102 protein-coding genes (1 of these 102 running past the window's edge) are annotated in these 91894 nt (G+C 35.5%); 66 read left to right on the top strand and 36 right to left on the bottom strand.

What is annotated here, in order from left to right:
• The 7 genes from M947_RS19595 to M947_RS19565 form a co-directional block, all read right to left on the bottom strand.
• Positions 1-1136: cache domain-containing protein (locus tag M947_RS19595; protein ID WP_021287822.1), on the bottom strand; the 1136-nt coding region annotated here is incomplete at its 3' end.
• 73 nt (positions 1137-1209) lie between these two features.
• On the bottom strand, positions 1210-1452 hold the full coding sequence (locus M947_RS19590) for a hypothetical protein (protein ID WP_021287821.1): 243 nt from the start codon (positions 1450-1452) through the stop codon (positions 1210-1212).
• On the bottom strand, positions 1439-3205 hold the full coding sequence (locus M947_RS19585) for a Na/Pi cotransporter family protein (RefSeq protein WP_031348027.1): 1767 nt from the start codon (positions 3203-3205) through the stop codon (positions 1439-1441). The genes M947_RS19590 and M947_RS19585 overlap by 14 nt, the downstream gene beginning before the upstream one ends.
• A 171-nt stretch (positions 3206-3376) precedes the next feature.
• Positions 3377-3883, bottom strand: coding sequence for a flavodoxin (locus tag M947_RS19580; RefSeq protein ID WP_021287819.1), 507 nt, complete (start codon positions 3881-3883; stop codon positions 3377-3379).
• Positions 3884-4000: 117 nt separating this feature from the next.
• On the bottom strand, positions 4001-4642 hold the full coding sequence (locus M947_RS19575; RefSeq protein ID WP_021287818.1) for a hypothetical protein: 642 nt from the start codon (positions 4640-4642) through the stop codon (positions 4001-4003).
• On the bottom strand, positions 4639-5451 hold the full coding sequence (locus M947_RS19570; protein WP_021287817.1) for a CorA family divalent cation transporter: 813 nt from the start codon (positions 5449-5451) through the stop codon (positions 4639-4641). The genes M947_RS19575 and M947_RS19570 overlap by 4 nt, the downstream gene beginning before the upstream one ends.
• On the bottom strand, positions 5438-6874 hold the full coding sequence (locus M947_RS19565) for a mechanosensitive ion channel family protein (protein ID WP_021287816.1): 1437 nt from the start codon (positions 6872-6874) through the stop codon (positions 5438-5440). The genes M947_RS19570 and M947_RS19565 overlap by 14 nt, the downstream gene beginning before the upstream one ends.
• Before the next feature lie 162 nt (positions 6875-7036).
• Here M947_RS19565 and M947_RS19560 point away from each other — a divergent pair, with 162 nt between their 5' ends.
• From M947_RS19560 to M947_RS19545, 4 genes are all read left to right on the top strand, one after another.
• A complete protein-coding gene (locus M947_RS19560) occupies positions 7037-7465 on the top strand; it encodes an ATP-dependent zinc protease family protein (RefSeq protein ID WP_021287815.1) in 429 nt (142 codons plus the stop codon).
• The gene (gene rimK, locus M947_RS19555; protein ID WP_021287814.1) at positions 7462-8394 is read left to right on the top strand and encodes a 30S ribosomal protein S6--L-glutamate ligase; all 933 of its coding nucleotides are present in this window, start codon (positions 7462-7464) and stop codon (positions 8392-8394) included. The genes M947_RS19560 and rimK overlap by 4 nt, the downstream gene beginning before the upstream one ends.
• A gap of 243 nt (positions 8395-8637) precedes the next feature.
• Positions 8638-9468 carry a universal stress protein gene (locus M947_RS19550; RefSeq protein WP_021287813.1) on the top strand — a complete coding sequence of 277 codons (831 nt, stop codon included), beginning with the start codon at positions 8638-8640 and terminating at the stop codon, positions 9466-9468.
• Positions 9469-9672: 204 nt separating this feature from the next.
• Entirely contained in the window at positions 9673-9909 is a 237-nt protein-coding gene (locus M947_RS19545) for a 2-carboxy-1,4-naphthoquinone phytyltransferase (RefSeq protein ID WP_031348023.1), read from the top strand.
• Between the two features lie 45 nt (positions 9910-9954).
• Here the strand turns inward: M947_RS19545 and leuA are convergent, their stop codons facing one another.
• The 3 genes from leuA to glnA form a co-directional block, all read right to left on the bottom strand.
• Positions 9955-11616 (bottom strand): 2-isopropylmalate synthase, encoded by a 1662-nt coding sequence (gene leuA / locus M947_RS19540; protein ID WP_021287811.1) that lies wholly within the window; start codon positions 11614-11616, stop codon positions 9955-9957.
• Between the two features lie 103 nt (positions 11617-11719).
• Positions 11720-12634, bottom strand: coding sequence for a sensor histidine kinase (locus M947_RS19535; protein WP_021287810.1), 915 nt, complete (start codon positions 12632-12634; stop codon positions 11720-11722).
• A gap of 108 nt (positions 12635-12742) precedes the next feature.
• Positions 12743-14173, bottom strand: coding sequence for a type I glutamate--ammonia ligase (glnA, locus tag M947_RS19530; protein ID WP_021287809.1), 1431 nt, complete (start codon positions 14171-14173; stop codon positions 12743-12745).
• A gap of 297 nt (positions 14174-14470) precedes the next feature.
• On the opposite strand from glnA, the gene ppk2 (M947_RS19525) reads away from it, so the two are divergent.
• On the top strand, positions 14471-15361 hold the full coding sequence (gene ppk2, locus M947_RS19525) for a polyphosphate kinase 2 (RefSeq protein ID WP_021287808.1): 891 nt from the start codon (positions 14471-14473) through the stop codon (positions 15359-15361).
• Positions 15362-15374: 13 nt separating this feature from the next.
• Complete coding sequence (ppk2, locus tag M947_RS19520) at positions 15375-16280, top strand: polyphosphate kinase 2 (RefSeq protein ID WP_021287807.1); 906 nt, start codon at positions 15375-15377, stop codon at positions 16278-16280.
• Here ppk2 (M947_RS19520) and M947_RS19515 read toward each other — a convergent pair.
• Complete coding sequence (locus tag M947_RS19515; protein WP_021287806.1) at positions 16270-16548, bottom strand: DnaJ domain-containing protein; 279 nt, start codon at positions 16546-16548, stop codon at positions 16270-16272. The two genes, ppk2 (M947_RS19520) and M947_RS19515, sit on opposite strands and share 11 nt — an antisense overlap.
• Before the next feature lie 106 nt (positions 16549-16654).
• Between M947_RS19515 and M947_RS19510 the strand changes: the two genes are divergently transcribed.
• The 6 genes from M947_RS19510 (at position 16655) to M947_RS19485 (ending at position 21858) form a co-directional block, all read left to right on the top strand.
• Complete coding sequence (locus M947_RS19510) at positions 16655-17893, top strand: hypothetical protein (protein WP_021287805.1); 1239 nt, start codon at positions 16655-16657, stop codon at positions 17891-17893.
• 143 nt (positions 17894-18036) lie between these two features.
• Complete coding sequence (locus tag M947_RS19505; RefSeq protein ID WP_021287804.1) at positions 18037-18963, top strand: branched-chain amino acid transaminase; 927 nt, start codon at positions 18037-18039, stop codon at positions 18961-18963.
• 53 nt (positions 18964-19016) lie between these two features.
• Complete coding sequence (locus M947_RS19500; protein ID WP_031348022.1) at positions 19017-20108, top strand: prohibitin family protein; 1092 nt, start codon at positions 19017-19019, stop codon at positions 20106-20108.
• Entirely contained in the window at positions 20108-20794 is a 687-nt protein-coding gene (gene hisIE, locus M947_RS19495; protein WP_021287802.1) for a bifunctional phosphoribosyl-AMP cyclohydrolase/phosphoribosyl-ATP diphosphatase HisIE, read from the top strand. Before M947_RS19500 ends, hisIE begins: the two co-directional genes overlap by 1 nt.
• 6 nt (positions 20795-20800) lie before the next feature.
• Entirely contained in the window at positions 20801-21313 is a 513-nt protein-coding gene (locus M947_RS19490) for a DUF2393 domain-containing protein (protein WP_021287801.1), read from the top strand.
• The gene (locus M947_RS19485) at positions 21304-21858 is read left to right on the top strand and encodes a DUF2393 family protein (protein ID WP_021287800.1); all 555 of its coding nucleotides are present in this window, start codon (positions 21304-21306) and stop codon (positions 21856-21858) included. Before M947_RS19490 ends, M947_RS19485 begins: the two co-directional genes overlap by 10 nt.
• Here the strand turns inward: M947_RS19485 and mnmL are convergent.
• The 6 genes from mnmL to trxA form a co-directional block, all read right to left on the bottom strand.
• A complete protein-coding gene (gene mnmL, locus M947_RS19480; protein WP_031348021.1) occupies positions 21855-22814 on the bottom strand; it encodes a tRNA modification radical SAM protein MnmL/YtqA in 960 nt (319 codons plus the stop codon). The two genes, M947_RS19485 and mnmL, sit on opposite strands and share 4 nt — an antisense overlap.
• A 67-nt stretch (positions 22815-22881) precedes the next feature.
• Positions 22882-24237 carry an amidophosphoribosyltransferase gene (purF, locus tag M947_RS19475; RefSeq protein ID WP_021287798.1) on the bottom strand — a complete coding sequence of 452 codons (1356 nt, stop codon included), beginning with the start codon at positions 24235-24237 and terminating at the stop codon, positions 22882-22884.
• Positions 24238-24306: 69 nt separating this feature from the next.
• The gene (dapB, locus tag M947_RS19470) at positions 24307-25074 is read right to left on the bottom strand and encodes a 4-hydroxy-tetrahydrodipicolinate reductase (protein ID WP_021287797.1); all 768 of its coding nucleotides are present in this window, start codon (positions 25072-25074) and stop codon (positions 24307-24309) included.
• Positions 25075-25299: 225 nt separating this feature from the next.
• On the bottom strand, positions 25300-26238 hold the full coding sequence (gene trxB, locus M947_RS19465; protein WP_031348020.1) for a thioredoxin-disulfide reductase: 939 nt from the start codon (positions 26236-26238) through the stop codon (positions 25300-25302).
• A gap of 127 nt (positions 26239-26365) precedes the next feature.
• The gene (locus M947_RS19460) at positions 26366-26854 is read right to left on the bottom strand and encodes a hypothetical protein (protein ID WP_021287795.1); all 489 of its coding nucleotides are present in this window, start codon (positions 26852-26854) and stop codon (positions 26366-26368) included.
• Positions 26855-26871: 17 nt separating this feature from the next.
• Positions 26872-27192 (bottom strand): thioredoxin, encoded by a 321-nt coding sequence (gene trxA / locus M947_RS19455; RefSeq protein WP_021287794.1) that lies wholly within the window; start codon positions 27190-27192, stop codon positions 26872-26874.
• Between the two features lie 209 nt (positions 27193-27401).
• Between trxA and M947_RS19450 the strand changes: the two genes are divergently transcribed.
• Positions 27402-27845 (top strand): globin domain-containing protein, encoded by a 444-nt coding sequence (locus M947_RS19450; RefSeq protein WP_021287793.1) that lies wholly within the window; start codon positions 27402-27404, stop codon positions 27843-27845.
• Here the strand turns inward: M947_RS19450 and M947_RS19445 are convergent.
• Positions 27842-28621 carry a histidinol-phosphatase HisJ family protein gene (locus tag M947_RS19445; protein ID WP_021287792.1) on the bottom strand — a complete coding sequence of 260 codons (780 nt, stop codon included), beginning with the start codon at positions 28619-28621 and terminating at the stop codon, positions 27842-27844. The two genes, M947_RS19450 and M947_RS19445, sit on opposite strands and share 4 nt — an antisense overlap.
• 79 nt (positions 28622-28700) lie before the next feature.
• Here M947_RS19445 and M947_RS19440 point away from each other — a divergent pair, with 79 nt between their 5' ends.
• From M947_RS19440 to M947_RS19395, 11 genes are all read left to right on the top strand, one after another.
• Entirely contained in the window at positions 28701-29387 is a 687-nt protein-coding gene (locus M947_RS19440) for a hypothetical protein (protein WP_021287791.1), read from the top strand.
• Entirely contained in the window at positions 29387-30679 is a 1293-nt protein-coding gene (locus tag M947_RS19435) for a peptidase U32 family protein (RefSeq protein WP_021287790.1), read from the top strand. The genes M947_RS19440 and M947_RS19435 overlap by 1 nt, the downstream gene beginning before the upstream one ends.
• 182 nt (positions 30680-30861) lie before the next feature.
• Entirely contained in the window at positions 30862-31362 is a 501-nt protein-coding gene (gene purE, locus M947_RS19430; protein ID WP_021287789.1) for a 5-(carboxyamino)imidazole ribonucleotide mutase, read from the top strand.
• A gap of 15 nt (positions 31363-31377) precedes the next feature.
• The gene (locus tag M947_RS19425) at positions 31378-31848 is read left to right on the top strand and encodes a DUF3972 domain-containing protein (RefSeq protein ID WP_021287788.1); all 471 of its coding nucleotides are present in this window, start codon (positions 31378-31380) and stop codon (positions 31846-31848) included.
• A 105-nt stretch (positions 31849-31953) separates the two neighbouring features.
• Positions 31954-32811 (top strand): damage-control phosphatase ARMT1 family protein, encoded by an 858-nt coding sequence (locus tag M947_RS19420; RefSeq protein ID WP_021287787.1) that lies wholly within the window; start codon positions 31954-31956, stop codon positions 32809-32811.
• 124 nt (positions 32812-32935) lie between these two features.
• Positions 32936-33817 carry a glycine--tRNA ligase subunit alpha gene (gene glyQ, locus M947_RS19415; protein ID WP_021287786.1) on the top strand — a complete coding sequence of 294 codons (882 nt, stop codon included), beginning with the start codon at positions 32936-32938 and terminating at the stop codon, positions 33815-33817.
• Between the two features lie 97 nt (positions 33818-33914).
• Positions 33915-34802, top strand: a complete 888-nt coding sequence (locus tag M947_RS0112010; RefSeq protein WP_021287785.1) for a uroporphyrinogen-III synthase — start codon at positions 33915-33917, stop codon at positions 34800-34802.
• Positions 34803-37040, top strand: a complete 2238-nt coding sequence (locus tag M947_RS19410; protein WP_021287784.1) for an AAA family ATPase — start codon at positions 34803-34805, stop codon at positions 37038-37040.
• A gap of 78 nt (positions 37041-37118) precedes the next feature.
• The gene (locus M947_RS23260) at positions 37119-40301 is read left to right on the top strand and encodes a bacteriohemerythrin (protein ID WP_021287783.1); all 3183 of its coding nucleotides are present in this window, start codon (positions 37119-37121) and stop codon (positions 40299-40301) included.
• A gap of 63 nt (positions 40302-40364) precedes the next feature.
• Positions 40365-41231: a TIGR01777 family oxidoreductase gene (locus M947_RS19400; RefSeq protein ID WP_021287782.1), complete on the top strand. Its 867-nt coding sequence runs from the start codon at positions 40365-40367 to the stop codon at positions 41229-41231.
• A 3-nt stretch (positions 41232-41234) separates the two neighbouring features.
• Positions 41235-41567, top strand: coding sequence for a cupin domain-containing protein (locus M947_RS19395; RefSeq protein WP_021287781.1), 333 nt, complete (start codon positions 41235-41237; stop codon positions 41565-41567).
• A 113-nt stretch (positions 41568-41680) separates the two neighbouring features.
• Here the strand turns inward: M947_RS19395 and M947_RS19390 are convergent, their stop codons facing one another.
• From M947_RS19390 to modA, 4 genes are read right to left on the bottom strand one after another with little or no spacing between them, the layout of a single operon-like run.
• Entirely contained in the window at positions 41681-42541 is an 861-nt protein-coding gene (locus M947_RS19390; RefSeq protein ID WP_021287780.1) for an ABC transporter ATP-binding protein, read from the bottom strand.
• A complete protein-coding gene (modB, locus tag M947_RS19385) occupies positions 42538-43233 on the bottom strand; it encodes a molybdate ABC transporter permease subunit (RefSeq protein ID WP_021287779.1) in 696 nt (231 codons plus the stop codon). The genes M947_RS19390 and modB overlap by 4 nt, the downstream gene beginning before the upstream one ends.
• On the bottom strand, positions 43227-43628 hold the full coding sequence (locus tag M947_RS19380) for a TOBE domain-containing protein (RefSeq protein ID WP_021287778.1): 402 nt from the start codon (positions 43626-43628) through the stop codon (positions 43227-43229). Before M947_RS19380 ends, modB begins: the two co-directional genes overlap by 7 nt.
• Positions 43625-44362 (bottom strand): molybdate ABC transporter substrate-binding protein, encoded by a 738-nt coding sequence (gene modA, locus M947_RS19375; RefSeq protein ID WP_021287777.1) that lies wholly within the window; start codon positions 44360-44362, stop codon positions 43625-43627. The genes M947_RS19380 and modA overlap by 4 nt, the downstream gene beginning before the upstream one ends.
• A gap of 124 nt (positions 44363-44486) precedes the next feature.
• Between modA and M947_RS19370 the strand changes: the two genes are divergently transcribed.
• The gene (locus M947_RS19370; RefSeq protein ID WP_021287776.1) at positions 44487-46436 is read left to right on the top strand and encodes a sensor histidine kinase; all 1950 of its coding nucleotides are present in this window, start codon (positions 44487-44489) and stop codon (positions 46434-46436) included.
• On the opposite strand, the gene M947_RS19365 is transcribed toward M947_RS19370, so the two are convergent.
• Together M947_RS19365 and M947_RS19360 are read right to left on the bottom strand one after the other, a co-directional pair.
• Positions 46433-46939 carry a DUF302 domain-containing protein gene (locus M947_RS19365; RefSeq protein ID WP_021287775.1) on the bottom strand — a complete coding sequence of 169 codons (507 nt, stop codon included), beginning with the start codon at positions 46937-46939 and terminating at the stop codon, positions 46433-46435. The two genes, M947_RS19370 and M947_RS19365, sit on opposite strands and share 4 nt — an antisense overlap.
• A 3-nt stretch (positions 46940-46942) precedes the next feature.
• The gene (locus tag M947_RS19360) at positions 46943-47917 is read right to left on the bottom strand and encodes an SLAC1 anion channel family protein (RefSeq protein WP_021287774.1); all 975 of its coding nucleotides are present in this window, start codon (positions 47915-47917) and stop codon (positions 46943-46945) included.
• A gap of 125 nt (positions 47918-48042) precedes the next feature.
• Between M947_RS19360 and aguB the strand changes: the two genes are divergently transcribed.
• The 7 genes from aguB to M947_RS19320 all read left to right on the top strand — a co-directional run bounded on the left by aguB (position 48043) and on the right by M947_RS19320 (position 57802).
• Complete coding sequence (gene aguB / locus M947_RS19355; RefSeq protein ID WP_021287773.1) at positions 48043-48891, top strand: N-carbamoylputrescine amidase; 849 nt, start codon at positions 48043-48045, stop codon at positions 48889-48891.
• Positions 48892-48964: 73 nt separating this feature from the next.
• Positions 48965-52639, top strand: a complete 3675-nt coding sequence (gene cas1, locus M947_RS19350) for a type II CRISPR-associated endonuclease Cas1 (RefSeq protein WP_021287772.1) — start codon at positions 48965-48967, stop codon at positions 52637-52639.
• Positions 52626-52958 carry a CRISPR-associated endonuclease Cas2 gene (gene cas2 / locus M947_RS19345; RefSeq protein ID WP_021287771.1) on the top strand — a complete coding sequence of 111 codons (333 nt, stop codon included), beginning with the start codon at positions 52626-52628 and terminating at the stop codon, positions 52956-52958. The genes cas1 and cas2 overlap by 14 nt, the downstream gene beginning before the upstream one ends.
• Positions 52959-53486: 528 nt before the next feature.
• On the top strand, positions 53487-54698 hold the full coding sequence (locus M947_RS19335; protein WP_021287769.1) for a TolC family protein: 1212 nt from the start codon (positions 53487-53489) through the stop codon (positions 54696-54698).
• The gene (locus tag M947_RS19330) at positions 54688-55896 is read left to right on the top strand and encodes an efflux RND transporter periplasmic adaptor subunit (protein ID WP_021287768.1); all 1209 of its coding nucleotides are present in this window, start codon (positions 54688-54690) and stop codon (positions 55894-55896) included. The genes M947_RS19335 and M947_RS19330 overlap by 11 nt, the downstream gene beginning before the upstream one ends.
• The gene (locus M947_RS19325) at positions 55893-56594 is read left to right on the top strand and encodes an ABC transporter ATP-binding protein (RefSeq protein WP_021287767.1); all 702 of its coding nucleotides are present in this window, start codon (positions 55893-55895) and stop codon (positions 56592-56594) included. Before M947_RS19330 ends, M947_RS19325 begins: the two co-directional genes overlap by 4 nt.
• The gene (locus M947_RS19320; protein WP_021287766.1) at positions 56591-57802 is read left to right on the top strand and encodes an ABC transporter permease; all 1212 of its coding nucleotides are present in this window, start codon (positions 56591-56593) and stop codon (positions 57800-57802) included. Before M947_RS19325 ends, M947_RS19320 begins: the two co-directional genes overlap by 4 nt.
• A 29-nt stretch (positions 57803-57831) precedes the next feature.
• Here M947_RS19320 and M947_RS23520 read toward each other — a convergent pair whose 3' ends face one another.
• The gene (locus M947_RS23520; protein ID WP_021287765.1) at positions 57832-57978 is read right to left on the bottom strand and encodes a lmo0937 family membrane protein; all 147 of its coding nucleotides are present in this window, start codon (positions 57976-57978) and stop codon (positions 57832-57834) included.
• A 58-nt stretch (positions 57979-58036) separates the two neighbouring features.
• Positions 58037-58252, bottom strand: coding sequence for a DUF3185 family protein (locus M947_RS19315; protein ID WP_021287764.1), 216 nt, complete (start codon positions 58250-58252; stop codon positions 58037-58039).
• A gap of 206 nt (positions 58253-58458) precedes the next feature.
• Between M947_RS19315 and M947_RS19310 the strand changes: the two genes are divergently transcribed.
• On the top strand, positions 58459-59349 hold the full coding sequence (locus tag M947_RS19310) for an ADP-ribosylglycohydrolase family protein (protein WP_021287763.1): 891 nt from the start codon (positions 58459-58461) through the stop codon (positions 59347-59349).
• Here the strand turns inward: M947_RS19310 and M947_RS19305 are convergent.
• Positions 59313-60125, bottom strand: coding sequence for a formate/nitrite transporter family protein (locus M947_RS19305; protein ID WP_021287762.1), 813 nt, complete (start codon positions 60123-60125; stop codon positions 59313-59315). The two genes, M947_RS19310 and M947_RS19305, sit on opposite strands and share 37 nt — an antisense overlap.
• 336 nt (positions 60126-60461) lie before the next feature.
• Here M947_RS19305 and M947_RS19300 point away from each other — a divergent pair, with 336 nt between their 5' ends.
• The 6 genes from M947_RS19300 to M947_RS19275 all read left to right on the top strand — a co-directional run bounded on the left by M947_RS19300 (position 60462) and on the right by M947_RS19275 (position 70183).
• A complete protein-coding gene (locus M947_RS19300; protein ID WP_021287761.1) occupies positions 60462-61763 on the top strand; it encodes a surface lipoprotein assembly modifier in 1302 nt (433 codons plus the stop codon).
• Between the two features lie 10 nt (positions 61764-61773).
• Complete coding sequence (locus tag M947_RS23450; RefSeq protein WP_021287760.1) at positions 61774-63591, top strand: FecR family protein; 1818 nt, start codon at positions 61774-61776, stop codon at positions 63589-63591.
• Positions 63592-63607: 16 nt separating this feature from the next.
• Entirely contained in the window at positions 63608-65557 is a 1950-nt protein-coding gene (locus tag M947_RS19290; protein WP_021287759.1) for a bluetail domain-containing putative surface protein, read from the top strand.
• 28 nt (positions 65558-65585) lie between these two features.
• The gene (locus M947_RS19285) at positions 65586-67802 is read left to right on the top strand and encodes a CHASE2 domain-containing protein (RefSeq protein ID WP_021287758.1); all 2217 of its coding nucleotides are present in this window, start codon (positions 65586-65588) and stop codon (positions 67800-67802) included.
• Between the two features lie 381 nt (positions 67803-68183).
• On the top strand, positions 68184-69449 hold the full coding sequence (locus tag M947_RS19280) for a malic enzyme-like NAD(P)-binding protein (protein WP_021287757.1): 1266 nt from the start codon (positions 68184-68186) through the stop codon (positions 69447-69449).
• Positions 69450-69748: 299 nt separating this feature from the next.
• A complete protein-coding gene (locus tag M947_RS19275) occupies positions 69749-70183 on the top strand; it encodes a hypothetical protein (RefSeq protein WP_021287756.1) in 435 nt (144 codons plus the stop codon).
• A gap of 3 nt (positions 70184-70186) precedes the next feature.
• Here the strand turns inward: M947_RS19275 and M947_RS19270 are convergent, their stop codons facing one another.
• From M947_RS19270 to M947_RS19260, 3 genes are read right to left on the bottom strand one after another with little or no spacing between them, the layout of a single operon-like run.
• Positions 70187-72274, bottom strand: coding sequence for an EAL domain-containing protein (locus M947_RS19270; protein ID WP_021287755.1), 2088 nt, complete (start codon positions 72272-72274; stop codon positions 70187-70189).
• Positions 72271-73194, bottom strand: a complete 924-nt coding sequence (locus M947_RS19265) for a cytochrome-c peroxidase (protein ID WP_021287754.1) — start codon at positions 73192-73194, stop codon at positions 72271-72273. The genes M947_RS19270 and M947_RS19265 overlap by 4 nt, the downstream gene beginning before the upstream one ends.
• A 24-nt stretch (positions 73195-73218) precedes the next feature.
• Positions 73219-73866, bottom strand: coding sequence for an MqnA/MqnD/SBP family protein (locus tag M947_RS19260; protein WP_021287753.1), 648 nt, complete (start codon positions 73864-73866; stop codon positions 73219-73221).
• 126 nt (positions 73867-73992) lie between these two features.
• Between M947_RS19260 and M947_RS19255 the strand changes: the two genes are divergently transcribed.
• From M947_RS19255 to M947_RS19240, 4 genes are read left to right on the top strand one after another with little or no spacing between them, the layout of a single operon-like run.
• Positions 73993-74214: a MoaD/ThiS family protein gene (locus M947_RS19255; protein ID WP_031348014.1), complete on the top strand. Its 222-nt coding sequence runs from the start codon at positions 73993-73995 to the stop codon at positions 74212-74214.
• 3 nt (positions 74215-74217) lie between these two features.
• Complete coding sequence (locus tag M947_RS19250; protein WP_021287751.1) at positions 74218-74682, top strand: molybdopterin synthase catalytic subunit; 465 nt, start codon at positions 74218-74220, stop codon at positions 74680-74682.
• Positions 74679-75896, top strand: coding sequence for a molybdopterin molybdotransferase MoeA (locus M947_RS19245; RefSeq protein WP_021287750.1), 1218 nt, complete (start codon positions 74679-74681; stop codon positions 75894-75896). Before M947_RS19250 ends, M947_RS19245 begins: the two co-directional genes overlap by 4 nt.
• A complete protein-coding gene (locus M947_RS19240; RefSeq protein WP_021287749.1) occupies positions 75897-76448 on the top strand; it encodes a hypothetical protein in 552 nt (183 codons plus the stop codon).
• A 14-nt stretch (positions 76449-76462) separates the two neighbouring features.
• On the opposite strand, the gene M947_RS19235 is transcribed toward M947_RS19240, so the two are convergent.
• Together M947_RS19235 and M947_RS19230 are read right to left on the bottom strand one after the other, a co-directional pair.
• Positions 76463-77032, bottom strand: coding sequence for a ribonuclease HII (locus tag M947_RS19235; protein WP_021287748.1), 570 nt, complete (start codon positions 77030-77032; stop codon positions 76463-76465).
• Positions 77029-78096, bottom strand: a complete 1068-nt coding sequence (locus M947_RS19230) for an ATP-binding protein (RefSeq protein WP_021287747.1) — start codon at positions 78094-78096, stop codon at positions 77029-77031. The genes M947_RS19235 and M947_RS19230 overlap by 4 nt, the downstream gene beginning before the upstream one ends.
• 156 nt (positions 78097-78252) lie before the next feature.
• Between M947_RS19230 and rpsJ the strand changes: the two genes are divergently transcribed.
• The 23 genes from rpsJ to infA all read left to right on the top strand — a co-directional run bounded on the left by rpsJ (position 78253) and on the right by infA (position 88985).
• Positions 78253-78564 carry a 30S ribosomal protein S10 gene (gene rpsJ, locus M947_RS19225; protein WP_021287746.1) on the top strand — a complete coding sequence of 104 codons (312 nt, stop codon included), beginning with the start codon at positions 78253-78255 and terminating at the stop codon, positions 78562-78564.
• Positions 78565-78574: 10 nt separating this feature from the next.
• The gene (gene rplC, locus M947_RS19220) at positions 78575-79165 is read left to right on the top strand and encodes a 50S ribosomal protein L3 (RefSeq protein WP_021287745.1); all 591 of its coding nucleotides are present in this window, start codon (positions 78575-78577) and stop codon (positions 79163-79165) included.
• Positions 79165-79779: a 50S ribosomal protein L4 gene (rplD, locus tag M947_RS19215; protein ID WP_021287744.1), complete on the top strand. Its 615-nt coding sequence runs from the start codon at positions 79165-79167 to the stop codon at positions 79777-79779. Before rplC ends, rplD begins: the two co-directional genes overlap by 1 nt.
• The gene (locus M947_RS19210) at positions 79779-80060 is read left to right on the top strand and encodes a 50S ribosomal protein L23 (RefSeq protein WP_021287743.1); all 282 of its coding nucleotides are present in this window, start codon (positions 79779-79781) and stop codon (positions 80058-80060) included. Before rplD ends, M947_RS19210 begins: the two co-directional genes overlap by 1 nt.
• A 1-nt stretch (position 80061) precedes the next feature.
• On the top strand, positions 80062-80907 hold the full coding sequence (gene rplB, locus M947_RS19205; RefSeq protein ID WP_021287742.1) for a 50S ribosomal protein L2: 846 nt from the start codon (positions 80062-80064) through the stop codon (positions 80905-80907).
• A 2-nt stretch (positions 80908-80909) separates the two neighbouring features.
• Positions 80910-81185: a 30S ribosomal protein S19 gene (gene rpsS / locus M947_RS19200; RefSeq protein ID WP_021287741.1), complete on the top strand. Its 276-nt coding sequence runs from the start codon at positions 80910-80912 to the stop codon at positions 81183-81185.
• Between the two features lie 2 nt (positions 81186-81187).
• Positions 81188-81505 carry a 50S ribosomal protein L22 gene (gene rplV, locus M947_RS19195; RefSeq protein ID WP_021287740.1) on the top strand — a complete coding sequence of 106 codons (318 nt, stop codon included), beginning with the start codon at positions 81188-81190 and terminating at the stop codon, positions 81503-81505.
• A 1-nt stretch (position 81506) separates the two neighbouring features.
• Positions 81507-82214, top strand: a complete 708-nt coding sequence (gene rpsC / locus M947_RS19190) for a 30S ribosomal protein S3 (RefSeq protein WP_021287739.1) — start codon at positions 81507-81509, stop codon at positions 82212-82214.
• 2 nt (positions 82215-82216) lie between these two features.
• Positions 82217-82642: a 50S ribosomal protein L16 gene (gene rplP, locus M947_RS19185; protein ID WP_021287738.1), complete on the top strand. Its 426-nt coding sequence runs from the start codon at positions 82217-82219 to the stop codon at positions 82640-82642.
• Positions 82629-82817 carry a 50S ribosomal protein L29 gene (gene rpmC, locus M947_RS19180; RefSeq protein WP_021287737.1) on the top strand — a complete coding sequence of 63 codons (189 nt, stop codon included), beginning with the start codon at positions 82629-82631 and terminating at the stop codon, positions 82815-82817. Before rplP ends, rpmC begins: the two co-directional genes overlap by 14 nt.
• A gap of 10 nt (positions 82818-82827) precedes the next feature.
• Complete coding sequence (rpsQ, locus tag M947_RS19175) at positions 82828-83076, top strand: 30S ribosomal protein S17 (protein ID WP_021287736.1); 249 nt, start codon at positions 82828-82830, stop codon at positions 83074-83076.
• Positions 83076-83444: a 50S ribosomal protein L14 gene (gene rplN, locus M947_RS19170; RefSeq protein WP_021287735.1), complete on the top strand. Its 369-nt coding sequence runs from the start codon at positions 83076-83078 to the stop codon at positions 83442-83444. Before rpsQ ends, rplN begins: the two co-directional genes overlap by 1 nt.
• Positions 83444-83674 carry a 50S ribosomal protein L24 gene (gene rplX / locus M947_RS19165; protein ID WP_021287734.1) on the top strand — a complete coding sequence of 77 codons (231 nt, stop codon included), beginning with the start codon at positions 83444-83446 and terminating at the stop codon, positions 83672-83674. The genes rplN and rplX overlap by 1 nt, the downstream gene beginning before the upstream one ends.
• 2 nt (positions 83675-83676) lie before the next feature.
• A complete protein-coding gene (rplE, locus tag M947_RS19160; protein WP_021287733.1) occupies positions 83677-84222 on the top strand; it encodes a 50S ribosomal protein L5 in 546 nt (181 codons plus the stop codon).
• Entirely contained in the window at positions 84222-84407 is a 186-nt protein-coding gene (locus M947_RS19155) for a type Z 30S ribosomal protein S14 (RefSeq protein WP_021287732.1), read from the top strand. Before rplE ends, M947_RS19155 begins: the two co-directional genes overlap by 1 nt.
• Before the next feature lie 144 nt (positions 84408-84551).
• On the top strand, positions 84552-84950 hold the full coding sequence (gene rpsH, locus M947_RS19150; RefSeq protein WP_021287731.1) for a 30S ribosomal protein S8: 399 nt from the start codon (positions 84552-84554) through the stop codon (positions 84948-84950).
• Positions 84951-84959: 9 nt separating this feature from the next.
• Entirely contained in the window at positions 84960-85496 is a 537-nt protein-coding gene (gene rplF / locus M947_RS19145) for a 50S ribosomal protein L6 (protein ID WP_021287730.1), read from the top strand.
• 13 nt (positions 85497-85509) lie between these two features.
• A complete protein-coding gene (gene rplR, locus M947_RS19140) occupies positions 85510-85866 on the top strand; it encodes a 50S ribosomal protein L18 (protein ID WP_021287729.1) in 357 nt (118 codons plus the stop codon).
• A gap of 8 nt (positions 85867-85874) precedes the next feature.
• Complete coding sequence (gene rpsE, locus M947_RS19135; RefSeq protein ID WP_081666480.1) at positions 85875-86315, top strand: 30S ribosomal protein S5; 441 nt, start codon at positions 85875-85877, stop codon at positions 86313-86315.
• Between the two features lie 3 nt (positions 86316-86318).
• Positions 86319-86717: a 50S ribosomal protein L15 gene (rplO, locus tag M947_RS19130; RefSeq protein ID WP_021287727.1), complete on the top strand. Its 399-nt coding sequence runs from the start codon at positions 86319-86321 to the stop codon at positions 86715-86717.
• Between the two features lie 2 nt (positions 86718-86719).
• The gene (gene secY / locus M947_RS19125; RefSeq protein ID WP_021287726.1) at positions 86720-87982 is read left to right on the top strand and encodes a preprotein translocase subunit SecY; all 1263 of its coding nucleotides are present in this window, start codon (positions 86720-86722) and stop codon (positions 87980-87982) included.
• A gap of 3 nt (positions 87983-87985) precedes the next feature.
• Positions 87986-88744, top strand: coding sequence for a type I methionyl aminopeptidase (map, locus tag M947_RS19120; RefSeq protein ID WP_021287725.1), 759 nt, complete (start codon positions 87986-87988; stop codon positions 88742-88744).
• Positions 88745-88766: 22 nt separating this feature from the next.
• On the top strand, positions 88767-88985 hold the full coding sequence (gene infA, locus M947_RS19115; protein WP_013326041.1) for a translation initiation factor IF-1: 219 nt from the start codon (positions 88767-88769) through the stop codon (positions 88983-88985).
• A gap of 20 nt (positions 88986-89005) precedes the next feature.
• On the opposite strand, the gene M947_RS19110 is transcribed toward infA, so the two are convergent.
• The 4 genes from M947_RS19110 to M947_RS19095 form a co-directional block, all read right to left on the bottom strand.
• On the bottom strand, positions 89006-89902 hold the full coding sequence (locus tag M947_RS19110; RefSeq protein WP_021287724.1) for a sulfurtransferase: 897 nt from the start codon (positions 89900-89902) through the stop codon (positions 89006-89008).
• Positions 89886-90179, bottom strand: coding sequence for a chorismate mutase (locus M947_RS19105; protein ID WP_021287723.1), 294 nt, complete (start codon positions 90177-90179; stop codon positions 89886-89888). Before M947_RS19105 ends, M947_RS19110 begins: the two co-directional genes overlap by 17 nt.
• 235 nt (positions 90180-90414) lie before the next feature.
• The gene (locus tag M947_RS19100; RefSeq protein WP_021287722.1) at positions 90415-91059 is read right to left on the bottom strand and encodes a hypothetical protein; all 645 of its coding nucleotides are present in this window, start codon (positions 91057-91059) and stop codon (positions 90415-90417) included.
• Positions 91056-91894, bottom strand: the 3' portion of a protein-coding gene (locus M947_RS19095; RefSeq protein ID WP_021287721.1) for an MlaD family protein. The gene runs 97 nt beyond the window's last position; the window shows 839 of its 936 coding nt (coding positions 98-936); its start codon lies off the right edge, out of view; the stop codon is at positions 91056-91058. Before M947_RS19095 ends, M947_RS19100 begins: the two co-directional genes overlap by 4 nt.

Raw genomic sequence — 91894 nt, 5'->3', positions numbered from 1 at the left:
ACTGCGTTTTGGTACATTTTTGGATTGCGCTTGACACTAACACTTGTTATTTCTTTATCTAGGTTAACTGTTATGGTTATTACATACTCATCAATAATATCAATAAATCTCAAGTTATCTCTATAGAGTTTGTTAAAGCTAAGATATAGTTTTGATACAGGAAAAGAGATTAAAAAACCAGCAAGCAAAGAGATGATAAGTACTACGGAGCCTAGTATATAGATATATTGTAAGTTATTTTCTTTTATGTTTTCTAGGTAACTATTGTCTGCTTCTAAGATTAGTTTGATGTTTTCATTGTTTTTAAAATAATTCTCTAAAGAAAAAACATATCTGCCATCTCCAAAATTATCTAACTCTAAGGAGGTTTCATCTACAGAAGTAAATTCACTAAAAACTGTATAGCCATTGTTTAAGTAGTTATTCCAAGCCTTTTGTTCATCTGGGTGTAAGATAAAGTTGCCTTCATTGTCAATTAAATAGACATTAAAATTGTTATTGCTCTTGATTTGCGAAAGGAGTCTATCCATATCTAGATTTGCGATGACTATCCCATAAAACACACCTTTATAAAAAATATTTGTTGAGACTCTAATAGTCGGTCTTATAGGTTTTTCAAGCATCTTGTTTTCTATGTTTAAGTCAAGGTTTGAGTACCAAAACTCTCCAGCCTTGTTTTTTATAGTCTTCTCAAAATAGTATCTGTTTGATTTGTTTTGTAGATTTTTCTCAGAAACAGAAAATATAAATTTAGAATTTCTTTCTTTTTCTATTCTGATTTTTTCAAGTCCATTTTTGTCTATAAACCTTAGTTGAAAAAGGTGTTCATTACTTTTTATAAGACCTCTAAAGAGGTGTGTAACAATTTGTTGATTCATTTTAGATGGAGTGTTTAAGTAGTTGAGAAAAAGCTGATTTGTTTGTATGGAGTTTAGCGTGTTTTCTACATTGTCTAAATAACCTTTTATAAAAAGCTTTATACGAGTTGAGTCAAATTTAACATCTTTTTTAACTTGTTGTTCTATTTCAACAAATTTCATATTGTAGTTTACTACTGAGGTTATAGCAGCTATAAGTCCTCCAAACAGCAAAGCAAGTAGGATATTTCTTAGATAGAGGTTTTTGATTTTAAACATGTTTTAATAGCCTGTTTTCTTTTTGATAAACTAAAAAACATTATAGCGAATAAAAACATAGTAAAGAGACAATCTAAAGATTGTCTCTTTCAATGAGCCTCTTACTCTTTTTCAAAAGGGTAGAGATGGCTTCAAGTTCTTTTTGCATCTTCTCTTTTTGTAGTTGAGTATCACAACTTTTTATATCTTGTTTGAGTTGTATTTTTTTTAGAGATAGTTTTTCAATTATATCTTCTATTTTCTCTTGCTTTGTATGGGTTAAGTTCTCATCTTCAAGATATTTTTTGATTTTACTTACAATTTTACTGAGTTTCATTGACGTGTTCTCCTATCTCTTTGATGAGGCTGTCATCTATAAATAAAATAGCTGCCATCTCTACTAATTTCTTTTGAGTAGAGTAGATTGTAGCACTATCATTCATAAGAGAAGTTGCCATCGTGGCTTTTATAGCTCCCTCTCGTATAAGCTTGTCTGTCTTTGCCGTGTTAGTTAAATCATTTGCTTGTATGGTTGACTTTAGCATCTCTAGCTGCGTGAGTCTCTCTATCTCATCTTTAGTTGAGTTTAGAATGTTTATATCTATCAAGATAGCTGCTAGCTCTTTTCTTAGCATATTATACTCATTTTTTATAAAATTATTTCGGCTTCTAAGATAAAAATTTAGATTTTTTTGGACGTCTCTTGTATCTTTTAAGACCTCTACTATAAGCTTTGCACTTCTCTTTAAATCGCCCACTTTTTGTTGCTGAGAGCTTGTCATGTTTTCTTGAGCAAAAGATGAGTACTTGATGATTTCGCTATATAATATCTTTAGATTTGACTGATATATCTCATCTATGTCAGTATTTATTTTTGTAACTTCTTTTGAGATTTGCACTTCTAAATCCTTTTTTGTTTTAAGGTTAGTTGTGTGCAAATTTATCGCATGGAGCATCGCTCTTTGACAATTTTCATATAAGTTTATTATCTCTTTTTTGATGGAAACAATAGCAGCTTCTGGAAGTGTTAAATTTGCATCAAGCAGATACTTTGGTTTTGAGTGAGAAGAGACTTTTTTCTTTATAAGTCTCTCTGATAATTTTACAATCTTGTTCACAAAAGGAGAAAGAACTAAAAGACCAATAATACTAAAGAGGGTATGAAAAAGAGCTAACTTCATTCCATAGTTATCGCTGCTTATACCAAGATAAGGAGCAAATATATCTATAAAATCACTAATATAATGTATAAAAATAGTAACAATAATAGCTGTGACAAGATTAAAAACAAAGTAGGCAAAAGCAACTCTTTTTCCATTTTCATTTGAAGTTAAAGAGGCTAGGATAGCTGTAAGTGTCGTTCCTAAATTCGCACCTATAGTTAAAGAAAGAGCATTTATATAGATGATGCTTCCTGCATTTAGTGCTGTAATGACTATAGCTAAAGTTGCTGCACTTGACTGAATGACCACAGTTACAACAATTCCTATAACTATGTAGACTAAGATTCCAAGTGCGCCTTCTATCGAGTAAGAAGCTATATCTATAGAGTCTTTTAGTGTGTCAAAACCTTCTTTCATGTAAGCGATACCTAAAAAGATAAAGCCTAAACCTAGAAGAACATTTCCTAGTCCTTTATAAGCACTGCTCTTAGCAAATCTTAAAACAACACCAAAAACTATAAGAGGCATAGCGTATAGAGAGATTTTGACATCTACGCCTAGGCTAGAGATTATCCATGCGGTTGTTGTACTTCCTAGATTTGTACCAAAAATAATACCAACACCTTGAACTAAGGTAAGTAGTTCAACGGACAAGAAAGAGATAACGATTAGAGAGGTAATAGTTGAACTTTGAACAAGGGAAGTTGAGATAACCCCAGTTAAAATGGAGTAAAATAGGTTGCTTGTAAACTTTTGAAGTAGCTTTTCTAAAATACCACCGGAGAGTAGCCTAAAGCCATCTTGCATAAAATACATACCGATTATGAAAATGGCAATGCCACTTAGCAAAACAGTAAGATTCTCTGAAATAATTACGAAATATGCGAAAAAAAGAAAACTAAAGGGGAGCAGCAATTTCCTAGACATATATATATCCTAGTTGATATTTTAAAACAGTAACCCCTAAAGAGCTAATATAAAGATGCAAAATATAAGAAAATAACAAAAGAAATTTATCTAATTTTAGAGATAAATTTTGCTTGAGAGCGCTTTAGAGACTTCACTACAAAAACCTGTAGCGAAGTGTTTTTAATATATCTATGCAAAGTGAGGGCGGATTGAGTCGCACCATGATTTTATACGTTGTGAGCTTAAATCATCTTGGTTGTCTTCATCTAGTGCCAAACCTACAAACATGCCATCAACTACGGCAGTTGACTCATCAAACTCAAAGCCATCAGTTGAAAATGAGCCTACGACATTTGCACCTAAAGAGACTACCTTCTCATATATGGTTCCCATAGCAGATAGGAAATGATCAGGGTACTCTTCTTGATCTCCAAGCCCAAAAAGAGCTATGGTTTTGCCACTTAGCTGAGCATCATCAAGGTTTACAATATAGTCTTCCCAGTCATCTTGAAGATCTCCATCACCCCAAGTTGAGACACCAATTATAAGAGCGTCATATTTTGTCATCTCATCACTTGCAGACTGAGCAACATCATGCATAGTTATATCTAGGTCACTTAAAGACTCTTTAATTTCTGTTGCCATATCTTCAGTGTTTCCTGTTGAGGATGCGTAAAAAAGTCCTATTTTTTTCATAATTTTCTCCTTAATTAAAGAGTAGAGATAAGTCTAGCCTCTTTTTGTTATTTAAGATGATAGAGCATTAAAGCTTAAAAATGTATTATCAAAATAAATCATTTTTTTTATTCTATTTTATGAAAGTTTAGTTCTATCTTTTAGATTAGCATAGCTTTTAAAATTTTCATCTTTTGGTGCATTAAGATAGTCCTCTCTTACAAATCGATACTTTGCATCTGCATACTCTTTGCTCTTATCTCTGTTAAGTCCGATGCGAAATGAAGAGTAGATTTTAAAATCTTTTTTAGTAGATGCAACTAAAGAGATCTCTCTCTTGTGCTTATGAAAATAGTCTTGAAGCTCCTCATGTTGCGCGATATTGCTATCTAAGAGAGATGCAAGATATTTCTTTACCGTAGCACTTCCCGCGAAAAATGAGTGTTTATGTTTTATGCCTCTCATAAGGATACTGCCTAAAAATTTACCATCTCCAAATGTAATGCCAGCGCCTCCTCTTTGCCATGCTTTTTTATGTACATAGATATAGTTATGGGTATCTCTTAGCAGACTGTCTTGATGGACAAAGGGATCATTATGAGTCTTGCTTTGATAAAAGTAAAACTCTATCTCAGTTAGCTCTATCTTAATATCTCCTATTTTTAAAACTTTTTGATTTAAAATACTCTTCGCTGTATCTTTAAAAATCTCCTGCATAGATGTGATGGATTTATCACTTTTGTCAATTTTATTGTGAAGTTTAGTAAACCACCGTTTCATAAGGATTTCCCTCCTTTTTTAACAAAGTTTATAATAAGTGCACTTAAAATAGATACAAAGACTATGATGGTTACAACTCCAAGTGTTCCGTTAGTTCCATCGGTAAAAGGAAGCCCACTTGTGTTGATGCCAAAAAAACCAACTATCAGGTTTAGCGGTAAAAATATTGCTGAGATTATAGTTAGCGTGTATATTAAATGGTTCATTTTGTCGTTGATGCGAGCGGTGTAAAAACTATATAGATAGTCTAGTTTTGAATACTGAAGTGTTGCTGAGCGAAGAGTTCTAGTTATGTGTTCGTGAAGATTCATGTAGTTATTTATGGGAAAATCATCTCTCTTTTCATAATGCTCTATCATCTCATCCATAGTTTCTGACGTATGCATAAGAATTCTCTCTATGCGAAGTATGTCCCTTTTTAGCTCTAGCCATTTGTTTATAAAACTATTCATGTTTTTACTGTCATATAGATCTTCTTCTATGTCGGCTATTGTCTCTCTGTATCTCTCAAAAGTCTTTAGTAGTTTGTCAATAATTTTATTTAAAATATTGTGCGTAGTTACAAACTTATCATCTAGTTTTTTAAGCTCTCCCTCTGCTCTATCGTACAAAAAACTATACTCTTCTGTGATGATAAAACCAACTGAGCGAAATTTTAACTCATCTTCAACGATGGGGAGCCGCACAATAAGGAGGTCATACTCATCATTTACATCAAAAAGTGATGGATGAACTTCGTTTTTTAGGTCCTCTAGGTGTAGTTTATCGAGACTCTCTTTTATATGTAACATAGTATTATTTTTTAACATAGAACTCTATACCCTCTTTATGAAGTCTTTTAACTATCTTTTGACTGAGTTGAGATTTTAGCTCCATTATTTGATGATATGGCGTTACATACCAAACATAGAGTGTAAAACATGGCTCTATTGGGTCTGGAATGAGATGAATACGAGGTCTAAAGTCACGAGAACGCATATCATAACGTTTTTTAAGATGTCCGTACTGCTTTGATGCTACTTCCATGTATCTCTCAGTTACTTCAAGCGTTATTTCGTTCGTTATTTCTTCAACTTTTGCGGTATCAGATGCAAAAGGAATTCGAAACTCTATAAGGTCATAGATGGTCTTCATCTTGTCATGCGTGTAGTTATAAACGTAGTTAGTTACAAAGTAGTTGTTTGGTACAAAAACGACTCTGCCAGCTCTTTTTAGTTGCAAGGATGTAGTGTTGTTAATGCTTTCATAGATGGTCATTTTAAAAGGAGAGATATCTATAATCTCGCCAATAATTGGATTGTTGTTCATATATAGTAAAACTCTATCTCCAATCTTTACAGAACCACCAAAAGAGAGATGCATCCACGCTACTATGCTTTGAAGATACTCTTTCATGGAGATGGTGATAGCAGCTGCTATAAAGCCTATAAGTGTTGCTGCGTAGATAATATTGTTGATATTAAATGCTATGAGAACTAAAAAAAGAACAAGAAAAAATGAGATATTTAAAACTTTTTTTATCTTAAAGAGTTGGTCCTCATCTTTTGCCTTTTTGATGATAAAGTGCTTTAAGAAGTGAAAAAGTATAAAAATAAGTATAATAACAGCGATATTAATGCCATGTCTTGGAAGTTGTGTTATCTCATAACTCTTTAGCTCATGAAGATAAGCCTCTTTGGAGTGTTTTAAAACCTCTTTTTTATGTTCAAGCAGGTCTTTTGCATTGTCGAAAAAATCTATGGCATTAATTAGTTGAGCCTCTTTTTTTGTATCTTTTTTTTCTTGCGATTGTGTAGCGTTTAACTCTTTGTTTAAGTATTCCTGAGCATCGTTGTACTCTTTTTCTAGCAACGTAAGTTTCCGATTTTGGATATTGAAGTTGTTGTTTTTGTTTTTAAAGAGATACTCGATGATATTTACCTCTTTTGCATCGTGAGCTACACCAATCTTCTCAAGTAACCCATAAAAAGATTGTGGAAGTTCATCTAATATCTTTCTTTTACTAGTTTTTAGTTTTAGAAGTTGAGTAAGCTCAGCTTTTCTTTTGCCACTTGCTCTTTGGATTTCGTTTTTTAGAATCTTTATCTCATCATCTAAGTTATGAGCTTTTAGTGAGTTGCTATATACCTGAAGCCAAGTGTTGTTTTTTTTATCAAGATAGTCAAAGTCTTCAGCATAGGTCAAACTAAACAGTAGTGATAATGCTAAAAAAGAAGCAAATAATTGTTTCAAAATCTCTCCAAAAGAGTGGTATATGAAGATAGTATTATACTCTTAAAATGACAAAAATCATATAAATACTTTAGGTTTAAGATTTATAACAATGTGGATATAATAGTAACTATAAAGAGTGAGTTTTATAAAAATTAGTTTGAAAATAGTGGGTGGTCGAGGATGAAGATTATTGGCAGAAGAGAAGTTATATCTATCTTGGATTTGGAGCTTTTCAATTTAGACGCGAAGATAGACACGGGTGCGGACTCTAACGCTTTGCACTGCGATGATATATATGTAGATGATGAAGGATTTGTTCATTTTACACTTCAAGATGAGGTTCATGAAGCATATCATGACAAAAAAATAGTTATGCCACTTCACTCTATAAAAAGAGTAAGAAGTTCAAATGGAAAGCTACAAGAGAGGGCGTCTATAAAGGTAAGCGTAGAGTTTTTTGGTAAAAAGTACAAAACAATCATCTCCTTAGCAGATAGAGCAGATATGAAGTATCCCATGCTCATAGGTAGGAAATTTTTAAGCGGAAAATTTTTAGTAGATGTATCAAAAGAATATATAGCGAAAAAAGATGAAAAGGTAAAAATATGAGAGTCTATATACTATCAAGAAACAGAAATCTCTACTCCACACAAAGGCTTGTAGAGGCAGCTGAGCTAAAAGGCTGGGAGGTAAGAGTTATAGACTACTTAAAGTGTAGTATAGAGATTATGAAAGGACAACTCAACATTAACTATCTTGGTTCTCAGTTACCAGTTCCAGATGCCATCATCCCTAGAATTGGTGCTAGTAGAACTTTTTATGGAGCTGCTATGATTAGACATTTTGAGATGATGGATGTTTTTACTACATCTGGGAGTTTAGCTGTTACAAGAAGTAGAGATAAATTAAGAAGCCTGCAAATCCTCTCAAAACAAGGCGTAGATATGCCAAAGACTATCTTTGCATCTAATAAGTCAAGTGCAAAAGATGTTATAGCTTTAAGTGGTGGTGCACCTTTGATACTTAAGATATTAGAGGGAACACAAGGTGTTGGAGTAGTTTTAGTAGATAGCGAAAAAGCAGCAAAATCAGTCCTTGATGCTTTTTATGGCATGGATGTAAACTTGCTTGTTCAGGAGTTTATAGAAGAGGCGGGCGGGGCAGATATTCGTGTGTTGATAGTTGGTGGTGAAGTTGTTGGAGCTATGAAGCGTCAAGGTGCAGATGGAGACTTTAGATCAAACCTGCATCAGGGTGGACATGCAACCGCACATAAACTAACTCGTAAAGAGAAATCAACTGCATTAGCTGCTGCAAAAGCTATGGGGCTTGGCATCTGCGGGGTAGATATGATCGAATCAGCTCGTGGTCCACTTGTGATGGAAGTAAACTCATCGCCTGGGTTAGAGGGGATTGAGAAGTCTACAAACATAGATATAGCTGGAAAAATCATGGATTATATAGATGCAAATGTAACTCCAAGAACTGATGAAGCAAGCAAAAAAAGAAAGCTAAAAAAAGATAGCATAGGAGTATAAATCCCTGAATCCTTTACTCAAAACTTAGAGCTGTAGCACAAGAGAAGGGCTTTTTTATACTTTTGTATAAAGCAGATGGAGCTTTAATGAGGACTCCATTAGTATAAGGGCTCATGGGATTATAAAAGCACTAGGCGATAGCGTGTTAAAAGATAAAGTTGTAGTCTGTTGAAGAGATTTCACTTAGCATTTGTTAATACACTCTATGCTAAAGTAAACAAAATTTCAAATAGGTAGAGAGTTATGAAGCAATTTAAAATACTTGTTGCAATAGATTTTTCAAAAGATAGTTTTATAGTATTGCAAAGAGCTATGGAGTTTGCACGAAAAATAAACGGTATTGTAGATGTTGTTCATATAGTAGAGAACTCATTTTTTTCACCCAAAAAAGATATTAACTATATTAAAGAGCATATTTTAGAAAGACTACAGCTCGCATTTAATGACTTTGATGAAAAGCATTTTCACTGTATTAAAGGTAATACAAAAAAAGAGATTGCTAAAGTAGCTAATATTCTCAAATCCAAGCTCATCATTATTGGTAAAAGTGGAGAGACTTATAGGTTTAGCGAGGTCTATATGGGCTCGCATACAAAGCATATTGTAAGAAGTGCAGATGTTCCTGTCTTAGTTCTTAAAAAAGAGAGTGAGATTAGCACAAAGACTATTTTACTTCCTACTGACCTCTCTTCAAAATCAGCAGCGGCAATTTTAGAGATTGCAAAACTATTTCCTAGTGCTTATTTAACCCTTGTCCATTTTTTTACAATTCCCTTTGAAGCACGCCTCAATAGCTATGGTTTTAGCGATGAAGATACTATAGAGTATATGACCGTGATGAAAGATAAAAGTGAGAAAAATCTTGAACAATTTGTTCAAACAATAGATATCCCTCAAGGATTTAGAGTCTCCTCAAAAGTACGTAAAAGTTCTTTAAACCCAAAACTCTTTGATAAGGAAGTCGAAGATATTCCACATGATATACTTGCCCTGCATACTACAGGTAGAGTTAGCTTTTACGCTTTTGATATCCTTGAGAGTTCAATAGAAAATGTTTTAATTTTAAAAATATAAAATCTCTTTTTATACCCATCTTATACTCTTTTTTTTTCAAAAAATAGTATAATTTCTAGCTCAAAATAAAGGTCTTTTTAACTATAAAAATATCTTTGAGTCAAAATAGACATCGTTTGATATCTTGTGGTTTTTTGGCTGTGTTTGATGAAGTATCAAACAAACTTTTCTTATGTAATACATAACAATTTTTTTGAGGACACAATGAACATTTCTGATGCAATATTTGAGATGGAACTTAATGGTGTTGATGCTAAAGATATTGATAGCATCGTAGAACTCTGTCGTGACAAGGGTTTTAATAGTGAACTTTTAGATGAGGAACTTTTAAAAAGAGGATATCCTATAATCTTTAATATTAACTATGAAGAGTATGATGATTTTGATGATGATTATCTCACAATAGAGAAGTTTCCATATAAAAATCAGTATAGAGATTAGGAGATAAAGACCCACTCGGCATTTATAGTGAGTGAGTCTTTAGTCTTAATTGCTAAAAGCCCTATTTAGGGCACTAAACATAGCCTTTATAGATGCCGTTGCTATATCATCATCGATACCTACACCAAAACAAGATAGAGTCTCTTTGGACTGCACTTCTATGTAGGCGATGGCCTTGGCACTGCTCTTATCTCCACAAGAGTGTTCTGAGTAAGAGTTTATTGTAAACTCATTTTCGTAGTCTTTCATTAAAGCATTTTTACAAGCGTCTATTGGTCCATTGCCCTGCGCAGATGCTACTATCTCTTTGCCCCTGTAGTTATAAACTATAGTGCAAGTTGAGACTTTTTTTAGTGACTCAACCGTAACATCTACAAAGCTAATATGCTCATCAGGCTCAAAATATGTCTTATTAAAGATGTCTAATATCTCATCAGGTTCTAGCTCTCTTCCCTCTTCATCCGTTACAGCTTGAACAATCTTGCCAATCTCTGGATGCATAGCTTTTGGAAGCTGATAACCAAAGTTTTTCTCTAATATATAAGCTACCCCACCTTTTCCAGATTGTGAGTTGATGCGAATGATGGACTCATAAGAGCGACCTACATCTTTCGGATCAATCGGCAAGTATGGAACTTCCCAAAAACCATTTTGGCTATTTTTCTGATATGCCAAACCTTTGTTGATGGCATCTTGATGTGAACCCGAAAATGCAGTATAAACTAAATCTCCTACATATGGATGTCTTGGATGTGTAGGCATCTCTGTACATCTCTCAACGACTTCTAAGACTTCATCTACATTTGAGAAGTTTAATTTTGGATCTATCCCTTGAGTCAACATATTTAGTGCCAAAGTTATAATGTCAACATTTCCTGTTCTCTCGCCATTACTCAAAAGCGTCCCCTCAACTCTGTCAGCACCTGCTAAAAGTGCTAACTCTGTCGCAGCTATGGAAGTTCCTCTATCATTATGGGTATGAGTTGAGATGATGACATTTTTACGGTTATCTAAATGTTTTGACATCCACTCTATCTGATCTGCATAGACATTTGGAGTTGACATCTCTACTGTTGCTGGAAGGTTTATGATAACTTTTCTGTTATCTGCTATACCCCATCTCGCAGTTACTGCATTTGATATAGCTGCTGCAAACTCTAGCTCAGTTCCCGTAAAACTCTCAGGAGAGTACTCTAAAAATATCTCTCCATCATGCTCTTTCTCATACTTTTTAACTAAATCAACTCCCTCTATTGCAAGAGCTATAATCTCCTCTTTGCTTTTTCCAAAGACTATCTTTCTTTGAGCACTTGAGGTTGAGTTATAAAGATGCACGGTTGCCTTTTTTACACCTTTTAGAGCTTCAAAAGTTTTAGCTATTAGATGCTCTCTAGCTTGGACTAAGACTTGGATAGTTACGTCATCAGGGATAAGTTTGTCATCAACCAAACGGCGTAAAAAGTCAAACTCAACTTTAGATGCAGATGGAAAACCCACCTCTATCTCTTTGAAACCGAGTTTAAGTAAGAGTGCAAAAAGTTCAAGTTTTTTAGTCATGTCCATTGGATTGATAAGCGCTTGATTTCCATCACGTAAATCTACACTACACCACCTAGGAGCTTTTGTAATTGTGTTGTCTGGCCACTCTCTATTTGGCAAATCTATTTTTGGGTAAGGGCGATATTTGCCCGCTTTGATATGATTCACTTTGAATCCTTAAAACTTGAAATTTTGATTATGACACTCTTACATATTACAATCAAGATTGAAATTATATCAGATTTTGTGTTAGGCTTTTGTAAGGCAAGATTTATCTAGTGGGCTGTTTGAGAGTTATTGTAAACAAAGCTCCATCTTTTGTATTGTGAACATTTATGGAACCGTGGTTTTTTTTGAGGATTTGCTCACTCATATATAGGCCTATTCCTGTCCCTTTACCCTCTTTTTTTGTAGTAATATTTGCTTTGAAGATATCATCTATAACTTCAAGGGAGACCCCTCCTGCATTGTCTTGCACTTCTATATAGGTGTTGCTGTTTTCTTCATAGCATCTAATATGGACTTTTCTATTACGTATGTTTTTTTCATTAAAAGAGTCAATGGAGTTGTTTATGAGATTTATAAAGAGATGTTTAAACTCATTTTTATTTCCAAATATACTAAGGTGCTCATCTATCTCTAAGTATAAAAGAATGCCCTGAGAGATAAGTTCATCTTTCATAAGAACTTGAACGCTCTTGAGCGCATCTAAAAAAGTAAACTCCTCGTTTTTAGTGCTTGGTCTAAAAAATGTACGAAACTCACTAAGAGTGCTAACCATGTGATCTATTTGCATATGAATATTTTTATCAAGTTCTTGGATATATGGCTCATCAACACTGCCAGTTTTAAAGTCTTCTCTTAACATATCACTCATCATGCTGATAGAGTTTAGTGGTTGTTTCCATTGATGTGCGATAGCATCTATCATTTCGCCCATTGAGGCAAGTCTTGACTGTTGTTTTAAAAGTTCATCTTTTTGCATATCTCTTTGGTTTGCAAGGATGTTTCTTCTGTCCCACTGTTTTAAAAAGTACTCATTTTGTTTTATAGTTTTTTGGTTTTCTTTTTGCTCTGTTGTGTAGAAGTTTAAAACAGACTCTAGCTTATCAGCCAAGTGAGTGTCTGATTTTTTTGATTGTAGTATAAGCTCATTTAGCATGAGCTGAGTAATTTTATTTGACATCTTTTACCAACTATTAATCTTTAACCAAATTATAGCAAAAAGTGCGATTTAGGGCAAAAGATATAGAGTTAATTTTTACTCTCTAGCGTTAAAGCTAGAGAATTTGTTTTAGCATTGGTAAGTTGTTTTAAACTCATAGGCAGTAGGACGACCTTCATCAGGCCAAACATCTCTCTCAAATCTGTAGTGTCTATAGCTTTCTAAAAACTCATCAGTAAAGACAGGTTTGAGGTAGTCGAAATCTCTAAAAAGTGCCTCTAGTGAACCACGAAGAGTGTGTGGGAGTTGAGGGATACCTTTTTCGCGAATCTCATCTAAAGAGAGTTCATATAAGTTTTCATCCATAGGTCCAGTAGGAATATCTTTGTTTTTTATACCATCAAGTCCTGCCATAAGCATTACAGCAAAAGCTAGGTATGGACAAGCACTTGAATCTGGAAAACGCATCTCAACACGAGTTGCCTTTTCTCCAGCACCATAAGGGATTCTACAAGATGCAGAGCGGTTTTGAGAAGAGTAAGCCAAAATATTTGGTGCTTCAAATCCAGGAAGAAGTCTTTTGTATGAGTTGGTCGTAGGGTTTGTAAAAGCTGCTACTGAGCGAGCGTGTTTAAAGATACCGCCAACATAGTGTATACCAATCTCAGAGACATTTGCATAGTTTCCTTTTTTATAAAATAGGTTTTTACCATCTTTCCAAAGAGATTGGTGAACATGCATACCATTTCCATTGTCGCCAAACATTGGTTTAGGCATAAAAGTCGCAGTTTTCCCATTTAGGTGAGCTACCATTTTTATGACATATTTGTACTTTTGAACATTATCAGCAGCAGTTATAATATCTGAGAAAACTATCCCTATTTCATGTTGACCTTGAGCTACTTCATGGTGACCGAGCACCACTTCAAGTCCAACTTGTTCTAATACTTGCATCATCTCAGCACGAATATCTACAGCAGAATCAGATGGAGCTACTGGAAAATAACCACCTTTAGTTCCCGGTCTGTGACCTGTGTTGTACATATCTGTATATGGATTGTTAGCGTTCCAATCACCCTCTTCAGTATCGATTTTGTAACCTGCTTCGTTGATATTGTCAACAAAAGTTATGTTATCAAACATAAAAAATTCATTTTCAGGACCAAAATATGCAGTATCAGCAATTCCAAGAGACTCAGTATGTTCTAAGGCTGCTTTTGCAATAGAGCGAGGACATCTCTCATAAGCTTGATTTTTATATATGTCATAAACATCACAAAAAACGATGATAGTTGGATCAGCAGTAAAAGGATCTAAAAAAGCAGTTTTTACATCTGGTCTTAGAAGCATATCAGACTTGTTGATAGGTTGCCAAGCTTCTATAGATGAGCCATCAAAAGGTAAACCTTCTTCTAATTGTTCTGTAGTTACAGCAGACATCCTATAGCTTACATGGTGCCATGTACCTTTAATGTCTGTAAATCTAAAATCTACAAATCCAACATCATGTTCTTCACAAAAAGTAAAAAACTCCTCGGTGGTGTTAACAAACTTTCCCATTATTTCTCCCTATGATTTATAATGGGTGTTAGTATATCTCAAAAATATTTAATCCTAGCTCTACTATTGTGTAAAAATTCATCACTTTAAGTCTTTATTTTTGTAAAGAATGTTACAAGAGAGTAAAAAGAAATATTGGGTTGTTTCTAGTTTATAGTAGAGTCCTATGATTAATTTATAAACTAGATTTGGGATCCATTTGATAATTTTTCATAGCATTTAGTATTTATAAATTGAAGAAAATATCAAGAATAATATATGTATACTTAATAAAAAAGACGTAAGGATTTTATATAGATGAAGCAGCAAAATATCTTTAGAGTTGATGGAGTTGAGGTTACGCTTGATGAACTCATTAAAGGCTACAAAAAGTCAAAATCTTCAAAAAAAATAAGAAGTAAGGTAGAACTTAAAAGAATCAATGAGCAGAAGTTAAAACCGTATCAGGCTGAGCTTATAAAACTGCAAAAACATCTTGAAAACACAGATCAAAAGATGATTATTCTCTTTGAGGGACGTGATGCCGCTGGAAAAGGTGGAACTATAAGAAGGGTTACAAGATATATGGATGAGAAGCATTATAGGATAGTAGCCCTTGGAAAACCTACAGAGGAGCAAAGAACACAATGGTTTTACCAAAAATATGTACGACACTTTCCTACAGCTGGAGAGATAGTTCTTTTTGATAGAAGTTGGTACAACAGAGCTATGGTTGAGTCTGTTTTTAATTTTTGTACTAAAAAAGAGTACGATGACTTTATGAAGGGTGTAAAAGGGTTTGAAAATGATCTTGTTCGTCAAGGCATTATACTAGTAAAGCTTTACTATAGTGTTACAAAAGCTGAGCAAGCTAGAAGATTTCAAAGACGACAAAATGACCCACTCAGACAGTGGAAGCTTAGTGAGATAGACCTTCAAGCTCAAGATAAATGGGATGAATTTACCCAGACAAAGTACAACATGATAAAGCAGACTCACTCTCATAGTGCTCCATGGACTATTATTCGTTCAAATAATAAACAGCTTGCAAGACTAGAGTCACTAAAAGTCATACTCAACAAGGTCGATTATGAGGGAAGAGATGAACATTTAAACTACTCTCCAAATCCAGAAATCGTTATCTCAGGCGCTAGAGAGATAGAGATTATGGATGCTCAGGTTACAAGTACTGGTAAATTTATAGGTTAAAAGGAAATCAAGCGTGAAAGAAAAAGAGAAAAGAAAAAGACAAAAAGATAGAAGAGAAAAAGACAGAAGACAGAGCAAAGACGACAGAAGAGAGGGTAAAAAAACAGGCAGGGTTCAAGTCTGGGTTAAAGAAGAGACCCTCGCTTATGAAAAAGAGCTAGCAAAGCTTCAAATAGAACTTTTAAAACTTCAAAACCATATCAAGGCAAATGGTTTGAAAGTTATTATGATCTTTGAGGGACGTGATGCTGCTGGAAAAGGTGGGACAATAAAAAGGATCACCGAAAATCTAAATCCTAGGGGTGCCAGAGTTGTAGCCTTAGAAAAACCAAGTGATATAGAAAAAACCCAGTGGTATTTTCAAAGATATGTGCAACACTTGCCAACTGCTGGAGAGATTGTAATCTTTGATAGGAGTTGGTATAACAGAGCTATGGTAGAGCCTGTAATGGGCTTTTGTACAGAGAGACAGCATCATCAGTTTTTAAAAGATGCACCAAAGTTTGAAGATATGATAGTCGATGAAGATATAAAAATTTTTAAGTTTTACTTCTCAGTTTCAAAAGATGAACAAGCAAAAAGGTTTAAAGCTAGAGAGACGGACCCACTAAAACAGCATAAATTCTCAACAGTTGACAAAGAGTCACAAAGACTTTGGAATGAGTACTCACTTGCAAAGTATATGATGCTAAGTCAAACTCATACAGATTTTGCACCGTGGACTATAGTAAAGAGTGACAACAAGAAAAAAGCAAGACTAAACTGCATCAAACACATACTAAACTTTGTTGAGTACAAAGACCAAATACCAAACAAAGAGCTAAAAGTTGATGATGAAATCATAGTATATGGACGAGATGAAGCAATTGCCATGGAGAAAATGTTTCAGTACTCGCTTAAAGAAGAGATCAAGAGTTAAAACTTTTAAACCAGTCGTCTGGCCTATTTGAGAGAGGATTTTGAGAGTCAAACTCATCTTTATCTAGTGAAAATCTATAATTTCTCATATAATTTCGTATGAGCTTGTATGCTTCTGAAATCTCTTTAAACCTCTCATCACTTCCATCAGGCATATCTGGATGGTATTTTTTTGATAGTCTTAGATATTGGTTTTTTAGCTCACTTTGAGTCATCCTTGTAACTATGTTTAAACTCTCTAACGCTTTGTCAAAATCTTCATAACGCATAAATATCCTTTAAATCCTTATATATTACCTATAACTAAATTAATGTAATCTTGATGTAATAAAATTATTTTATACTTGCACAAATTTAAAAAAGGAAAATCAAAAAATGAAAAAAACCATCTTGATATCTTTGGCAGTATTAACAATATCTGCTCTTGAGGCAGATGCGAGCGATATTAAGCTTTATACGGACGATAAAGGTCAAGTTTTTACAACACCAGCTGATGGTAGAGTAGAGCTAAAGAGTAAAGAGACTCCACTTTTTTCAAAAAGCTCAAAACTTCAGTTTAGTGGTACACACTATTTGGGCTATATATATCAAGATAAGAAAAATTTAAGTGCTTCTGATGGTGGTCCAATAGCTCAAAAGTCAACTGGAAACTTTGAACTTAGAAGAAACTATCTTCAAGTTAAAGCTTATTTACTTGAGGATCCTAAGTCTTACTTACGTGTCACCTTAGATACTGTGTATAGTTCTGGTAAAGATGACTATGCAGATATTTTTGCTAAATATGCCTACATTTATTTAGATGATATTTTACCATTTACTGGTGTTGAGATAGGTATGGCACATCGTCCTTGGATTGATTATGAAGAGCATCAAGGTTGGTGGATGCGTTCAATATCCAAAGTTTTCATTGAAGCTAGTGAAGCAGCTCATCTTACAAACTCTGCAGATTTAGGTTTTAACTTTAAAACTAAAACTGATTATTTTACATCTGAGATAGGTATATTTAATGGTGAGGGCTACCATGGTAAAAATGGTACTGAAGAGGAAATCGGTTCTGGAAACTCTGCTGAGTGGAGATTAACAGGTGCTTTTTTAGGAAATGGTAAAATGAAAAGAAAACCTACAAAAGATAGCTACTTTGATGCTTCCTTTTATGGGCAATACAACATGGATAACTCTCAAAATGAAGTTATAGTAAATGGTGTTAATAAAGTTTATGACTACAAAATATTAGGACTTCATACTGTTTACAACATACCAAACTTTTTAATAGCGGCACAATATGTTCAAGCAGATAATGATGGAGCGGATAAAGGCTTAGGAACAAGTCAGTTTAATGGTGAGGGTTACTCTATAAACTCTAGCTTTCGTTTTGGAAGTAAAAAAGAGTTTTCTATTATTGGTCGTTATGATGTTTGGGAGTCAGAAAATGAAGTTAGTAAAGAAAAAAACAAAACTAACAGTGCCATTTATGGTCTAGCTTGGCAACAAAATAAAAATCTAAAATGGTTGCTCTCAGGTCAATCATATAGAGCAAGTGATAATAGAAGCTATAAAGGTTCAGTAGCTCAAGATTGGGACTCTGCTATGATAACTGCAGAGGTTCATTGGTAAAATCAATCTAGTTAAGCTCAGTTTTATGAGCTTAACACTCTCTCATATCTCGCTATTTAAACTCTTAAAAACACACTTAATACTTAATAAATAGCAATTTGGCTAAAATACCATCAATTTTAAAAGTGATTATTGGAGAATCAATGGACGCAGCCAAATATATTTGGATGAATGGAGAGTTTGTAGCTTGGCATGATGCAAAAGTACATGTACTTTCACACACAATTCATTATGGAAACGGTGTAATTGAAGGCACAAAAGCCTATAAAACTAAAAAAGGTTATGCGATTTTTCGCCTAAATGACCATACAAAGAGACTAAAAGAGTCAGCTAAAATGACTTTGATAGATATTCCTTATAGTATTGATGAGATGAACAGAGCTCAAATACAACTTGTAAAAATGAATGAGTTTACGGGTGATAATGTCTATATTCGTCCTTTTGCATTTCTGGGCTATGGTGTTATGGGCGTTTATCACAAAAATGCTCCAGTTGAGACTGTTATGAGTGCATGGGAGTGGGGCGCTTATCTAGGTGAAGAGGGACTTCAAAAAGGCATTAAGTTAAAAATTGCCTCAATGAATAGACCATCAAACACTTCAAACATGGGTAAAGCAAAAGCAACAGCTAACTATCTAAACTCCCAGATGGCAAAGTATGAGGCTATTGATTGTGGCTATGATGAAGCCTTGCTTTTAGATGACCAAGGCTATGTTGCAGAAGCTTCAGGAGCTAGTTTCTTTATGGTAGCAGATGGTGTTTTAATAACTCCTCCTAGTGACAATGCCCTTATTTCTATAAGTCAAAAAACAGTTATAGAGATAGCACAAGATTTAGGCATAAAAGTGGAGCGTCGTAAAATCTCTAGAGAAGAAGTATACATCGCAGATGAGGCATTTTTAACAGGAACAGCAGCTGAGATAACACCTGTTAGAATAGTAGATGCAAGAGAGATAGGCAATGGTTCTCGAGGAGAAATGACAGAAAAACTACAAAGTGCTTACTTCGATATAGTTTTTGGTCGTAATGAAAAGTATGCGCACTATTTGACTTATGTTGATGGGTGTTAAGAGAGATAAATAAAATCAAGGAAACAATAAAAATGAAAGAGGATAATATTTTAATGGCATCAGATATGAATGATTACTTTAATAAGAAAAAAAGCCAGAGTAGTGAGTCTAGTCAAAAATCGGGTAGAGGCTCTAGTGGCGGGGGAGGTGGTCCACAGCTGCCTAAGATGGATTTTAACTTTGGTGGTGGTAAAGCGGGCATAGCTTACTTTTTAATCGCAGTAGTACTTTTGCTGGTATTAGCAAAACCTTTTACCATCATTCAAGAGGGTGAGAGAGGAATTTTGAGTACAAATGGTAAGTACCAAGATCAGGCACTTCTACCAGGTCTGCACTTTATAGTTCCAGTGATTCAAAAGGTTTATGTAGTTGATACTAAAGTCCGTATCATCAACTATGCTACTCGCGTTGAAGCTAATGCCGGAATGAGTTCTGGAATAGGCTCTAAACCAGCTATTACAGTTTTGGATAAAAGAGGTCTTCCTGTTACCATAGAGCTAACTGTTCAGTATAGACTAAACTCTCAGTTTGCAGCTCAAACTATTTCAAACTGGGGCTTTAGCTGGGAAGAGAAGATTATCACTCCAGTTGTAAGAGATGTTGTTCGTAGTGTTGTAGGTAAGTATGATGCAGAATCACTTCCACAACTTAGAAGTCAAATAGCTCAAGAGATAGATAGAGATGTGAGAAAGAGTGTCTCAAACCTTGAAAATACTCCAGCGGATTTGCAATCAGTTCAACTTCGTGAGATAGGTCTTCCTATAAAAGTAAGAGAACAAATTGAGCGTGTTCAAGTTGCAAAGCAAGAAGTTCAAAGAGCAGAGCAACAGGTTGCAAGAGCTAAACAAGAGGCACTTAGACGTGCCGCAGAAGCAGAAGGTATAGCTCAAAAGAAGAGAATTGAAGCTCAAGGTATAGCTGACGCTGTAACTATTGAAGCTGATGCAAAAGCTAAGGCAAACATACTTATCGCAAAATCATTAACCTCTAAACTTTTAGAGCTTGAGCAGTTAAAAATACAAGGTAAGTTTAACGAAGCACTACAAATAAATACAGATGCAAAAATATTTTTAACACCTGGTGGTTCAACTCCAAATATCTGGGTTGATACAAAAGATGTTAAGAAAAGAACAACGGCTGAGTAATGAGTATTCTTAACTCTTTAGAGAGAGTGGATTGGCAAAAGTGTGATCTTTTGCCAGTTATAGTCCAAGATATCAAAAACAATGAAGTCTTGATGATGGCCTATATGAACAAAGAAGCATTAGAGTTGTCTCTTAGCACTAAAATAGCTCACTACTTCTCAAGAAGTAAACAACGCATCTGGAAAAAGGGCGAATCAAGCGGGCACATTCAAAAGATAGACTCTTTTTATATAGACTGTGATAATGACACACTTCTTATAAAAGTGATTCAAGAGGGTGTAGCATGTCATACAGGAAGAAGATCTTGTTTTTTTACAGAGTTAGAATCACTTAAAACAAGCACCGATGTAGAAGTTGATACTAAAGAGATGTATGGAGTTATAGACACGCTCTACCACACAATCCAAGAGCGAAAGAGTGCAGATACTAGTAGCTCATGGACAGCAGCACTTATCTCTAAAGGTGATAACGCTATACTCAAAAAAGTTATAGAAGAAGCAGGTGAGTTTTGTTTAGCCTATAAAGATGATGATGAGCATGAGGTGATATATGAAGCAGCGGATTTGACCTACCATATGCTTGTAGCTCTTGGAGTTAAAAATATCTCTCCTGAGCGGATTAAGCAAGAGCTCTCTCGAAGATTTGATATGAGTGGGATAGCTGAGAAAAATTCAAGAAGTAACTAAAGAGATATGAAAACACAGATAACTACCTTTGTAAATGAGCTTATTGTTTATGACTTTATCCTCTTTGGTAGTTCTTTTATACTCTTTATTCTTCTAATCATTTTAGGGATTTTACTTAGACGAAAGACAGCCATCGCTGTTGTAGTAATTCTGCTGTCATTTGGTATCCTCTTTTTAGCTCCAACTTTTGGATATGTTAAGATGCATGAGTATCTATATAAACATAAAACAGAATTACTCAGTGAGAAAAAGCTTAATTTTAACAATGCTATAGTTGTTAAAGGACTCCTCACAAATGAGTCAAAGAGATTTTTTAAAAGATGTAGCATCAAAGCAAGCGCTATAAAAGTGACTTCAAATAAATTTAAAAACTATATCTTCTCATTTAAACCAATAGTGACGAGCAAAATAACAGAGAAAAATATAGACATAGGTGAGAGTAGGGAGTTTAAGATAATAGTAGAACCTTTTAATTATGAAGGTGATTATAATATCACTATCGGAGCAAAATGCAACTAATAACTCTACTTAATTATTGGCACTATATAGCTTTACTGATAGTAGTTTTGATTTGTGCAGGTGGAATCTTCTCAGCATATAAGCAAAAAGATAAAAAGCTTGTTTTTCCTATAGTAGTATCTACAGTTCTTATAAGCACACTATTAGGAGTTTTTTCAATAGTTATAGTAGATAAGTACACCAAAAAAGTGTCTATATTTAAAGTTGAGAGCAAAAGACTTTTAAGTATAGAAAAAATCTCATACAGTGGAATAGTCAAAAACGATGGTAATCATGAAATTGGTGAGGTTATAGTTGAGATTAAGCTTGTAAACAAAGGGCATGCTACAGGAAATGTAAAGGGTGGAAGTTTTTTCAAATCAAGCGGATTTTTTGGTTTTTTTACTGGCGGAGCAAATCTTTCATATAAACCGCAAACCATAATAAAAGAGTTTGTAGTTGCAAGAAACTTAAAACCAGGTCAAGCAGAGCCATTTAGGGTCTATTTTGATTGGCCACCATATTTTAGGCAGGTTGCAGACTTTGTTACAGTCAAAGGACACTAATATTTAAGTTCATGCGGTCTTAGGGCTTTGTTTATATTTCTAATTTGTGAATTTTTATCTCTACACCAATCAGGTGAGAGCAGTGATGAGTCATCTATACCAGCAGTAACCCTTTGCACTGTTACATTTTGAGGCTTCATCTTTAGTGCTTTAGTTAAAACTTCAAGATAAGCGTCTTCACTAATAGGTGTGAACTTTCCTTTTAGGAAATCATTTGCTAAAGAAGTTCTTTTAACAACATACAGAGGGTGGTATTTAACAGAGTCTATACCCCATTCATAAGCCTCTTTAGCAGTTTCTAGCATCATCTCTTGTGTTTCACCTGGAAGTCCAAATATAAGGTGCCCACAAACATTTAATCCTAGTTTTTTAGACTTTTTTATCCACTCTTTATTCATTTGGCTTGTATGACCGCGGTTTATCTTTTGGAGTGTCTCATCATAGATAGATTGAATGCCAAACTCTACCCAAATCTCTTTGTCCTCATTTAGTTTGGCTAAGTATTCTAATGTCTCATCCGTTATGCTGTCACTGCGAGTACCAATGCTAAGTCCTACTACATTTTTAAATGAGAGAGCTCTGTCATAAAGAGCCTTTAGAGTCTCAAATGGCGCATAAGTGTTTGTAAAAGATTGAAAATATACTAAAAACTTTTCGGCTCCATACTCAACTTGTTGTCTCTTTGAGATGGCATCAAACTGAGTTTGAAGTTGTAAAAGCTGTTTTTGTAAGTTTGGGTTATGTGTTGATGTGAGATTTAGATGAAAACCTTTTAGCTCTTGAGTCTCACCAGTGCTTGCACTAAAAGAGTCATTTTGACAAAAGGTGCAACCACCTTTTGCAACTGTTCCGTCTATGTTAGGGCAAGTAAAACCAGATATATTTATGCCAACTTTATAAACTTTGCATCCGTATTTGGACTTTAAGTAGTTACCAAAAGTATAGATTTGTTGCACTTTTTTTTTCCTTATCATCACGAACTCTTTATCTAAGGTTATTTTGTATCAAAAAATAGAAGTAATTTTAAACGATGTATTTGCCAGTAAAGCAGGCTGTACAGTAGTTGTCTTCATTAGTGTTTACGCTTCTAAGAAGCGATGCTTCATCTAAGTAAGCCAAAGAGTCAGCTCCAATGAATTCGCATATTGCATCTACGCTCATATTTGCAGCTATTAGTTTGTCTTTGTTTGGAGTGTCAACTCCATAATAACAAGGGTCTGTGGTTGGAGGAGAGGATACGCGCATGTGGACCTCACTAGCTCCTGCTTCTTTTAACATTCTTACTATTCTTCTTGAAGTGGTTCCACGAACAATGGAGTCATCGATAACAATAACTCTTTTACCCTTGATAATATCTGTCATAGGCGAGAGTTTCATCTTTACTTTAAGATCACGCATCTCTTGAGTTGGTTCAATAAATGTCCGACCAATGTAGTGATTTCTCATAATCCCCATCTCATAAGGAATACCACTCTCTTGGCTGTATCCAATTGCAGCTGGAACTCCACCATCAGGAACAGGAATAACTAAGTCAGCTTCAACTGGCTTTATATGTGCTAACTCTCTTCCCATAGCTTTTCTTGTTTGATATACTGATTGACCAAAGACTTTGGAGTCTGGCCTTGAAAAGTAAACATACTCAAAAATACAGTGTTTTGGAGTTGGTTCAAAGATTTTTATGCTTTTTGGCTCTTTGCCTTCTTCAAAAATCAGAAGTTCGCCGGGCTCCACATCTCTTATAAACTCAGCACCAACCAAGTCAAAAGCACAGGTCTCAGATGCAACAATATATCCACCATTTGGAAGAAGACCTAGACTAAGAGGGCGGAAACCGTGTCTATCACGCATTGCAAACATTTTTGTTCTGCTTAAAAATACAAGTGAAAATGCACCCTCAATTCTTTGAACTGCATCTATAATTCTAGCTAGAAGTTTTTTTTGCTCACTTTTTGCTATAAGGTGGATAAGATTTTCTGTATCCATAAATGTTTGAAAAATCGCACCTTTTTCTATAAGTCTATTTCTAATCTCATCAGCATTTGTAAGATTTCCATTGTGAACTATTGCCATTTCGCCTAAATCATATCTGGCAAATACTGGTTGAGCATCTAAAATAGAGTCATTTCCAGCGGTTGAATAGCGAGTATGTCCAATAGCACTAGATCCGCTAAGTGTTTTTAATTTTGCTTCATCAAAAACACGCATAACTAATCCACGCTTTTTAATAGTGTAGAGTTTTTCCCCATCAGCGGAGCTTATTCCTGCCGCTTCTTGTCCACGATGTTGAAGTGCATGAAGTGCAAAATAAGCTAATCTTGAAGCTTCTTTATGACCGTAAATACCTACAACTGCACACTTTTCATTAACATCTTCTCGCAAAATTTTTCCTTGTTTAGAGTATAACTATTTTGGAAGTATACTTGAATTGTCTTAAATTTTTTATAATACTTATAACTCCAAGCAATCACTTATGGAGTAAAGTCCAATTTCTTTTCCTACAAGCCACGAGGCAGCTCTTATAGCTCCCTTACTAAAGGTGTTTCTAGAAGTTGCAGTATGGTTTAGCTCTATAAACTCTCCATCATTGTAAAAGCCAACAGTATGACGACCTACAATATCTCCACCTCTTAGAGCCATAACAGATATTTCATCTTTAGTGCGCTCGCCAATGTTTCCATCTCTTCCACTTATGCGAACGTTATTTAAGTCAAGTCCACGGGCAGTTGCTGCTGATTCACCTAGAGTTAGTGCGGTTCCACTTGGTGCATCTTTTTTATGTTTATGGTGCATCTCAACTATCTCTATATCAAAACCCTCTAACGCAGCTGATGCTTGGTGTACTAGTTTGTTTAAAAGTGCTACACCTAAAGACATATTTGTAGCGTAAAGGACTGGCATGCTTTCACTTGCTTGCTTTATTAGATTTAGCTGATGCATACTTAATCCTGTAGTGCCAATAACAAGAGGCGTAGGAGTCTCTATGGCAGCTTCAAGTAAGGTTTCACAAGCTTTAGGAAGAGAGAAATCTATAACAATATCACAAGCTTTTAAAAATGATTTTACATTCGTGCTAACTAGGATTGATGGGTCTATAGAGAAGTTTAGTTTCTCTCTAACAAATACTGAACTCAGACTAATATCATCAGTCTTTTTTAAATCATCTATGACTAGTTGCCCAACTCTACCATTTGCCCCAAAAACTCCAACTTTTACCATACAAAAATTCCTTAATTTTACTTTGTAAAATGAAGGAAACCCTTCATTTATTTGTCACGGTATCGGAAGTAATTCCGCTACCTACGCTATCGCTTGGATTCCTTCGGCAGGAAGCCCTCGGCACTTGTGCCTCTGCTTATTTTGTCACGGTATCGGAAGTAATTCCGCTACCTACGCTATCGCTTGGATTCCTTCGGCAGGAAGCCCTCGGCACTTGTGCCTCTTTTAGCCTAGTTTTTCATCTACAAAAGAGATAGCTTGAAGAGCTGCTACTGCACCATCTCCAGCTGCACTTACAACTTGCTTTGGAGCTGCTATTCTCATATCTCCTGCCGCAAAGAGACCTTTTACAGAAGTGTTCATGCTAATATCAACTATAACTTCACCCTTGTCGTTCATATCGCATAAAAAGCTACCATCTTCTTGTTTTAGAGTTTGGTTGTTTACATCATTTCCAACAAAAGTAAATACACCTGGAACCTCGATGTCGCGAAGCTCGCCATCTTTGTTTTTAACTCTAATGCCAGTTACTCCCATCTTATCTCCATAGACTTCATCAGGAGTAGAGTTTAAAACTAGCTCTATCTTTTCAGATTTTTCAACTCTCTTTACAGTGTTTGGAGATGCTCTAAATGTATCTCTTCTATGAATCAGATATACTTTAGAACATATTTTTGCCAAATATAGTGCTTCTTCTAGAGCAGTGTCTCCACCACCGATAACAGCTACTTCTTTTCCTTTGTAGAAAAATCCATCACAAGTTGCACAAGTGCTTACACCTTTTCCAAAAAATTCATCTTCTCCAGCAAAGTCAGCACGTCTTGGAGATGAGCCAGTTGCTATGATAACACTATGTGCATCAGTAACTGTTCCATCACCTTTATGTATTTTAAACAAGTCACCATCTTTACGTACTCTTGTAACTTCTACCATTTCGTGTTTTAGACCAAATCTTTGACACTGCTTAGGCCATGGTTCCATAAGTTCCATACCAGTAATCTCACCAGTTGCACCTGGATAGTTTTCTATCTCTGAACTTTGAGTAATTTGCCCACCAGGCATTCCTTTTTCAAACATCACAACATTTTCTAAACCACCGCGAGTAGTATAGAGCCCAGCTGTAAGACCAGCGGGTCCACCACCTATAATTGCACAATCTAAAATCATCTTTATTCCTTAATTTTACTTTATAAGATGAAAAAAACTCTTCATCTTACACTTATGATAGCACTAAAACGAAGCTAAAATACCATTGCTAAACCGTTGTGGCACTAAACCTATTGAGTTAGAATTATAATAAATCAACATTTTTTGACAATTCTTGCAAATTATCTAATTTTCGTATCATACTATCTTGTTTATAAATCTGCTCTTGTGATTTTTTTATAAAAAAAATAGAAGGGGATTCGTAGATATTAAAGCGTTGGATAAAGCTTAGTGAAGTCTTTGTTCCACTTCTTAAAAAAGTAGTACCCTCACTGTTTTGTCTAACTTCATTGTAGTAGTCGATTGCTAGTATTGGGAGCTTAAGTTTTGTTTGAGAGAGTAAGTCCATAGTGTTTGGATCTTTAGAGCTATAAAAGACAACTATATACTTTTCTTCTTCTGGAAGAAAAACATCGCTTTTTTCATAAAAAACAAACTCCTTAAAATCTATGAACTTGTACTCTGAAAATTTATAGTTGAAGTAAGCAAAAGCACCAGCTATCATAGCGGCACCAAAAAACGAAGCTAGAAGAGTAGAGAGAGAAAAGAGGCTTTTGCCTCTTACTCTTGACACTACTTAAACTCTTTACGTTACGCTAAAAGAGCGTTGATTTTTTCAGCTAGAGCTTGTTTTGACTGTGCTCCAACAACTTGATCTACCATTTCGCCATCTTTAAAAAACATGATAGTTGGAATAGAGCGGATACCAAATTTAACAGCGATATCTTGCTCTTCATCAGTGTTTACTTTACAAATTTTAGCCTTACCATCAAAGTCTTCCGCTAACTCTTCAATCACAGGTGCAATCATACGACAAGGTCCACACCATGGAGCCCAAAAGTCTACTAAAGATACACCTTCACTTAAAGTTGCTTCAAAATCTGCACTAGTTAATTCTATATATTTACTCATCACAATTTCCTTATTAAATTTATATGGAAGTATTATACAAAGCTAATCTTTAAAAGGACTTTATAAATTTTTGCAAATATTTTATAGAATATGCTAAGAAGAAAAAAATAGGGTTTATGTGCTTTAGTAGGCCAAATAAAGTTTAGCGATACGCCGATCCTTGTTTCTTTTTTTTTGTATAATTTTAACAAATTTTTTAAGGGTTTTTTATGAAACTAACAATAAGCGATGGACAAATAGGTGTTAGACCACCGGTCACAAAACCACATCCTGGTTTTTTACATGAGGTAGGAGAGGAGAGATTTAAAAAGCTGGTTTATGACCATTACGAGTCTATAAAGACAAGCGACATTGCTTTTTTATTTCCTATATATGATGAAGAGGATTTTGATGATGCAAAGCAACATGCTTTTGATTTTCTTATCCAGATTTGTGGTGGACCTAGATATTTCGAACTGAGTCGTGGCGAACCTAGAATGGTTGGAAGACATGCCCCATTTCGAATCGATGAAAATGGTAGAAAAACATGGTTGGCTCTCTATGCTCCACTTCTAGAGGCTCTTGTTGATGAAGGGATTACGGAGGAGTATATAGAGAGTTTTTGGAATTATTTAGATGTGTTTTCTATGTGGCTTGTAAATACTAAAAGCTAAAATTTTAGCATCTCTCTTTTTCTTTTTTTAAAGGTTGCACACTCTTGATAACCCACATCTCTTGCAAGATTTACAAGTTCTTTAGCAAAGAGAGAGACCTGTTCTGGTTTGTGTGCATCTGAGCTAAAAGTGATAGGAATATTTAGCCTATAAGCATCTTTTAAGAGGCTGATGGAAGGATATTGTTCAGCCACTGGTTTTCTAAATCCTGCCATATTTAACTCTATAACCATATCTGCATCTTTTATAGCTTGTAGTGTCTCTTTTGCAATGAGACTTATATCTTTTTTTGGCATAAATTTAAACACTTTTATCAAATCAAGATGTCCTACTATATCAAAGAGTCCACTCTTTGCCATATCTCTTACGGCATCAAAATATTTTTGCCAAATAATATCTATGTCTTCATGCTCATAATGACCGATAAACTCAGGGTTGTCAAATCCCCACTCATCTATAAAATGAACAGAGCCTATGAGATAGTCAACATCTGCTTCTAATACTCTTTTATCCATATAACCATTAAGAAAATCAACTTCATAAGCTAAAAGGATATCTATTTTATTTTTGTACTTATCTCTTAAATCTAGAACTTCTTTTTCATAGCTTTTCATTTCATCAAACTTCATACGATATTTTGTATCAAACTTCATAGGTGCATGATCTGCAAAACCAAACTGTTTTGTACCAGTTGCAAGGGCTTTTTCAACATATTTAAACAGTTCTCCCTCAGCGTGGTTGCAAAGCGGAGTATGGTTGTGTAAATCGACTATCATTTTGTGCCTCTGAAATAAAACTTATAGAATTTTATGCTATTATAGTGACAATAAATAAATTTGGCTAGGGAAAACAAAAATGACTCAAGAAGAATTAGATGCTATGATGAATGGAGAAATCGATGATTTTGATGATTTTGAAGATGATGTAAAAGAATCAGATGATAAAGAGCTTGATGAGAGCTTAGCAGATAGTGGTGTTCCTGCTGGATATAGTGAAAAAACATCTCATCATTGGCCACTACCTGCTACGGATGAAAATAAGATGGTGCATCAGCTAGATGATGTAACAAAAGAGGGTGAAGAAAAAGCTAGTGAGATTTTTGACATCATTGAGGCTATTAGTAATGATTTGATGGAAAAAGAATCAAACACCCAAAATGCTTTAGAGGTTATAGTTTCAAATATTGAACTCTTTAGCAAGCTTAGTGCAAAATTTCCTGATGTTGAAGCTTTTAAGACTCAGTTAGAAAAAAATGAAGCAGCACAAGAAGATATAAATCAAACTTTAGAAGCACTACAAAATAGTGGCGACTCTATTATGAATGTAATGGATATTATGCAATATCAAGATATTCACCGTCAAAAGATAGAGCGAGTTATAAATGTAATGCGCGCACTTTCAAAATATATGAACACTCTTTTTGAAGGTAAGATAGAAGACGAAAAAAGAGTCTCATCTGCTCAACATATCGCAGGCGATACGCATAATGAGTTGGCATCTACTGATGATATCGAAGCACTACTAGAGCAGTTTGGAAAATAATGAGCAGAGTTGAACTACTCTCCCCTGCAGGGACTCTAGAGAAACTAAAAATAGCACTTGACTTTGGTGCTGATGCTGTTTATGGTGGAGTAAGCCACTTCTCACTCAGGATACGCTCTGGAAAAGAGTTTAGTATGGAAGAGTTTAAAGAGGGTATCGACTATGCTCATGCTCGAGGTAAAAAAGTCTATGCAACTATAAATGGCTTTCCTTTTAACTCTCAACTATCACTTTTAAAAAAACATATATTAGCTATGGCAGAGTTAGAACCTGATGCTTTTATAGTCGCTACTCCAGGTGTTTTAAAATTAGCCCATGAGTTAGCTCCACAAATCCCAATACATCTATCAACTCAAGCAAATGTTATGAATGTTTTAGATGCAAAAATCTTTTATGAGATGGGGGCAACTAGAATTATTACGGCTCGTGAGATTTCGCTAAAAGACCTTGTAGCTATAAAAAAAGAGCTTCCAGATCTAGAGCTTGAAGTTTTTGTTCATGGTTCTATGTGTTTTGCATATAGTGGAAGATGCCTTATCTCTACTCTTCAAAGTGGGCGAGTTCCAAATCGTGGAAGTTGTGCTAATGATTGTAGATTTCCTTATGAGATCTATGCTGCAAATCCTGAAACGGGAACACTTTTTAAGTTAGAAGAAGATGAGGGCGTTGGGACTTATATTATGAACTCAAAGGACTTAAATCTTGCCTCTCATATAGATGAGATACTAGATAGCGGAGTTGTAGATTCTCTAAAGATAGAAGGTCGAACAAAAACATCTTACTACGCGGCAGTAACTGCAAAAGCATATAGAAATGCCATAGATGACTACTATGATGACAAGTATGAGGCTAGAAAATATCAGTACGAGCTAGAGAGTCTACAAAATCGTGGCTATACAGATGCTTACTTAATCTCAAGACCTTTTGAAAAACATGATACACAAAGTTTAGACTTTACTATGCAGCTAGGCACGCATCAAGTAAGTGGACAAGCTGATGAAAGTGGAGAGTTTTTTATGTGTAAATATAAAACTCTTCCAAATGGTGAGCTTGAAGTAGTAGCTCCAAAAAACTCAAAAATAGAGTTAGTTGATAATGAGATAGGCACAACATATGAAAGAGATGGCGTAGTCTACTTAAAGCTAAAAATGTTAAGAGCTAAAAATGGCAAAGTCTGGGAAGAGGTTCATAGTGGAAATGTCAATCCTATAACATTACCAACGAAGTTTGCCCCATATACTTTTTTTAGAATAAAGGCCCATGAAGATATGGGAACATATCCAAAGAGATAAAAAAGTGTGTGAGTTAATGTTAAACAATTGTCAAGCTAGATCCTGAATCAAGTTCAGGATGACGCGTGTTCCGTCATTCCGTGCTTGACACGGAATCTAGTCTATAGAATAGAGGGTTCAGTTTAAAATAAAATAAATGTAGATAAAGTTATATCTGTAACTTTATAGAAGGAAAAAATTAGATGAGATTTGTATCAATTGTAATGGGTAGCAAGAGTGATTATGAAGTAATGAAGTCGTGTTCTGACACACTAGAGGCTTTTGGAGTAAACTATGAGATGATTATCTCCTCAGCTCATCGCTCGCCTGAGAGGACCGCAAAGTATATTATAGAAGCGGAGAAAAAAGGCGCTCAAGTCTTTATTGCAGCAGCTGGAATGGCTGCACACTTAGCTGGCGTGTTATCTTCTAAAACGGTTAAACCCATTATCGGTGTACCAATGTCAGCATCGGCACTAAGTGGGATAGATGCACTTCTCTCAACTGTTCAAATGCCAGCTGGAATGCCAGTTGCTACTGTGGCAATAGGTAAAGCTGGAGCCATCAACTCCGCATATCTAGCGATGCAAATTTTAGCACTTGACAATGAAGAGTTGGCAGTAAAGCTACAAGAAGATAGAATCTCTAAGGCTAAAAAAGTTGAGATAGATTCACTAGAGATAGAGACAATAATAAAAGCGTAAATTAAAGGAATATTCATGAAGTGGATGAGCGATGAAGAATATATGGAACTCACAGGCCTTGATATGGATGCTATTGATGATTTGTGCGCGCGTGGAAAACTAACAGTAGAAGTTAAAGATGGCATCAGAATGATAGATCCATCCAAAGGCTCACAAAATGTGGTTCCGGCTAAACTAAAAGAGCTCTCCGCTAGAAACACAAAAGAGATGTTAGTCCAACCTGAGTTTGTAGAAAAAACTATAGGCACCATAATCAACCTTCATGAAAAAGTCCTAGATGCAAAAGATGAAACCCTAGAAGCCGTAAGAACTGAAAACACCTTTTTAAGAGAGGCTCTAGGCTCACTTCAAGAGCTTTATGATGAAGATAGAAAGACCATTCATACACTTCAAGAGCAGTTAAAACTCTCTCAACAAGAAGTTGAGTTTATGAGAAGAAAGTACAAGCTTATGTGGAACAAAGCGATAGACGAACATACTACTTAATAGTCTATAATGAGCAAAGCTCACTATAACGGCATGGACTAAAGTCCATACAACCTCCTAAAGCTACAAAAAACAAGTTTTTTGAGAAATATAAGGTTTGCAAATATGACAATAGATAAAGCTTGTGTTGATTGCATAGTCAATCAAAGTTATAGAGTATGCGATGCAATAGACGCTCCGCAAGATTTAAGACAGAAGATAACTTCAAGTATCAAGGAGATGAGCAAAGAGTTTTCATATGAGAAAAATCCTCCAGAGATAGCCGCAGATGTTTATGAAAAAATGGCTCTCTTAGCAAATAAAGAGGACTTATATGATAAGGTAAAAGCACTCTCAACACAAAAAGCACTCTCGTTTGTTCCCCTTTTAGAGAAAAAACTTTTAAGCTCTCCTGATAAACTCTTAACTGCAACAAAAATAGCAGTAGCTGGAAATGTTATAGATTTAGCAGCAGTTGTTGAGTTTGACCTAGAAGAAGAGCTCTCAAAAGTCTTTGAGACAGACTTTACTCATGATGACTTTGAGTCACTTCGAGCAAAGCTAAAAGATGCAAAGAGTGTTTTAATTATTGGCGACAATGTTGGTGAGCATATTTTTGATTATATGTTTGTAAGAACATTAAAAGAGTTATATCCAGATGCACACTACTCATATATGGTTAGAGGAAATCCCATCATAAATGATGTAACTATAAAAGAGGCAAAAGAGGCTGGGTTTGACGAGCTTTGCTCTTTAGTAGATAGCGGAGTTAACACTCCCGGATTTTCATATAATCGTGCAAATGCCCACTCAAAAGAGCTTTTTGACAGTGCTGATTTGGTAATAACTAAAGGCATGGGAAATTATGAGTGCCTAAATGATACTCACAGAAAAAATCTCTGCTTTTTACTCAAAGTAAAGTGCGAGGTTGTAGCATCTTCTTTGGGTAAAAGTGTGGGCGATATAATCTGTAAAATGATATAATTGCGAAAATTTATGAAATAAGAGTCTCTGGTACACTCTCTCGGAAGGCGTGACAAACTCTTCTCGTTTTTAAGTTCTCAGAGTGTGCAACGAGAGAAATAAAATAAAATTAAGGTAAATAGATATGATAACTTTTAGCTCCATGCTACTAAAACTTCAAGAATTTTGGATGAAACAAGGATGCAATATTGTCCAACCTTATGACATCCCAGCGGGTGCAGGAACCTTTCATCCAGCCACTTTTTTACGCTCACTAGATTCACAACCTTGGTCTGTTGCTTATGTAGCACCATCTCGTCGTCCAACTGATGGAAGATATGGCGAAAATCCAAACAGATTAGGTTCATACTATCAATTTCAAGCACTCATTAAACCATCACCTGACAATATTCAAGAACTCTATTTAAAATCATTAGAGTACTTAGGTCTTGATGTAAAAAATCATGATATCCGTTTTGTAGAAGATAATTGGGAGTCTCCAACGCTTGGTGCTTGGGGACTTGGTTGGGAAGTTTGGCTAAATGGCATGGAAGTGACACAGTTTACTTACTTTCAGCAAGTTGGCGGTATAGAGTGCAAACCTGTTGCAGTTGAACTTACTTATGGAACAGAAAGACTTGCGATGTATCTTCAAGGTGTTGATAATGTTTTTGATATCGTTTGGGGTGAAAATGAGCACGGAAAAACATACTATAGAGATGTTCATAAAGAGAGCGAGATAGAGTTTTCAAAATACAACTTTGAAGTAGCAGATACAGAGATGCTCTTTGCTGACTTTACTGCTAAGAGTAAGGAGTGCCAAAGAGCTATAGAAGCTGGGCTTCCTCTTCCTGCATATGATCTGTGTATGATGGCATCTAACACTTTTAACATCCTAGATGCAAGAAAAGCCATCTCACAAACTGAGAGACAAAACTATATACTAAAGATAAGAGAACTCTCAAAAGCCTGTGCTGAGCTATATAAAGCTCAAGAAGATGAGAGAATACAAAGAGTGAAGAGTTAGTTTTATATGAAGGTATCAAGTAGGGTGAAAAACATTTAGTTTTTGGTTGATTACCTTTAAAAGTGTTATAATATAACATTTTATTTAGGAGTAAGTTTTGAAGATAGAGAAAATAATTAGCCCGCTAGACTTGATATATTACGAATATGATAGAAAAACAAAGACGCTTTTTTATGATACAGACTACTCAAATAGGTTTATAGAACTAGAATTTTTTAAAATAACTTACCATCTATCTAAGCAAAATATAAAATTTAAAGTATTAAAAGACAAATCCATAGAGTTTACAAAACAGAAATTTTCTCTAAAAGATAAGTTTGAAAAACTTTTAAAATACATAGAACATAAAAAACAAAATATCTACCTACTAAATGATGTGAAGATAAAGTTTGCCAAAAATATTCCACTTTTTGAGATAAAGTATATAAAACAAAAGATAAATTTTTATAATTATGATGCACTTATATTTAGCTCAAAAAATGGCGTTTTAGCCATAGATAGTATGAATAAAGAGTGGAGAAAAATTCCATCATATGCCATCTCAGAGCAAACAGCAAAGCTTGTTAAGGATGTTGGCGGGCATCTTAAATTTGCAGGAAAAACAAGACATGGTGATGAGTTTGCTTATGAGTTACTAGACGAATTAAAAGGTAAGAGAGTCCTATATCTTAGAGCAAAAGAGGTTGTCTCAAATATGTTGGATATACTAAAAGAGAATGGTATAAAGTGTGATGATGTTGTTGTTTATGAAAACCATTTTAAAGAACCAAAAGAGAAAAAGACACTACCGAAAAATTCTAAAATAATTTTTTCTTCACCATCCACTATAAAATACTTTTTTAAAGCCTTTTCATGGGACGACTCTTATAGAGCCATATCTATTGGACGCACCACTGCAAAATATTTCCCTAAGCATATAAACCCCATCATAGCAGATAAAACCTCTCTAAAAGCTTGTGTTAACAAAGCTTTGGAGACGCTTTAGTTGAGAGAGACCATTATCGGGCAGATTGACCGTATACTTTTTGAAGATGATGGATTTTTTATAGCAACACTTAAGAGTAAAGAGAAGATTAGCGGGACCTACTTAGAGAGCGAAGTCTCTCATATAAAAGACTCAGCAATCACGCTTAGTGGTGAGTGGAGTGAACATAAAAAGTATGGTAAGACCTTTAAGTTTGACTCCATCAAGGTTAACCAAAATCATCTCTTTTTCTTTTTAAATAAAATAGTAAAAGGCTTTACAAAAAAACTCTCAGCCGAATTAATAGAGCACTTTGGTAGTGATGGACTTGTAGAGATTTTAGACAGTGATATTGAGAGACTCTTAGAGTTTAAAGGCATTAAAGAGAAACGACTTAAAAAGATTCAGACCTCATGGAAAAAGTTTCGCTCTATGCGTAAACTTGGAGAATTTCTAAGCCCTTTTGATGTATCTCAAGCACTTTTAACTACAATCGCTACTGCCATGAGAGAGATTGATGAGCCTTGCACTAAGATAAAAGAGAATCCTTATATCTTGACTTCTATAAACTCCATAGGCTTTAAAAGAGCTGATGAGTTAGCTTTAAAGATGGGTGTAAAAGCTCAAGATGAGAACCGTATAAGCTCAGCTATGGATTTCACACTTCTAAACTACTGTGAGCAACAAGGAAATAGTTGCATCTCAAAAGATACACTCTTTAGTGGTCTTGATGAACTTTTAGGCTTTAATGATAAAAATCATCTCTATGAAGCGGCTCTGGTTGAGAGGGTGGCAGAGAGTAGCATTGTGATTATGAAGAACAATAGAGTCTCTCCATCAAGACTTTATGATGCTGAAAAATTTCTATATGAGACGATAACCACAAGAGCTAAAAATGATAGCGGGGGCTTTGTAAAAAACTTAGATGAGTTTTTAGAATCAAAAGAGTTAAGACTAGCAGAGCAACAAAGAGAAGCCGTTATGAAGATAAATGAGGGTGCAGCTATACTCTTTTTAGTAGGATATGCAGGAACAGGAAAGAGTACGACTTCAAAGACAATTTTAGAACTTTTAAACACAAGATATGAGACTAAAGAGATAATGGCTTGTGCCTTAAGTGGCATAGCCTCTCAAAGGATTGCAGATACAACAGGTTTTGAGAGTGCTACTATACAGTCACTCTTAGTTAAGTATGAGAGTGCGGATAAGTTCCCTTTTGGAGTTATACTTATAGATGAAGCCTCAATGATAAATTCTTCACTCTTTGCAAGGCTTATGCACAAAGTTCGCAAAGATGCAATAGTTGTAGTTGTTGGGGACGATGCACAACTCCCTCCCATAGGTGCAGGAAACGTTTTAAGTGATGTCTTAACGTTAGAGTTAGCTCCCATAGTTAAGCTTACAAAGATTTATAGACAGAGTGAAGACCAAGCCATCAGGCTTATCGCAAATGACATTAGAAGGGGAATAGTTCCGGCTTATAGAGAAAAATATGAGGATTTTGAGTTTTTAGAAGTTAGCATTCAAAATTACTATGCTCTAAGAAGCCAACTCTCTCAATCTAAGCTTCAAGAGCTAAGAGAATCTAACTTACAAGCAGTTATAACAGAGATAATTCATAAGGTTGTAGAATCCTTGCAAAAAGCAAGATATAGACTAAACAACAAACAGATAAAAGAGTATCTCAACTACTTTCAAGTCATCACTCCCATGAAAGGTGGGACACTAGGAGCTAACAATCTTAACAAGGTTTTACAAGAGTACTTTAATCCAAATCCTAAGAAGTGTTTTAAAAAGGGTGGAGTTGAGTTTCGTCTGATGGATAAGGTAGTTCACACAAAAAATGAAAACATGACTTCATGGAGTGGGGATGGCTTTAAAGCGGGCGAAGACTCAAATCAAAGACGTATCTTTAACGGCATGAGTGGACTACTTTTTAAGATAGAAGAGGCTGATGAACAGTTGTTTGTATTTTATCCAAATGAGGATATAGTTGTAGTTTATGAGTATGAGGAGGTAAAAGCATACTTAATGCTCTCATATGCACTAACCATTCACAAAGTTCAAGGTATGGAGTATGATATAGTTGTTATACCCATGACATTTTCGCACTTTATCATGCACAATACAAAGCTTATATATACAGCCATCACAAGAGCAAAACATAAGTGTATCATCATAGGTGAAGGTGCCGCTTTTGAGAGTGGTTGTAAGAAGTTTGAGCAAACTGCAAGGGATACAGTTTTGCTAGAATTATAATAAAAACGTATAAGCTAAGAGCTATTTTTAGATAGATTTGTTAAGATACTCAATAATAATTTTAAAGAAGTGGATGCTATGAAACCGATTGATATTTTTCCGTGGGATGATCATTTTAAAACTGGTTTTGATACGGTAGATATTCAACATAAAAAATTAGTTGAAATACTAAATAATTTAGCAGCAAATGTAGCATATAAATCAGATAAAAAAAGTCTACATACTATCTTTGATGAACTTAAAGAGTACGCGCGTTATCACTTTAAAACAGAAGAGGCTATTTGGGATAAATACCTACCAAATGATCTCTTAAACAAAGAGCATAAAGAAGCACATCAAAGTTTTGTAGATACTGTAGAGCGTCTTAAACGTGAGCAAAATGCAAAACCTCTTAGCGAGTTAGCAGACGAAGCGCTTGTGTTTTTAACAAGATGGTTAGCATCTCACATCCTAGATAGAGATCGTTATATGGCTTATATCGTTTTTAATCTGCAAGATGGGCTCACCATCAAAGATGCAAAAACTTATGCACAAGATAAAATGAGTGACTCAAGAGGTGTTTTGCTAGATATAATCCTCTCCATATATGGTAGTCTATCTTTAAATACACTAAGTTTGATGCGTGAGTTAAAATCACATCAAGCTTATGAGAAAAAAATGGCATATCAAGAAGAGTATAGACAACTTCTTCTAAACATCTCAACTCAATTTATAAATCTTCCAATAGAAAAAGTAGATGCTGCTATACAAAAATCACTTGAGAGTATGGCTACTTTTGTAGGGGCTGATAGGGCTTATATTTTTGAGTATGACACGCAAAAAGGGGCTTCATCAAACACTTATGAGTGGTGCGGGGATGAGATTTTATCTCAAATAAAAAGACTTCAAAATATTCCTAACGAGAAAGTGCCTGAGCTTACACAAGCGCACCTACAAGGAAAGATAAAACTAGTTCAAGATACTTTACATATGCCAAAAAGTGAGTTTAGAGATATGTTGATATCTCAAGATATAAAAAGTTTAGTAACTATTCCACTAATGAAAAAAGATGAGTGTAGAGGTTTTGTAGGGTTTGATACTGTAAAAACTAAACATGAATTTACTCAAGATGAGATAGATATTCTCGACCTATTTGGCAAAACACTTGTAAATGTTAATGATAGAAAACAGATACAAAAAGAGCGTTCTGGAGAAAGAGCACTACTTAAAACACTTATACAAAATATCCCAGACCTAGTTTGGTTAAAAGATAAAGATGGCATCTACTTAGTTTGTAACAAGCGTTTTGAAGATTTTTTTGGTGCAAAAGAGAGAGATATAATTGGTAAGAGTGATTATGACTTTGTAGATAAAGAACTTGCTGATTTATTTAGAATGAACGACAAGAAAGTGATGCAAACAAACAAAACTTGTATAAATGAAGAGACAATAACATTTGCAAGTGATGGGCACTCAGAAATAGTTCAAGCTACAAAGACCCCAGTGCACCATAGCGATGGAAGTTTGATGGGGGTACTAGGAATCTCACGAGATATAACAGAGAGACAGCATCATGAAAAACATTTAGAGCATATTGCACACTATGATGCATTAACCGGACTTCCAAACCGTGTTTTACTCTCAGACCGCATCAACCAAGCGCTAAAACAATCAAATAGGCATAAGTTTTCATTTGCAATTGTTTATCTTGATCTTGATGGGTTTAAAGCCATCAATGACACTTATGGACATAACTATGGAGATAAGTTTTTAGAACTTTTAGCAAAAAACATGAAAAAATCTCTCCGCGAGGGCGATACTATAGCTCGCTTGGGTGGAGATGAGTTTGTGGTGGTTTTGCTCGATCTTAAAACGCATGAAGATAGCCTTGCTATGATAAGAAGACTCTTAGAAGCTAGTTCTCAAAAAATAGTAATAGACAATCTTAATATGCAAGTTACTGCAAGTTTGGGTGTGACCTTTTTTGATGCAGGTGATGAGATAGATGCGGACCAACTTCTTCGTCAAGCAGACCAAGCTATGTATCAAGCAAAGATACTTGGAAAGAATCGTTACCATATCTTTGATGCACTCAAAGATGAGAAAATAAGAACGCACCATGAGAGTTTAGATGAGATGCAAAAAGCGCTTGATAATGAAGAGTTTGTGCTTTACTATCAACCAAAAGTAAATATGCAAAGTGGAGAGGTTGTTGGAACTGAGGCTTTGATAAGATGGAATCACCCTAAGCATGGAATACTCTCACCTGCTACATTTTTGCCAATAGTAGATGGACATATTTTATCCGTCAGGATTGGAGAGTGGGTTTTAGAGAGTGCAATGGAGCAGATGAGTGAGTGGAAAAGCAAGGGGGTGAATGTACCAACTAGTGTAAATGTAGATGCCATGCAACTTCAACAGAGTGACTTTGTTGAGCAGTTAGAAAATCTCTTGAAAAAGTATCCAACTGTAAAACCAAATGAGTTAGTGCTTGAAGTCCTAGAGACTAGTGCTTTAGAAGATATCGTTCATATATCACAGGTTATGCAAGATTGTCTAGATATCGGCATCACTTTTTCACTTGATGATTTTGGAACTGGCTACTCCTCTCTTACATACCTAAAGAGACTCCCAGCAAGAGAGTTAAAGATAGATAAAAGTTTTGTCTGTGGAATGCTTGAAGACTCTGATGATTTAGCTATATTGGATGGAATACTTAGCCTCTCTAATGCTTTTAGACGTGATGTTATTGCTGAGGGAGTTGAGAGTGTTGAGCATGGAGAGATGTTACTTAAGCTTGGATGTAAAATAGCTCAGGGCTACATCATAGCTCATCCGATGCCACCGCAAGAGATAGAGGAGTGGATAAACCACTATGACTCAAATGAAAAGTGGAAAAATACTAGCTCCATCAGTCGTGAAGATTTGCCTCTGCTTTATGCTTTAGTAGAACATAGAGCGTGGTTAAGCAGTGTTTTAGCTTATATTAAGGGACTAAGCTCAACAATTCCAAGGCTAGATTATCATGAGTGCCGTTTTGGTGAATGGGTTTATGATATTGGTATGAAGCACTACAGAGATAGCTCTTCTTTTAAAGAAGTTGAAAAATATCATAAAGATTTGCACAAGAGAACAGATACTTTAATCAAACAATATAATAAAGGTACGTTAAAAGATTTAGAAGCAGCTATAGCTGAGATAAAGAGCTTGAGCCACAATTTAACACATAGCTTTAAAAGCTTTGAAGCAACAAGAGGAAATAGTGCACTCCTAGACTTATAAACAAAGCGAAATCTTATATGATTTGACATATAATCACTTAATAATCCTAGCTAGGAGAGTGAGATGTCATTTAAAATTAAGATAGTTATTTGTGGTCAAAGTGGGCTTGTTGGCTCAAAACTCTCTGAAGTGTTTGAATCCAAACACAACGAGGTCATTGGTATTAAAGTACGAGATGATACAAAAATAGAAGATATAGCAAAACAGATAGAAGCTTGCGATGTTTTGATAAACTTAAGTGGTACTACAATTCTCGCTCGTTGGAGTGATGAGTATAAAAAAGGACTTTATAGCAGTAGGATAAATACTACTAGAAAACTTGTAGATGCGATGGGCTTATGCAGGGAAAAACCAAAACTTTTTATGTCTGCATCTGCTGTTGGCATATATGATAGTGAACTTAAACATGATGAAGACTCCAAAGATTTCAGCGATGATTTTCTAGCTAATATCTGTAAAGATTGGGAAGCAGAGGCAAGAAGGGCATCTGAGATTGGTGTTAGAAATGTTCAAACTAGATTTGGAGTTATCTACGCAAAAGAGGGCGGAGCAATGACTAAAATGTTACTGCCTTTTAAGTTGGGTATCGGCGGAAAAATAGGGAGCGGTAAGCAGATAGTCTCATGGATTCATATAGATGACTTGGTCCGTGCATATGAGTTTATCATCAAAACTCCAGAGTTAAAGGGTGCTATAAACTTTACAACCGCACACTCACTCTCAAACAGTGAGCAGACTAAAATAATGGGCGATGTTTTAAACAGACCAACTTTTTTCAGAGTTCCTGAATTTATTTTAAGGCTAACTTTTGCAGATGGTGCCACTGTGATGCTTGACTCAAAAGATGTTTATCCTAAAAAACTCTTAGAGAGTGGGTTTGAGTTTAAGTACCCTTACTTTGAAGATGCATTTAGAGAGATAATAAGTTAAGTTATGGCAAAAAAGTCCAATGTTTTTCTAGATATAACTACAAACTTAGATGAAGAACTCTTCGAAGATATCATCAAAAAAGAGTCTTTTAAGCTTCAACGAATCATCTCACAAGGTCACACTACCCCAGAAGGTGAGTGGTATGATCAAGATAGAGATGAGTGGGTTATGCTTCTTTGTGGTGAGGCTATTTTGGCATTTGAAGGTGATGAGGATGTACGGCTTGGGGCTGGGGATTATATAAATATAAGAGCTCATAAGAGACATAGAGTCTCATGGACAAAGCCAGATGCCAAGACTATTTGGCTGGCTCTATATAGTCAACCTTTAGGGTAAGATATAAGGAACTCCGAATTTTAGGAATACAATGGCATTCTCCACGATGTCTCTAGGCTATAAGGCTTCAAAGTAACACCAGCCCCGAACAATTTCGCGGTTTCGTAGTTTTTTTATTGCTTCGTACTGCTTAACATCGGAGTAAAGGCTTTTGTGCTTAGCTCTACCGTGTCACCGACTTTGAGGTTTTTTGCCTCATCTTGGGTGATAACTACTTCTACAAGTTGCTGTCCGATGGCAACTATGGCTACAAAAATCACATCTACTTTTTTTATATCTAAAAGCTCTCCACTAAATGAGAACTTCTGACTTCCTGAAGTCTTTAAAAGTATATCTTTTGGTTTGCCCTCATTTATGATAAGACCTTGCTCTAGAACTACAACTCTTGAAGCTAGTCTATAGATCTCGCTAGGGTCATGACTAACCATGATGATGGTAGTTTTAAACTCCTTGTGCAAGGCTAATATCTCACTTTGAAGTTTTGTTCGCATCTTAGAATCAAGTGCTGAGAGTGGTTCATCCATCAGAAGAAGTTTTGGTTCACCCATCATCGCACGGCAAAGGGCAACTCTTTGCTTTTGCCCACCACTTAGCGTGTTTGGATGTCTATTTTTTAACTCACTTAGTTCTGTAATACCCAAGAGATGAGAGGCTAAAGCCTCGTCTTTTTTTACATAAAGAAGATTTTGTAAAATGCTCATGTTGTTAAAGAGTGCATAGTCTTGAAAAACAAACCCGATAGCTCTTTTTTGCGGGGCAAGTGTAGTTTTAGCATCTAGCCAAATCTCATCATCAACGCTGATAACTCCTTTTGCATCCTCAAAACCTGCAAGGATTCTAAGAAGTGTAGTCTTTCCACTTCCACTAACTCCACTAAGAGCCAAAAACTCGCCCTCTTTTATCTCAAGATCTACATCGAGCATCATCTCTTTGTTTGAGCCAAAGAGCTCTTTTTTTATATCTATCTTTATCATCTAAATTGTCCGATGGCTCTAGTTTTTTGGTTAAAGATATAGACAGCAAGAAGCACTGAGAAGCTGATGAGGAGCATAATGGCACTGTAGATATGAGCGTTTGTATAGTCCATAATCTCAACCATCTCATAGATGGCAACAGAGGCAACTTTCGTCTCGCCTGGGATACTTCCTCCTAACATCAAAACGACTCCAAACTCTCCAACTGTGTGAGCAAAAGAGACTATGATAGCAGTCATTACAGCAGGTTTCATGTTTGGAAGTGCCACTCTAAGAACTGTCTGGGTTTTGCTCTTTCCTGCTATATATGAAGCCTCGAGCATATTTTTGTTGATGGAGGAAAATCCATTTTGAAGAGGTTGAACCATAAACGGAAGTGAGTAAAAACAGCTTGCAATTACAAGACCGCTAAAGTTAAAGACTAGCTTTATACCAAAATACTCATCAAAAAAAGCACCAACAGGCGAGTTATGAGAGAGAATGATAAGGATGTAAAAACCCAAAACTGAAGGAGGCAAAACTAAAGGAAGTGCAGTGATAGCTTCAAAAATAGGTTTTGATTTTGATCTTGTTTGAGAGAGCCACCAAGCAAAAGGTAAGCAAAGTATAAAGAGTATAAGAGTCGTAAGTCCAGCCAGTTTAAATGATAAGACAAAGGGAGTTAGCTCAAGAGCGTTTAGTGTTTCTAGCATATGATAATTTCACTTATAGAGAGTTCACTAGCTTTTATAAAAATCTTTACAAGATCCCCAGCTTCGAGATTCATCCGAGATGATGAATCTTTTGTGATAATGCTCTCAAACTTTGCATCACCTACGCTTAGTTTTATATTGCTTAGTAGCTCGCCATTTTCAACTTCTACAATCTTTGCATCAAGTTGATTTGAGTAGCTTATAGCTCCGCTAAATTCCTTTGCAAGGGCTATATGGGTTGGTTTTACACTGAGCAAAACTTGGCTATTGACACTTATGGATTCATCTAAATCTAAGCTCATCATAGTGAGCTTGTAAGAGGCAAACTCAAAGTTTACAATGTTTAAGTTCTCTTTTGTTTGAATCTTTGTAACTGTGGACTCAAACCTGTTCATGGCACGAGGTAACCATATTTTCTAAAGATATCTTTTGCACTCTTGCTTAAGATAAACTCATAAAAGGCTTTTGTCTCTCTGTCATTTTCTATCATAACTATACCTTGCTCTATTGGAGTGTAGAGCTTTGCATCTACCTCTACCCAGTTTATATTTTGTTTGTATTTTAGCATGGTTTTTGAGTAAAGAGATGACTTTGCAATAAGTCCTATGTCTGCCGCTGTTATAGTAAATGAGACAGTTTGCGATATGGACTCTGCAAAGATAAGTTTATTTTTTATATCCTTGTAGACGCCAGCATTCTCAAATGCCTCCATGGCAGCAGTCCCGTAGGGGGCAGTTTTTGGATTTGCTATGGCAATTTTATCTATTTTATCGCTCTTTAACAACTCAATACCCTTTGACATATCTTTTTGCTCTTTGCTCAAAATCGCTAAAGAACCTAAAGCGTAGACTACAGGAGCACCTTTAGCAATCTTGTCATCATAAAGTGATTGCGGGAACTTCATATTTGCAGCCATAAAAAGATGGTAAGGAGCACCATGTTTTATCTGTGCAGTCAGTTTTCCACTGCTTCCCAAAGTAACTTTTACTTTTGTATCTTTGTGAGTTTTGTTAAATTCAGCGATTAGTTCATCTATGGCATAACTAACATTTGCAGCTACTGCTATATTTATGGTGCTGCCACTAACAAAGGCAGTTGAGAGTATAAAAAACATAAGTAGTTTTTTCATAAGATTCCTTTTGGGCTTTATGTATTTAAAGATATAACGAAATATTATCATTTTAAAAAAAAGAAGTCAATAATGAAAAAAACTTTATAAAGTTAATGTATAATCCTTAAATTATGGAGAATTTATGAGATGTCTATTTTTAATATTATTTTTTGCTAGCTTTTTATCTTCGAGCGAAATATTAAGAGTTACTCAAGAGCAAGAACCCTATATATTGGGTACCCAACTTGAGTTTTATGTAGATGAAAAGGAAGATGCTACACTCAAAGATATACAGACCAAAGAGTTTGAAAAATACTCTGAATGTATACCAAACTTTGGGTTTCTCGCTAAAGTACACTGGTTTAGGCTTAAGTTTAATTATAATGAAGCTATGAAAAGAAAAGAGTGGTGGCTCTCTATAGACTATCCTTTGCTTGATTTTGTGGATGTATATTTGCTTGATGCAAATAATCAACTTATTTCACATAAAAAGAGTGGAGATTTGTACCCGCTTTATGAAAGAGATATAAAGCACCACAACCTTGTTTTTTCTCTTACAAACAATTCTACAGAGACTCATACGCTATATGTAAAGGTAAAAACCTCAAGTTCTATGCTCGTTCCCATGGAGATTATAAGTAGCAAGGCTCTTCTTGAACACACCCATCTGCATCAAAGTCTCTCTGGTATCTACTATGGAATCTTGCTTGTTTTGATATTTTATAATCTTATAGCGTATATATATACAAAAGAGAAGATTTATGTTTTATATATAGCTTTTGTTGCATCTTATGCTCTTTGGCAACTCTCTTTTGATGGCTTAGGGTGGCTCTATGTTTGGCAAGAAAATGCTTGGATGAGAGAAAAAGGAGCGGTGTTTTTCATCTCTACGAGTATATTTTTCCAACTAATCTTTAGTCAAAGTCTCTTAAATTCAAAAAATAATATCCCAAAATATGACAAATATGTTCTTGGTCCATTTATCTATCTCTCAATCCTTGGCATAGTTGTCTCAGCACTCATGCCTTACAAATATACTATATTAGTGGGTGCATCTCTTTCTATTATAATTCCTTTAGTTCTTTTAGTTGCTGGTTGGATGGTTATGAAAAAAGATTACTACTCTATAAGACTCTTTGTTCTAGGTTGGGGGATATTTTTGCTTGGAACACTCTTGTTTACACTTAGTAAATTTAATCTTATATCTGGCTATTTTGCTATGAAGTATGTACAACAAGCAGCATCAGGTGTTGAGATGATTTTGCTCTCAGCAGCTCTTGCTGAAAGGCTTAAACGGCTCCACGATGAGTACACTAACAAGCTAAAAGACCATAACAAAAATCTAAAATTAGAAGTAGAGATAGCTCTAAAAAAGGCGAGGCAAAAAGATAAAATACTCATTGAGCAATCAAGGCTAGCATCAATGGGTGAGATGATAGAGCAAATCGCCCATCAGTGGAGACAACCTCTAAATGACATAGGGCTGTTAAACCAAGATATGTACTTTAAAAAACAACTAAGCAAACTAAGTGATGACGACTTTAACCGCATCCACGAAGGCATAGACAACAACATCAGATATATGTCTGATACCATTGATGACTTTAGAAATTACTATAAGAGTGACAAGAAAAAAGAGAGTTATCTACTTGATGAGGTGATAGACTCTATGCTAAGCATCATAGGAACTACGCTTGAGTACTCTAACATAAAAGTAAGCCTTGACATTGACAAAGATATAAGACTTTTAAATGTTAAAAATGAACTTCAACAAGTTATGCTTATCATCTTAAACAATGCAAAAGATGCACTCTTAGCAAATAAAATAGATAAAAAAAAGATAGAGATAAGAGCCTATAAAGATACTAAAGATGCGTATATTTTAGTAAGTGATAATGGCGGAGGGATACCAAAAGAGATAAAGAACAAAATCTTTGATCCATACTTTAGCACAAAGCACAAAAACCAAGGAACTGGCATAGGACTCTACATGTCAAAAATGATAATAGAAAAAAATATGCAAGGAAGCCTGAGTGTTGAAAATATAGATAAAGGAGCTAGATTTACCATCAAGCTCCCATTAGAAGACTAAAATATAGTAAATCTAAAGTGAGTGAAGTTTAAAACCTCTTCCATCTCGCTTACAACTTTTTGCATAATGAGACCCTCTCTTCGTCCTGAGAAAAGTCTTGCCATCATATAACCATTGCTCAGACCTATCATAACTCGTCCATCACTCTTTTCATAAACGGAGATGCTAAGAGGCATATTTGTAGACATAACTTTGCCCTCGTCTGCACTCAACATCTCTGACGCATACTTAGCGTTACAAAACTTGATGATCTTAACCTTGCCCGTGTCTGCTCCACCGTGAGTAATAATCTCTTCTTGTTGGTCGATGATGTCTGTTACATGCCAACCCTCTTTTGCATTTAGTCTATCTTCTAAGATTTTTAGAGTTTTGTCAAATTCATAAGGCGATGTTATCTCTTTTAAAAGAATAGATGGAGCTGCTACTTTAAAAGCGATGCCAACTACAAAGATGCTAAAGACTAAACCTAAAGCGATGCCTACAAAAAGTGATAATTTATTCATTTATTATTCCTCTGATATACATATTTTCTGAGCCTTGAAGGCTTGGATGGTTTTTAGGGCTACGTAGCCAACTACTAGGGTTAAAAAAGCGATGAGTGATAGAGATGCTATATATGTGAAAGTTGAGTGATATATATTGTGCATTAAAAGTGTGGCTATTGTGATGGCAGCTAGTGGGAAAGTGTATGCCCACCAAGAAATGAAAAACATCTTTACATCATACATACGCAACATAAACAAAAGCAGTAAAAGCGTAAAGAGCGCGATAGAGTATAGAAAAATTGAGAACATATCTATAGAACCATTTGTGATTTTAAGATAGCTGACAAATCCAACCGCAGGCGGAGCTATAAAGATAAAAAAAGTTGGTATAAGCTTTTTAGCTAGTGGATTGTGAAAGATGATTCTGTTGATCATAATAGTAAAAAGCACTATCCAAAAAAACATCCCAAGCGAGAAGAAAAAGAGTGAGACGAAGATTGGCGCTGCATCGACTCCAACAACAGGAACTAAAACATTTCCAACTATGGGGATAAACCACGCAGGATTGCTATGAACTACTTCTAGGTCGTTATGAATCCAGTACTTCATAACAACAAGCGTAAAAAAGAGTTGCAGAGGTGTGGCTATAAACCAAAGCACTATAGATAGAGTCGGTGCAAAGTCATAGTAAGCTATGCTTAGAAGTAAAAGACTAACAGAGATGCTAGCCATAAAAGAGCTTTTTATAGGATGGTTTATCTCCCCTTTAACAGCCTCTGGGTAACTCGCTATTTTTAACATATAAGAGGTAAATATGACTAAAAACAAAAGTGTGTCAATAAAAAGTATGAATGCATAAAACCAGTATGAAAAATCTAAAATATGATAAGCTTTAGCAAAAACTATAGCAAATCCAGATAATCCCATGATAATAGCAAACAACTGAACAGGAAAGTATTCGAGTGATCTTGCATCTACACAGACAGAAGTTTGCATCAGATTCCTTTGGTTGTAAATTTTGTAAAATTATAATCAATATTTAGTTAAGTTATAATAAATATAAGAAATTAATACAAAATTTATAGTAAAATGACACTATTATTTCCCCACAGGATACAAAAATGATAAAAGTCTCAGCTATACAGATGCAGATGAGCCAAGATATAGATGCCAACATAAAAAATGCTGAGGTTTTGGTAAGACAAGCAAATAAAAATGGTGCAAAAATCATACTTTTACCAGAGTTGTTTGCATCTTTGTACTTTTGTAAAGATATGGATGATAAGTACTTCTCTTTAGCCTCAGAGCTTAAAGACAGTAGCCTTATAGAGAGATTTGCAACTCTTGCAAAAGAGCTAGGTGTTGTTTTGCTTGTTAGTTATTTTGAAAAAAGTGCTAAAGAGTATTTTAACTCTTTAGTTGTGGTAGATGCTGATGGCAAAATTATGGACAACTATAGAAAAACTCATATACCCTGTGGACCTGGATATGAAGAGAAGTTTTACTTCAAACCGGGAAATAGTGGCTTTAAAGTCTATAACACAAAGTACGCTAAGATTGGAGTTGGTATCTGTTGGGATCAGTGGTTTTGTGAGACAGCAAGAGCTCTAACTCTGATGGGTGCTGAGATTATTTTCTATCCTACTGCTATTGGGAGTGAACCAGAAATTCATGTTGACTCAAAAGACCACTGGCAAAGAGTTCAGATGGGTCACGCCGCTACAAACACAGTTCCAGTAGTAGTTGCAAACCGTATAGGCGAAGAAGTAGGGGAGAGTTGTACTCTAACATTTTACGGTTCATCTTTCATCACAGACTACACGGGCAAAAAAATTGCTGAGGCCTCAAGAGATAAAGAAGAGATTATTTATGCAGAGTTTGATTTAGAGGAGATAGCAAAACAAAGAGAGTATTGGGGACTTCTGCGAGATAGACAACCAACATCTTATGGGGTTTTAGTAGAAATATAAATAAGATAATGTGATTTTTAAACAAATAAATTATTGTAAGATGTTTAAATCTAATAAAATATAAGGATCTTTTATGAATATTTTATCATTAGACTTAGGCGTTACCTCTTGCGGATATTCTGTAATGCAAGAGCTTGAAAAAAATAGCTACTCTCTTTTAGATTATGGCGTAGTAATGCGTGACAATCCTCATGATAGTGGTACCCAACAAGAAAGACGAGAGAAAAAACAATCTCGAAATCTTCTTGATAAGAAAAAAAAGAGGATTAAAGAGATAAAGCAGCTCTTTGCCTCTTATCACCTTAAGTATCAAGAAAAAAAGAGATATGATATTTGGAAATTAAGAGCGGTAGATGCATTTAAGAGAAAACTTGACAATGATGAGCTCTATGCAATTTTTAGATTTATGGCAAAGCATAGAGGGTATAAATCACTAAAAATAGAAGATTTGATAGCCGAACTTGAAGCAAAAGAGAAGATGGGTGATTGCGGGAGTGATGAAATCCAGATGCCAAAAGATTTGGAGAAGTTTTCTGAAACACTGGCATACTTAGATGCTCTAAAGTGCAAATACAAAGAGAAAACATCTGCACAAATTATTTGGGAGCTAGAATCTCAAAAAGAGAATCCTACTTTTAGAAATCATGGTAACTACCGCTATATGATACGTAGAGAAGACATAAAAAAAGAGATAGAAAAAATCTTAGGAGCTCAGCAAAAGTTTGATTTTTTTAAAAGTGATGAGTTGGCCGCTAAATTTACCAATGAAGTGATAAACATCATCATCCCGCAAGAAGCTGTTACGCTAAATCCAGAAAATATCAATAAATGTCTAATCTATAAAGATGAGATATGTGCACCTCTTTTTTCATACTCATTTGATATATTTGAACTATATAAGTTACTTGGAGATCTGAAGATTGACGGTGCTGATGCAACTTTAGAGCAAAAAGAGCAGTTGCGTGAAGCACTTTTAGAAGATATAAATAGTTTGAAGTGCAAAAGCTCTTATAGTGTAAAAGATTTTAAAAAGATACTAGGAATTGATAATGAATATGTAAAAATCAATAATTTTCAAGAGTATAAAATGCTTAAAGGAAAAAAAGAGGCAAATACTCTTGTTAAATTTAATTTTCTTCCTTCTTTTAAAAAATTGAATCGTAAAATTTTAAGTGCCATCTTAGCACAAGAGTCATCTGCAAAAATCTTTGATGAAATCGCAACAGAGATACATCTAAATATAAATCCTGAAAAACTTTTAATAAACATTGAAATACTTTTTAAAAAATACAATTTTGAGTTTACCAAAGATGAGATTTGTGATTTTACTCTTAAACTTCATAAACATAAATCAAAAGGAACTTCAAATTATTCACTAAAAGCATTAAAAGATTTAACTGCTTTAATGCAAGAGGGTAAAAATGAGAGTGATGCAAAAGGGATTTTAAAAGTCAGTAAAAGCGAAAACTATTCCGATTTTTTAAAAGGCATTAGATATCTAAAATCTCAAAATAAAGATGGAAAACTACAGTACGAGATAGATGAGAATCGTATATCTAACCATGCTGTAAAATCTCTAGTCTCATGGGCACTTCGAGTTATAACTGATTTGCATGTCAAACATGGACCTTTTGATATCATAAAACTAGAATCTACTAGAGAACTCTCACAGCCTGATGATGTAAAAAATGACATTAGAAGAGCAAACCAAAAAAATGAAAAAGAGTGGCAAGAGCTCATTGAAAAATACAAAAAACATTTTGAAGCAAAGGGATTAAATCTTCAAAATAATAAAGAGTATCTTCTAAAACTTAAGCTTTGGGAGCAACAAAAAGGACTAGGAATCTACTCACATAAACCGCTTAGTATTGATGAAGTCTTGAGTGATAAAACAGAGATAGAACACATTGTTCCTCGTGCTTGTGGCGGAAGCAATGCAGAGTACAACAAGGCTCTTGATTTAAAAAATGAAAATGCTAAAAAAGGTAATAAGCTACCTCTTGATTATTTAAGTGGAGAAAAGAGAAAAATTTATATTGACTTTGTAGAAGAGTTAAAAAAAACCTATAAGATAAATATGAAGAAAAAAATAAATCTCTTAGCCGAGAGCTTAGATAAAACCTTTAAAGAGGTAAAAGATGATGTATCGCTCCATGCAACAAGCTATACTGAAAAACTTTTGGGTGAGATTTTAAAACGCTACTACCCTTTTACAGACAGACTCAAAGAGAATCAAAGAGTGATGTCTATCTCTGGGCGTGCTACAAGTTACCTAAGACGCATACTAAGTGTCGATAACAAGTCTCGTGATACAAACTTTCATCATGCCGAGGATGCTATTCTCCTAGGTTTAATGAGTAAATCTTACTTACAAAATATCTCTACAAATTTTGAGAAAAATTATGAGCTTACCGAACAAAATGCAAAAGAGAACTTTAAAAAGATTGTTCCACTCATAGAAGGAACATCCCCTAATCATATAATTGCCCATATAAGAGAGAGTTACATGCAAGATATACAAGAGAGTCCTTTTTATAAAGCACTTGATGGAACTCTTAAAACTCCAGCCTTTTGGGTCTCTAAAAAACCGATAGGAACAAAGGCACATAATGAGACGATTCAATCTAAGAAAAATTTGGCTTACTATGTGCCGATTGGTTCTCTGCTAGATAAAGTCAAACCGAGTCACAAAATGAGTTCCGATGAATTTTATAAAAAATTTAATAAAGAGATTTATAAAAAAATCCAAGTTGCTCAAGATAATCCAAAAGATTTTACAGCAAAAGTATTTGCAAAAAAAAGAGATGCCATCGTAAATATCTTGAACCAATCGGCTTTTGCAATCACAAAAGATGATAAAGCCGAGCTTGATATAAAAGTACGAGATACTATGAATGAGCCTCTATACGATGTAAACGGTAATGAGATACGAAGAGTAAAAAGAGTAGGAGAGGATGCTTCTATAGAAGTAAGAGGAGGCTTGGCTTATACAGCTCCTTCACTTGTCTGTCTTAGATGTAGTTTTATAGATGCTAAAAAACTAAAACTTCAAAGGATTGACATAAGAAGTTATGTAAAAAACAAAGTATCCAAGCACAACCAGATAGATATATCAAAACCACTTAAAAAACAACTTTGGCAAGAAGTAGTTAAAACAAAAGTGAAAAATCAAGCATCAGTTTTAAACTATTTTAACAGAAAAAAATCTTCTAAGATTCTCTACGAGTATGCAAAGGGTGTCAAGTCAAATGATGAGGAAAATGTAGAAGCAAAAGCAGCAAGAATCTACTGGAGCGAATTATTTGAAAACTTTGTAAGAGTACAAAAAGGAGCAGAAGATGTGCAAAATGCTTCGCTTAACTACTGCTATGCAATTGTAAGAAGTGCTGTTGTCCGTTCACTCACAAATGCGGGGCTTATGCCATCTTTTGGAATCCACCATCAAAACTATTTCAACGCTTTTAATCTTGCAGATGATATGATAGAACCATATAGAGCTTTTGTGGATCTGCATGTAAAACTAACTCTTTTAAAATATGATGATGAGGCCTTAACTAGCCAAATAAAACAAGAATATGTCAATATTTTAAATTTAGAATTCGTAGCTATAAACGGAGGTCTAAGCAATATAAGAACTGCAATAGATATGACAGTCCAATCGTTACAAAAATGTGTGCTTCAAAAAAAGATACTCTACTTAATGCTCCCAAGCATTGACTTTGAAAAGTATGAAGATGAGTGCTTATAGATTTATGTGGCTAATGGTAATGTTTGATATGCCGACCGATACAAAAAAAGCAAGAAAGAAGTACCGTTATTTACGTGGTGAGCTTCTAAAAGAAGGGTATATGATGATGCAGTTTTCTATCTACATTCGCTCATTTCACTCTTACGAATCAACTTTAAATGGAAAAAAAAGGCTCAAAGATTTTATAGCTTCAAACATAGCAAAAGGAAGCATAAGGATGATTATGTTTACAGATAAGCAGTTTGGAAATATGGATATAATCGTAGGTACAAAAGAAGAAAATGAAAAGAATGCACCAAAACAGCTATTGCTATTTTGATGATTCCAAAATCTCCAACGACAATAAAGTCGAAGGATTATTTTAAGTCCCGCTACACAAACCCCTTTGTGCTAAAACATAAATATTGTACTCAAAAAGAAGATGAAAAGTCAAATTTTACCACTCATAATCTTCTCATACGCCCCACTATACAAGGCTGTATGAGACCCTATTTTAGCACAAAGGGGTTTGCAGGGGTCTTAAAATGTCTTAAGAGCTTCATGTTTACTTCTTCAAGCTTATCTTCTAAGAGAGTTGTTGGGAGATTGTCTAGTTGTATTCTAGTTATGTCTAAGGTGCAAAGTTCATTGATGCAAACCTTACTCTGTTTTTTTAGTTTGTCTCTTTTGAGTATAAAAACTCTTAAGTCTTCACCAAAAATGTTTGTAGAGATGGGTATAACTGTTACACCTTTAAAGTCAACTTTTTAAATTATTAAAGCCTAAGCGACTCATTTCTTCTTCATTTTCTATAGCTATCTTCTTTAAGTGTATAATTACATGATTTCTAAAAAGTTTAAGGATAAGAATGAAAAATAGTGTTCCTCTTTATATAATATTTCATCTTTTAGCTTTCATATCACTAAGTGCTAATGATAAGGAGCTCCTTTCTCAAGAGAAGCAAAATCTTTTGCTTCAAGAACAAAATAGATATGAATCAGAGTATGAAAAACTAAGATACAACTGGATAGCACCTCTTAATTTAGGAGCTTCTTATGGATATGATAAAGTATATACAGGAGATTATGGCACAACCTCAAATATCTCAGTCTCCATCTCTCAAGATATCTTTCGCTCTGGAGGTATAACATACCAGATAGAGTATGCAGATGCCAAAAAAAGAGTAGATGAGATTGCACTTGCAAAAGAGATAGCAGCTATAAATGAAGAGCTTTTTAGTGCACTTTTAAACTACAAAAAAACGCTCTACCAAAAAAAGCAGAGTGAGTTGATACTTAAAAACAAAGAGATAGAAATTTTTATAAAAAGACAACTCTATGATGTAGGTAAGGCTGATATTACAGAGTTAAACAATGCACTGATGGCACAAAGCGATGAATTGAAAAATTTAGTTACACACAAGTATATGCTCGCACAGCTAAGAGAAGAAGTCTCAAAGTTAAGTGACGTTGATCCAGCTGTATTTTTACTTCCCAAATTTACTCTTATAGAGAAAGAGACCTATCTTCAAAACAATTTGAATCTAAACTTCCTTCGCTTGCAAACAAAAAGTTATGAGTCTCTTTATAGTGTGACAAAGAGTAGCTATATGCCCAGCGTTACACTAAGTGCCAATGTTGGATATCAAGAGTATGATTCAAAAAAGTATGAAAACAAGTATGATGGAAATTACTATGGTGCAAGAGTCATGCTTAATGTGCCCTTTACATACAATGCGACGGCAACAACGCAAGAAGCAAAAGCTAGTTACTTAAAACAAGCTGCCCAAGTTGCAGATATGTATAGAAATACCAAAGCTTCTTATACCCAATCGATAGAACTTATAGAGAGTTATCGTAGCTATAATGAGATAACTTTAAAAAATCTCTCTTTGTATGATGAGCTTATTGAAGCTATAGAAGCAGGAGTAAACACAGGAGAAAAAACGGGGTATGATTTACAAACTATAAAAAATACAAAAGCGATCGAGGAACTAAATATAAAACTAAGTGAGATAAACATACAAATTGAGCTGGCAAAGCTCCATTTTGCACTTAAGAGGAATGATGATGGACAATAACAAAACGATAGAAGAGACTCTAAATATAGGTAAAAACAAAAAGAGCAGCTATAAAAAATATATATGGATTTCTCTTTTTGTGCTTCTTATCGCTGGAGCTATTTTTTGGTATCTTACATATGGGGCAAAAGATAAAGAGTTAAACTATCATACAACTACTTTAGAGAGAAAAACCATTACTACAACGGTCTTAGCAACTGGAAATATGGAGCCGACAAATACAGTTGATGTAGGTATAGAAGTCTCAGGGACCATAAGCGAGGTCTTAGTAGATTATAACGAGAGAGTCAAAAAAGGGCAGCTGATGGCACGACTTGACACGGTAAAACTATCCTCAAAAGTAACAAGTTACCAAGCAGGACTTGCAAAACTTGAAGCAAATATCGCAGAAGCCACTGCCTCGTTAAACAAGGCAAAAAAGGAGTGGATTCGAGTAAAAAAAATGGTTGAGGCAACTAATGGAAACTATCCATCAAAGCAGGAAGTTGACTCTGCTTTTACTACTTATGAACTAGCAAAGGCTTCTTTGCAAGCTGCAAAAGCTGGGCGTGATCAGGCTAGTGCTGAGCTAAAGGCTGCACAAGATGATCTTAAAAAAGCAGCTGTTGTCTCTCCTATAAACGGGGTGGTATTAGATAGAAAAGTTGAACCAGGGCAGAGTGTAGTCTCGGCTATGACGATACCTGTACTCTTTACTATGGCAGAAGATTTGACTAAAATGAAAGTAGTTGTAAGTGTTGATGAAGCAGATATTGCAGATGTAAAAGAGCAGCAGAGAGTAAACTTTAGCGTTGATGCTTATCCAGAGATGGTTTTTGAGGGAACGCTAACACAATTGCGTCTTAATTCCCAAATAGTAAACGGTGTAGTAACTTATGATGCTGTTGTAAATGTGGACAATTCTGAGCTTTTTTTAAGACCGGGAATGACGGTTACAGCCCAGATTGTCACAGATGTTTTAGAAGATGTTTTAGTTTTACCAAATGCAGCACTCCGATTTACTCCACCTATAAAAGAGAAAAATAGTTCTAGGCATGTTAAAGCGGATGCTTTAAAACACCATGTTTGGACTTTAAGAGAGAATAAACCTGTTAGAGTTGAGGTTGAGGTAGGTAAGAGTGATGGTAGTTTAACTGTTATAAAAAAATCAAAGCTTAGTGAAAAGGATCTTGTTCTAATCGGAATAAAAGAGTCATGAAAGAATTTATCATAGAGTTACGAGGGGCTACAAAAACATATGGCGAAAATGAAGCAAAAACATATGCGATGCGCGGTGTAGATTTAAAAGTCAAGCGTGGAGAATTTTTAGCCATCATGGGACCTAGTGGATCTGGCAAATCAACTGCTATGAATATGATAGGATGTCTTGATACTCTAAGTGGCGGAGAGTACATTTTTGAGGGGATCAATGTTGAGGCACTCTCCCGAGATCAGCGTGCACTACTGAGGAGAAACTATATTGGCTTTATATTTCAAGGTTTTAACCTGCTTGGGAAAACAACTGCCATAGAAAATGTAGAACTTCCACTTCTTTATCGTGGTTACAATGCACAAGAGAGACATGAGATGGCAATGGACGCCCTAAAGAGTGTTGGACTTGAGCAAGTCGCACATCACACTCCCGGGGAACTCTCAGGTGGGCAACAACAGCGTGTTGCCATCGCTCGTGCTATTGCTACAAAGCCGCTTATTTTACTAGCAGACGAGCCAACCGGAAACCTTGACAGTGCAAAAAGTATAGAGATTATGGAGCTTTTACAATCTTTTAATCGTAAAAAGAAAATTACTATACTGATGGTAACGCATGAGGTAGAGATGGCAGAATATGCCTCAAGAAGGGTTCATTTTAGAGATGGCGCTATAGAGTACATCGAAGATTCGGAAGCAGATTTATGATTTGGAATGCTTTTTTACTTGCTCTTCGTGAAATTCGCAGAAGTGTTATGCGTTCGGTGTTAACAACGCTTGGAATTGTTATTGGGATAGCTTCTGTTATTGCGATGATAATGCTAGGAGATGCTACAACAGCCTATGTCACACAGAGCATCTCTAAACTTGGTACAAACATGCTTATGGTTATACCAGGGCAGCAAAGACAGGGTCCTCCAAGCACTGACTCTACGGCTCGAAGGTTTACCCATAGCGATATTGATGCACTTAAAGGGGGGATTATCAATATCCGCGGCGTCGCTCCTGTTAGCTCAAGCCAAATGCAAGCAGTATATGCTAATAAAAACTATGCAACCACTGTTGAGGGAAGTGATAATGATTACTTTATAGTTAAAGATTGGGTTTTTGCCTCAGGGAGAGATTTTTTACCATCAGAACTTCAAGGTGGAAAAACTGTTTGTGTTATCGGTGAGACAGTTAGAAAAGAACTCTTTGGCACACTTGATCCTGTAGGAGAGCTTATAAGACTTGAGAACTTCTCATGTGAGATTGTTGGACTGCTTGAATCAAAAGGTGCGGCAATGTTTGGAATGGATCAAGATGCCATTATTGTAACACCTATAAAAATGTTTCAAAGACGTATAAGTGGAAATCAGGAGATAGGAAGAATTATGATTTCAGCAAACAGCGCTTCATCAATAGAGGGTGTAAAAGCATCTCTTATCTCACTTTTACAGGAGCGACGTAAGATTCAGGTTGGGCAAGAGAATGATTTTAATGTCCACGATATGCGAGAGATGGTTCAAACTCTCTCTTCTACGACACAGATACTCACTATTTTACTTGGAGCAGTAGCAGCCATCAGTCTTTTAGTTGGTGGTATCGGCATCATGAACATTATGCTAGTCTCTGTTACAGAGAGAACACGTGAGATAGGTATACGTCTCGCTGTTGGAGCGTTAGAGAGGGAGGTGCTATTGCAGTTTTTAATAGAGTCAATAGTTCTTGCTTCTATTGGAGGGATTTTGGGCATTATTGTCGGGGTAGGTGCAGGAATTGGGGTTGCACTCTTTTTTGAATTGCCACTTATTTTTAATATACCTATAATTTTAGTAGCCTTTTTCTTCTCAACAATTGTAGGAGTTGTTTTTGGATATTTTCCAGCGAGAAAAGCGGCAAGACTCAACCCTATAGATGCTCTAAGGCATGAGTAGAATCTTATAAAGAGTCCTTTTTGGACCCTCTATATCCGTCTTCCTTGAATAACACGAAGTAGAATAACTACGAGTGCAATGACTAAGAGAATATGAATAAATCCTCCCAAAGTGTATGAGCTGACAAATCCTAAAAGCCAAAGAATGATCAGGATTATTGCAATAGTCTCAAGCATTTTTTTCTCCTGTTGTTAATAAATTTTTTTGGAGTATAGCCCATTAAAAACTAATTCTTTACTTTTTGCGTAAAAGATAGATGCCAACGACAAAACTCACAGCACCAATAATATAATAAGTCATTACCCTATCTGTATTTGCACCAGTAACAACTTGTGTCACTTGTGATCCGATAGAACCAGATAACTGATACCCCCACACTGCAAAACCAACCCCTACAACCGCTAAAATGAGACCGATAACTCTTACGGAGATTCCTAAACCTTTTCCCATGATAAACTCCTAAATTTTAAAGAGCTGAAATGTTTTATCATTGCAGATAACACTATTGTACAATAATATTTTATTTTTAGGCAGTTAAATCAAATTATTTAATTTTCTTATTTGCATTGTTGTGAAAAATAATAGGGAACAAAATTGATAAAATGGTAAGATACATATGGCTTAAAATATATATAAATAAAAACTAAGGAGCTAAAATGTTTGATAAGAAAAAAGTAAAAGAATTGGTGCTTAGTTCATTGGTGGCTGATGCTTACTCTTTAGGATCGCATTGGGTCTATGATGAAAAAGAGCTTGAAAATCTTGATATAGATTGGGATGAGTTAAACGATGCAAAAGCTCCTTGGCACAAAGGTAAAATGGCTGGAGATTTTACCCACTATGGGGATCAAACTTTATGGTTATATGAGTTTTTAAAAGATAAAGATAAGTTTGATGCAGATGCATATGTAGAGTTTTGGGCAGATAAAATGAGTAGTTATGATGGATATATCGATGGCTCTTCAAAAGATACTCTGATAAATATCAAAAACAATATCTCTGCTAGTGGTGCGTCTTCAACTGATTTATCCATTGTTGGAAGGATTGCTCCACTTTTGTTAGTCTCAAATTCAAAGAAAGAGTTTTTGCAAAATGTAGAGAGTTTTGTAAAATGTACTCATAATTCAGATAAGGCTATAACAACAGCTAAGTTTTTTGCCACTTTACTGCTTGAAGTGTTAGATGGCAAAGATATAAAAGAGTCTATCATGGCTCTTAAAGATAAATTTGATGCAAAAACAGAAGCGTATGTGGATAGAGGTGTTGCTTCAAAGAGTGATGATACACTGCAAGCCATCAGAGATTTTGGACCAAGTTGTGATATAGATGGTGGATTTGTCGGAGTTGTGCATCTGTTATACAGACACGAGAATCTTAAAGAGATGCTAATTGCTAACGCAAAAGCAGGTGGAGACTCAAGTGCTAGAGCTATGCTTGCAACTATCATTTTTATGGCACAAAAAGGTAAGAACATTTCCGATATTCCGGCCTCTTGGTTAAAGATTAAAGCTTATGTTAAATCTCTTTTTGCCCCAGTTCTAATGTGAGTTGAGTATAGAGTAAGCCCAGTAAAAGCTAAACCGCCTACTAAGTTTCCAAATACGGTTGGGATTTCATTCCAGATGAGGTAGTCCATGATTGTAAAATCTCCACCTAAAATCATAGAAAATGGAAATAAAAACATATTTACTATAGAGTGTTCAAAGCCCATAAAAAAGAAGAGCATGATGGGCATCCACATAGCGATAGCTTTTCCGCTAACAGTTGTGGATATCATGGCTCCAACTACTCCCATCGAGACCATCCAGTTACAAAGCATGCCACGCATAAAGATAGTAAACCAGCCAGAGATGCCATGCTCTTTGTAGCCTAAAGTTCTTGCTTCGCCAATAGTTGATATCTTCTCACCAACTAAGCCTGGCTCTATTTGGTAGCCATATGTAAGAACAAAAGAGAGCATAAAAGCAACTACAAGTGCACCCGCAAAGTTACCTAAAAAAACGAGCCCCCAGTTTCTTAAGACTTGCTTTATAGTAACTCCTTCTCGTTTGTCTAAAAGAGCAAGGGGAACTAGAACGAAAACTCCAGTTAAAAGATCAAAACCCATAAGATAGAGCATGATAAAGCCAACAGGAAAGAGCATAGCTCCAACAAGAGCTGAGCCTGTTGTAATGGTGACTGCAATAGCAAATGCGGCAGCGAGACCAAGTATGGCTCCTGCCATAAAGGCTCTGATGATGGTGTCTTTAGTTGACATATAGACTTTGGATTCTCCAGAGTCGACCATTTTCGTTACAAACTCATGAGGTTGCAGATAAGACATAAAAATCCCTAGATAAAAATTTTGTTATTATATGTAAAAACTGCTGATTTAAAGAAGAGTGCCCAACATAAACTTGATATTTAAGAGTTTAATAGCTATCATTATAATACTTTATTATAAATAGAATGCTTTGAAGAGTTACTAAATTGGATCCTGAATCAAAGTAGGAGAATCGTTTTTTGCTATGCAAAAATATTTCTTTAGAGTTCAGGATAATGCGTGTCTCATTTTAGGATGGTTTTTGTGCCGCCATTGTGTGCTTGACACGAAATCTAGCTTATACATTAATCAGAGGGTTCAATAAATTAAAAATATGAGTTTAAATAAAGAGAAAACATGAAAAAAGTATTTATTGCCATAGTATTAATTTTACCTCTGCATCTTTTAGCAATAGAGCAAAAAGAGATCTATACTCAAGCTACAGCTGCTTACAAAGCCAAAGATTTTAAAACTTCATATACTCTTTTTTCAAAGTTATACATAACAAATCTCTCTGATGCTAACTTGAACTTTATGTTTGGTATCTCTGCGTATGAGATTGGAAACTACAATATGGCACTTGCAGCTTTTGAAAGAGTAGAGATGCTAGAGCCTGCCAATCTTAGAAATAAGCTTGAAAAGGCAAGAACCTTTTATATGCTAAAGATGTATGAAAATGCGGAGCTTACATTTAAAGAAGTTCTAAAAAATCCTCTTATCCCCCAAAATGTTCGCAAAAATGTAGAGCTATATCTCTCTAGAGTGATAAAAGAGCAAAAAAAATCATTTACCTATGTCTCGCTCAATTTAAACACTTTATACGACTCAAATGTAAATTCTGCGCCTATAGATGATACTTACAATATAGGTATAACAGAGTATGCAACGGCTAAAGAGAAGTCTGATGGAGCAGTTGAAACTTTTGCTAGTATCGTTAACATCTACGATATAGGGGAAGCGAATGGTTTTGCACTCAAAAACAGTGCATCCATCTATCTTAAGAGACATTTTGAAGAGGATGAGTACGATATAAACTACTTCTCTTACATGCCAAGTCTTCTTTACAAATACACAAAGTACACACTTGAAATGGTAGGTGGAGTAGATGCAATGACTCTTGGAGATAGGAGTTATCTGCAAACGCTCTCCCTGATGCCAAGGTTTGAGTATGAACACACAAAAACTCTAAGAAGCATGACGCACTTTAGATATCAAGTAAAAGATTTTAAACAAAACGACCAAAAAGATCTAAATGCAAACCACTATGAGTTATCTTATGGATTACAAAATATTTTGTCGCCACGCTCTTATGTTCAGGTAAATATTACCGGAGTACTAGAGAGAAAAAAGCGTGGATCAAGAGTGGATGTAGACTATGATGAGTATAAATTTGATGTAGCTTATGCCAATCAGCTTACTTCTATTTACGGTGCAGAATTATATGCTCAGATAAGAAAACGAGAGTATAATGACTATAGCACACTCTTTAACTCAAGAAGAGATGACCTTGCCAAAAGTATAAGTGTGGGGCTAAGTGTTAAAATGCTTGAGAATTTACTCTTAAGACTCAATGCTCGATATGATAGAGTTGATTCCGACCAAGATGTATTTAGCTATGAAAAACAGACACTCTTAGTTGGTGTTATAAAGACTTTTTAGGATAAACATCATGAAACTATTAAAAAATGTATTGATTGCTTTGATGATCGTTAGTTCACTTATGTTTGCAAAAAGTGTAGGAACTATTACAGCACTTAAAGGAAGTGCATTAATCGACCGTGCTGGAGCAGAGATAAAAGCAAAACTTGGAGCGAAACTTAAAGAGAAGGATATTTTAAAGACCATCAAAGAGAGTCAAGTTCAGATTATTTTTGATGATGAAACTATTGTTACTGTTGGTAACAATAGTAGTTTCTCTATTAACGAGTATCTTTATGAAGAGAGCAAAACTCCTTCTGCACAGTTTGGACTCTTTAGTGGTGCCATGCGAACTATCACAGGAAAGATAGGAAAAATGTCTCCTGAGAACTTTAAAGTTAAAACAAAAACTGCAACGATAGGTATCCGTGGAACAAACTTTACAGTTATAGCAAATCAAGATGGGAGTAGTAATATCTACTGTACCCTTGGAGCTATTAGTGTAAGTTTACCAGAAAAAGAGTCTACGATTACACAAGGTTTTTATGTCACAGTCTCACAGGGTGGTGTCATGAGTAAACCTATGAAGTTTACTCCTGCAGAGATTGATGATGCACTAGAGCAAAATTTTAGTAGCTCAAATGAAACGGAAGAAAAAACTTCAAACTCTCCTCAAGAGACACAAGAGACAGCCTTAAACTCTTCTCAAGGAGAATCCTTTGTTATAACAGAAGTTAGAACAACAGGTGTTGAAGATATTGACACAACTCTAACAGATATATCATCTCAAACAACTACAAGCGCACAAACGACTACTGTAGATGATATTGAAGAGAGTGTAGAAGAAGAGTTTCCTGAGCCTGAACCAACACCTGAACCTGAGCCAGATCCAGAACCAACACCTGAACCAGATCCTGAGCCTGAGCCAACACCTGAACCAGAACCAGAACCAGAACCAGAACCAGAACCGACGCCAACTCCAACACCAACGCCAACACCAACACCAACACCAGATCCGACACCAACAGATCCTGAGCCAGTAGCCGTGATTTTTGAAACAAGTGGACAAACAGTGGCATACAGAAATGACAATGAAGGTTATTCAAAATTTTCATACAACCTTCCTGCTGTATCATCTGAAGTAAGCTTAAAGGCACTTGACACTTCAGTCTTTGACACAACTGGTACATATATCAAGATAGGTGATTGGGGAGTTGATACTTGGACTTTTACTCCAGCTTCTTCACTTACAGGAACTGTCTCAAGCGGAGCATTTAGTGGTGAATTTGCAAGCATTTCAAGTTCAAATACCAACATCACAGATATTGCCATAACATCTAGCTCGTTTAGTATAACTGATGATGACATCTCAGAGAGTGACTTAATGTCATGGGGTGAATGGGATGTGGAGTTTACTTATACAGAATCAGGTGTAGCCTCTAGTGCCAAGTATCGGGGGTTGTGGGTTGGTGGAGAGAGTGTGACGCCTGAGAATATTATCCAAGGTTATAGCTCCTCAACGCCTATTGAATACAATGGTAAGTACAATGCTCTTTTGTTTTCAGATAGTGCTATAGCAACAAAAGATACAGGAGCCGCTACTTTAATGGTTGATTTTGGAAATGATAAGGCTACTTTAACACTTGGCGGAGGGGATTTAGCTCAATTTTCAGATATGCCTATATCTGGAAGTGGTTTTGCATCGCCTGCATCTCACTCAATGGCAAATGGTACTTTCTACGGTCCTGAGGGTAAAGAAGCAGCAGGAAGTTTTAGTATCATGACACCAGATTATAGTCCCGTAGCTGAGGGCGTGTACCAAGTCAGCACAACACAAACACCACAGTAAAGAGAAGGAGAATAAAATGGCACAAAATAGTAAAGATGTACTTTTTAAATCTAAAGTAAACAACTATATAAGCCAAAAGCTAAGTCAAAGTGAAACGCCTCCAGTTTTTAGTGTAACAGATGATGGATATGGAACTTATACTGTTGGCAAATCTAACGGCGATGTTACTCTGACATATGATGGTCAGAATGAAACCTATACCTTTACACCTAATATTGGCGATGCTGTAAGTGTATTAGCTTCGAATGTTTCAAGTATCGTAGTAGATTTTATCACACTCAATGCAGATGCTCAAATATTAGATAGTAAATATATCACAGGTAGTGGAATCGTTAATGTAAGTTCTTACTCAGGAAATCCAGATCTAAACTACACTGCTCCTGCAGTTGTGATGGCAGATATTTTAGGAACTACAGCAGGTGAACCATTCTACTTATATCCAGATGATTTGGGTAGTCCTAGCACTGGTCGTATTGTCAGTGTTATGGAGGGAGAGGTTATGCTAAAAGAGGACTTATATCCTCTTAAAGATCTCAATACCTCTATATCTGTAGATCAAGATGCTACATTTATTTTAAATGCCAAACAGGCTGAAGATGCTGATGTAAGTGGAGAGGGCAGTAGTGTAGTCTTAGGAACCATAGCAGAAGAATCAACATCGATAAGCGTAAACACAAAAGGCACTAACCATATTACAGGTGGCAAGGGTGCAGATGCTATTGAGCTAGGTAAAGGCACAGATATATTGTACTACAGCTTTGGAGATGAGTATTACGAATCTGATTCTACTACCACTAAGTACGACGCTGTAAAAAACTTTAGCGTTGATACAGATAAGATATCACCCTTGAGTAGAGCTGGCATCTCTATTAGTGTTGCATCTTCACTTGAACGCTTTGAGGATATAGATGGAAGTTCTATTACATCTGAGCAAGAACTTATAGATGGTGTATTAAAATCAACAAATTTCTCAGATCTTGGGGCAAATGAAGCAGGGATTACTGTTGTTGATAGTGGTGATTATGCTGGAGCTTATCTATATGCCAATGACAGTGTTGCCGAGCTTGATGAGAGCAAAGATCTTTTTATAAAGATGCTCGATACATCAGGTTTAGGTGCAGTTGGCACACTCAGCGTTGGTGATTACTTTTTAGAGGCAGAAGAGGTTTTTAAGGTAAAAGTAGAAGATGATATTATCACATTTACTGCAACAGCTGCGGGTGATATTTCACTTAGTATTGACAATAATATAGCTACATTTACAAAAGGTAGCGTTACAGCAACTACTACAGTTGAGTTGAGTGAAACAACCAAGATATATCTTTTGAGGGATCAGACTATAGTTGATAGTGTGGAGGATTTAAACGGTATTACTATCGAGGGTGAAGGAAGTGTTCATCTTAGTGGTTCAGATGGTGATCAAGTTCTTCATATCTCAACACAAGGACCTAACTTAATCCAAGCTGGTGCTGGCGCTGATAGAATCTATCTGCTAGAAGAGCTTGGGCCAGATACTATCATCATTGCGAGCGGAGACTCTACGAGTAGTGCAACTGACAAGATTGATAATTTTGACATAAGTATGTATGGAGATACGCTTATGTTACCATCAACTACGATTGCTGGTGATGCTGCGTCGTTGGGCAGTGGAGATCCACTTGAAGATGTAACTGTGGGTCAGGTTATTATAGGAGAGATGGCAATAAGTAATGGTATAGTAACATTCAAAGACGCATCAGGCACTGCTGGTGTAGTTATCGACTCTACAGATGCTCTTAGTGCAGCAACTACGTACCTCTCAAATCAGATAGCAGATGGAGAGACTGTTGCATTTGGATACGACATAGACTCAGTAGCGGGTACATATCTGTTTCAAGCAAATGCTAGTGAAGATATTGTGATAGAGCTTGTTGGCACTACTGTATTTGATTTAGGCGCAGATGTTAGTATTAGTGAACTTTTGTAATGGTTTATGAGAGCAAAAACTTTTTAAAATGTCCAAAAATTTAGCACACTTTATCTTAGCTGTGCTTATAGGTAGCATCGTTGTCACACTCTCCATGCGCTCGCTGGAGTTCTTTATGCCTTTTGAGAACAAGATTAAAGACCTTATGTTTAAAGTAAGGGGCGAAATAAAAGGCAATGAAAATATCATTATCGTTGATATTGATGAGAAAAGCCTTAAATCTCTAGGACAGTGGCCTTGGAGCAGAGATGTAGTTGCCACTCTTTTGCAAAATCTCTCTGAGTATAAAGCAGGCATTATTGGGCTTGATATTGTATTTGCTGAACCTGATAACAGCTCTCCTAAAAAAGTATTTCAAAAACTAGGGCTCCCTTATGATGGAGTAGTTGACTATGATGAAGTTTTGGCTCGCACTATAGCTCAAACCCCTACTATTGTTGGCTATGTTTTTGCTATGCAAAATGACTCAATAGTAGCAGATAAAAACCCAAAATCAAGCGGTATTATAGTAGAAAAAAACAGACCCCAAAAATCATACTTGCTAAAACCCTACCGCCCTATCTTAAATATTGACTCCATTCATGAAGCGGCATACTCTAGTGGTTATTTCAACACTGTGCCTGATAGTGATGGCAATGTAAGAAGCGTTCCATTGGTTATGGAATATGATGGTGTTATTTATCCATCACTTGCTTTAGAGATGGCACGAATCATCCAAAACAAGAGAAAGATTAAACTTTTTTATGATGATAATGGACTGAGTCATATTAGACTAGGAGAGTTGGATATTGAAACGGACTATAATGGTCGCTTAAATGTCAACTTCAAAGGTTCACAGGGGAGCTATCGTTATATTTCAGCGCTAGATATTTATGAAAAAAGAGTAAAAACTGAGGATATAAAAGGAAAAGTAGTCTTTTTAGGAACTTCTGCTGCAGGACTTTTGGATCTAAGAAGCACTCCCTTTGACCCTGTTTTTCCAGGAGTGGAAGTCCATGCAAATGCGTTAGAGAATATCTTAAGTGGTGATTTTTTATCAAAGCCTATTTGGGCATCTGGTGTAGATATTATAATTATTATCACAGGTACGCTTTTTACCTTTTTGATTCTTCTTTTGCCAAGTGCGATTGGTTCATTTCTTTTACTAGCAATTTTGAATGCTATCTTAGTTTGGAGTAACTACTTTTATATGTTTAGTAAGGGTATTATTTTTAACACAATTTTACCTCTTATTGCTATTAACTCTATTTTTATAATTGGACAAGCCATTAACTACTTTTTAGAAATCAAACAAAAAGAGAGGATTAAAGAGAAATTTGCAAGCAAAGTAAGTCCTGCTGTTATGAATGATATTCTTGCATCAGAGGATGATATTTTAGGAGCAAAAGAGAGAGAAGTTACCGTGTTTTTTTCTGATGTTCGTGGTTTTACAAATATCTCTGAAGCCATCAAAGACCCTAAAAAACTTATACGCTTTATGAATATATATATGGATCCAATGACTGAGATCGTCATTAAAACTGGAGGTACGATAGATAAGTTTATAGGTGATGCTATTATGGCATACTGGAATGCGCCTACAAATGTTACAGACCATGCAGAAAAGGCAGTTACAGCTTCACTAGAACAACTCCATAGCCTAAGAGAGCTAAACAAAACTCTAAGAGAAGACTCTGAATTTGCAAGCGTAGTAGAGATGTCGGATGCAAAAGGAATTCCCATTATTGATATAGGTATAGGTTTAAACAGTGGCAGTGTCATTGTCGGAGAGATGGGCTCAAGTGGAAGAAGTGACTATACGGTTATAGGTGATCCTGTAAATCTAGGAGCTCGCCTAGAATCACTTTGCAAATACTACAACTCTAAGCTTAACATCTCTAACTTTACAAAAGAACGTTTAAAAGGTGAGTATATCTACCGTTTTTTAGACCTTGTAACCGTTAAGGGAAAGAGTGAGCCTATAGAGATCTGGCAGATTCATGACTATGATAAAGAGCAAGAATTTTATCTCTTTGATGTCTCAAAAGAGCAACTTATGGAGGAGCTGAAACTCTATCATGAAGCTATAAAACTCTATAAAGCAGCAGAGTTTGAAAAAGCACTTGCTATATTTGCACAGATGCAAAAGTGGGAAAATAAAACAAACAACGCCATATATAAGGTTTATATAGAGCGTTGTGAACACTATATACAAGAGCCACCAAAAGAGTTTAACGGTGTATTTGTACACACTTCTAAAGGCTAAAGAGATCATAAACATATGAGATTCCGTGTCGTAGCACGGAATGACGATAGGTGGAGCATCATCCTGAATGAAAAGCCGTCATCTTGAACCAAACTATCCTCCTCAACCAAACCGTCATCCTGAACTTGATTCAGGATCTCATGAGATTCCGTGTTGTAGCACGGAATGACGATAGGTAGGGTATCATTCTAAACAAAAACAATCATCCTGTTGAGCACAAAAACCTTCATTCTGAACTCTAAAGAAACATTTTTGCATAGCAAAAAGCGATTCTCTTGTTTTGATTTAGGAACTCACAAAACTCCAGTAAAACCCAAAAATAAGTATAAGTAAATTTATATAAAGTTATAATCTTGCAAAATAAAATTAAGGAATATTTTTATGCCTAAAATATCTGCTAAAGATCAAGAAGCGCTTGATTATCACGAGTTTCCAAAGCCTGGAAAGTTATCAGTTGAATCTACAAAATCTATCCTCAATCAAAAAGATCTCTCACTAGCATATACTCCGGGTGTGGCTATTCCTTGCCTTGAGATTGAGAAAAATCCACAAGATGCTTATAGATACACTTCAAAAGGAAATCTTGTTGGGGTTATCACAAATGGAACTGCTGTTTTAGGACTTGGAAATATCGAAGCTTTGGCATCTAAACCTGTTATGGAAGGTAAATGTGTTTTATTTAAGAGCTTTTCTGGACTTGATTGTTTTGATATAGAAGTAGATACCCAGAGTGTAGATAGATTTTGCTCAGTTGTGATGGCTATATCTCCTACTTTTGGCGGTATAAATTTAGAAGATATAAAGGCCCCAGAGTGTTTTGAGATAGAGAGACGCCTTGTGGAAGAGTTAGATATCCCCGTTATGCATGATGACCAACATGGAACTGCAGTTATCTCATCAGCTGGCATTATCAATGCCTGTGAAGTAACTCGTAGGAAGATAGAGGATTTAAAGATAGTTGTAGTTGGTGCAGGTGCAGCTGCCATCTCTTGTGCGAGACTATATAGACTCCTTGGCGTAAGAGAGATTTATATGCTTGACTCTAAGGGTGTCATTCACAACGGAAGAAGTGATTTAAATGACTACAAAAGAGAGTTTTGTGCAAGCGGGTATATGACTCATGCAGAGATTTTTGCTTGCGCTGATGTTGTAGTAGGACTCTCAAGACCTGGAACATTTAGCATAGAAGATGTTATGTCAATGGCTCCAGAGCCTATAATTTTTACACTTGCAAACCCTACGCCTGAAATCTTTCCACAAGAGATACTTGAAGCTAGAGAAGATGCAATAGTCGCAACTGGAAGAAGTGATTTTGATAACCAAGTGAACAATGTTTTAGGTTTTCCTTTTATCTTTAGAGGGGCTATGGATGTAAGAGCAAAAAAGATAAACAATGAGATGAAACTAGCAGCTGCACATGCACTAGCAGAGTTAGCACGCAAAAAAGTTCCAAAAGAGATTTGTGAACTTTATGGTAAAGATATAAAGTTTGGTAGAGACTATATCATCCCTAAACCATTTGACAAAAGACTTATAGTTGAAATATCTAGTGCTGTAGCACAGGCGGCAATAGATAGCGGTTCATCGCAGATAAAAAACTTTGATATAGAAGCTTACAAAAAAGAGTTATCTGAAATATTAAAATAATTGGGTGCTATAAACAATTATCAAATTTGATCCTGAATCAAAATAAGAGAATCGCTTTTTACTATGCAAAAATATTTCTTTAGAGTTTAGAATGACTTGTGTTCCGTCATTCCGTGCTTGATACGGAATCTAGTTTATAAATTAATCGGAGGGTTTAATTAGATAACTATTTTGTCATTTATAAAAGTTTGCCAAAGTAGCTCCTTCACATAAAACCAGATTTTTTTAAAATAAAATATGATATAATGTTATCAGGCTGAATAATAAATCTAAACTTAATTTCAGCATTAGGGTTGTTTATGTTTTTTTCATTCTTTTCTTCAAAAAATCAAAAACTTGTTAAAAAATGGAAGTCTGAACATGAAGAAATGGTTATCTCTGCACATAAAATTATTGCTGCTTACTCTTTAGATGATAAAGATAGTGTACGAAAAGAGCTTATTACTTTACGAAAATTAGCCCTAGAGCATCTGATGCTAGAAGACATAGAGTTGTTTAAACTGCTTAGAGAAGATAAAGATTTAGAAGAAAATACAGAAGAAAAGATTAGAGAGTTTAGAGATACTTTTAGAGATACAAAGTCTTCATTATTGGATTTTTTAAGAGAGTATACACAAGAAGATGCACAACTAGATAAGAGATTTTTTGATATTTTTAGTAATATAGTCAGTGTTCTTTCTAAAAGGATAGATTTCGAAGAGAACAATCTATATATTTCTTTAGAGGAGAAGTAGTTGCTATTTATTGATTTCATCACTATCTAGTGGACGTTCAAGAGGCCTGCTAAAGTAGTATCCTTGAGCATACTCTACTCCTACTTGATGTAGTAGATCTGCTACCTCTTTGCTCTCAACAAACTCAGCTACATTTTTCATATTCATCCCATTTGAGAAGCTATGAATACTCTTTAACATATGAAGTTTTCTCTTATCGCTCTCTATCTCTCGGACTATAGAGCCATCTATCTTTATGAGATCAATATCAAGATCGGAGAAGTATGAAAAGTTAGAGTATCCTGTACCAAAATCATCCAAAAGTACTTTTGAACCGTACTTTTGGATACTACTAATAAAGTCTTGAACTGCTTCTATATTTTGCAGATTTTCTGATTCTAGTAGTTCGATATCAAGTCTATTGGCTACTTTAGGGTTTGCTTTTAAAATCTCACAAAGCATCTCTATAATTTTTACATCCAAGATATCAATCATTGAAAAGTTTATGGAAAATCTATACTTAGGGAACTCTTTTGCCATCTCAAGTGTTTTTTCTATCATGGATTTTGTAATATGTTGATAGTAAGAGCTCTTTTTAGAGATATCCAAAAATTTAAAAGGCTCTAAAATCGTGCCATCAGTCAATTTTAACCTAACAAGAGCTTCATACTTCTCTATTTTTTTTGTTTTTAGATTTATGATGGGTTGAAAGTATGGGATGATATTGTCATTTTTTATAGCTACTTTTATATGCTCAATTATGTTCATATTTTCTTCTACATTAGTTTTTAGATTTAGCTCATCGCGATACTCTAAAACTCTAGTTGTGTAGTCTTGTTTGAGCTCTTTTAGGGCTAAATCTGCATTTTCTAATATGGGTGCTATAGAGTTACTAGCGACACTAACTCTTAGATGCAAGGAGAGATCATGTACTAAAAAATTATAATCAGAGATCTTTTTTTCCAATTTCATAGCAACTTCAAAAGCATCCTCGCTTCTTATATCATCAAAGAGTATTCCAAATTCATCTCCCCCCAAACGATAGATAGAGGCATTTTTTGTGTCATTAAATTGAGCTTTTATAATGTTGGCTAGTTCTTGAAGGACAAGATTACCTACATCGTTCCCATAGATATCATTGATACATCTAAAGCAGTCAACATTTGCTAGGAGTAGATGGGGTTTTACAGTCTCTTGTAGCTTAATCTGAAAAGCAGCTCTACTTCTTAAACCAGTTAACTGGTCGTGAGTTAGAGAATACTCTAGTGAAGTAGTCGTTTTTTGAAGTTTTTTGTTCTCTCTTAGGTACTTTAAAAAAAGCACGATTATAAAAAACAAAGAGATAAGAAAGACACTAAAGAGGATAGATGCAAAGATATCTAGTGCCTTAAAGTCACCCATGGCAATGTGTGAGAACTTTTGTTTTATCTCTTCTAGGTTATTTCTTGTATTATCACCTAAAATGCTCTTGATTGCTTGTATATAGGGTGGATAATTTTTTATAAGAAAGTTTGAGTGCATATTGAAGCTAGCGATAAAGTCTTGTGTCTCTTTATCTTTTGAGTTTGAACTTAGTAAAAAATTGTCGTGATTGATGAAGTCTATATCTTGCATAAGTTTTGCATCGTTAAAGTTTTTTAGGATTTGCCACGAGTTTTTAAAGAGTTCGGTATCTTCTTCTTGTAAAAAGTTTGCCTCTTCTATAAAACGGCTCAAAAAAACAAGTGAGTTTTTTATACTAGCATTTAGCATTAGGTAGTTTTGAGTGTTTCTTATATGTTGTTTCAAACCTTTTTGAAGTTTTTTAAGCTCTGTTTTGACTTCTATGTATGTTTCATCTTTTAAGATTTGAGACTCTAGAAGAGTTTTATATTCACCCTCAAGCGAGTCTATATTTTTTGCCATCTCATCTTGGTTATGGTAATAGTATATGGAGCTTTGGAGTATCTGATGTTCTAGGTCGATGTGAGCACTCTTAAAGGCATTGAGGCTAAGAAGAAATTCTCTATGCTGTTTTGTAAAATCTTTTTGTATGATATAAAAATATATGATGGCAACAGAGGAGAGAACTCCTAAGCCTATAACTAAAAATATTAGCTTTTTTAGTCTCATTTTATATCCAGTATCTCAGGTAATTCGCCATCAAGCGTTTTTAAAAAAGCTATTATGTCTTCTATTTCATGTTCTTTTAAAATAATGCCCAGATTGTGTTTTGACATGACTTCAAGTGCTTCTTTTAGTGTTTTTGCACTTCCATCATGAAAGTAAGGAGCAGTTTTGTTTATGTTTCTTAGAGTTGGAACTTTAAAGACATTTTTATGGTCTGGATTTTCAGTTATTTTACTTCTATCAGGGTAGTCACTATCCTCGTGATACTCTATAAATGTACCCATTTTTTGAAAAGAATTTCCTCCAATGTTTATGCCATTATGGCAAGTTATACAGCCATTTTTTTTAAAAAGTACATAACCATCTTTTTCACTTTTACTTAGCTCTATCTCGCCTCTTAAAAACTTGTCAAACTTCGCATTTGGAGTAACTAGAGCTTTTTCAAACTCTACTATAGCATCCATGACTTGCTCGTAAGTAATAGATACACCACCATAAACTTCACTAAACATCTCTCTATATTCAGCCATCTCATTTATACGCACTTCTATAGTCTTTGCATCCATATCATGCTCTACAGGGTTTTTTATAGGACCGTGTATCTGCTCGCCTAAATCTCTTGCTCTACCATTCCAAAATTGTCTAAAATTATATCTGGAGTTTAAAACTGTTGGGGATTGAATGTTACCTTTTTTATCTTCAACGCCGATAGAGACAATGTTTGCATCTGCACCGCCTTCATAGATATTATGACAGCTAAAACAAGAAGTGGAGTTGTCTCTTGAAAGAGTTGTATCAAAAAATAGTTTTTTGCCTAAATTTGCCTTTGAATGATCTATTTTAATATTTAAAGGTATCGGAGAAATAGGCTCTGTAGCATAGAGATTGAGTATAACAAGGTATAATAAAAATATCTTTTTCATGACAAAATTGTATCATTATTTGCTTTAGAGAGAACTTTTCTTGTAAAAAAGTTTTAAGCCTTTTTTAGCCTTGTAGTCTAGCTTGTAAGAGATGTAAGTAAGGTACATTGTTATATCTTCTTTTGAAATCTGTGTTCTTTGTGATGCCTCATTTAGAAGATATTGTGGGATTTTAAATCTTTTTTTTGAGAAGTTTTTTTCTATGTTTTTGTAGAGTTTTTTATCTTTATGATAGCACAAAAGTGCAAAAACAAACGGGAGGTTGTGTCTCTTGTTCCACTCTTGCGCCAAATCTATGTGACTCTTGCCCTCTAAGTAGTACTTTAAGGCTTTATCGCCTATAAGAACTTTGCCTCGCATGTTTAAAACATTTGCTAAAACATTTGAAGTTGCAGACTCAGCATCGCTCTCATTTGCTACATTTGGAACAATTAAGACACTTAGTACCTCTTTTCTTGCGATGATACCAAGGTTTACATGTTTGTGTTTTTTTGCTTTGATACTAGAGATAAAAGCAGCGTCAACTCTTCGAGTTAAAAACTCTTTGTTGATTTTTGCAGGAACGCCCCTTTTATAGTGCATACTCATGCTTTGTTGAGAGCTTTTTGTGTAGCGTTTCATAAAGATATGAAAGGGAAGTAGATTCAAATATTCAATCTTTCCAAAAACCAAAATAGACTCCTTTGCTCTTTATTATCAAAGTTTTAGCGAAATTATACAGCACTTAACTTATACAAATGTGGGGTTTGCATATTTTGGGTATAATCCTTCTTAAACTAAAGTTTTGGAGTCCACAAAATGGTAAGAGTCGAATTTTTAGGCCCTATACAAAGGGAGGCTATGGAGTTAAATATAGCTAATTTAAATGAGTTAGCTGTTATTTTAAAAGATGATAAAGAGATGCAAGAGTGGTTAGAAAACTCAGCAGTTGCAGTCAATGATACTCTTGTAAATAGCAGAGATTTTGCACTTAAAAGCGGAGATAAGGTTTCACTTTTACCTCCAGTTTGTGGAGGTTGATAGATGCTAGAGCTTTATGATGGCTCGCTTAGCGTTGCATCTATTTTAAAAGGTTGGTATGAAGAAGAAGCTCATAGTAATTATGGTGCTTTTATATCTTTTGTGGGAACTGTAAGAAGCGAAGATGAGATAGATGGACTTAGTTTTGACATATATGAACCCATACTAAATAAGTGGTTTGATGAGTGGCAAAAAAAGGCAAAAGCAAAAGATGCCATCATAAAGATGGCACACTCAAGGGGGGATGTAATGCTTCATGAGTCCTCATATATTGCAGCAGTATTTTCTCCAAAGAGACGAGTAGCCTTAGAGTTTATAGATGAATTTGTAGAAGATTTTAAAGCCTCTGCTCCTATTTGGAAGTATGATCTAAGGGGTGGTGAGAGAATTTACGCCAAAGAGAGATCAACAGCCATAAAGGGAAGTGGACTACTTAGTGATGAGAGAAGTAAGGAAGATAAAAGATGAAGCTACTATCTTTTGAGACAAGTTTAAATATGCTAGATTTGCTAGATACTGGAAATATAAAAAAAGAAAAGGTAGTGCTTAGTGCTTCTTTGGGAAGAGTTTTGGCTGAGGATATAGTGGCACAAGCTAATGATCCTCAGTTCCCAACAGCATCTATGGATGGATACGCTATAAAATATGCAGACTTAGACAAAGATAGCATAAAGATTCTCGGAGATAACCCAGCAGGGAGTGATGAGAAAAGAGTTGTAGAAACTGGTGAGTGTATCAAAACCTTTACAGGCTCAATGATGCCAGAGGGAAGTGATACTCTGATTCAGATAGAAAATGTAAGTGTAAGTCAGAACAGCGATGAGATATTTATAGATGAGAGAGTTCCTTTTGGCTCATCAGTTCGCCCCATTGGTGAGAGTTATAAGGTGGGTGATGTACTTATAAAAAAGGGAACCAAGATAGGCTTTGCTGAGATTGGCGTAATGGCTGGACTAAATCGAGTTATGGTCAGAGTTGCTATAAAACCTAGAGTAGCAGTCATCTCTACTGGTAGCGAGATTTTAGATCTTGGAGAACAAAGCGATAATCCAGCTCAGATAAGAAGCTCAAACAACTATACACTTTGTGCCATGTTTACTCAAGCTGGAGCAGAGTCTTTGCAGCTGGGAACTGCACCTGATGATAAAGACTCCATCATGAAGATGTTTCAAAATGCCCTTGCGTCTGCTGATATCGTTATAAGTACTGGTGGTGTGAGCGTTGGAGATTATGACTTTGTAAAAGATATAGTTCCCCGCCTTGGTGCTGAGGTTGTTTTTAAAGGAGTGGCTATAAAACCGGGTCGTCATGTTATGGTGGCTCAAAAAAATGGTAAGTTTATCTTAGCCTTGCCAGGATTTGCCTACTCTTCAACTGTTACTGCAGTGCTTTATGGACTTCCTTTAGTTGCTAAGATGTTAGGACGCGATAAACCTTACAAAAAAGTAGAAGCAAAATTAAAAGAGAGCTTTAAAAAAAGAAGCCATCTTAGTGAGTTTAGTGCTTGTAATGTAAGTGTAGAAAATGGAGAATTTTTAGTTGACTTTGAGGGCAAAAAAGTTGGAAGCTCAGCTATTTTAACTAACCTTTTACACGGCAGTGCTTTGATGGTAACTAGCGAAGAAGATGGTGACTTAGAAGAGGGTACTTTTGTAAATGTGATCTTATTGGAGAATTTTTAAATGAAAGCTTATACTATTGATTCAAACACAAAAGAGATAAAATCTATAGACATTATTATGCAGGCAGATACTGTTTATAGTTTTTTTGACTCTATATTAACGGATGAACTTCTAACTCTAAACAAGCATACAATACACGCAGATGCCAATGCAATATCAAAATGCAAAAAAGCATTTTTTTTAGGTGAACAGCTTATTGTGGGAGATGCTCTTATAGTTGGTAAAGATGGCGTTTTTGATACAGATGCAACTATCTCAAAAAAAGAGCTACAATCTCTTTTAAACTATGATGTTACACCTTTTTACACAGAAGTGCTAGGGCTTTTAAAAGAAACCGACATAAATCTCTACAGAGTTTTCGAAGTAACAAAAGAACAAGAGGATATACAGTTAAATACTGAGTGGGTCTTATATGTATTTAACCTAGCAGATGAACAAACTAAAGAGTATTTTATACAAGAGTTAAAAAAAGCAGTTGATGCAAAAAAAGATATCACAACACATATGCAAAATATGGCAATACTTGCACTAAACGCGACGGCTACAAACTAGATAATAAGACTTTTTTAAAACAATCTTGCCTCAAGTGCTTTTAGTTTATAACTTCTTCTATGGATCTTGCAATACCCATACTTTTTAATCATCTCAACATGCAGAGCTGTACCGTAGCCTTTATGTTTTTCAAACTGATACTCTGGATATTTTTTAGCTTCACGCAAAATATCCCTATCATGAGTTACTTTCGCTAAAATAGATGCTGCACTAACCTCGACTACCTTACCATCAGCCTTTATCATAGTCTCAATTTGACTTACTCCAAAGTTAGAGTTTCCATCAAAGAGATACTCACAATCTGGCATATTTTTTACAATCTCTAGAAGTCCTCGTTTGATGCAAAGAGATAAACCATCAGCATCTATGCTCTTAGGTGAAATTTTTACTATATGAAAGTTTGAGTTTTTTACAATCTCTTCAAACAAAAACTCTCTTTTTTTCGCACTAAGTTTTTTAGAATCATTTAATCCCTCTACAGGCGAGTTTAAAACACATCCAGCTATAACTAAGTCTCCAGCAAGAGGTCCACGTCCTGCCTCATCGATCCCACATAACACTCTACAATCCTTTATATTACTCATAAATCTCCTAGTGCCCAAATATCAAATGGTAGCATCTCAACCTTTGAGAGAGGATGACTTAAGCTTCCCTCAGTGTTCATTGTGATGGTTGTTACTTTTTTTATCTTATAACTAAAGATAAAAGATTCAAGTAGTTGCATTTTTTTAAACAAACTTCTCTCATCTCCAAAGGGCTTGCATAAAATTATCTCATCTCTTGAGGGGATATAAAAATCAACACCATCATCGTAAAAACAAGTTATACCAGACTTTAAAAGCTCTAAATAGACCATATTTTCAAAGAGTCTTGAGAAGTTTTTATCTAATGAGAGAGCTGACTTTAAAGAGATATCGCAAAGATAGATCTTCTTAGTAGCCTTTGGATGTTCATTTTTAGCTAGAAGATGAATATATCTTTTTTCAACAAGTGAGTCAAAAGATATATATAGTTTGTCTTTAGATATTTTTCTGCTTTGTTTGAGTCTCTCATAGATAGAAAATGGTGAGAGTTTTTGAGCCATCATCTTTGCACACAAAACTAAGATGTCAAACTCAACATTATCTAGCGCGTATTGTAGGGTCTTTTGTATATAGATATTTCTCTCATCACTTAAAATTTTGTGCATAGATGCAAACCCACCTAGTTGAATAAAGTGGTTAAGTGCGGTTGAGTCATACTTATACTCAAAAGCCAAAAACTCCTCATAGTCAAGTGGATAGAGCCAAACACTCTCTAAATATGTAATATCATGATGTACTTGTGAACAGATAATAAGCTGAGGTACATTTGGTATCTTGATGGCACTTGTGTAGTTATCTAAGACTAGAGTATTTATCTTGTTGAGGTTACAAAACTTTGCAAGTGAGTTGTTTAGTTCATCTATGACTATTCTGATGTCGGAGCAGTCTATATATAGATAGCTTGTTTTTTTAAGACTTAAAAGAAAGTTTTTTACAAGTTTTGTCTTTCCACTTTGTGTGATACCATTTATCTGATAACTCTTGTTATCTAAGTGAACTTTTCTTGAGTGAAATTTGTCTGAGCTAATATCAATTTTGTATAATTCTTGAAGTAGTATATCCATAAAGAAATTTTATCATTTCCTTTCTTAAAGGAAGTAAATTTTACTAAATATTAGATTTTTATGCTAAAACTCTTGAATATCCAAACTCATTTGGGTACAATTCCGCTCCCTTAATATAGTCAGGCAGGACCTGACGAGTTCTTTAGAAGGAAAAACATGGAAAAAATTCGTTTAAAATTGAAAGCTTACGATCATCGTGTACTTGATAGATCAGTAGCATCAATAGTTGAGGCTGTAAAGCGTACAGGTGCTGCAATTCGTGGTCCAATCCCTTTACCTACAAAGATTCGCAAATATACGGTTCTTAAATCGGTTCACGTTAACAAAAAGGCTCGTGAGCAATTTGAGATTCGTATGCACGCTAGAGTTATTGACATAGTTTCAGCTACACCTGAGACAGTTGATTCTCTTATGAAGCTTGATCTTGCACCAGAGGTAGACGTAGAAGTACGCTCTATGGATAAGTAAGGAGTAGGTTATGGAATATATTGTTGAAAAAGTCGGCATGAGCCGAACAATCACAGTACCAAGTAAACCAGTTACTCTTTTAAGAGTTCTTGATTCTAAGGTATGTGAAGTTAATGCAAAAGACGGAAATGTAGCAACTGCTATTGTAGCTTACAACAGCGGTAAAAAAATGAATAAAGCAATAGAAGGTCAGCAAAAGAAATACAACCTTTCATCTGAGTTTAACCGTTTTGTTACTTTAGAAGTAGCAAATACTGAAGCTGGTGAGTTAGATTTAACACCTTTAGCGGAGGCTAAAGTTTTAAAATCTACTTTCACTACTAAAGGTCGCGGTTTCTCTGGAGCAATGAAGCGTTGGAATTTTTCTGGTGGTCCTGCATCTCACGGTCATAGATTTGGTCGTAGAACAGGTTCAATCGGTAATGCAGAGTGGCCAGGTCGCGTTATGAAGGGCAAAAAAATGCCTGGACAATACGGAAACACACAAAATAGTGTTAAAAATGAGATCATTTCTTATGACGCTGAGAACAATATCATTGCGGTAATTGGCTCAGTTCCAGGAGCAAATGGTTCTTTAGGTCGTGTAAAGGTAGCTAAATAATGAGCGCAATCGTTTTAAATGATAAAATGCAAAAAGCATCTGAGTTAGCACTTCCAGAGAGTTTCTCTGGTATTAACCCTCATAACTTATATCTGTATGTAAAGTCAGCTCAAGCTGCACAGCGTGCAAACAGCGCTACTACAAAAGGTAGAAGCGAAGTTAGAGGTGGTGGTAAAAAGCCATGGGCCCAAAAGGGTGGCGGACGCGCTCGTGCGGGTTCTCGTCGTTCTCCTATATTTGTGGGCGGTGGTAAGGCATTTGGTTCTAGTAACAATCGTAACTATGACCTTAAAGTTAATAAAAAGCAAAAGAAGCTTGCTCTTAACTTTGCTCTAGCTGAGCATGCAAATAATGGTAGTCTATTCATCGTTGATAGCATTGAAGTAGCATCTGGTAAAACTAAAGATGCAAATGAGATGTTTAAAGCACTTAACCAAAGAGATGCTCTTTTTGTAAAGTCTTTATTAGATGAAAAAACTTATTTGGCGTTTGAAAATCTTCACCAAACTTATGTTGTTGAAGCTAATGAATTAAATGCTTATTTAGCTGCTAATTATCGTTCAATAGTGATCGAAAAAGCGGTATGGGAAACTCTGATAGGTGGGGCTAAATAATGGCAGACATTACAGATATCAAATCTATACTATATACAGAAAAGACTCTAGCTATGCAAGAAGACAATGTGATCGTAGTATCAACATCTCCACGCATGACTAAAACAGGTCTTAAAGAAGTTTTTCGTGAGTATTTTGGAATCATTCCAACGAATATTAACTCACTGAATCAAAGCGGAAAAGTTAAGCGTTTCCGTGGTGTTGCTGGTAAACAAAATGACTTTAAAAAGTTCTATGTTAAGTTACCAGAGGGTGCACAAATAGAAAGTTTGGCGGTATAAGATGGCTATAAAAACTTACAGACCAATAACTCCATCTCGTCGTTTTTTCACTAATGTTGATAGCAGTGATATTACTGCTAAAGCAAGTGTTCGTTCACTACTTGTTAAGCTTCCTACTCATTCAGGTCGTAATAACAATGGTCGCATCACGTCTCGTCACAGACAAGCGGGTGCTAAAAAAATATATCGTATAATTGATTTTAAAAGAAACAAGTTTGGTATTAGCGCTACAGTTAGTGCTATAGAGTACGATCCATATCGTAACTGTCGTATTGCACTTGTTACTTATGCTGATGGTGAAAAGAGATATATTCTTCAACCAAAAGGCTTAAAGGTTGGTGATACTATAACTTCTGCCGAAGGTGGATTAGATGTTAAACCTGGTAATGCAATGAAGCTTAAAAATATTCCAATTGGTACATCTATACACAATATAGAGCTAAAAACTGGTAAAGGTGGACAAATGGTTCGCTCAGCTGGAACATCTGCTCAAATTATGGGTCGTGATGGCAAGTATGTATCACTTCGTATGCCTTCATCTGAAATGCGTTTAGTATTAGGTGAGTGTTTAGCTACTATTGGTTCAGTTGGTAACGAAGAGTTTGGTAATATCGTTATAGCAAAAGCTGGTCGTCAAAGACATTTAGGAATTCGTCCTCAAACTCGTGGTTCTGCTATGAACCCTATTGATCACCCGCATGGTGGTGGTGAAGGTAAAACGAACTCAGGTCGTCATCCAGTTACTCCATGGGGTAAACCAACGAAGGGTGCTAAAACTCGTCGTAAAAAAGCTAGTGATAATCTTATAATTGCTAGTCGTAAACCAAATGCAAGAAGGGAAGGTTAACAATGGCTCGTTCAGTTAAAAAAGGTCCATTTGTTGATGACCATTTAGTAAAAAAAGTCCAAGCAGCTAAGGCTGAGGGCAGTAAAAAACCTATTAAAACATGGTCAAGAAGATCTATGGTTCTTCCTGAAATGGTTGGTTTTACAATAAATGTTCACAACGGAAGACAATTTGTTCCTGTATATGTTACAGAGAATCACATTGGATATAAACTTGGTGAATTCGCACCAACTCGTACATTTAAGGGCCATAAAGGCTCTGTTCAGAAGAAGGGGTAATCATGGCTAGAGCATTATTAAAATTTATCCGTGTTTCACCAATCAAATCTCGTCTTATAGCAAGAGAAATTCAGGGGATGAATGCAGAGCTTGCACTTGCATCTTTAGAGTTTACTCCAAATAAGGCAGCTAAAATCATCGCTAAAGTTGTTGCATCTGCAGTTGCAAACAGCGGTAATGAAGCAGAGGATTGTACTATTACATCATGTCGTGTTGATAATGGTCCAGTCCTAAAAAGATTTAGACCGCGTGCGCGTGGTATGGCATCTGGAATCAGAAAGCCAACTGCACATATCTTAGTAGAAGTAGAGGGTAAATAATATGGGTCAAAAAGTTAATCCTATAGGTTTACGTCTTGGTATCAACCGCAACTGGGAGAGCAGATGGTTTCCTAACTTTAAGACTGCTCCAGCAGCTTTAGGTGAAGATCACAAGATTCGTACATTTTTGAAAAAAGAGCTTTACTATGCAGGTGTTGCTAACATCATTATAGAAAGAACTATAAAAAGACTTCGTGTAACTATCGTAGCCGCTCGTCCTGGTATCATTATTGGTAAAAAAGGTGCGGATATTGAGAAGCTTAAAACATCTCTTGAGAAACTTATTGGCAAATCAGTTTCAGTAAATATCAAAGAAGAGAAAAAAGCTCAAGTTTCAGCACAACTAGTTGCTGAGAATGTTGCTACTCAATTAGAGCGTCGTGTTGCATTTAGAAGAGCTATGAAAAAAGTTATGCAAAGTGCACAACGTTCAGGTGCTAAAGGTATTAAGATTTCTGTTAGTGGTCGTTTAGGTGGAGCTGAAATGGCTCGTACTGAGTGGTACCTAGAGGGACGTGTTCCTCTTCATACACTTCGTGCTAAAATCGACTATGGTTTTGCTGAAGCTCATACTCAATATGGTTGTATTGGTGTTAAAGTATGGATATTCAAAGGTGAAGTACTTACTAAAGGTATCCCAGCAGAAGCTAAAGAAGAAAAACAAGAGCGTCCAAGAAAACGCGCTCCAAGAAAAGAAAAGGCTGAATAATTATGTTGATGCCAAAGAGAACAAAATATCGTAAGGTAATGAAAGGTCGTAACCGTGGTTACGCTCGTTCGGGTTATACTCTAGCTTTCGGTGATATCGCTTTTAAGGCGGTTGAAGCAGGTCGTATTAACTCTCGTCAGATTGAAGCAGCTCGTATTTCAGCTACTCGTCATATTAAAAGAAATGGTAAGATTTGGATCCGCGTGTTTCCTGCTAAACCATTAACTTCTAAACCTCTTGAAACTCGTATGGGTAAAGGTAAAGGTTCAGTTGATCAATGGGTTATGAACATTAAACCAGGTCGTATTATATTTGAAATGGCTGGTGTTCCGCATGATATCGCGCGTGAAGCGTTAACTCTTGCAATGCACAAATTACCATTTAAGACTAAAATAATTACTGCGGAGTTAAGCAATGAAATATATTGATTTAGCAGATAAAAATGTAGCAGAGCTTAACGCTATGCTTAAAGAGAAAAAGACAGAACTCTTTACTCTTAAGATCAAACAAAAGATGATGCAATTAAATAATACTAGCGAACTTCGTGTTGCTAAAAAAGATATTGCTAAAATCAACACTGCTATTAATGCAGTGGCAAACTAGGGGCCAGAATATGACACATAAGCGTGAAATTCAAGGTAAAGTAGTAACTATTGCAGGCGAAAAAACGATTAGTGTCGTTGTAGAACGTCGTGTAATGCATCCTCGTTACCACAAAGTTGTAAAGCGTTTCAAAAAGTACTTAGTACATGATGAGCGCAGTGAAGTAAAAGTTGGTGATGAGATTGTTGCAGTAGAGTGTCGCCCACTTTCAAAAACTAAATCTTTTAGACTTAAATCGGTTATAAAAGGAGCAGAGTAATGATCCAAGGTTTTACTCGTTTAAACGTAGCTGATAATACAGGTGCTAAAGAGATTATGTGTATTAAGGTACTTGGCGGTTCAAAGCGTCGTTATGCGACTGTAGGTGATGTTATAGTTGCTTCTGTTAAAAAAGCGGCTCCAACTGCTAAAGTTAAAAAAGGTAAAGTTGTAAAAGCTGTTATTGTTAGAACTGCTAAAGAGGTTCACCGTGAAAATGGTTCTCTTATCCGTTTTGATGATAATGCAGCTGTTATACTTGATGACAAGAGAGAGCCAATAGGTACTCGTATCTTTGGACCTGTTGGTCGTGAAGTTCGTTATGCGGGATTTATGAAGATCGTATCTCTTGCACCGGAGGTTGTTTAATGGCAAAATTTAAATTCAAAAAAGGCGATACTGTAGAGATTATCGCTGGTGATGATCGCGGAACTAAAGCTAAAGTACTCTCTGTAATGCCTAAGAAAAACAAGGTAATTGTAGAGGGTTGTAAAGTAGCTAAAAAAGCAATCAAACCAACTGAAGACAATACTAAAGGCGGACATATCAATAAAGAGATGCCTATAGATGTTTCAAATGTTCGTAAAGTGGAGGCATAAGGATGGCTCGTTTAAAAGATAAATATTTAGCACTAAGAGCTGATCTGCAATCAGAGTTGGGTCTTAAAAATTATATGCAAACTCCTAAAATAGAGAAGATTATCATCTCTGTTGGTGCTGGCTTTGCAATGAAAGATAACAAACTTATTCAAAGTATAGAAGATACTATAACTAGGATTGCTGGTCAAAAAGCAAGTACAGTTATAGCTAAAAAATCAGTAGCTGGTTTTAAAGTTCGTGAAGGTATGCCAGTTGGTGTTCGTGTAACACTTCGTGGCGAGAGCATGTATAACTTCTTAGATCGCCTAGTATCTATCGCACTTCCTCGTGTGAAAGATTTCCGTGGTGTTCCTAGAAACGGCTTTGATGGTCGTGGTAACTATAACTTTGGTCTTAATGAGCAACTTATTTTTCCAGAGATTAGTTATGATTCAATCATGCAAGTTCATGGTATGAATATCACAGTTGTAACAAGTGCTGATTCTGATAAGGCTGGTTTTGCTCTTTTAGAGAAAATGGGTATGCCTTTTACTAAAGGGAGTAACTAATGGCTAAAAAGTCAATGATAGCTAAAGCAAAAAGAGAGCCTAAGTTTAAAGTACGTGGATATACAAGATGTCAAATCTGTGGTCGTCCACACTCTGTACTTCGAGACTTTGGAATCTGTCGTGTATGTTTTAGAAAAATGGCAAATGAGGGATTGATCCCAGGTGTTAGAAAGTCTTCATGGTAATATTAAGATAAGTGAGCAAAAGTCCACTTATTTTAAGTCAACAACGGCACTAGTGCAGTTGTTGGTGGTTACAATGTAGAAACTGCTATTCATTCGCAGTTTAAAGTTTTATATTTTAAACTCGCAACAAACAAGGAAAATTAAATGGCAATAAATGACTTAGTGTCAGATGCGTTAACGCGTGTTCGTAATGCAGGTATGAGAAGATTACCAGTTACAACTTTGGTGCACTCAAAAAGTGTTGAAGCTGTAGCAAATATCTTAGTTGAAAAGGGCTATATCGAGAGTTGTAATGTTATTGAAGATGGTGTTAAAAAAACTATCAAAGTTGTACTAAAGTACAATGATGAGGGTAAAACTGTAATCAATGAACTTCAAAGAGTATCTAAACCTGGAAGACGCGTCTATAAAGGTAATAAAGATATCAAAAGATTCAAGAATGGCTATGGAACTATTATAGTTAGTACATCACACGGCGTTCTACCAAATGACAAAGCTTATGAGCTTGGTATTGGTGGCGAAGTTATGTGTACAGTTTGGTAAGGAGATAACATGTCAAGAATTGGTAAATTACCTGTAAATTTTGCTAGCGATATCAAAGTTAGTACAAATGGCGATGTTATAACTTTTGCTAAAGGCAAAAATAGTGTAGATTTAGATACTAAAGGAAATGTTGATTTCTCAGTTGAGAGCAGCACACTTTCTTTTACTTCAAAGTCAGATGAAAAAGCTCACAGAGCTTTTTGGGGAACATATAGAGCTTTAGCTCAAAATATCGTGACTGGTTTAACTGATGGTTACACTAAAGAACTTGAAATCAATGGTGTTGGTTATCGTGCTGCTGTAAAAGGTAGAGTATTAAACCTTCAACTAGGATTTTCACACGATATTAACTTTGATCTTCCAGAAGGTATCGAAGCTAATGTAGAAAAAAATCTAATAACTCTTAAAGGCCATGACAAGCAAGCTCTTGGTCAAGCTGCAGCAGAGATTAGAGCGTTTAGACCACCAGAGCCTTACAAAGGTAAAGGTGTCAAATACAAGCAAGAGCATATCGTGCGTAAAGCCGGTAAAACTGCTAAGAAATAAGGGAGGAGTATAGATGAATGCTAAAGTATTAAAAAGCAAAATTGCTAATCGTATAAAACGAAAGCGTCGTATTCGTGCGAAAATATCTGGTTGTGCTACACTTCCTCGTGTTTCTGTGTTTCGTTCAAATCGTTATCTGAGTGTACAGGCTATCGATGATGTTAGTGCTACAACAATTTGTGCATTAAATTCAAAAGAGAGTGGTCACAAATCAAATAAAGAGGGTGCAGCGTCACTAGGTGAGGCATTTGCTGCTAAACTTAAAACTGCTAAGATCTCTGAGGTTGTTTTTGATCGTAATGGTTACCAATATCACGGTGTAATAGCTGCTTTTGGTGATGCACTTCGTGCAAACGAAATTAAGTTTTAGGGGCTATGATGGAAATCAATAGAGAAGAATTTGAAGAAGCGATCGTAAATATTGGTCGTGTTACTAAGGTTGTTAAGGGTGGTAGAAGATTTCGTTTTACTGCACTTATCGTTATTGGTAACAAAAATGGTACAGTTGGTTATGGTTCTGGTAAAGCAAAAGAAGTTCCTGATGCTATACGTAAAGCTGTTGATAACGCTTTTAAAAACCTAACAACTGTGAGCATTAAAGGTACAACAATTGCACATGATATTGAGCATAAATATAATGCAAGTCGTGTTCTTTTAAAACCAGCATCAGAAGGTACTGGTGTTATTGCAGGTGGAGCAGTTCGTCCTGTTCTTGAACTTGCAGGTTTTCAAGACATGCTTACAAAATCAATAGGCTCAAACAATCCAAACACAGTGGTTCGTGCTACGGTTGAAGCACTAACTCGTATTAAAGGATAGATAATGGGTATTGAAAATTTAACACCAGCAGAAGGTTCTACAAAGAATCGTAAAAGAGTTGGTCGTGGACAAGCTTCGGGAACTGGAAAAACTGCATCTCGTGGTCAAAAAGGTCAAAAAGCTCGTTCAGGTAATAAAAGAAAGAGAAACTTTGAGGGTGGTCAGATGCAACTTGCAAAAAGACTTCCTAAGATTGGATTTAGCACTAGTAATATAAAACCTTATGTTATTAATGTAGAGAAAATCAAAGCAGTTGCAGAGCTAGGAGAGATTACTATGGAGACTATCCGTGGTGTTCATAAAATTGCTGCAAGTGTTAGCAAAGTTAAGCTAGTTGGTGCGACGGCTAAAGACTTAGCATCAAAAATCAAAGACGACAACGTTACTACTACAGGTAAATAGTCGTGAATAAAAATCTAGTAAATAAGATACTTATTACTATCGGGTTTTTATTTATCTATCGCCTACTGGCTTATGTGCCAGTTCCTGGCGTTGATACTGCCGTTATTGCTTCATTTTTCGATTCACATCAAGCAGATGCACTAGGACTATTTAATATGTTTAGTGGAAATGCTGTTGAGAGAATGTCTATTATCGCTCTTGGGATCATGCCTTACATCACCGCTTCAATCATCATGGAACTTTTAGCTGCTACTTTTGCTCCACTAGGACAGATGAAAAAAGAGAGAGATGGAATGGTTAAGTATATGCAAATCATTCGCTATGCGACTATTGCTATTACTATAATTCAAGCAATTGGTATAAGTGTCGGTCTTCAAAGTTTAACTGGTCCAAATGGAAACAGTGCAATTTTAGCTGATCATAATACATTTATAATTCTCTCCGCTGTATCAATGTTAGCAGGAACAATGTTACTTATGTGGATTGGTGAACAGATAACTCAAAGTGGTATAGGAAATGGTATCTCACTTATCATCTTTGCAGGTATAGTCTCGGCAATTCCAAGTGCAATAGGTCAAACTATCACTATGGTAAATACTGGAGCCATGAGCTTTTTAACTGTGATTGCAATTTTGGCTCTTATAATGGCAACAGTTGCCATCATTATCTATGTAGAACTTGGTGAGCGTCGCGTGCCCGTTACATATGCTAAAAAAGTCATGATGCAAAATCAAAACAAAAGAGTAATGAACTACATTCCTATAAAAGTAAACTTAGCTGGTGTTATTCCAGTTATCTTTGCATCTGCGATATTGATGTTTCCTATGACTGTTTTATCAAGTAGTACAAATCCTACTATTCAAGGGATTGCAGATTTGTTAAACCCAAATAGTTACTTTTTTAACTTTTTAACATTTCTTTTTGTAGTCTTCTTTGCGTTTTTTTACGCTTCGATTACATTTAGTGCAAAAGATATTTCAGACAACCTAAAGAGACAGGGTGGTTTTATTCCTGGTATTAGAACAGGTGAAGCTACAAGAGAGTTTTTAAATGAGACCGCTAGTAGGCTTACCTTTACGGGTGCACTCTATCTTGGTCTTGTTGCAACGCTTCCGTTTATGATTATCAAGGGAATGGGTGTTCCTTTTTTCTTTGGTGGTACTGCAGTTTTGATCGTTGTTCAAGTAGCACTTGATACTATGAGAAAGATAGAGGCTCAGATTTACATGAGTAAGTATGAGACACTAAGTGCAGTTGGTTTATAAATAATGGCTATTGCACTTAGAAAACCTGTAGAAATAGAAAAACTCCGTGCAGCCAATAAAATTGTTGGCGGCGCATTGGAGCTTCTTGCACAAAACACAAAAGTAGGCGCTTCTTTAAAAGAACTAGATGCTATGGCTGAGGATTATATTCGCTCTCATGGAGCTAAGCCATCTTTTAAAGGACTCTATGGTTTCCCTAACTCCGTTTGCACATCACTCAATCAGGTTATTATCCATGGTATCCCAACTGACTATAAGCTCCAAGAGGGTGATATTATTGGTTATGATATTGGTACTGAGCTTAATGGCTGGTTTGGTGATGCGGCAATCACAGTTGGCGTTGGTGAGATAGAGATGAGAGATGAAGAGTTGATAGCTTGTGCTAAAGATGCACTTTACCATGCTATCGATGAGATTAAAGATGGTTTGAGATTTAAAGAACTCTCTTTTAAAATAGAAAAATTTATTCACTCTCGTGGCTTTGTACCACTACATAGTTTTTGTGGTCATGGCATAGGAAAAAAACCTCACGAGGAACCAGAAATCCCTAACTACCTAGATGGTAAAAACCCAAAAGCAGGTCCAAAGATAAAAAATGGAATGGTTTTTTGTCTTGAGCCTATGATTTGTCAAAAAGAGTCAGAGCCGATTATTTTAGATAATAAGTGGGATGTTGTTAGTACCGATAATTTACGCGGTTCACACTATGAGCATACTGTTGCAGTTATCAACGGTAAGGCTGAGATATTATCTCTTGCTTAAGAGTTAGAAAAGGACTTATAAAATGGCTAAAGCTGATGTTATAGAAGTTGACGGCAAGATTATTGAAGCATTACCGAATGCAACTTTCCGTGTTGAATTAGAAAATGGGCATATCATTTTATGTCATATCGCAGGCAAGATGCGTATGCACTATATTAAGATACTTCCTGGTGATAAGGTAAAGTTAGAACTAACACCATACTCTCTTGATAAGGGTCGTATAACATATCGTTACAAGTAAAAAGAGGTTTTTACCTCTTTTTACTCCCATTTAAACCTTATCATTGGCAAGTTTTGTTTATTTGACCACTCTAAAAGTGAAGCTTCATATAGCTTTGTGTTTTTAAACCCCATCTTTTGATAGAGAATAAAAAACTCCATACTAGCACTTATTGCATCCCTATCGTAAACAATTATCTCATCATCACTATTTAATTCATGCCCAGCTAGATAGATCTCATCGAGTTCACGTTTGCTCCTTAGCGTACTATCTTTTAAAAATTTAGTAGCTGTGTAACTACTTTTTGCACCTTTTATATGTCCTAGCCCTAAAATGCCATCAGAGCGGCTGACTCCATAGTAGTCATCATATGATCTTGCATCTAATATCTTTGCATCTGAGTTTCGCATATCTTTAGTGTTAGCTATAAGATGTTTTTTTGGCTTAATTATAATAGTTCCTGCTTTTATATCTGGAGTAAGAGAGGAGACTAGAAGGTTGTTTTGAAAAACCCAAGCCATATAACCACCATCTAAGATACTTATGTTTTCAAGTCCACTATAAAAAAGAACAAAAGCTAAATAGCTCGCATCAAAGATGGCCTTTTCGGAGTTATGAGAGTAGATAACAACTTTAGAATCATTGCTGATACCAATCTTTCTTAGAGTTTTTTGTATACTTTCATCTGGTTTTAGAGATGGATATAAATTTAGAGAATTTTTATCTATGAACTCTTTTACGCTAACGTGAATGGCACCTTCTATATGGCTTGTATCGTAGAGTTCTTTTTGCGAGACATCAATAAGTATAAGATTTTTATCATTTAGTGATGCCCTAAGCTCTGCTGGAGCTATAAAAGCATCAGATGCAAAGAGACTAAAGACGCTTAAGCTTAGTAGTAAAAAATATTTTATCATAAGTTTAGAATGTTTGAGCATTTCTAAGCTCTGAGATTTCAGTCTCAACCATCTCATGAATCATAATAGTAAAAAGCTCAGATATTAAGTTTGGAGATACATCTAACTCTATGGCCTTACGACGAACTTTTTGCATAATAAATTCTATACGATCATCGGCTTTTACTTCATCAACTGAGTCTTTAAACTTTGCAGCTTGGCGGACAAAATGACTTCTTTGCGAAATCAACTCAACTAGTTTATCGTCTAGTATATCAATATTTGCTCTTACTTCTTCTAGTGAATTACATACTACCATATCTACATCCTTAGTGCGCTTTTTTTAATCTAAGTAATGTTATCTAAAAAGAGATAAGAATATGTTAACCCCCAGAGCTATTTTTTATATAAAGTTTTATACCCAAAACCATTTATTAACACTTTAGTAACTTTAAGCCTATATAATACATTTACGATTCTTTATATATGGCCTTAACTTGACTCTAAGGCTAGGTTTTACTAACCCCTTTCTCCTGTTGGGGTTAGTAAAACTTCTACCTTAAAGCTTCAATCTTTTTTATCAATCTTTCTTTTTCATTTATATCTTTTGTATGATTTACCTTCTCATTTAACCAAAACAAAGAACTCTTTTTATAGCCATTAAATGAAGCGGTTTTTATTATTTCATCCCTAGTTTTAGATGTTAGTTTATCTCTTATAAGTGCAGCAGCTAATAGTTTAGAAGTTGGTTTTGAGATTTTCATTATAGCTTTATTAGCTTCTTTATACTCTTGTGCTTTGAGTCTTGCTGCAAAGTTTTGATAAGAGGCGTCAAGCTCGTTTATATCGTAATCATTTTTTTGCTGTATAAAGGCAAAGTATGCATCTGAGCTTGCATCTTTTTGTAGAATTGATATATCTTGAAATTCTTTGCACTCATCTTTAACTCCCACAATTATATTTAGGGCACACTTTGCTAAGTAGATGCGAGAGAGTGCTTTTAAGTCTGCTCCTTGTTTCGCGTGATTTATGGCTCTCATAAGATCATCTTTTGCCATAGCATCATTCGCACCTAAAAAGTTTTTTGTGTAGGATTCAAACGCACTTACGCTTTTGTATTGCCAATCATTTGGAGGCGACTTAAAGGAACAAGCATTAAATAGTAGAAGTGTTAAAAAAAGTAGCAATATCTTTATCATGGTAGACTCATCTCTGGTTTTGATTTATCTTGCATAAACGCATTGACTTTGTCCATTATCTGGTTACTCTTTTGCAAACTCACAGAGATCTGCTTTTTTAATTCTAAAAGCTCCATATCATAACTTCCAATCGCTTTTACAGTTGAATCTAATGTCTCTAGTTTTTGTTTAACATCTTTCATGATGGCATCTAGCTCCTTTATCAAAGAAGATGCAGGAGTCATAATATCATTATCAAAAGATGAAGTGGTTTTAGAGATGTTTTTAGAGATAACATACAACTCATCCATAATTTTACTAGTCATATTTAGTGCATCAATGACACTTCTTGTTGAGTTTTTATCTCCTGTTATGCTATAGAGTAACGAGTCACTATTTGAAAGTTTTGCACTAAAATCCCTGATATTTTTAAAGGTTTGATTTAGAGGTGAGACATCTTTTGTCAGATCAGAAGTAATAGACTCCAAATTGTTTATGATATTTAAAATCTTATCAACAGCTGGACCAAGCTTTGTTATCATATCGTTTATATCGTTGCTTTGAACCATCAGAAGCTCGGTATCTTCTTCTAAGACTTCATTATCTATGACAGAATAGACTTCTATCTTAGTTGGACCTATAAGAGGTTTTATAGTCATTAAAACAGTGTCTTTTGTTATCCATTTGCGATTTTTTTCATCAACTGAAAATGTTATCAAAACTGATCCATCATCATTTAGAGAGATATTATCAATAACTCCGATACTAAACCCGGAAAACTTTAAAGGCATACCAACACTAAAAAATTCAGCACTATCAGTTGTAAAGTGATAGTTAAACCTTTTGTTAAATGTCC

This window comes from Sulfurimonas hongkongensis (assembly GCF_000445475.1).
In the GTDB taxonomy this organism is placed as follows: Bacteria; Campylobacterota; Campylobacteria; order Campylobacterales; family Sulfurimonadaceae; genus Sulfurimonas; species Sulfurimonas hongkongensis.
This window is presented reverse-complemented; position numbering and strand designations above follow the sequence as displayed.

What these genes read in the sequence shown, in the direction of transcription:
- M947_RS19590 (WP_021287821.1), bottom strand. Translation starts at nt 1,452, where the DNA reads ATGAAACTCAGTAAAATTGTAAGTAAAATCAAAAAATATCTTGAAGAT.
- M947_RS19585 (WP_031348027.1), bottom strand. Translation starts at nt 3,205, where the DNA reads ATGTCTAGGAAATTGCTGCTCCCCTTTAGTTTTCTTTTTTTCGCATAT.
- M947_RS19580 (WP_021287819.1), bottom strand. Translation starts at nt 3,883, where the DNA reads ATGAAAAAAATAGGACTTTTTTACGCATCCTCAACAGGAAACACTGAA.
- M947_RS19575 (WP_021287818.1), bottom strand. Translation starts at nt 4,642, where the DNA reads ATGAAACGGTGGTTTACTAAACTTCACAATAAAATTGACAAAAGTGAT.
- M947_RS19570 (WP_021287817.1), bottom strand. Translation starts at nt 5,451, where the DNA reads ATGTTAAAAAATAATACTATGTTACATATAAAAGAGAGTCTCGATAAA.
- M947_RS19560 (WP_021287815.1), top strand. Translation starts at nt 7,037, where the DNA reads ATGAAGATTATTGGCAGAAGAGAAGTTATATCTATCTTGGATTTGGAG.
- rimK (WP_021287814.1), top strand. Translation starts at nt 7,462, where the DNA reads ATGAGAGTCTATATACTATCAAGAAACAGAAATCTCTACTCCACACAA.
- M947_RS19550 (WP_021287813.1), top strand. Translation starts at nt 8,638, where the DNA reads ATGAAGCAATTTAAAATACTTGTTGCAATAGATTTTTCAAAAGATAGT.
- M947_RS19545 (WP_031348023.1), top strand. Translation starts at nt 9,673, where the DNA reads ATGAACATTTCTGATGCAATATTTGAGATGGAACTTAATGGTGTTGAT.
- M947_RS19535 (WP_021287810.1), bottom strand. Translation starts at nt 12,634, where the DNA reads ATGTCAAATAAAATTACTCAGCTCATGCTAAATGAGCTTATACTACAA.
- glnA (WP_021287809.1), bottom strand. Translation starts at nt 14,173, where the DNA reads ATGGGAAAGTTTGTTAACACCACCGAGGAGTTTTTTACTTTTTGTGAA.
- ppk2 (WP_021287808.1), top strand. Translation starts at nt 14,471, where the DNA reads ATGAAGCAGCAAAATATCTTTAGAGTTGATGGAGTTGAGGTTACGCTT.
- M947_RS19515 (WP_021287806.1), bottom strand. Translation starts at nt 16,548, where the DNA reads ATGCGTTATGAAGATTTTGACAAAGCGTTAGAGAGTTTAAACATAGTT.
- M947_RS19510 (WP_021287805.1), top strand. Translation starts at nt 16,655, where the DNA reads ATGAAAAAAACCATCTTGATATCTTTGGCAGTATTAACAATATCTGCT.
- M947_RS19505 (WP_021287804.1), top strand. Translation starts at nt 18,037, where the DNA reads ATGGACGCAGCCAAATATATTTGGATGAATGGAGAGTTTGTAGCTTGG.
- M947_RS19500 (WP_031348022.1), top strand. Translation starts at nt 19,017, where the DNA reads ATGGCATCAGATATGAATGATTACTTTAATAAGAAAAAAAGCCAGAGT.
- hisIE (WP_021287802.1), top strand. Translation starts at nt 20,108, where the DNA reads ATGAGTATTCTTAACTCTTTAGAGAGAGTGGATTGGCAAAAGTGTGAT.
- M947_RS19490 (WP_021287801.1), top strand. Translation starts at nt 20,801, where the DNA reads ATGAAAACACAGATAACTACCTTTGTAAATGAGCTTATTGTTTATGAC.
- M947_RS19485 (WP_021287800.1), top strand. Translation starts at nt 21,304, where the DNA reads ATGCAACTAATAACTCTACTTAATTATTGGCACTATATAGCTTTACTG.
- dapB (WP_021287797.1), bottom strand. Translation starts at nt 25,074, where the DNA reads ATGGTAAAAGTTGGAGTTTTTGGGGCAAATGGTAGAGTTGGGCAACTA.
- trxA (WP_021287794.1), bottom strand. Translation starts at nt 27,192, where the DNA reads ATGAGTAAATATATAGAATTAACTAGTGCAGATTTTGAAGCAACTTTA.
- M947_RS19450 (WP_021287793.1), top strand. Translation starts at nt 27,402, where the DNA reads ATGAAACTAACAATAAGCGATGGACAAATAGGTGTTAGACCACCGGTC.
- M947_RS19445 (WP_021287792.1), bottom strand. Translation starts at nt 28,621, where the DNA reads ATGATAGTCGATTTACACAACCATACTCCGCTTTGCAACCACGCTGAG.
- M947_RS19440 (WP_021287791.1), top strand. Translation starts at nt 28,701, where the DNA reads ATGACTCAAGAAGAATTAGATGCTATGATGAATGGAGAAATCGATGAT.
- M947_RS19435 (WP_021287790.1), top strand. Translation starts at nt 29,387, where the DNA reads ATGAGCAGAGTTGAACTACTCTCCCCTGCAGGGACTCTAGAGAAACTA.
- purE (WP_021287789.1), top strand. Translation starts at nt 30,862, where the DNA reads ATGAGATTTGTATCAATTGTAATGGGTAGCAAGAGTGATTATGAAGTA.
- M947_RS19425 (WP_021287788.1), top strand. Translation starts at nt 31,378, where the DNA reads ATGAAGTGGATGAGCGATGAAGAATATATGGAACTCACAGGCCTTGAT.
- M947_RS19420 (WP_021287787.1), top strand. Translation starts at nt 31,954, where the DNA reads ATGACAATAGATAAAGCTTGTGTTGATTGCATAGTCAATCAAAGTTAT.
- glyQ (WP_021287786.1), top strand. Translation starts at nt 32,936, where the DNA reads ATGATAACTTTTAGCTCCATGCTACTAAAACTTCAAGAATTTTGGATG.
- M947_RS23260 (WP_021287783.1), top strand. Translation starts at nt 37,119, where the DNA reads ATGAAACCGATTGATATTTTTCCGTGGGATGATCATTTTAAAACTGGT.
- M947_RS19400 (WP_021287782.1), top strand. Translation starts at nt 40,365, where the DNA reads ATGTCATTTAAAATTAAGATAGTTATTTGTGGTCAAAGTGGGCTTGTT.
- M947_RS19395 (WP_021287781.1), top strand. Translation starts at nt 41,235, where the DNA reads ATGGCAAAAAAGTCCAATGTTTTTCTAGATATAACTACAAACTTAGAT.
- M947_RS19390 (WP_021287780.1), bottom strand. Translation starts at nt 42,541, where the DNA reads ATGATAAAGATAGATATAAAAAAAGAGCTCTTTGGCTCAAACAAAGAG.
- modB (WP_021287779.1), bottom strand. Translation starts at nt 43,233, where the DNA reads ATGCTAGAAACACTAAACGCTCTTGAGCTAACTCCCTTTGTCTTATCA.
- M947_RS19380 (WP_021287778.1), bottom strand. Translation starts at nt 43,628, where the DNA reads ATGAACAGGTTTGAGTCCACAGTTACAAAGATTCAAACAAAAGAGAAC.
- modA (WP_021287777.1), bottom strand. Translation starts at nt 44,362, where the DNA reads ATGAAAAAACTACTTATGTTTTTTATACTCTCAACTGCCTTTGTTAGT.
- M947_RS19370 (WP_021287776.1), top strand. Translation starts at nt 44,487, where the DNA reads ATGAGATGTCTATTTTTAATATTATTTTTTGCTAGCTTTTTATCTTCG.
- M947_RS19365 (WP_021287775.1), bottom strand. Translation starts at nt 46,939, where the DNA reads ATGAATAAATTATCACTTTTTGTAGGCATCGCTTTAGGTTTAGTCTTT.
- M947_RS19360 (WP_021287774.1), bottom strand. Translation starts at nt 47,917, where the DNA reads ATGCAAACTTCTGTCTGTGTAGATGCAAGATCACTCGAATACTTTCCT.
- aguB (WP_021287773.1), top strand. Translation starts at nt 48,043, where the DNA reads ATGATAAAAGTCTCAGCTATACAGATGCAGATGAGCCAAGATATAGAT.
- cas1 (WP_021287772.1), top strand. Translation starts at nt 48,965, where the DNA reads ATGAATATTTTATCATTAGACTTAGGCGTTACCTCTTGCGGATATTCT.
- cas2 (WP_021287771.1), top strand. Translation starts at nt 52,626, where the DNA reads ATGAGTGCTTATAGATTTATGTGGCTAATGGTAATGTTTGATATGCCG.
- M947_RS19335 (WP_021287769.1), top strand. Translation starts at nt 53,487, where the DNA reads ATGAAAAATAGTGTTCCTCTTTATATAATATTTCATCTTTTAGCTTTC.
- M947_RS19330 (WP_021287768.1), top strand. Translation starts at nt 54,688, where the DNA reads ATGGACAATAACAAAACGATAGAAGAGACTCTAAATATAGGTAAAAAC.
- M947_RS19325 (WP_021287767.1), top strand. Translation starts at nt 55,893, where the DNA reads ATGAAAGAATTTATCATAGAGTTACGAGGGGCTACAAAAACATATGGC.
- M947_RS19320 (WP_021287766.1), top strand. Translation starts at nt 56,591, where the DNA reads ATGATTTGGAATGCTTTTTTACTTGCTCTTCGTGAAATTCGCAGAAGT.
- M947_RS23520 (WP_021287765.1), bottom strand. Translation starts at nt 57,978, where the DNA reads ATGCTTGAGACTATTGCAATAATCCTGATCATTCTTTGGCTTTTAGGA.
- M947_RS19315 (WP_021287764.1), bottom strand. Translation starts at nt 58,252, where the DNA reads ATGGGAAAAGGTTTAGGAATCTCCGTAAGAGTTATCGGTCTCATTTTA.
- M947_RS19310 (WP_021287763.1), top strand. Translation starts at nt 58,459, where the DNA reads ATGTTTGATAAGAAAAAAGTAAAAGAATTGGTGCTTAGTTCATTGGTG.
- M947_RS19305 (WP_021287762.1), bottom strand. Translation starts at nt 60,125, where the DNA reads ATGTCTTATCTGCAACCTCATGAGTTTGTAACGAAAATGGTCGACTCT.
- M947_RS19300 (WP_021287761.1), top strand. Translation starts at nt 60,462, where the DNA reads ATGAAAAAAGTATTTATTGCCATAGTATTAATTTTACCTCTGCATCTT.
- M947_RS23450 (WP_021287760.1), top strand. Translation starts at nt 61,774, where the DNA reads ATGAAACTATTAAAAAATGTATTGATTGCTTTGATGATCGTTAGTTCA.
- M947_RS19290 (WP_021287759.1), top strand. Translation starts at nt 63,608, where the DNA reads ATGGCACAAAATAGTAAAGATGTACTTTTTAAATCTAAAGTAAACAAC.
- M947_RS19285 (WP_021287758.1), top strand. Translation starts at nt 65,586, where the DNA reads ATGTCCAAAAATTTAGCACACTTTATCTTAGCTGTGCTTATAGGTAGC.
- M947_RS19280 (WP_021287757.1), top strand. Translation starts at nt 68,184, where the DNA reads ATGCCTAAAATATCTGCTAAAGATCAAGAAGCGCTTGATTATCACGAG.
- M947_RS19275 (WP_021287756.1), top strand. Translation starts at nt 69,749, where the DNA reads ATGTTTTTTTCATTCTTTTCTTCAAAAAATCAAAAACTTGTTAAAAAA.
- M947_RS19270 (WP_021287755.1), bottom strand. Translation starts at nt 72,274, where the DNA reads ATGAGACTAAAAAAGCTAATATTTTTAGTTATAGGCTTAGGAGTTCTC.
- M947_RS19265 (WP_021287754.1), bottom strand. Translation starts at nt 73,194, where the DNA reads ATGAAAAAGATATTTTTATTATACCTTGTTATACTCAATCTCTATGCT.
- M947_RS19255 (WP_031348014.1), top strand. Translation starts at nt 73,993, where the DNA reads ATGGTAAGAGTCGAATTTTTAGGCCCTATACAAAGGGAGGCTATGGAG.
- M947_RS19250 (WP_021287751.1), top strand. Translation starts at nt 74,218, where the DNA reads ATGCTAGAGCTTTATGATGGCTCGCTTAGCGTTGCATCTATTTTAAAA.
- M947_RS19245 (WP_021287750.1), top strand. Translation starts at nt 74,679, where the DNA reads ATGAAGCTACTATCTTTTGAGACAAGTTTAAATATGCTAGATTTGCTA.
- M947_RS19240 (WP_021287749.1), top strand. Translation starts at nt 75,897, where the DNA reads ATGAAAGCTTATACTATTGATTCAAACACAAAAGAGATAAAATCTATA.
- M947_RS19235 (WP_021287748.1), bottom strand. Translation starts at nt 77,032, where the DNA reads ATGAGTAATATAAAGGATTGTAGAGTGTTATGTGGGATCGATGAGGCA.
- M947_RS19230 (WP_021287747.1), bottom strand. Translation starts at nt 78,096, where the DNA reads ATGGATATACTACTTCAAGAATTATACAAAATTGATATTAGCTCAGAC.
- rpsJ (WP_021287746.1), top strand. Translation starts at nt 78,253, where the DNA reads ATGGAAAAAATTCGTTTAAAATTGAAAGCTTACGATCATCGTGTACTT.
- rplC (WP_021287745.1), top strand. Translation starts at nt 78,575, where the DNA reads ATGGAATATATTGTTGAAAAAGTCGGCATGAGCCGAACAATCACAGTA.
- rplD (WP_021287744.1), top strand. Translation starts at nt 79,165, where the DNA reads ATGAGCGCAATCGTTTTAAATGATAAAATGCAAAAAGCATCTGAGTTA.
- M947_RS19210 (WP_021287743.1), top strand. Translation starts at nt 79,779, where the DNA reads ATGGCAGACATTACAGATATCAAATCTATACTATATACAGAAAAGACT.
- rplB (WP_021287742.1), top strand. Translation starts at nt 80,062, where the DNA reads ATGGCTATAAAAACTTACAGACCAATAACTCCATCTCGTCGTTTTTTC.
- rpsS (WP_021287741.1), top strand. Translation starts at nt 80,910, where the DNA reads ATGGCTCGTTCAGTTAAAAAAGGTCCATTTGTTGATGACCATTTAGTA.
- rplV (WP_021287740.1), top strand. Translation starts at nt 81,188, where the DNA reads ATGGCTAGAGCATTATTAAAATTTATCCGTGTTTCACCAATCAAATCT.
- rpsC (WP_021287739.1), top strand. Translation starts at nt 81,507, where the DNA reads ATGGGTCAAAAAGTTAATCCTATAGGTTTACGTCTTGGTATCAACCGC.
- rplP (WP_021287738.1), top strand. Translation starts at nt 82,217, where the DNA reads ATGTTGATGCCAAAGAGAACAAAATATCGTAAGGTAATGAAAGGTCGT.
- rpmC (WP_021287737.1), top strand. Translation starts at nt 82,629, where the DNA reads ATGAAATATATTGATTTAGCAGATAAAAATGTAGCAGAGCTTAACGCT.
- rpsQ (WP_021287736.1), top strand. Translation starts at nt 82,828, where the DNA reads ATGACACATAAGCGTGAAATTCAAGGTAAAGTAGTAACTATTGCAGGC.
- rplN (WP_021287735.1), top strand. Translation starts at nt 83,076, where the DNA reads ATGATCCAAGGTTTTACTCGTTTAAACGTAGCTGATAATACAGGTGCT.
- rplX (WP_021287734.1), top strand. Translation starts at nt 83,444, where the DNA reads ATGGCAAAATTTAAATTCAAAAAAGGCGATACTGTAGAGATTATCGCT.
- rplE (WP_021287733.1), top strand. Translation starts at nt 83,677, where the DNA reads ATGGCTCGTTTAAAAGATAAATATTTAGCACTAAGAGCTGATCTGCAA.
- M947_RS19155 (WP_021287732.1), top strand. Translation starts at nt 84,222, where the DNA reads ATGGCTAAAAAGTCAATGATAGCTAAAGCAAAAAGAGAGCCTAAGTTT.
- rpsH (WP_021287731.1), top strand. Translation starts at nt 84,552, where the DNA reads ATGGCAATAAATGACTTAGTGTCAGATGCGTTAACGCGTGTTCGTAAT.
- rplF (WP_021287730.1), top strand. Translation starts at nt 84,960, where the DNA reads ATGTCAAGAATTGGTAAATTACCTGTAAATTTTGCTAGCGATATCAAA.
- rplR (WP_021287729.1), top strand. Translation starts at nt 85,510, where the DNA reads ATGAATGCTAAAGTATTAAAAAGCAAAATTGCTAATCGTATAAAACGA.
- rpsE (WP_081666480.1), top strand. Translation starts at nt 85,875, where the DNA reads ATGGAAATCAATAGAGAAGAATTTGAAGAAGCGATCGTAAATATTGGT.
- rplO (WP_021287727.1), top strand. Translation starts at nt 86,319, where the DNA reads ATGGGTATTGAAAATTTAACACCAGCAGAAGGTTCTACAAAGAATCGT.
- map (WP_021287725.1), top strand. Translation starts at nt 87,986, where the DNA reads ATGGCTATTGCACTTAGAAAACCTGTAGAAATAGAAAAACTCCGTGCA.
- infA (WP_013326041.1), top strand. Translation starts at nt 88,767, where the DNA reads ATGGCTAAAGCTGATGTTATAGAAGTTGACGGCAAGATTATTGAAGCA.
- M947_RS19110 (WP_021287724.1), bottom strand. Translation starts at nt 89,902, where the DNA reads ATGCTCAAACATTCTAAACTTATGATAAAATATTTTTTACTACTAAGC.
- M947_RS19105 (WP_021287723.1), bottom strand. Translation starts at nt 90,179, where the DNA reads ATGGTAGTATGTAATTCACTAGAAGAAGTAAGAGCAAATATTGATATA.
- M947_RS19100 (WP_021287722.1), bottom strand. Translation starts at nt 91,059, where the DNA reads ATGATAAAGATATTGCTACTTTTTTTAACACTTCTACTATTTAATGCT.